Raw genomic sequence first — 115343 nt, 5'->3', positions numbered from 1 at the left:
ATCATTTTTAATTTGGCAAAAACAGAAACAATTAGATACGAAAACAATAAATATAAAATTGAAATCAAATACACGGAAAAGACATGATACGGATAGAGATGCCAAAAAGAAACAAACCCATTCCTCAAAATCATTTCAGATTCGATTTGGGAGTTAATCTTCGTTAAATCTTGCCAGGAAACTAAACAATGAATCAAATAAATTAAAGTATATAAAATCAAATAAAACCAATCTTTGTTTTTAAAACTTCCCCAAAAACTTTTACATCGTTTTAGTAAGTTCATGATCATTTCAAAGTTTAGATATTGTATCATAGATTGTGATCCAACTCCTTTTCCATTCGATCTAATAGGGTTTTGAATTGTTTTGTTTGGGCCCGAAATAATTTTATCTGAGATGGTTTTCGAACATTTTTTTTCCATTGCAAATACACCAAACATGCTTCTGGTGATATTGGCATTAGTTCCACTAGAGATTGTTCTTCTGATACATTGACTTGTTGATTTTCATTGGATAAATTTATGGCTTTAAAGTAATATAAAACTAACTCCGGTGTTTTCTCCTTTAAATCTTTCCATTCATTAAAAAAGTCTTTCCACTCACTTAAATAAAATAACGACTTCATAAATAACTTCCTTTCCTCAAAGGAAAGTTCTCTTTCTTTTTTCCGTTCTTTTAGGATCACTTGCACTACTGTTAAATGACCAGACTGGTAGGCTTCTTTTACAACTTTGTATTCCTTTGGATCAAATGTTTCATTCGGTTTGCAGTGAAGAAAGAAATATGAACTGACAAAAACTAACGTAACAATGCCTTTCATTGAATACCATTTCATAAATCTCCTTCCATCAGTCGCAAAAAAGGAAGTGGTGAATTAAATTTCCATTCCCAATCGAAACGCTCTGTTTGTTTTTTTTGCAAATGAGTCCACATTAATCGTACGAATATAACATTTGTTTTTTCAAGATGTGGGAAACGAATGAAGACAACAATTGGGATGTCTAATCCGCTTGCAATACCATACCAATAAGTAAGTTTCGATTCGTTTAAACCACTTGTAGGTGAAAGATTAGATTCAAATTGAACCAGGTGATCTTTTAAAACAGGGAATGTTTTGAATTCATGTAAGGTATCTCTTTGGATGACTAAAAACCCATATCTTTCTAATTCTTCTGTAATCTGCAAAACAATCTCTTTTTCATGTGTATGTTGGTCTGAGTAAAATGAGGAAACAGTGGGAACCAAAAGGATTGTTTTCCCACTTGGGATAGAAAATTTTTGGTATCCAACTGTTTCACGAAAGAGGGAGCAGGAAACTGAAAAAAGGATAACGACGAAAAGAAAGAATTTCATTTTGCCTCCATTTGGATCGCAAAAGGAGAACTCATTCGTTTCCCAGTTACTGAACGAACTTCTGTATCTAGGCGAAATTCATAATAAGGATAAAAATTCGGAGCCCAAACAGAATTTGATAAATTAAAATCCCCACCCGTTGAATTATTCCCAAATAAAGAACCATTACAACTTGCTTCACTTTCTGCAAATGAATAGGTAACTTCACGACAACCATATGGATATACAGTCTGGCAAAAACTCCACTCCCAAGTCGATAAACGAATGTTACTTGTTGGCGGCGAAATTTTTGTCAAACGACTGGAAGTGATTACTGAAATTGGATCTACATATTGATCAAAAAAAAGTTTTATATTGTCAGTTGCTACATCTGCACAAGCAGAAGGACTTCCACTTTCTCCACTCCCATCATCCCCTCCTCGGAATTGGTAAAAATGAGGACTAAGAATCGCAAGGCCTCGGCTCCAAAAGCAAGTGCCACTATCCCAACGAGCACCTGTGATCGAACCAATTTCTTGGATCCCTAAACCACAACTTTGTGATGCCACACCAAAGCCGATCACTTCCGGAGGTTTTATACCTTCCCCCATAAAAAAATCGAACTGAATCGGTTGGGAAATTTTTGAACCATCTAACGCAGATACACCGGAAGCTAAAATCAATCGATAACGAGTTTGGCTCTCTAAATACTCATCAAATACGATTCGCACTAAGTTTGGCTCTAACCATTCCAAACGATAGGAAACATATGGTTCTAATCGTAACCCTAATTGTATTTCTCTTTCATTCATTGGTTTTGAAAAACGAATTGTAATTGGAGAAGGATGAGGAATTCCCACACAAGCAGAGTTCACTTCTTCTAAAATTCTGTTGGTAATATTTCCACCTGACAGACATTCATCGGTATCTCCTGTAGAAATTAATAAAAAATCTATCGATGGACTTGGAAGTGATTCAATTGCCCCCACTCGAAATGGAATGGAATAAACGCGGTCCAAATCTTTTCCCTTTTTGTTTTCACATTGTTTCGTCAAACGGATCACATACCCGCCTGGTAACAAATCTTGATTAGGAATAAATTTTAACGTAATCTCTGTGGTATCAAATATACCTTTTGTATTTGGTTCTAGAGAAAAGGCAGTTACGCAAGATTGAATTTCCATCGGTTGGTCCCAAAGAATCGTAATTTCAGTTTTGGGAGATACAAATTCACTCCCAGAACTTGGAGAAAAAGAGATTACCTTCGGAGGGTTTTCATTTACAAACAAACTGAGCCAGTCTTTTGATGTGCCCAATTTGGAATGACAATTCAAAATGAAAAAGATACAATGAATAGAAAATACAATTTGAAGTGTTTTCATTTCATTCCTCCAATAGGAATGGGGTTTGTTTTTGTTTTTTTGGTTCCCTCTTTTGTAAATTTTCTATTGGCAATAGGTTTTTCCAATCTCTGAGTAGAATTGTAAAATCACTATGGAATTTTGAATTATGTAATCGGAAGTAACGATTATTAAAAGGATCCTCTCCCAAAAGAATCACCAATTCTAAAGAAGTCGAAATGTAATTAAAATAATGTTCGATACTTTGTTCTAAGGCGACAAATACCTCTTCTTCCGCCTTTAAATATTCCAATTCCGAGATGAGGTTTGATTTTTTTTCCTCTCGTTTTTGTTTGAGAGATTCAAATGCAAACTTAACAAACTCCATATATAAAGAATATTGTTTGTATTCCTCATTTAACTTTACTTCGATTGATTTTGAATTATTTCTTAAGTTTAGTTCGGATTGTTCTTTTTCCAAACGGATTTGAAATTGTGATAATTGAGAATCAAACCGTTTTTTCTCACGACCCACTTCATCGAAAATTCCAATGGTTCCACTTTGAAAACCATTTTCTCCAGGACCAACTGCTTGGGGCCCATAGCCTGGAATCCTTTGGATTCCATTCCCTTCGGATTGGAATCCATTTTGAGTGTTGGATACAAAACTTGACCCACCCAAGTTCGTCTGAAATCCCAGACTCACTCCATACACTTCATTTTGTAACGGGAAACCATAGTTCCCATTCCTACCTATATAACCGCCTAATACCAGTTTTGGTTTCCAATCATTGTTTAAAGACTCTTCTTCCAAGCTAGCAAGTTCAAATTGTAACCTATTTTTTTTTCGGATTGGGTGGTTCATATCCACTTCGATTGGAAAAGAGGTCGGTTGGAATATTTCTATTCTCTCAGTAATTCCAGGTTCCAATGCCAAACTTTCGTTGGGATCAAGGAACATCTTTTGTTTGAGTTCGAGAATCGATGATTCCTTTAATGCTTGTGAATGAATCCTTTTTGCAAAAAAATCTAGTTCCCATTGTTTGATTGATTTGGATTCGAATGTTGGTATTAATTGAGTTTGAACTTCTAAATTTAATTTCTTTTGTTCTAGGTGGTATCGTTCAATTCTTAGATCATAAAGTGAATCGATTATGATTCTTTTATTTAAATGCAAATATGCAAGAGAGATCGTTTGAATGATTTTTTCCCGTAGGATTTTTTTTTCTTCTGCTTGGATGAGTTGTTTGATTTCTATTTTTTGTTTTTCTCGCTCAATTTCTCCTCCATCATACAATAATTGTTGGATTTGAAGCCGAACATCTCGGTATTCTTGGTCCAATTGTTCCCTGTTCCTAGAGAAAATTCCAAAATAATGAACTCCTAATTTAGGAAGATATTGTTTCCATTTTTCATTCAGTAAAATCGGGAATAATCCTTGCTTCGTTTTTTCCAATTTCAATTGTGCATTTCGTTCGAGTCCTATCCAAATACAATCTTCCCATAACAATAGCTCATTTGCGAACAAAGATACTACTCCGAAAGAGAAGGTCAAAAGAGAGGTTCCAAATATACGCCACATATCAGAAGATAGGTGGTCGAAAATGATATTGGTTCTAATTTCTAGGAATTGTAGGTATTTTTTTGATTTTTTTTTCTCATTTTTGGCTTGTAAGCGAACGCTTATACATTATAAAAGTGGCATGATTCGTTTGATTCCCTTCTTTTTGTTTTTCCTTACCGCCACCACCGTATTTGCTGATGAAGTAGGAGTGGTAAGTTTCATCCAAGGAAAAAATTACCTTTCCGGCCCACGTTTTAAGAAAGCAAAAGAGCCAGTCAAATTAGGGAGTGTCCTAAAAAAGGGCGATACCATCACATCAGAAGATGGAACTTGCGAAATCCAGTTGGCTACACAAGCAACCATCCGACTCTCAAAATATTCTTCACTTCGCATTGATGATTTACTGAATCCCAAAACAAAATCCACGACTCTCAATTTAGTTGGCGGAAAATTATTCGTAAAAGCTCATAAACCTGCAAACGGCGGACCTAGTGACGCTCAACTCAGCGTTGTCAACCCAAGTTTTGTGGCAGGTGTCCGTGGGACAGAATTCCTCGTTGCGACTCCGAACCAAGGTGGTGAAGACGAAGAATTAAAAGATGTTGAAACGGGAGTTTATGTGAATGAAGGTACTGTTGCAGTCAGTCCTGATAAAAAAGGCAAACAAACCTTAGTGCGTGAAAATGAAGAAGTAGTTGTCTCTGGCAAAGAATTGAAAAAACAAATTTTAGATGAATTTGTGAAAGAAAAAATGCACATCTTCGAACAGTTCAAAGCCATCAAAGAAGAAAACTACCAACGCATCAAAGAACAATACGAAAAAAATGATCAGATCATGAACGACTACAAAGGCCAAGGTTAATCATGAAACGTTTTTTGATCATTTTCTCGGCTGCCATCTTATCAATATTCTCTGTTGATCGGATCGGCACAACACCAGTCTACAAAATTGCCGTGGAAGCTTACCCTTCCACAGATGAGAGTAGAACCTTACGTGATTTTATCAAAGAACAAATCCAATCCACAGGTAGAGGAGTCGTCACTGTCACGTTTCCGGATACGGAAGAAAGAACATGGGAATTTGACAAACGTGGCGATGCAACGGAAGAAACAAAAACCAATCTCCAAGCATTGACCCAAGTGGATAAGTTGCTTCTTGTATCCATGGAAGATGGTCAGGCGCTTATTTCGTTTGTCGATGTTTTACACGAAACTTTGGAATATCGCAATGCACTGCCTGAATCACTTTCGAAAACCCTTGTTTCCGATTTCTTAAGTTACTTAGATAAAAAAAATATCTACTTAGCTCTTTCCCACACGGGAGCAAGTGCCACTTCCCAAGTAAAAATCAATTCTCTCAAATCTACTTATGTAGCGGGTGAACCGATTCGTTTTGAAATTGAAACCACAGAAGACAATTATGTTTACGTGGTCCTTATCCCTGAAAACCAAAAGGGAGAACCTGTTTTACTTTTCCCAAACCAAATGCAAAATGATAATTTTGTGAGAAAAGGGGAACGAGTCACCATACCAGACAAACGAATCTCTTTCAAAGCCTCAGAGACACCGTCTAAAGACCGCATCCGTGCCTTTGTCACAAGAGAAGAATGGAAAGAATTCCAACTCCGTGGCAAAAAGGAAGATTCCTTTTACCGATTGTTACCACCTGCTGTGACAGGTACGAAAACATTAGCTCGTTCCCTAACTCCTCCACCGACTCTCACCTCTCCCATCGAACAGAGTCTTGTGACCGAATGGGAATACGAAATCCTATCTCGTTAAATTTCCTTGCAAAAACCTCTCTTACCTGTTGTTATATCAGGTATGAGAGCTTTACTTTCCAAACTACTAACAATTTTTCTCGTCAGTATCTTCGTATCTTGTTCCTTGTTTGAAAAAGATGATAAAAAAGATAAGGATGTCTTAAATGCACTTTTGTTGTCGATTTGGAGCTACAATTTAGCAGCAGGTTGCACGGGCCCAAAGTCTGGGTTTACAATTTGTATTCCCAAAGGAATTGCGGAATAGACTATGAAAAAACTCCTATTACTCTTTTTATTTTTAAGTGTTAGTTTTCAATTTTCCGACTTTCACAAACAAACAAGAAAATCCTCTCACACCATCCTTTCTGAAATGTTAGCGGAAACGATTCATATAGGTTTTGGATCAGAAAAACTTTGGTCTGCCACAAGTGCAGATAACTGGGGTTTTGTGAGGCAATCTGCCACTTGGGCACGTGGAAACTCTGGCATCATCGATAGTTTGATCCTAGCTCTAAAAAATGCAGGTTACTTCAATAATCCAGGAGAAACCAGGACCGATGTTTTAACCAATGTCAATCTGAGCGGATTTGGTTCCGCAACACTTACCATCAAAATCAATACACCAACGGCAAATATCGCTTCCACTGCATACACTGGGAACAAAACTTTTAATCATTTTTTTGAGATCAAAAAAACTGGTGCTTCCACCCCTTCTCTACAATTATTTTTTGATGATCCGAGTACTACATTAGGAAATGATGGTGCACTCGTCTATTACCGGTTAGTTGATTTTGGGAACCCTCAATTCGCTAATGTGGGAGATGTGATCACCGAAAGTTACACTGGAAACGAATCTGTTTACGGAACCAAATTCCAAACCTATACTTGGCGAAATGGCCCAGAAAATGCTTCGTGGATCAGTAAACATGGTCGTGTGGTGTTAACTGAAGTGGATTCAGGTAGACAACTTTGTTTTCGTTCGGTAGTTCGATTGAGTTTTACAAAATTAAAAGAAATCAATCCATCGGGTGCTGCTGGATTAGACCAATTGAAAACTGCATGTGGTGGTAGTGATAATATCTATTATGTTTTAGCCTATATGCAAAAGTTTGATTCCCCCTTCCAAACAACAGCAAAAGCAACTTTTACGACACTGGCAACAAAAGCAGAAACAATCTGCAATTTACCAGCATCTAGTTTCGCCGGAGCAAAACTTTCGTATGGAATCTTTAATATCAATGGGTATGTGACTGACCAACTCACCGCAGACCAAGTTCCAGCCGATTATCCGAGCCCCACTGTAGGAGGGACTGATTTTATGTCAGTCGACGAAGCGTTCAATCGAACCTACGTTGCCTTGGGAGCAAGTATTGCAGGCCAAGCTGCGCTCGGCACAGTGAAACAATACGAAGAAACTTCCAAAGCGTACTTTGATGCCTTTGACGGATCTGCTCAAAATTTATCGTTTAAATGATCGTTTGTGATTTTTACGGTATCTCAGTATAACAAAATGAAACTTGGAATTTGGAACAGAATCTATAGATTTTAACAAAACAAATTCCAAGAACGAGGCGAAAAGACCAAATTTATTTGTTTCTTATGATTGCATTCGACACAATAGATCCTGTCAAAGCAATCAGTTCCACTCGCACATAAGGATCTGATTCTTGTATTTGGTAAGTGGCAATATTGGTATCGGGGCTAATTTGTAACACTTCTCCCAGTTTTCCTATGAATCGAATTTCCAAATACCTTTCTTCAGCTTTCACTTGGATTTGGTTTTTGGCATTCACATGGATTTCTGGAACTTTTGGATCCTCTGCACCTTGAAAGAATTTTTTCACACAGTAGAAAGATCCTTCATTTAATGCCTGCAATACGGCATCCTGGTCTTTAACTCCCGAATTTGTAACAATGTAACGTAAAAAACTTTCCCCTTTCCTACCTCTTTGGTGGCCAAGAGTTTGGATCATGTCTTTCCAGAATGGTTGGTCAAAGTTTTTTACAATACTTTCTGAAAAATAATGTAGATCATCACTTGCCATACAATGAACATTTTTCCCAACACTCAAAAGGTTATCTAATATCTTAGTATCATCGCCATATGGAGAATATACTTCTACAGCTTGAAAACCTTCAAGAGATAACATTTCTTCTCTGGAATAAGAATCAAATAATTTGGGATGTGGTAAAATTACATAACCACCTAACTTTTTCATACGATCCATTACCCAATTCAGGTTTTCTCTGGATGCATAAATCGGGAAAAAATCATAAAATGCTTTTTGGATCCCAATTGCCAGGATATGTCTTTTTTTAATGTTTTGTCCCCATTCCATCCCGCGGATATAGTTTGGGTCTTCGGTATTTGAAATTTGTCCGTAGTCGGTGATAGCGATATTTGAAAAACCTTCTTTTTGATATTCACCTACAATTTCTTTGATTGTATGTCGTTCTGGTGTGAACCATACTTCATCAGAGTGTGCATGTAAGGAAATTTTCTCACGAGAACCTACTTTCCAGTTTTGGTAGGGGTTCGAAATTAACGTACCTGAAAATGGTTTTGTTTGTTGTGAATGCGATTTGCGGAGTAAAAGAACGACTGCCAATTGGTAAAAACATAAAATACCCAGAAGGGCGAGGGCAAATAAAGGATATCGATACTTCCAAAGGGAAGGCCTTGTGAGTTTCTCTTCAGATGTAAGAGTGGGCCCTGGAACGTGCAGTAACATAGGATAATGTTACAAAATCTATTTTCCATTTTGATTCCAGTTTTGTTACAAAATGGATACAAAGTCCAATCGATCAATTTGGCTTTGACAAGGTAGGCAGGGTTTTCCTTCTAGGAATGTGACATTTTTCACTCCAAAACGTACATTTTTAATCCTACTGTTTCCCTTCGTGGTGTATCTTTTACTTGGTAATGCCTCACCCTTAATCGACCAGGATGAAGCAGCTTATGCGGGTTTTGCAAGGACCATGTCCGAATCAGGAGATTATTTACAAATAGAATTCCCATATTCTACCCCACATAAAAAACCTCCTTTGCATTTTTGGATCATTTCTTTTTTATTCCAAATTTTCGGTACAAACGAATTCGTATTGAGACTGTTTCCAAGTTTATGTATTCTCGGAACTTCACTCCTAACATACCATCTAGCTTCTGTTATGTTCAATAGCAGGACCGCACTGTATGCTTTTAGTATCTTAAGTTTTTCTTTGTACTTTCCATTAAATGGTAAAATAGCACTCGTTGATTCGTTGTTAGTGTTTTTTGGAATGCTTGGATTTACCTCCCTACACCATTTTATACGAACTGAGAAATGGTTCTATGCTTGTATCTTTTGGTTTGCAGTGGGACTCGGAGTGCTAGCAAAAGGTCCTCCTATATTGATATTTCTAGGAGGAACTTGTTTTCTCTTGTTATTTTTTTCAAAGATTCGACCCACCATATGGAAACTGCAACCATGGTTTGGTTTACCTTTGGCAATACTACCAATCTTGGCATGGGGTTATCTCTCCTGGCAAAAAGATGGAGGCACACTGATTCGTTGGATGATTGACTGGTACATTCTAAGACGTGCCACAAACCCAGTGTTTGGACAATCGGGACCACCAGGCACCTATTTTGTGTTATTTGTTGTGACATTGTTCCCTTGGAGCCGTGTCTATCTTTCTTTTTTAAAAGAAATGTTTTGGAGATTAGTTTCTCATATGAATGCCAAAACTATCAAAGATTCAATTTTTTCATCCTTTCGGAATGGAATTCTTTTGCCACTGTCACCACGTTCTTATTTGATGATTGGTCTTGTATTTTCTTGGGTATTTTATGAGTTTTTATCGAGTAAGTTACCTTCTTATCCTTTAAGCGCATATCCAATCTTATCTATTTTACTTGCTGAACAGTTGTCGAAGAAACACAACCAAATCTATTTGTACCGATTGTATCTAACAACTTCCTTAGTGATGATTTTCATCATTACTTTCTTGATTTTACCAAAATTTAGCGATATGAGAACAGAAACAAAAAAATTAGCGTATACAATTCAAAAGTCATTAGAACCAAATGAGACCTTGTTTTCGTTTGGTGGTCTAGGTATTCCAAGTTTTGCTTTTTACTTACACCAACCCATAAAAGAAATTGGGTTTGATGAAATTATGACAATAAAAGGAACCATACTTCTAACAGAATCGGACAGACTTATGTTAGACTCAATGGGAATCAAACTAGAATTGTTAGGCGAACCGATTTCCCTATATGTATATGATCGGAACAAAACTTTACAATTGCGACTTGTGAGATCAAATCCTTAGTTTAGGAACCGTCGTTTCACTTCAGGAGTAGGAACCATACAACTTTCTGCTTTGCCAAACCACTGGTATCTATGTTTGGCAATGAAGCGATAAAAAAAATTGCGTAACCCTCTTGGAATGATCCAAAAGATCAAACTTAGATTCCATGGGAATCCTAACTCATACGCAATACCAAGAATGGCATCCGATTCCACAAAAATTTTCCCTTCGTTCCAATAGATGATGCTATCAGGTAATGAATTTTTTTCGCCTTCTGAGATTAGATCTGAAAAGGTTTGTGAACCAATAGCCGAAAAAAATAAGGATTCTTTTTTGTTCTGTTTTAATAAAAATTGAACTGAACCCATACATAGATGGCAAACCCCATCGAAGAATACAATTTTCCTTTTTTCCGGTGGCATACTTTTCCTTTCACACCAATATGGCCTCTAAGGATTCGAAATCGAGTCTAATTCATACGAGGTACCGATGTTTCCAGAATTTCATTCGAATAATTTAGCCCAAAAAGAATCTGCCATTTTAGAAAAAATGGAGTCGAACAAACAACTTATCCAATCCTTACTCAAACAACCAAATATATCCTTTCAAAATTTTTTAAAACCTTACCAAAGGGTTCAAACTGAACTTGGAGATTTGGTTACGGAAGTGTCTCATCTCAACTCGGTAAAAAATAATGAAGAAAGCCAAACGATCTATAGTCGATTATTACCCAAACTCAGTGAATATTATACTGACCTTGGCCAAAATGAAGAAATTTTTTCTGCACTCTTACAAATACAAACCTCTGACAAAACAATTAACGAAGAACAAAATAAAGTTTTGGAAAACGAAATAAGGGACTTTCGATTATCAGGTGTTGGTCTTAACTTGGCAACAAAAGAAGAACTAAAAAACATCCGTATCAAATTATCTGACTTAACGAATCAGTTTTCACAGAATGTGCTGAATGCTACAAATGCTTTTGCTCTTTATTTAAAAGAAGAAGATGTTACATCCATTCCGGAAAGCGACAAAATTTCAGCAAAACAACCAGATGGTACATATAAGTTCACTCTTCACTTTCCATCTTACATCGCTTATATGACATATGGTGAAAACCGACAGGTTCGAAAACAACTGTATGATGCCTACTGCACGAGAGCTCCAGAGAATGGAAAACTCATAGAAGAAATTTTATCCTTACGAGACAAAGAAGCAAAACTTTTGGGATTTGAAACTTACGCCCATTTGAGTTTAGCGACAAAAGTTGCGAACAGTCCAGAAGAAGTGATACAATTCTTAGACCATCTCGGGAAAAAAGCAAAACCAATCGCCGAAAAAGAATATAAAGAGATCAAATCGTTCGCAAAAAAACTCGGACAAGATGATTTAGAACCTTGGGATCTCACTTTCTATTCAGAAAAATTAAAAAAAGAATCATTTTCCTATGATGAAGAAATTTACCGCCCCTATTTAGAAAAAGAAACAGTCATCCAAGGAACCTTTCAATTTTTAGAAAAATTACTTGGAGTTACCTTTAAACAAACACAAACAAACGTTTGGGAACCGACTGTTCTCTGTTATGATCTCGTTGTGGAAGGAAAAACAAGATCCAGATTGTATCTTGATTTAGAAGTTCGAAGTGATAAAAAAGGTGGGGCCTGGATGCACAACTGGAAACCACACTTCCAAGATGAAACAGGAAAAACAGAACTACCCATCGCCTTCGTTGTAGCAAGTTTTCCAAAAGCCACCGACAACCAACCAAGTTTACTAAGACCAAGCGATGTCGTAACCTTATTCCATGAATTGGGTCATGCCCTGCACCACTTACTTTCTCAGGTAAAGGAAGCCTTTGTGAGTGGAGTCAATGGTGTAGAATGGGATGCTGTGGAATTCCCATCTCAATTTTTAGAAAACTTTGTGTATGAACCTAAGGTATTACAACTTTTTGCTAAACACTACCAAACAAAAGAACCAATTCCTAACTCCTATATCGAAACAATGGTGAAAGCAAAAAACTTTATGTCTGCTATGGGAGTTGTAAGACAGTTAGAATTTGCAAAATTTGATATGTTGGTTCATAAAGAAAAACCAACAGAAGAAAGAGTACAAGAAATTCTAAACCAAGTAAGAAACGAAATTGCAGTTGTGCTTCCTCCTACTTACAACAAATTCCAAAATTCATTTACACATATCTTTGCTGGTGGTTATGCGGCAGGATATTACTCTTATAAATGGGCGGAACTACTATCGGCCAATGCATTTTATTCATTTGTCGATAAAGGTGTTTTTGATTTGGAACACGCAGCGCATTTCCGAAAAACAGTGTTGGAAAAAGGTGGGTCAGCCAATGCCATGAATCTTTTCAGAGACTTCTATGGCAAAGATCCAGACATCGAAGCGTTACTTCGTTTGAACGGAATCGCCGCCTAAAGAAAGTATTGTTTTTGTGATCACATCTTTCCCATCGGTTGATTTGATGAGTTTCCGAGTTTTCCTCTGGGAATCCAAAACGTAGAGATACGTCGAGTGATCAAACGAAAGTCCATCTTTTGATTTCTCGACGTAGGCAGCATATTGTTTTAAGATTTGGCTTGTAGTATTTGCATCAAAACTATAACCAACTGCATTTGGAATATAAAATTGTACATACTTGGTCACAGTTTCTGTGGAATCCCTTTCCGGGTCGATTGAAACAAACACTACCCGAAATTTGTTTTTATCTGCTTCCGAAAAACCTTCTGTCGCTGCTTTGATTTTGGCAAGTGTGTTAGGACAAAAATCAGGACAGTAAGTATATCCAAAAAAAACCAGTAATACTGGTTCTCGGAATTCTTGCAAATTTACCCTTTTTCCAAACTTGTCAATGGCATCAATATTTCCGCCAATAGGAAGTTCGGTGAGCTCAATACCAGATCCACATCGGTGAAAACTAAATATCAAAAATGAAACGAAAAGGATTTTGATAAATTTAGAATAATTCATAAAGATTTTTTTTCGACCACATGTTTTTCCATTGTTCCATTTGAATATTGGATCGTGATCATTAATTTTTCCTTCGTAGTTTGTTTATCGTATAACATAAGATGAGAGCCACCTCTCTCCAACTTGATGATTTCTTTTGGTTTTAGAGAAATGGGAAATTCCATTTTCTTCATCCTCATAATCCCTTCATTATCTAAAACCATTGTATGGAATTCTACTTTTTTGTATTCGTTACTTTCGAGTGCAACAATTGTGATCTCATTGTCTGAGGGATTTTGGATTTCTCCATAAACAGCAGTTGTTTTTGCTACATCAGGCACAGGTATGGTCCATAAAGTCTGGCTAACATTCGATTTGTGACAAAAACTAAACAAATTGACTTGAATTAGTAACAGAATTCCTAAATTTGTAGTATTTACCTTTCGGAACAAGAGAACCTCGATGAGATTAATAATCAAATGGGTGACCGCAATCACTCTCATTCTTTCTTCCTTTCTAGTATCCACTTACAACTGGTCTACTGGCGAATACAATTATGATTCTACACGCAAATTCGAAAATTTCGAAGCCTTCTACCAAAACGAGTTAGAGATCAGCAAAAAAGAAAAAACAAAACCAAATAATGAAGAGTTTTTATTACGGGTTTCAGAAGATCCGACTCCAATTGTAATCCTATACCTTCATGGCTTTGGGGCCAGTCGCGGGGAAGGAGAAGAAGTCACAAACAAACTAAGTGAGTATTTTGGAGCCAACACCTATTACGTCCGTCTCCCAGGCCATGGCACCAATATCGAAGACCATCTAAATACCCCATTTCAAAAATACTTACAAGATGCAGAAGATAGTCTAATTTATGCAAAAGAACTTGGCCATAAAACGGTTGTTATTGGGACAAGTATGGGTGGAAATATTGCAACCTACCTGGCCGCAAAACATCCTGAACTGATAGACAGTTTGATCTTAGCTTCTCCATTTTATGATTTTGATGATCCAACAGCACATATATTCCGATTTCATTGGGGGAAATCGTTTATCGAATCTATTAAAGGTGAAATTCGTATTTCCAAAACAGATCCCAAGGATGAGTCAGCAAAGTATTGGTATTTAGACCAATACTTTGGTGCCTTACAAAATATATTAAACCTCAAACGTTTTATGGATAAAGAAAATCCATATTCTAAGATAAGTGCACCGACTTTACTTATGTACTATTACAAATCAGAGAAGGAACACGACTTTGTTGCTTCCATAAAAGCGATGTTAGATGTATATGACAAAATCCAAAAGGGTCCAAATGCCAATCCAAAAAACCGACTCTTAAAAATCGAGGATGGAGCACATGTTTTACTTTCCAAATATGTCAAATCGGACAAAACTTTGATTGAAAAAGAAATGATCCAATTCATCAAAGATACAACTGGTGCAGAAGAAGTAAAAAAATCAAAGAAATCCAAACGATAACAAAATTGATTCGTACAATTCATCAACGGATATTGGTTTAGAACGAACCAATATCCCTTCCTTCAATAGTTCGTCGGCGTCCAATCCATCCATATTCCCCGTATACAAAACCGCAGAAAGATTCGGATTTTTTTGTTTGACCTTACGAATCAAAACTAACCCACTCATCTCCTTTAAACGATAATCGGATAAAACAAAATCAGGTATTTCTTCGTTTAGTTGGTCAATTGCTTTGGTCGATGTAGTAAACACCTTTGGTTTGATTTGTTTTTGAGATAATACAAAACAAATTGCTTCACTTGCTGCTTCATCATCTTCAACAATCCAAACATTCCTTTTTGAAATTTCAGACCATACATCTTTTGGTTTTGATTCTCGATTGTTTGGATATACATTCGCAACTGGCAGTGCTTCTTCGAGAGGTAAATAGATAAAAATCTTTAAAGTCATTGGATCAGGTTTATCTAAATAAAACTCACCTCCCCAATTTTTTATATACCGATTGATCAAATGAATTCCGGTCCATTGGAAATCTTCATCTCTAAAATTCACCAAATCTAATGTGGTTAGTTCTGACAAACTTGGTAACGACAACCCTGAAAATTCTAATGAGACTAACAAACGCACTTCATCAGAAGGATGAGTTTGGATTTGCACAAGACCACGTTTGCGATCATCCCAGGCCAAAATACCACCCGATGTGAGCTCGCATAAAATTTTGGAAAACTGGACAGCATCCACTTTTGTAAAAAGAGGTGATCTAAAAAATTCAAATTGTGCTTCTACGTTTTTTGGCAATCCAGCTACAAGCAGTGGAATTGTGGATTCAACCACAGAAGAAATATCAATTTTTGTCACTGAATGTTCGTTTTTTGTTTTAGAATAATGGATAATACGATGAATCATGGAACGAGCATTATCTGCTCCCATTCGTATTTTCTCCAAATAATCCAAAACTTGGTTTTGGTTGAAATTCCCTGCATTAATTTGTTCTTTGCCAAGTTGTGAAAACACATGAATCGGTTGCAAATAATTATTTAAATCATGTGCAATATTGGTCGCAAGGCTTCCTATGGTTTCCATTTTTTGTGAATGTAATTGATATGATTCTAATTGTTTTTTTTCTGTTACATCATCTAAGAATACATAATAAAAATCAGGTTTGCCTTGGGAGTTACGAAATGCACTAATCCGCCTATAGACATTGATCCTTCTTCCATCTTTACGTGTGAGTCTTGATTCTTCAGCGCCTTCTTTGAAAAAACTGAAATATTCCATCTCTTCATCTGAGATAGGTTCCCCTTTGATCCGTTTGATATTTAAGTCTGTCAGATTTTGGAAACTATAACCTGTGATTTCCGTAAACCTTGGGTTGATACGAAAGTAACCACCTTCCCAATCTTGTAGTGCCATTCCAACAGAGGCATTTTCAAAAAGCCCTAGGAAAAATTGGATCTGTTCGACGATATTGATTTCGTTAGTTTTTTCGTTTGTTACATCCCGAACAAATACAATTTGTAAAGAAGATTCCATACTTGGAATGTTCACTTTTCTTTTTTCAAACTGAAACCACCGAACAAGTGTTTCATTTGGCATTTGAAATCTAAAATCACCAGAAATTTGATCTCTGTCACTGAGTTTCAAAGGAGAAAGGATTTGTTCTCTAAATGTTTCTTTGTCTTCATCTGATACCCAGGCGAGTAAATCTGATTCCAAACAATCTTTTCCTGGCTTGGCACAACCTAAATTATTTTTGAAAAAGTCATTCGAAAATAAAATTTGCCCGGTTTTGGGATCGGAGAGGTACACCCCACCAGAAAATAGGTTTGGCAAGACCTTAAAGAATTCTATCATTCCGCTTGCTTCCAGATTCGTTTGCATAACTCTTGCCTTAAGAGGGAAATATGCCATCCAATCCGTTTTCTTTTCAAGCACCTATTGCTTTTTTTAATTTAGGACCATGGGAGATTGCACTCATCGTTTTTTTAGCCTTACTTTTTTTTGGTGGAAAACGATTGCCAAGCCTTGCCAAGGACTTGGGTTCAGGGATCAAAGAATTTAGAAAGTCTCTCACAGGACAAGACGAGGAACCTGCCCAAACCAGTTTTCCGGTAGAAGAACCAAAACAGTCTGCGCAGTCCAATTCCAAATCCACAAAAAAGAAAAAAGCTTAATCGACCCCATTGGCAAAAAAAAATAGAACTGCGCTGCCACTGCCGGAGGATTCGGAAACCAGGGAAAAATATATGTCCCTGGGAGACCATTTGGAGGAACTCCGCCAAAGACTAATCTATTCAATCTTAGTTGTTTCTTTGTTTATGGTTGGAACCTTGTATTTTGGCAGTGAGATACATAGTTTTCTCATCCAACCTTACAAATCAGTCCTTGGACCAGATGCCCATTTTTTTCAGATCCAACTCATGGCACCGTTTCTCATTTATTTGAAAACGTCCTTTATCCTTTCAGTTCTTGTTTCCCTTCCATTTTTATTGTACATCAGTTGGGGATTCATTGCGCCCGCTGTAGACCCAAGGACTGAAAAATGGGGAAAATTCATTATCTTATTTTCTACCTTACTTTTTTGGTCAGGGCTTGCTCTCTGTTGGTTTACTGTATTTGAAAATTTTTTACGGGTGTTCCTAGTCGTGTTGCGACCGGATGGAGTTGATCCGTATTTGCCAATCGATGAATATTACGATTTGTTTTTTAATTTACACTTAGTGTTTGGGGCTTCGTTCCAACTCCCCATTGTACTCATTTTACTTGGTCGGATTGGAATATTATCTTCAAGGTTTTTGATTTCACGTTGGAGAGAAGCGGTACTCATCATCGCAGTTGTATCAGCTGTGTTGTCACCAGGACCAGATGTATTTTCGATGCTCATGTTACTTGTTCCACTCAGCTTTTTATTCTTTTTATCTGCCATTTTGATGAAAGTATTGGAAGCGACAGATTCAAAATGAGTTACCGAGTCAAATTGCCAATTTTACTTGGCATCATAAGTTTTTTATTTTTTTTCATCCACTTTCTTTTTGCTGAATTTACTTTCACTCACTGGCAAAATCCAAAAGGAGAGAATACTCTCAATTTCAATTTAGTAGGGATCTATAGTTCCTTTCTTTTGGCATTGTGTATTAGTTTTATCGTATATTATTTTCTTGGATTTTTATACCAATACATCCTTCACATCGTGTTTCATATCCAAGATAGTGAAAATGAAATTCCAAAAGACATCCGAAACTTAAGTCGGAATTCAGATGAATACAAAATTTATAAATCTGTGATGTTCACACTATTGCAAGGAGAAGAGGGACTCGACGAAGAACAATTCGAAAACAAATTTGATTGGAAAACTACCCAAGCTTCTTCGGTAAACAAACAAATCCCTGATATCAAAATTCCAAATATTCCAGGTTTTGATGTGGCAGTATTCCCATCAGTGATGCGTTATGCGGGTGCAGATTATATAAGGATTGTTCGTGCGAAAGATGGTTTGTTTGGGATTATTGCAGGCCATATGGAACCTGGGATTTTGGAATCTTCCGAAAAAGTTTTTATCCATGGCATTATTTCCTCGTTTGGCGATGGTTTATTTTCCACTGAAGAACTATTAACCAAACTAAAATTTGCACTCCACCAATTTGCGTTTTTAAAATTAAAACTCTCTGCATTTGTGATCCAAAACAAAGATGATAAAATGTCTTTTTTACATTACATGGACATGCCCATCTTTCAATTTTCTGACCACGGCATCCAAGTGATCGAAGGCAGTGGGGATGACCATTGGTATCCTAACCACAAACACCCAATCTCAATTGCCGATGGAATTGAAATTGGAGATTATTTAGTTTGGGCAAGTGACAGAACACTCACCCAATTTGGTCTCACATCGTTTGAAATCATGGAAGAATTTGTGGATTATCTTCTCGATTTAAGGCCAAGTTCCGCTCGCCAAATGTTACTTGCCATTGCAAAAAAAATGAGTTCCCTTGGTCGTGAAAGAAACCTCACCAATCCCATGGAAAAACTATCCATATTAGTGGTTCGAAGAAACAAGTAACCGAATTGTATGGCGGAGCAATTCAAGTTTGCCCCAGTTCCCATGCCCTGGAACCACAACTTCGGCATCCGGGTATCTAATTAACACACGTTTCACTGCATTCTCCCATTCTACAACATTTGCATCTTTTACATTCCCCAAGTCTGTTGCATCAATTGCCTTTACAAGACAACCTGCAAAGAGGATATGAGTCTCTGGTAACCATACCACAATATTGTCAGGTGAATGCCCATGACCTGGAAAAAAGATTTCTACGGAATGATTCCCGGCATAGAGTCTTGTTTGGATATCTAAGATGGGATTGGTTTTTCCATATCCTTTTTCTTTTGCCAATTTTGCAGTTAAATTTGTGCTATAAACTGAGATATTTCGTTTATGGAATTGGGAAACTCCCGCCATACGGTCGTCATGTGCATGTGTGACAATGAGGAATAAAATTTCTTTTTGGAATTTGGATTGTATTCCAAGGATTAGTTCCTCTGTTTGTGGTTCTGTCCATGCAGTATCAATGACGACAACACCTTTATTTGTTAGAACAACAAGGCCATTGGATTCATACATTTTCCCTTGGAAACTACCAAAACTTTTGTGGATCCAAACCGTCTCTTTGATTTTCATCCATTCGATTGAGGATTTAATTGGATTTGTGTTTTCGTTTACAAGGTCTGCCGATGATTGATTTGCCGTTTGGCAATGGACAAACCAGAAACCAAACGATACGCAGAAACATAAATAGAATATGTTAGATTTCACAATCAAACCATATCTATGCGATCTTTTCGATGTCCCCTTTCAAAATCGTAATCGGTGCTTCTTTTTTGAGAACAGTTTCGTCAGTGACAACAACTTCCAAAACATCTTTACGAGACGGGATTTGGAACATGAGTTCCATCATGATCTCTTCTACAATGGCTCGTAGTCCCCTCGCACCACTCTCTCGTTTGATGGCTGTTTGGGCAATGGCTTCGATAGCAGATTCAGTGAACTTGAGTTTTACATTTTCAATATCAAACATCTTTTGGTATTGTTTGAGAAGGGAATTTTTTGGTTCTGTAAAAATCGATTTTAAACTTTCAATCGTAAGTTCGTCGAGAGTCGCTATGATCGGAAGACGTCCAATGAATTCAGGGATAAGACCAAATTTCATCAAATCATCAGGGATCACATGGTGCACCACAGATTCCCCTTCTTCGATTTTTCTACCTTTGTCATTCACAACTTCATTGGAATGGAATCCAATCGACTTTACACCAACTCGTTGTTTGATGATATCAGTGAGACCCACAAAGGCTCCCCCACAGATAAAGAGGATATTTTTGGTTTCGACTGGGATGTATTCCTGGTGGGGGTGTTTTCGCCCGCCTTGTGGTGGGACATTGGCAACAGTTCCTTCAATGATTTTGAGGAGAGCTTGTTGGACACCTTCTCCACTCACATCACGAGTGATGGAGGCAGAGTCAGACTTGCGTGAAATCTTATCAATTTCGTCGATGTAGATGATTCCCATCTCAGCACGTTTCACATCATTGTCAGCATTTTGAATGAGTTTGAGGATGATGTTTTCCACATCTTCACCCACATACCCTGCCTCAGTGAGAGCCGTAGCATCCACAATCGCAAAAGGAACTTTTAAGATACGAGCAAGTGTTTGGGCCAGTAAGGTTTTTCCAGAACCAGTTGGTCCAATGAGCATGATATTAGATTTTTCTAATTCTACATCACCCGCCTTACGTTCGTTATGAAAGATACGTTTGTAATGATTGTAGACGGCAACAGCCAAAGCCTTTTTTGCTTGTTCTTGCCCAATGACATACTGATCTAAGATTTTTTTGATTTCCGTTGGTTTTGGGATATCTCCCACAATGGCAGTTTTCTCACCTGATTGTGGTTCTTCTGCGATGATTTCATTACACAAGGAAATACACTCATCGCAGATATATACTCCAGGACCTGCAACAAGCCTTCTTACTTCGTCTTGGGCCTTTCCGCAGAAAGAACAATGTAATTTTTCTCTGGAATTACCCGTTTGGCTTGCACGTTTGGTCATGGAGATTTGCCCCCTTTTAGGCTTGTGGCATTTGTTTGCGTTCTTGGATCACGTTATCAATGATGCCGTATTCTTTGGCTTCATCAGCACTCATAAAGAAATTTCTTTCAGTATCTTTACGGATTTGGTCAGAAGTTTTTCCTGTGTGTCTTCCATAAAGATCGATGAGTTTGTCTTTGATCTTGATGATTTCTTTTGCAGAGATTTCAATATCAGAAGCCTGTCCACCTGCTCCACCGTAAGGCTGGTGTAACATAATCCGAGAATTGGGAAGTGCTGATCGTTTTCCTTTCGCTCCACCAGCAAGTAAAAGTGCTGCCATAGAAGATGCCTGGCCAATACAAAGGGTTCTCACCTCTGGTTTGATGAGTTGCATTGTGTCATAAATAGCAAGTCCAGAACTCACATAACCACCTGGGCTATTGATGTACAGATAAATATCTCTGTCTGGGTTTTCTGCTTCTAAAAACAATAGTTGAGCTGAGATCACATTCGCATAAGTTTCATCGATTGCAGAACCTAAAAAAATGATCCGATCTTTTAATAACCGTGAAAAAATGTCGTATTGGCGTTCGCCACGGCTTGTTTGTTCAATGACATAAGGCATCAGTGTGGACATAGTTTACTCTTCTTTCCCGCTAAGTATTTTCTCAGCTTCTTCCGTTGAAATTGCTTTTGGCGATTTTTTCTCTACTTCAGCGTAAACAAACTCGTCAATTTTATCAAACAGGAATTTGTCACGGTAGTAGGTTTCCGCCATCTGTTTTTGGACTTCTTTTTTGAGGGTTTCGGCAGGAATTCCTTGGGCAGTGGCTTCTTTTTCGTAACCCACCTCCACTTCTTCATCTGAAATCGCAATTTTGTAGTCTTCGGCGATCTTTTGCTTCAAAATATAAGTTTGGATGCGTTTTTCTGCCGCTTTGGAGAAAGACTCTCGAACTTCCTTTTCTTCCTTACCGAGGCGTTTTGCATAATCGGAGAGTGAAGTTACTGGAAGACCAAATTCACGCATAAAGTTTTTGAAAACCGTTTCTGTTTCTTCAAGTATCAGTGATTCTGGGATGATAAATTTGGATTCTTTGATGATTTCGTTGTAGGCATCATCTGTAGCTCGTTTTGTGAGAGCATTGCCAAAAATTTCAACGAGTTGTTTTTTTGTTTTTTCTTTTAACTCTTGTAAGTTGGCAGAACCATCTACTTCTGATGCGAAGTCGTCATTGATTTCTGGATACGTCACTTTGTAAATCGCTGTAACCGTTACTGTGTAGATAATAGATTTTCCAGCAGACTCTGGGGATGCTGGATAGACATCTGGGTAAGTGAAGGTAAACTCTTTCGTTTCATTCAACTTCATTCCGAGCAAATTGGATTCAAACCCTGGTGGGTTTTGGGGAGCACCCATTTGGAATTTACCAGTTTGGCTTTGTTCTGGGTATTCTTTGCCTGTTTCTTTGAATTTATAATTAATTTCTAAGAGGTCAAGAGCTTCCACTGGTTCGCCTTCTTCTTTCAAAGAGTTACGAGCCATGTTTTTTTGGATTCCTTCCAATTCTTTTTGGATGTCCGCATCAGAAATTTTAATTTCTTTTGGTTGGATTTTGATTTTCTTTAACTTTGGTAAGGTGACTTCTGGTTTTGTGTCGTAAGTGGCTTTTGCTTTCGCACCAGTATTTTTATCAAATGTTTCCATTTGGAATTGAGGCAAACGGATTGGTTTGTGTTCCAATTTATCAAAGAGGTCTGCCATTGCTTGGTTTAACATAATGTTCGCAGCATCGTCCATCACGGAGTCACCAAGGACTTTTTCCACCATGTTGAGTGGTGCTTTTCCTGGTCGAAAACCAGGGATTTTTACTTTTTCAGCTGCATTTTTGTAAGCCTTTGAGTAGGCGGTGCGGACTTCTTCAGCGCTAAATTGAATGCTGAGGTCACAAGTTGCGTTGTTATTTTTTTTAGCCGTAAATTCCATCGTGTTATATCCAGTGTAAAAAAAGAGAGTGTAGTGGAAAGAAAAAGAAGAATACCTTCATTAGCGGGAAACGGGACTTGAACCCGCGACCCTCTCCTTGGCAAGGAGATGCTCTACCGCTGAGCTATTCCCGCAGAAGGTTTGTGAAACCATCATTTGGAATCAGGACAAATCGGCAAGGAAAAAAGACGAAAAAGGGTAAAACAAAAATTGAGTCAAAATGGGATTGTTGATCCTCACCAGTATGTAATCGTTCTATTTTGGATCTTGTCGGACGAATGAATAGACGTGCCCACTTACACGCACCCAGAATCCTAACCGAAAGCTTAAATCCCTTTAACAACTAACAGATATTTACCGAGAAGGCCAGTTCTGGTTTGTCCAAGCTTGCTCCCAAAACATCCATTCATAATTACAACTTTGTTGGAAGGTTACTTTCGCTCTCTGTTTCGTTGCTATGTCAGTACCCAAGGAATACTTTTCTAGTTTTGCGAGTAGATGGGTCATGTAGTCATTGAAGCCAGGATCGGAATACATCTTTAGCCAAGAGGCATAGGGATGATCGTCTGGGATAGTACCCTTTTCACGCAATAGGTGTTGGCCAAGTTCGATGTAAAGCCAAGGACACGGAGCAATCGCACAAAACCCTTCGAGGATAGATCCTTTCAAGGCAGTGGATACCATATGGTTTTGGTAGGCTAAATTGTTCGGTGTTGGTTCTGTATCGGCAATCGTTTTAGCATCATAACCCAAAGTTTTTCCATACCCAAGGTGGAGTTGGCCTTCGACCACAAGTGCCATCTTTGCTGCATCGATGAGCCAAAGTTTATCGTCTGGGTCTGTTACCTTTGTAGAAAGAATGGCACAAGCATCAGAAAATGATTCCAAGTATTTTGCGTCTTGGATTTGGTAAAATCGAAAGATTTTTGGATCTAAAGTCCCATTAGCAAGTGCAATTACAAATGGGTGTTTATAGGAAGCACCAAAGGATTCGTTTGCATACAATTTACATTCAAGAGCAAATGGTGGAATGGGGAATGGACTTTGCATGATAAATTTTCCTATTTTTCCAGAAGTGGTTTTATGTAAGGGTACACTGTGTCCGCTACCAATTTATGCCCAGCTTCTGTTGGATGGATACCATCTTTTTGGTTGAGTTTACGTATGCTTGCCACTTTTTCTAAAATAAAAGGGACAAGAGGAAGGTTTTCTTCCTTTGCGAGATCAGGGTAAATGGCATTAAAAGCACTTGCATATTTTTTTCCCATATTGGGTGTCGCCATCATTCCCACTAACAAGATTTTGGTGTTTGGGTATTGTGATTTGATTTGGTGGATCATGGTACGTAGGTTTTCTTTTGTAACTGATGGACTTATCCCTCGTAACATATCATTGGCACCTAACTCGAGTACAAAGATAGATGGTTTTTCAGCTAATACCCATTCTAGACGTCCTAGTCCCCCACTCGTTGTATCACCTGACACTCCAGCATTTGTCATTTGGTAGGAATACCCTTCCGCATTGATACGATTAGTTAGGAGATGAGGCCAAGCATCTTCAAAATTGAGGAGCCCATACCCAGCGGTTAAAGAATCTCCGAAATACAAAATCCGTTTGGTTTGGTTCATACCGGTCGATTGTGTTTTTGAATCTTTCTCTTGATTGGTGGGATTCTCACATCCAAGAAAAAGTAAGAAGGCAAAGAGTGTCACTAAATAAGGCATCTCTCTTTAGATTGGTCTGTTTGCAGGAAAAATCAAACATTTTTAAGCCAATTGGATTTCCAAATGACCCTTTCTTGTTTGATCGATCGATGATGGAAGATTCTTTTGAATGGATTGGTTGGATGCAGATCAGTAAATTTTGTCCTCATCATAATAGAACGAAACACCTGGCATGATATAAAATTCTGTCACCGTGTGTTTGACTGAGTTTGACATTTCTGAAAAACCAATGTAAACACTCCTTGCCGAATAATCACTCCTATGCACATTCCCCACTGTATCACCAAAGTAGGAATCATAGTTCCGTTTGACATCTTGTCTAATCATCCCGATGTCCAAACTAAACCGACAATACTGGAATGAGGTTTCCAAATTTAAAATTGTACCTTTGTCTCTGACTTTTCCCCCATAGGCTGGGACAACAACTGCAAGATTTGAAGTTCCGTCATTATAAACTTCTTGTATAATTTGGGAACCTAACACAGAGAAGTTTCCCTTCCGGTCGAGAAGCTCTAATCGGCCGCGAATCTCCCACCAATCCCTAAGTTTCAGCTTTGCATATACACCTGGCAGAATTCCTTTCATCGAATATTCTGCATTGGCATCTCCTCCGATCGACCATGTTACCTTATTAGGAACTGCTGCTTCTGGACGACTCGTTGAATAAGATCCATAGGAAATATTGTTTCGTTCCGTATAACGATGGAAGTTGATCGATGGTCCAATCATTAATATTTTTGAAATTGGATGGGTATAAGAAAATCGTAAATGTTGGCTCACTCCTTCAAAACGAAGTAACCGGTTCCCTTCAAAACTACTCGCCCAATAGGTATCTGTCCTTGGAGATAAAAAATTATTACTCGCCGGAAGGTCACGGCTGTAAACACCAAGGGAAGTATCTTCAGCGTATTGGACTTCATATTTGTTTTTATAACCATAACGAATGTCAAAGAATTGTGAATTAAGTCCTAAATCTTTTGCTGGTTTATAAGGAATGGAAAGTGGTGCACCTGGTTCTGTGATTTGACGGAAGAGAGAATTTTGGAACCACGCGGGCCCGGTTTCATTTAAGATGGCTGGTGATAATTTACCAATCCCCCAACCTCCTCGGATCATAAACCTATGTTCATAGACCTTATTAAAAATTTCCATCGGGGTTTGGTTATCTTCTCTATCAGCAAGTGAAGTCGCTTGTGTTGGATTGGAATTAGGAGCTTGGTCTGGATTCGGACTTGGATTTTGGATTGAGTTTGGTTTTTCAGAAGTTGTTGTTTGGTTTTTTTTGGTTTCAACACTAGGCAAAGTTTGTTTGGAATCTTCTGCAAACAAAACACCACAACCAATTATAAATACAACTCCAAAGTATAAAAACAGATTGGATCTAAATTTGAAAAAAATAAAACCGTTAGTAAACAATGCGAACTGTCCCTACGTAAATTTCGGTTCTACGGTTTTTTTTCTCAGCTAACATAGTATCAACGATCTTATATTGGTCTGCATAACCATCCACTTCCTTAAATCGCTCTTCTGCGATTTTATGGACAAGTTTGAGTTCTTTTTTTACGGATTGGGATCTTTCTTTACTCAATTTTAAGTTCATTGAAAAGGCTCCCACACTGTCCGTGTGGCCACCGATCCTACAGTTGGTTTCCGGGTATGCTTCCATGGCATCTCCGACTTTTGCGATGAGTTCTTTTGCTTTGGGAGTGAGTGTAGATTTCCCAGACGGGAAAGCAACGTCCCCGTCAATGATGATGAGTAATTCTCTTAGGCGTTTTTCATCGTCTTCAATCCGTTTGAGTTCAACCCCTTTGGCAACAAGGCTCCCACCCACTTCTTCAAATGGTGTACCTGTGTGTTCAAAATCACTTCGTAGTCCTTTGTATAATTTTTCCAAGTATTCAGGTGTTCCTAGTTTATCTAAGGATCCCACTGGCAAACTACCTAAATGTTCACTCGGTTTGGATTCATCGATGTGAACACAGCCACAAAATTTTTGGAACGATTCCGATTCCATCCATTCTGGTTTGGTGGTGGTTTGACATTGGAAAATAAATGATGATGCAAACAAAATGCACAATAAATTTCTAAACATAAAACAAACTGTCCTTATCTTCTGCACCAAGTAAAGAAATCAATTGATAAAAATAAAGGGTCCGAATGTGAAACTTATTTCTAAACTTCATCTACATTTTTCCTCACGTATGCCATATATCATTAGTAGAATCACGAGTCTTATCTTTACAACTAACAATGTTTGCTGAAAAGTTAAACAACATCTAACAGAAATTAGTGTACCAAAGATTCTACCTCGAATTGAGAATATCATTGCAATGAACTGACAAGGAAACATTCTTTGTTTTAATCAAACGCACTTATACTTAGGAAATTTTTTATGAACAAAAAGAAAAACCTGATCCCACTAACGCTACTTATGTTTTTAGTATCTATCCTAATGGGATGTAGTGGAAGAGTTTCTGCCAGTGACACATTTTTATTTGGGCTCAGTGAACAATTTGATCGAGTGTTTGGCAATCGGGACACATCTGCTTGTTCGGGGGATGTGACCATTTCCACAAAACTGGTTTCCCTTGTCGAAGATGGGGATGTCAATTCCACCTTTAGCACTGTCAATGAAAATGGATTATCTGATGTTGACACCGATGGCGGCACTGCTTGGGGGTATCGTTCTTTCCAAACTTGTATTTACCCAACTGCCCCATTTAGCGGGAGTTTGGACATCCCCATTACAGTGACTTCCAGTTATGGAACAAGGGTCGAATCTAAACAAAACTTCCCTGGGGCAGAAGTTGATATTCCCACCAAACTGACGTTTACTGGGAATGGACTCACAGAAAGGCAATGTTTTATTTTTAGAGTGGCCGATGATGGTGTGAGAAGTGCCAAGGTTGACCCGATGACTGTGGCACTTGGAACCATGACCCAAAAAAATGGAAGTGGGGAAGCAGTTTCTGGAACGTATTCAGGGAAAGATGCCTGTGATATTTCTGTTTCAGTAGAAGATGATGAAGGACCAGGTGTGAGAGTTTCCAATATCTCACGTGTGATGGAAGAACCAGGACCATCTGCAACCGCGACCTATGGAACCTTTCAGGTGAAACTTCGAACAGCACCCACTGCCAATGTGACCATTCCCATCAATGAAGTGTTTGATTCTGTCAACGCCAGTAACAGAGAAGGGACTGCAAATCCAAAGACACTAACCTTTACACCTGCAAATTTTTCTACCGAACAAGCCGTCACCATCACTTCAGTAGATGATTTAGAAATTGATGGCATCAAGGTATACACAGTAGAGGTCTCGAATACAAGTAGCTCCGATGCGGATTACAATGGAATCAAACCAAGAAACGTTGTCGTTTACAACCGAGACCAAAGTGTACCGGGATATGCCTACATGCGATTTGATTCTACGGTTGGTACGACGGGTGCGGCAGGTGGAAGTGTCAATCGGTTTGCCACAGATGAAAGTAACCAATTCGGAACCAAATACTCCAGTTTCCAATTGAAACTGAGAACAAAACCCACAAACAATGTAACACTTTCCTTTTCCTCCAATTGTGGGAATAAGTGTACGATTTTAACTCCCACTCTTACCTTTACTCCTACTGATTGGAATACTTACCAAACTTTCCAAGTCGAAGGAAAATCTGATTCAGCAAACACGGGAAATGCGGACTATACGGTTTCGTTTGTTGCTTCATCAACCGATGCCACTTACAATACCACTGTCTCTGAACCAACGTTTAGCATACGTTCTTGTGATAACGATGCAACTCACCTCTTACAACCATGTAATTTTTCTGGACCAGCACGAGGGATCAGTGGAGATCGTTTGTCTGCGGCAGAAGGTGGCTCCACCAATATTTGGATGATTGCGCAATCCGCTCCTGGATCTGACGTGACCATTGGACTCAGCAGTACAGATACAACCGAAGGGACAGTACCAGGCAGCGTAACTGTCTCATCATCTAACTACAATTTTATGGAAACAGGTGGTTCTAACCAAATCGTGTTAACCCATGTGGATGATATCCTTGTGGATTTAACACAAAATTGGACAGTGACAACACTAACATCCTCTGGTGGACTTGTCCATGATCCCATCGATGTGTATGCGGCCACCACTGATGACGAAAAGGCTTTTTATATTTCTCATGTTGGGAATACAAATGAAAATACGACCAACACGGCGACAGTGTCCGTTTGTTTGGGAGGCAATAACCCAACACAACCAGTGGTTCTAAATATCAGCTGTAAATCCTATGCGGCGGGTACGGCTGCTTCAGGGGAATGTGGTGACATCACATCCTCTCCGATCACGTTTCCGGTCAATAGTGAAGTGGAACCAGGGAATGCATCAGACTCAGGATGTGCAAGTTCTGCCAAAAAACAAACCTTCACCGTCACTGGTCTAAATGATTCCTACGCAGATGGGAACCAGTCCTTTGACATCCAATTTGTTATGGTAGCCAATACCGATACCAATTACCAAAATGCAGCAAACCCAGGTGACCATAGCATCACCAATGAAGACGATGAACCAGCGGGGAAGGCAATATTTGTAACCACTTCCAGTTACAACGGTGAAATGACGGCACAAGGGGTGTTTGCTGCTGATGACACATGTAATAATAATAAACCTGGCGGAGTGCCAGCTGGTACTTACAAAGCATTAATTGTCAGTAATAGCGGAGGCAGTGTGACAAATGATCGGATACCGAACGGCACCAACTGGGTGTTAACAGCTGGTCGCCACTATTATCGATGTAATACTTCTGGATATTCCAACTGTAGCGATGAGTATTCTCGTTTATTTATCGCGAATGGTTCTGCCGGATTTGATCCCACTACTCTCGTTCGTTCTTTTTCAAATGTTGGAGACCAGTATTGGACAGGTATGACTAACACTCTAACACCAGCTACACAAACAAGTCCTCCAACTTGCCCGGGAGACGGGCTCACTTATCTCCACAACTGTAACGGATTTACGTATCAAAATTGTCCATCCACTCCAGCTTCTTTTCTATATGGTCAAACTTGGACAATGGCTTCTTCGACAAGTATCACGAGCCAAGAATCCATTTGCTCGGCAACGAAGAAATTAATTTGTGTCCAACAATAGATAAAAACGTAGAAGTGTTCAAATCTGAATGGAACCTACAAAATTCCATTCAGTCTCTTCATGACAAACCCTTATCAAATTCCTTTTAACTTTTCTTTTAAAACTTTGGCGGCCATGGCAAACCCACCATCTGCTCCATCAACAAAATGCACTTCATCGGATGATGCGACTTTTAATACACAGGTCATTAGGGACCGATTCGATACAAACATTCCAAAATGAAGTAATCCTTCCCCCTCTAACTGACGTAAGAAGGTTTCTAAAGCCAATCTATGTTTTTTGGAACCATCAATTACCATTTTTAGAGTACCATCATACTTTCGAAAATCAGCAGACATCACTTGGTATTCTTTCAATCGGTCCAAAGAATAATGACCTGATTTGATCGGAAGTTTCCAGCGCATTGCAAGAGCCATGAGTGTCCTTTCGATCCATATTTGCAAAAGTGTTAGGCGAAACTTTAATCCAGATTTTTTCCCAGTCCTTGCGACAGCTTCTTTTCTTAAATTGTCACCGTTGTCCAATTCAATTTGATTTAGGCTGAGTGGGTGGTAATCCTTTTCTTCACCATACTCAGAACGAATGAAATTGAGGACACGTGTTATTATTTTTTTACAGACTTCTAAATCTGCATGATTTGGTTTTACGATAAGGGAAACAATTTCTCCCCTTTCACTTGGTATGTCTTTCCAACGACAAGTAAATCCAGTAAAGTCGGCAGGGAGAATTTTTTCATTTTCGCGGACCAAATAAGATTCGTCTTTTCCTTCTTTGATCCATTGTTCTGCAAGAGCTAATGCGGTCCCAAAAAGAGAACATTGCACATAATGATCGGATGCTTTGAACTTACTTAAAAATAATTCTGCCCCTGCTCGATACAATTCTTGCACGGGAACAATCCCTGCGCGCATTTCCAAACCAAAAGCTGCCTTTACTTGCAATATGGTATCGGCAATGGCAGATCGAATAGGAAAGAGTAAATTGATAGGAAGTAAAAAGGTAACTCCATCTCCACCAAACACAAAGGGAAAATCCATATGGCCATAAACATTGGCTACGGCAATTGCCGTAAGTCCACCGGCAGTATTCACATCTTTGTAGCGGCCTTCTTCGATTGCTTTTGTAGAGCCAACAATATCGGTAATGAGGACAAACCAATCATCTGGGACTTTGGATACGATGGTCCCTTCAAAAATACTTTGGAACTGTGAGCTTGGTTTTATGTTTTTATAAAAATCATCCACTACATACTCTGACTTCGGAAACCATTGACAGGTAAGAGATTTTTCGTAGTTGTCTTAGAAAAGCAGGTCATAAAACCTATGATCATACTCTATGAACCAAGTTCTCTTACGTACCTCCTTTTCCCTTTTCCTTTTGTTTGGATTTTTTGGATCTTCCTATTGTTTTGGTTTTTACCTCACAGAACTTGCTGCCAACGAACGTAAGGTTTGGTTGGACGAAAAAGCATGGTCCATTACCAATGCCATGACCGAAGAAGAATTGGTTGGACAAACGATCCACATCGCAATCCCTTCTAAAACCGTTGACCAAATTGCATTAGATGAAATCAAACAAACGAAACCTGGTGGTATCATTCTCTTCGGGAAGAACTTAGGTAAAAAAGAAGAAATCCTTTCCTTAACAGAAAACTTACAACTTGCGGCAAAAGAAAATGGTCTCCCACCTTTTCTCATTTCCACAGACCAAGAAGGTGGACGAGTCTTCCGTGTCCAAGACGGTATTACCCATTACCCAGGTGCGATGGCAGTAGGACAAACTGGGAAAAAAGAATGGGGTGAAATCGTAGGTTTTGTCACTTCTTATGAATTAAGAAACTTAGGACTAAATTTTTTATTTGCACCAGTCCTTGATATCAATAACAACCCACTCAATCCTGTGATTAACACTCGTTCGTTTGGTTCTGATTCCAATCGAGTGTCAGAAGTTGCTGTTGCTTATGAAAGAGGAGCAAGGGCTGGTGGTTGTTTACCTGTAATCAAACATTTCCCAGGACATGGTGATACAACAGTTGATAGTCATTTAGGTCTCCCCATAATCAATAAAAGTTTGGAAGAACTTCAAAAACTAGAACTTGTTCCGTTCCAACAATCGATTCAAGGCGGTGCGGAAGCAGTGATGTCTGCCCATATCGTTTATCCAAAAATTGATCCAAATTTTCCTGCAACACTATCCAAAACTATACTAACTGATGTTTTGCGAAATTCCTTACAATTTGATGGGATTATCATCACAGATGCGATGGAAATGCATGCGATTTCCAAAAACTATGAAAAGGATCGACCTGGTGTTCTCACAATCCTGGCAGGAGCCAATATTGTTTTACTTACAAGTTGGGGAGAAACTGCCAAAAAATTCAAAGCACAACTTATGGATGCCTACAAAAAAGGAGAGTTCCGATTTGTTGATAAAGAAGGTAAAGAACACGATATCTTAAAAAGTGCCGTACAAAAACAAATTCGCAAAAAATTAGAACTTGGGATTTATGATAAAAATTCAATCCAACCAAATGTTTACGATGAAAACCAAAAACAAAAAGAATTTTTAGCATCTTGGCAAAAAGAAAGAAATGATCGATACAAAAAACTAAATGAGTCCCAAAACTTTGCAAAAGAAATCAATGAAGACTCAATTCGTGCATACCCAAAATCTGTCCAAACATCTCAAATTGTGCCAGAACAAACATTATCGTTCGTAAAGAATACAAAACTAAAAGAATTTCTAAAAACAAAAAAGATCCAAACAGTATCTTTGAAGTCATTTGGAACGGCCGTAAAACAAAAGAACTTCACAACTTATTTGTTTGATTCCACTTCCGAACCAGAAGTTCGTTTGGTAGCAGGACTGGCAAAAAAATACCCGAACAAACGATTTCTCGTGATGCTCGGAGGGACTCCCTTTATCCAAATGCCCGAGGTTAAAAATTTAGAGTATCTATTATCCTTTTCATTAACGACTGGTTCTTGGGAAGCATTGGGTGCAAAACTTACCTCAGGAAAAGAAATCCCAAAGGTAGATTTGATTTTATTAACAAAGGAAGCAAAGACACCTCCAAAAGGTGCCTTTCCTGAAAGTTTATAACATTACTGTTTTTAAGTTAATACTTCTCTGACCCCACCACGTTTGCGGATTTCTTCATACAAGGATTTCCGCGTTGCCTCATCGGCATCTACAAAACGCAAAAGATACAAATCTGACTTTTGTTTGGTGGGCATCATTTTGGCTCTTATATGAAAGTCAGGTCCATTATCGAAACTAAAACTCACTTCCCAAAGGTCTTGGTGTTTCCATATTTCTGCAGAAATTCCTGCAGGAAAAGTGAACAAAACTCCCCTATCAGATAATCTTTCGGAAAGTGTGATAAATGGTTTTGCCGTTTCCTTCATATCAAATCTTTTTTCATTATTTTCTTTTTGGTCTTTTGCAATCCGTTTGAGCACTTCTAATTGTTTGTCAATATTCTCTTCACTGAGTAATAATTTGTTTTTATCGAGTTCTAAGTCTTTTTTTTGTTCTGGTGGTGGCCAAGGCGCAACTGTAATGGATATTTTGTCCAAAAGCATTAGATGGGATTCACCTTTTCGTTCAATTTTTCCATTAAAATGAAAGATTAAACCACTTTCGTTGGTTTTTACTACCGTTCCATCTAACAGATAACCACCACTACTGGGTCTAAAAACATATAATTTAGCGGATTTACCTGGAACAAGTAAGTCTTTTGATATCCCTTTTACAGATAACAAAAGTTCGTCTGCCGTTTTTTGCATAACGTAGGTGAGTTCTTCTCTACCGTCAGCTTCTAGAGCGGCAACTTCTCCAATTGTTAAATCATTTAAAGATAAAATTTCTTTTTTGAATTCCACTCCTGAACGAAAGAGTTTATCAAAAAGATCTACTTCCTTTTCCGTTGTATTGGTATTGGATTTTAAAAAATAACGATACAGTGCATTTTTAAGTTTGTTTCGGTTTTCAGGCAAAAGGTACACTTCACGTTCTTCTTCATTTAAGTGATCATAAAAACTATGAAGGATATTGAGTTCCACTTGGTTACATTTTCTGGCTATGGCATACCTTTGGAATTCCACCCAGTGGTTTACCACACTTGTTTGTTTGTTTTGTAGGTAATTCATGAACTTTACGTAAATGAAGGCTGCAAGTCCCATGAGTGCGATGTAAAAGATGTAGATTGTATCAAATTTTGGAAAAATCCAAACGACCTGTGCCATAAAATTCATAAATTACTTTTCCTCATATCTCCGTTGTGTCGAATGGAAGTAAGGTGAGCTCTTCCTACTTCAAAATTATCGGCAAAAATCCACTCCACGGGACAATTGTTCCCCAAGGGAATAAAAACGAAGCCCTTCCACTCCTTGGAGCACTGCTTCTTTGGGAAGGGGATGTCATTCTTGAAAACCTTCCTGAAATCGCCGATGTCTTAAAGCTCATGGATGTCCTCCGCCATATTGGTGTGGAAATCACTTCCCTAGACACTAAAGGATCTTATCTCTTTCAGAAAAAAAATCCAGTGAAATCGGATTTACCCTATGAACTTTGTTCCCAACTCCGAGGGGCGGTGACACTCGCAGGACCCATCCTTGCAAGGACAGGACGTGTATTTTTGCCAAAACCTGGTGGTGACAAAATTGGCCGTCGTCGGATGGACACTCACCTTCTCGCACTCGAAGCACTTGGTGCCAAAATCGAAGTCTTCCCTGATGGGTACATGCTAACGGCCGATCGACTTTTTGGAAAAGATATTCTACTTGATGAAACATCTGTGACTGCCACAGAAAATGCAGTGATGGCAGCAGTCTTTGCGGAAGGAACCACCATCATTCGTAATGCAGCCTCCGAACCTCATGTGCAAGGTCTTTGTCGCTTTTTGCTTGCGGCAGGAGCCAAAATCGAAGGCATCGGAACAAACCAACTGACCATTATAGGTGTTACATCTCTCTCTTCACCAGAAGGTGTACTCAAACACCGCATTGGTTCTGACTATTTAGAAGTGGGATCCTTTATCAGTTTGGCAGCTGTGACTGGTGGAGAAATCCATATCACTGATGTGAACCAAGAAGACATTCGAATGATCCGAATGGTCTACTCAAGACTTGGGATTGAAGTGCGACCCACAGAAACGGGAATCCTTGTCCCTTCCGATCAAAAAATGGAAATCATCCCTGATTACCACGGTGCCACTCCGAAAATTGACGATGCCCCTTGGCCCGGGTTCCCTGCTGATATGACTTCTGTAGCCTTAGTGACGGCGACACAATGTAAGGGAACCGTTCTCATCCATGAAAAACTTTTTGAATCAAGATTATTCTTCGTAGACCATATCATTGCGATGGGTGCCCAAATCATACTTTGTGATCCGCATCGTGCGATTGTGATCGGTGCCAACAGGTTATATGGCCAACGTGTGGCAAGCCCTGACATTCGCGCTGGGATGGCGATGATCATAGCGGCACTTTGTGCAGAAGGCCAAAGTGAAATCCATAACATCGTTCAAATAGACCGAGGGTTTGAATCCATTGACACAAGGTTACGCTCTCTCGGGGCACAAATCGAAAGAATTCCCAATTAGATGAAACGTAAGGATTTATTTCGAGAAGGATTTAAATCTGTTTTCCAATTTACGTTTAACAAAGCAGACGAAATCTCCGAAGCCATCAAAGAAGTTTGGGAAGAGGAAACAGATCCTAACCCTAAGAAACAACCAAAAGGAAAACAGACACTCAATTCGAAACATTCTAAACAAAAGGAAAATCCAAAACCGACTCCTGTCCGCAAACGTAAAACAAGAATGTTCCAAACACTTTCCCTGCCACCAGGAGCAAGTTCGGACTTTTTTTCCTTGTGTACAGGATGTAACGAATGTATTTTTTCCTGCCCCTATGCCGTCTTATTCCCTGTTACAGCAACAGATTCACAAAATTCATTCCCTCACTTCGATCCAAATGCAAAAGCATGCCACCTATGTTCAGATTGGCCATGTATCAACGCCTGTCCAGAAGAGGCATTAATACCGTACGAAATGTCCGATAATACGCCAAATTTCGGTAAGGCGAAACTATTAAAAGACTTTTGTATAAATCAAAAAACTGGGGAAACAACCTGTAATGCTTGTTTTGTTACCTGCCCAATTGAAAAAACTGTTAAATTTAAAGGAAATTTGCCTGTTTTTTCACAATCAAATTGTACAGGTTGTGGTCTTTGTGTTGAAACTTGTCCTAGTTTTCCAAAAGCAATTCAAATTAAATTGATTCAAAACTAATTATCACCTATCAAATGTTTTAGAAAAAAAAACATCGCAAAACATCAAAAAATTGTTATTCGATGAAAAAAATATCTTGAATTTTTTAGAAAGAAGAGAGATACTCTTGTTAGGGCAAGGGTTTTCCCTTCGTCAAAAAAAATATAAATTTAATTTAAAGGAAAAAGAAAGCTATGGAACCACAAAAAGTAGGCCCAGGACAAATCGATAAAATCGCAGAGGATCTTAAAAAAGACCCTGAGAAGTCGATTGGGAATTACCTTTTCAAAGGATTCAGAATCCAAATCTCCAAGTACAAAGCATCTGGAGCGGAGAGAGTTCAACAACTTTACAAAAGAAGAAGAGCACAAGGTCTATGCATTGTTTGTGGTACAAAAGTAACTCGTAAAAACCCGGTAACAGGAATTCTTTACAGACTTTGCGACACTCATAGAGCAGAAATCGACCAAAAAAATAAAGAAAAAGCAAAAGCAAAAAAAGGAAAATAAATCCTTTTCATTGCACTTTTCTTAACTGAGAGGGGACGTCTGGTCCCCTTTTTTGTTTACAGACCTATCTTAAACTCTATTCTCATTTCCTATGAAAACTCTATTCCCCTTCCTCCTTCTTCTTGTTTTTGGATGTTCCCAAATGATTTGGCGGGATGCTCAACTCTCGGACGAAATTTCTCCGAGTGATAATCCGAATGTCAACTTAGTGCTCACAGTCCATTACGAAGAAAAAGATTCATGGAACCCTCTCAATGGGACAACAGACAAACGAAATTATAAAAGTAAAATCAAACTAATAGAGAACGGTGTCACGGGAGCCAAAACCCTTCGAGAATGGGACTTACCTTCTTGGTCACTAGGTGATGGAATTTTTTATCATACAAAATCAAACACATTATTTGTGTTATATGGCAAAGATGATGAATATGGCACTCTCAACCAAACACTTTCGATTTATCCAGAAGTAGGTGGAGCATTTTCCTACCCAGCCACTCCTGAAAAAAAGATCATTTTCCAAATGGCACCATCGCCAAATGGAAATGATGTCGCACTCATTACCGCAAGTCCCACAAATGAAGATGAATTCACGGAATTTGAGCTTTCCATCTTACATACCAAAGATAAAAAAGTGCAGTCTTTCCCCCTTAGTTTTTGGACCGCATTGCCATTGTATGGAATTCGATGGGCCGAAGATGGAAACAAACTCTTTGTGCGGACACCGGATCGGATTCTCGTTTGGAATGGGAACGAACTCGTTGAAACCAAATCCTTTCCAGACTGTTTTACCATCTCCACAAACTTCGGAAAGTGGGCATATGAATCAGCTAGCATCGGTGATGGTGGGAATGTGGTCCTCGGGAAAAAAATCAAGTCCCCCAAACAAATTTCCAATCTAGACCTGATCAAACTCTGCCGCTAAGGCTCGGAATGGGGGTTCTAAGGCCTCAATTCGCTTGATTTAATTATGTCACATGATTGGATGAGTGAAAAGCCCCCATGATCGAGAAAAAATTCACAGAGCATATCGATGCCATTTCTAAATACTTAAATGTCGTCGAAAAAATCGAACCCATTCGCAAGAGTGGGGTCGTTGTTTCTGTTGTGGGGAATGTTATTTATTCACAAGGCCCTCCTGATTCCAAAGTGGGTGAAATTTTGGAAGTTGAACGTGGATCTGACAAAGGGTATCTTGCCTGTGTACTCGTTGGTTTTAAAGATCACCTTTACACCTTAATGCCATTAGGTGATACTCAAGAAATTTTTCCTCATGCTTTTGTTTTCTCTTCTGGAAGACAAATCACTCTCAATGTTGGACCAGAACTCCTAGGTCGTGTGTTAAATGGTCTTGGAAAACCGATTGATAACAAAGGGATCCTCATTACAAAAGAGGAAAAAGCATCTGAACCGAGATTTTTAAATCCACTCGATCGTCCTCCAATCACTGATATTTTAGAGACAGGTGTTCGTGCCATTGATGGGATGTTAACTGTTGGTCGTGGGCAAAGGATCGGAATTTTTTCTGGATCAGGTGTTGGTAAATCCAGTTTACTCGGGATGATCGCCCGTTATACAAATGCAGATGTGAACGTAGTAGCACTCATAGGTGAAAGGGGACGCGAGGTAAATGAGTTTCTACATGTCGAACTTGGGAAGGAAGCATTAGCACGGTCTGTTGTTTTTGTAGCTACGTCTGATTCTTCTAAGATGGAACAAGTGAGTTGTGCAAACTTGGCTTGTTCGGCAGCAGAATACTTTCGAGAAAAAGGAATGTCTGTCAATTTGTACATGGATTCACTCACGCGGTATGCGGAAGCGCTACGTGAATTATCCATTGGAGAACCTGTTGTCACAAAAGGGTATGCATCTAGTGTTTTTACTAAGATGGCAAAACTTGTGGAACGCGCAGGTACATCACATAACGGTGGCTCTATCACAGGATTTTATACAGTATTAACCGATGCCGAAGACGATATGGATGATATCGTCGCAGACAAAGTACGTGGATTTATCGATGGTCACATTGTACTCACAAGAAAACTTGCAGAACAAAGCCATTACCCTGCCATCGATGTGCCTTCTTCACTATCCAGGTTAATGCAAAAAATTGTAAATGAAGACCACTATATGCGTGCCTCCATCGCACGAGAGCTCATTTCCAAATACAAAAATTCAGAAGACATCATTTTACTCAATGCCTATGTAAGAGGTGCTGATGAAAAAATAGATATGGCGATTGATAAAAAATCTCAAATCGATGATTATTTACGACAAAGGATTGAGGAAAAATCTTCTTATAACGAAGCCATCAAACGATTAGAACTCATTTTACAAACATCATCTCGAATGGACGATGAATTTTAAATTTTTTTGAAATTGTTTACTCAATCTCTAAGATCACTAATGTAACATCATCATCAGGTGTTCTATTCCCGGTAAATTCTTTGATCTTTTCGAGTAACAATCGTTTGGATTCGGAAACTGGATACCCACTATATCGGTGTAACATCATTTCCCAATTTTCCTGTCCGATCATTTCTTTATTTGAGTTGGTCGCTTCTGTGATCCCATCAGTGTATAACACAATTCTGTCGCCCGATTGGATGGGTATCCGATCTTCTTGGATATCAAGTTCAGGGATCCAACCAATCAATTTTCCTTGGGGGATACTGAGTTTCGCTTTGGACTCACCTTTACGGTTTACAATGAGAGGTGGATGGCCACAACGAGCATGTATCATTTCTTTGGTTTCTAAATTGATATAAACATAGGATGCTGTAACAAAAGCGCCTTTCATTTTCCCAAGTAATGTAGAATTGATTTGGTTTAAGAGTTGAGATGGTTCTTTTGCAAGTCTTACTTGTGTGGAAAAAGCAATCTTTAACATGGCAGACACAAGGGCAGCAGGGATTCCGTGACCTGATACGTCGGCAATGAGAACACCTAACTCCGTGTCCGAGATCGCATGAAAATCAAAAAAATCACCCCCTATACTATCCATCGGTTCATAATAAAACTCAGTTTTGATCCCAACAACATTTGGGGCTTCTTCCGGGAGAATGGAATATTGGAGTTTTCTTGCTAACCCCAATTCGTTTTGTATGGCTATAAATTTGTTTTGTTCTTCAACTGCCTTTTTTAAGGTAATGAGGTTTTTAGCACGAGAGACTAACTCACGTTTGTCGAATGGTTTAGCCAAATAATCATTTCCACCTGCTTCCAATGCTGCAATGATGTCTGCGATTTGATTTTTGGCAGTCAAAAACAAAATTGGAAGTTGGTATAAAGAATAAGACTCACGTAATACAGTACAAACATCATAACCACTCATACCAGGCATCATGATATCAAGTAACATCAATTCAAATGGACCTTCGTCTCTTACAAGCCGGATAGCATCCACTCCATTTGCTGCTTCTCTTACTTCACAGCCAATCAATGTTAAGTGATTTTTTAATACTTGACGATTGATAGGTTCATCATCAACAACGATGACTTTTAATTTTTCACCTTCAAATTCTTCCTCGGTATCTTCAATCGGTTCAAACTCAAAATTATCTCCCCCAAACCACATTTCGCTTTTTTTCATCTGCGGTTTTTCCATGGGGATCTCCCCTTCTCTTGCAAGAGGCAACGAGAAAGAAAACTTAGAACCTTCTCCAGGTGTAGATTCCACCCATATACTACCGCCATGAAGTTCTACCAAACGTTTAGAAATGGCAAGCCCAAGGCCTGTCCCACCAAACTTGCGTGTGGTGGATGCATCCACTTGTTCAAACGATCGGAAGATATCACCAAATTTGTCTTTTGGAATTCCAATCCCAGTATCGCTGACAGAGATGACCGCCATTTTATCCACGATCTCACTTGAGACTTCAATACGTCCCTTCTCGGTAAACTTAATCGCATTCCCTATTACATTAAAAAGGATTTGTTGGAGCCTTGCTTCATCCCCTAAAATGGGTGGGAAATCAATGGGAACATTATTTCTCACCGTGAGATTTTTTGTTACATACAAAGGTCTTGAGATGACAAGGACAAAATCAGAGATTTGGTGAAGGTCAATTGCCTTAAGATCTAAGTCTAAATCCCTGTTTTTCATTTTGGAAAAATCCAAAATATCGTCAACAAGGGAAGACAAACGTTTCCCAGAACTCACAATCATTCCGAGGTTTTGCCTTTGTTCTTGGTTAAGCTTTCCACCAATCCCATCAAACATTGATTCAGCGATTCCGATGATTCCATTGAGTGGTGTTTTTAATTCATGAGAAGTATTGGCCAAAAATTCGTCTTTGAGTTTGTCAAGTGCAAGCAATCGTTTGGATAGGGTTTCCACTTCTGAAAACGCAAGGCTAAATCTTCTCGATAATGTTAAAGATTGCACCAGGATAAAAACAAAGATTCCAATTGGGATAGCTTCTATTGAATAAAAAATTTGATTTGCATTTAATAGATCAACGCATGCTGCAATCGCAACCGTACAAATCCCAACTAAAAATAAAAATCCACTTTCTTTTCTGTGGTAGGCTGCACGGAACACACCTTGTAAAATCATTAGGATACCGAACAAAAATACGATTTGGTAATAACCATTGAGTTCCGTATAGATTTGTGTTGGTAAAAATATTAAAAATGAAATGAAAACAAGTGTTGGAACTAAGAGTAATCGGTTCATCCATTTAGGATAAAAATCTGGGTAAAACTCTCTAAAAAATGCAAAGAAAAGATATGGTGAAACATAAAATGTAAAGTATTCAATTCGTAAACAGACATTCCAACTTAGAATTGGTGCCAATTCGTTGAATACAAATCGTTCCCCAGTAAATAATGTTCGTAACGATAAAAGAAGTGCGGCAAAACCAAATAACAAATTTCCTTTGTCAGTGCGCCGAAAATAAAATAGCCCAAAATGATATAAGGCAATGATAAAAACTGATCCAGCTAAAAATAAAGAAGAGGCAAGGTCGGCTTCACTTTCCTTATACAACTTGTTCCACTCACCAATGTAAGGTGGTTCCCACATTCCACCTTTGGAATGTTGGAAATTGGAAATTTCAATCAAGAGTTCGTTTGTTCCTTCTTTCCATGGTAAAGGGTAAAGTTGGAATTGATAAGATGGGTCTGAACCAGTTTTTGTTTTGGAAACAACTCCCGAGGTGCCGAGTAGTTTTCCATTCCAAAACACACGAGAGGCTGTTGCCACGTCCAAAATTTTAATTCCAAACACTTGGTCTTTTTCTAAATAACTTGGACGTTGTAAGAGGAGACGGTAGGTTCCATACCCTTCACCCGTTCCAAGAATGGAGTTCCAAATTCCAGGTACAGCTAGATACACGGTGGGTTTTTCCCTCGATTCAGACTCCGACAAAAATTCTTTGGGGTAAAACTCCCAGTCTCCCTCCAAATGGATGGGATTTCCGCCACTTTTTTCCACAAGCTCATCAAGGGAAGTGGCAAAGACAGGTGAAAAGGAGCCTAAAAACTGGCTCCATAGAAAAAGGATAAAATGTAAGTATTTATGGGACAATATTCCAAGTTTTACGTATTTTTTTAAAAATACGAGTAAAAAAGAGTACAAAAATTATTTAGAACCGAAGAAATAGACAGCTGTGAAACGATTTCGGTTTAGTTTGGAAACGGTTTTAAAGCTGCGGGGCTTAAAAGAAGAAGAAGAGATCCGCCGTTTATCCCTTGTTGTTTCCAAACTCAATTCACTGATTTCTGAAAAAGAAAACAATCAAAAAGAAATTCAATCTTCGTACGAAGCCATACTTTCCTCGGCGAAAGTGGGAACCAGTTTGTCTGATTATCTTTCCATCGAACAATACATCAAAGGTCTCACTCGCCGTAATGAAGAATTAGACCAACGAATCCAAAGCCAAACACATGAAGTGAATTTAGTTCGCAAAGATGTAATGGTAGCCAGGATGAATAAAAAAGTCATCGAAGTTTTGAAAGACAAACGTTTCCTCGAATGGAAAAAAAAGAGAAATCGTATGGAACGTCGCGAAGTGGAAGAATTTAATTTTCACTTAAGCAAACAAACATTATATGAAAATCTAGAGAGTTATGGGCCGAAACAATCAAAAAAAATCCCAAGGACTTTCAAAATTTTAAACAGAGAAGATGGTGGTGATGAACTCGCATCTGACTTTAAAACTCTACGCGATTTTTATGAAAAATATTATTTAGGACAAGGCAAATCATAATGGCAAGTGTAACAGATAACACAAGATCCTTCTTTTTGATTGTATTGATTTTTTTCCTAGTAGCGATTGGATTTTTTGTTTTTGACTACTTTCAAGTCATCAATGCAGAAGACTATTTACCTTTCTTGAAAAAACAAGCTGGTCTTGTCAACCAAGACTTACTTTCTCCTACTGAGTTGGAAAAACTAGAAATGGAAAAAGCCAAAGAACGTCTCATTGCTGACCGAGAAGAATTGGAGCAAATGAAACGTGAACTTGAAGAAAAATCTTCTTCGCTCAATGCAGACAAAGAGAGATTGGAAGAGCTGAAAGAAGGGATCCAAAGAAAAGAAAAAGAAATGGCAGAGAAAGTCAAAAAAGACAATGCCCGAGCAGAGAAGGTAAAAGTGCTCGCAAACAAAGTTGCGAATATGCCACCCGAATCGGCAAGGGATATGCTAATCAACTGGCCTGATTATGATATCATCGAAGTGTTTGAACAAATGGACCGAGATGCAGAAGAAGACGGTAGACAAACGATCACTACCTATTTGCTCACCTTGTTTCCGGCAGAAAGAAGGTCAGTTATTTCAAATAAATGGTTGGATGCCGGTGCGAAAAACGTTCCCAATTATGGTAAAAGTATTGATGAGGAAAACGACGAACCTTAGAACACCAAAAGTTTTTTCCTGATTGTACAAAACATATGTTTCATTCACAAATCAAAATGAGACAGTTTTAGTAGGGATTTCTCTTTCTATTTACCACAAAGGATGGCCTTTACTTCTGTAATGGCGTCTTCTAATTTATCATTTACAACCACATAATCGAAGCTAGGTGCTTCATCCAATTCTTTGATCCCATTTTCAATTCGTTTTTCAATACTTGTTTGAGAATCTGTCCCTCGTCTGATCAACCTTTCAATCCAAATCTCACGACTCGGAGGTTCGATAAATATCGTGATGGATTCAGGCCTAAGTGATTTAATTGATTTGGCTCCTTGGACATCCAAATCCATAAGCGCCACACGGTGTTCTCTGATCGCATCAAGAATTGGTGCTTTGGGAGTTCCGTAATAATTTCCATGAACTTCCGCCCATTCATAAAACTCACCATCTGCTATTTTTTTTTGGAATTCTGGAATTGTTAAAAAGTAATAAGTTTTTCCTTCTTCATCCCCAGGCCTTGGAGCCCTTGTGGTACAAGAAATGGAAAAATAAAACTCAGGGTTTTCTTTGAGGAGTGCTTGGATGATGGTCGATTTCCCACCACCTGCAACAGAAGAGATGATATAAAGATTCGGAATGGCTTTCAATCTTCTGACTCCTCTTCCCCTTCTCCAATATGATTATCACCTGTTTCCAACCGTTTTGACAAACTTTCAGGGCGAATGGCGGATAGAAGAATATGGCCTGAATCAAGAACTAACACCGAACGAGTTTTCCGGCCACAAGTCGCATCAATGAGGCGATTCTCCGATTTTGCTTCAGTTCGGAGTCGTTTTGCTCCAGCTGAATCTGCTAGTAAAATGGTCAGAATCTTAGAAACAAAAACAACGTTAGAGAATCCTACATTGAGAACCGGAAACGAAGACATGGAAACATATTTTTAGATTCTTCTAGATCGATCAAGTCGAATCGTTTCGATCAAATGAATTTCATGGATCCCAATATTCATAGCTTCCGAGATTTCATCGTGTTTGTATCCTTTTTTGATGAGGTGTACGACTTTATCAATCTTTGTTGCTGATGGAGGTAACTCTTCTAATGCAGACTCTATCGAAAATTCTACTTTGTCAAGATTCATCCTTTGGTAAGAAGCAAACGCAGGATCATTCGCTTTGGAAACTTCGTTTAAGAATTCTCTTTTTTTTGTGCCTTCTATGATTTCATTGCGAATGGCTTCGGTTGGTTTTTCTTCGGTGAATGGATTTCCACCTACCGTATAATTCATCTTAGGTTGGAAGGTAGGGACTTCTAAATTTTCGATCGCCTCTTTGGTAGGAGAATTCATAGCTTCCATTCCAAACATTCCTTTCACAGCTTTCCCTAGTTTCCCAAATGCTTGGTTCACTGCCCCTTCCGTTGTTTCGGCTTCATCAATTGTCACGGGGATTTGGTTTGCTTGGTAAATTTTACCAATACCTGTTCTTTGTTCTTTGGTATCAAGGATAGGCTCTTCTGTTTCAACAGGTGTTGGAACTAATTCTGATTTCATAGAGAGACCTTGGTTTTGGTAGTGTTTGAATTCTTTTACCAAAGCCTCACCCTTTTCCATCATTGACCTTAATGCCACCATCTTTGATTCAATGATACTTACAGTGGCATCTAACTCCCGTATGGTTTCCGCTGTAGCCATATCGATGGCTCGGTTTAGTTTTTTATCGTAATATTCGCTGACTGCTTTTTGGACTTTTGCTGAGATGAAGACATACATCATCCCACAGAATAATAAATTGATTAATACGAGAGAAAAAAGCTCCATATGTTTCTCCTAAAGAACATTTCCAACAACATTCCGTAGAAAAAATTTAAGCTTTAGAATCAAAACGAGACCCACGTTCCAAATTGGGTCGATTGTAGATAATCCCCTCTTTGGAATAAGCAAAAACCGAATTTTCTTTGTCTTGTTTCGGTTTTGCAGCCGAACCTTGGTATCCTGATTTTGTCTCTGGAACCGTTTGGGCTCGGTTTTGTGTTTGGATCACAACCTTTTGCAATTCCACCACCTGGTTTTGGTGGGTGAAGGGATTTTCAGCCTGAGCCCTACGTGCAAAATCGTAGTGGTGGGCGATACTGGCGAAATTTTCGTTGAGTATCATCTGGCAACCCTCCTAGTTCTTAGACTTACCACGCCCTCTCTTTTTTCTCCAGTCATTTTTTGTTTCATCTGGGTCTTCGTAAGGCATACTTCGCACCTGGGACTCTTCTTCGTAAAAGGTCTTGGCTTTCGTTTCGTGGCGAAGTTTGAAATCAGCGTTACGGATCCGGATGGTCACACCTGGGAAAATGGTTTTCTCAACTGAAATTCTGCCACTGGCGGCCTGTTCGTCCATGTATTCAGTAAGCGTTTGGATGTCTTTGCTTGCTTCTGCAATCCGTTTTTCGAGTTTTTTGGTCCCAGCTTCCAATTTTTGCAAATGGGCATCTTGTTCAGCCGTGAAACTCGCAGGATCGGCATCTTTACGCGCTTTGAGAGTGCGCATGGTTTTTGTTAATTGGTCAAGTTTGTCTTGGTTTTCTTTTTTCTTCTCTTCAAACTCATTGATCTGTTTTAAGATCTTAGGATTGTTTCCCACAATGAGATCGGTTTGTGGGTTAGCCTGTGAACCAATGATTTTTGCGGATATGAGTTGGGCCGCTTGTATGGTTCCCCCGACAATTTGTCCCCGTTTTCCTTTACAGGAAATTTTTCCACCTGCCATCAAATGCGAATGTAAGATCCCTTCTTGGACAATGATGTCTTTTTCTGTGATACAAGTCGCGTTCTGGATGAACTTGGCGACAATATTCCCACCTGTGGACTCCACACGTGCTTCTTCGCGACCAGTGACCCCTTGGCGTACGATGATGTCACCGTCAGCTTCCACAATGGCTTTTTGGACGGTTCCATAAATTTCAATATTGCCTGCAGCCTTGACCGAATAATTGTCTTCCACGTTTCCTGTGATGATGATGGATCCAAGGAAAGTAACATTTCCTGTTCGAACTCCCACATCCCCATTGATACGATAGACAGTTTCGACAGAGAGGCGACCCGCAGCGTATAACACCTGTCCGTTGACTTCGGCAGTAAGACGCATTTTATCTTCGGAAAGAATGGTTCCTTTCCCTTGTTTGAGTTCTGTGTCGAGTCCGTCTTTGGCTGGCAAAACCATTCCAAATAAATTGCGACCAAACTTTCCTTTTTCAGCAGGGAGCTTTTCGGCTAACAATTGTCCAACGACGACGTTTTCGATCATATCCAAATCTTTGTAGTCCACACGACCTGATTGGTCTTCCTTGAAATTGATTTTCTTTTCTGTGCGAACGTAGTATTTGATCTCTGCATTTTTCCCATTCACAGGGAAATCACCTTCTGCCCCAATGAATGGTTTGTTATGGATTTCTTCATCAAGAGCTTTGCGGATTTCATCTTCTTTGAGTCCATGCGCTACACCCATCCCTTTTAAGGCAGCAACGATGTCGGATACTTCTAAATCTCGTCCACCAGGCCTTGCAGGGAATACGGTGACAAAGGCACGCATATTCTCTTGGGCAATCTCCACATTACAACTGGAGTCATTCCCAGCCTTTGGTTTTTGATTGGAGATAAGGACGGGTTCTCCCTTTTTCTCTTTTAAGATTTTGTTGATTAGATTTTGGTCAACACCTGCTACACCACGAAACGAAAGTTTTTTGGAAACATCCGCCATCGTCATCTCGAGGCCTTCCCCAGAAGGAGGGTATACTGTTAAAAACACACCTGTTCTATATATTTTAACAACCACTCGGCCGTCTTTGTTTTTAGGTGTGACGAGTTCTTTTAATTCTTTGGAAACTAATTTCCCACTACCACCTGTTAGATGCTCATCCAATAAACTGAGTTCATCCAGTAACATATCATCAGGGATAACAGATGCTCGGATATGGTATGGTTCAGAAAAAAATAAGGATTTTTTCCCACGTTTTAAAACAGTATAATCGATTTCGTGTACTTTCCGTCCGAGGTGACTCGAAGCAATGGCAAGACACTCTTCGATCGTATCGGCAATGACTTCCACTTGTTCTTTTTCCTTACGATCGAACTCTTTTAGTTCCTCTGTAAGAAATTCAGTGAGTGACATAGCCGATTACCTTTTTTGGATCGCTGATTTGACTTTGGAGAGTTTGCTTCGAAGCCTTGCGACAGCTTTCGTATGAAGCTGAGAGATCCTAGACTCAGTGACTTCTAATACTTCTCCAATCTCTTTTAAGGTTAAGTCTTCGTAGTAATATAATACGATGACTTTTTTTTCTTTTTCAGGGAGGGATTGGATGGCTTCGACAATTACATTTTTGATCTCTTCTTTTTCGATGATATTGTCTGGGTTCATATTCATCGGAGACTCTAAGGTTTCCATAAAGGAAACTTCATCATTCTCATCACCGAGAAACCAAATATCATTTAAAGAAACGAGTGAGGTTCCAGAAAGTTTTGCAAGTAAGGAATTGTATTCTTCCATCGAGACGCCAAGTTCTTTGGCGATCTCTTCATCATCCACTTTTTTGCCCTCTTTGTTTTCGAGCATGGCAATGATGTTTTCCAGTTGTTTTGCTTTTTGACGGATAGAACGAGGGATCCAGTCCACACTTCTAAGTTCATCAAAGATGGACCCGCGAATACGAGTCATTGCATAGGTTTTGAACTTAATTTCCCGGGAAGGGTCGAACTTCTCGATGGCATCTAACAGACCGAAGACGCCATAACTGACGAGGTCTTCAAATTCCACATTCTGTGGCATTCCGATCGCAATCCGCCCGGCCACGTGTTTGACGAGAGGTGAATATTTTTCAACAAGATAACTTCGGATTTCCGCGTCCTTTTTGACACGGTATTGTTTCCAAAGATCTGTCTCATCAAACTGATTGTATTTGTCTAGCAATCTTGACATTGGGAACCAGGGTATGGGATCTCTTTACTTTATAAATCGTAAAAAAATCAAAATTACAAGAGGATTTTTTCTTATGTCCTCTAAAAACAGTAATTTTTCAGCCCTCTTGTGGGTCATCCTTAGCCATCATGGTGCGAATTGCTTCCGCCATGAGTTTTGGCTCGTTTTTGATCGCAATTTTATCCACAATGATATGGTCTCCAAACTTTCCTGACTTCGCCATTGCCAGTTTTGCATCCATAGCTGCATCACCGATTGGTTGGGTGCCATAGTCATCGGAAGAGGTTCCCATGGCAGAAGAAGGTTCCATCCCTGCATTGTCATGATCAAAGTCATCGGCATGGCCTTCCCCACCGAAACCTCCAATCGAAAAGGTAGATAAAAACTCTAAAAATTCAGGGACCTTTTTTTGTAGGACACTAAAAATTCCAAACCCAAGTCCGCCAAAGGCAAATGTTGAAATGAGAGAGACAAAAAAGATATAACCAATGCGGTTTCCGACTAAAAATCCACAGACGGAACTAATGATGGCTCCAAGGATTGCAAATCCCAGTACAAATCCGATAAGCACTTAGTTGTCTTCCTCCATTCTGGATTCCATTTCCTTTTCTTTGAAGTCCACAAAACTAAAGAACTTCTTAAAAAATCCAGTGAGGCCTTCTTCATCATCATATCCACCTTCCGTTTGTAAGAGGGTATGTGTGATTCTTGTGAGGCAAGCTGCCGCTTTGGAACGTGGGGCACCAATGATAAATGGTTTTTGTTCTCGGATGGATTTTTCCACTTCTTCATCTTGGAAGATAAACCCTAAATTTTCCACTTGGACTTCTAAAAATTGACCCGAGATATCAATCACTCGGTCAGCAACTTTTTTCCCTTCGATCGCAGATCGCACGCGGTTCACAATGATTTTGAGATTTTTATCTTTCGATTGAGAGACAATGGATTTGATAAGACCATATGAATCCGTAATGGAAGTAGGTTCAGGGGTTGTGACTACGACGACTTCATCCGCTGGCATCACAAGACCAATCACATTGGCAGAAATCCCTGCACCCGTATCAATGATCATCACATCATAACGATCGAGTTCGGCAAATCCTTTGATGAGGTTGTTTCGTTGTGTTTCGTTGAGGTTGGCTAGTTGGGAATACCCGGAAGCCCCTGCAATGATGTCCACACCTTCAGGAGTGGAGATCACGATGTCTTTTAAAGACTTATGGCCTTTCACAACATGGTACAAATTGTATTTCGGAATGATACCAAGAAGGACATTTACATTGGCAAGACCCAAGTCACCATCAAAGATGAGAACTTTGAGGCCCGTTTTGGCAATGGAGATGGCTAAATTGACAGAAACTGTACTTTTACCCACACCGCCCTTTCCTGAGGCCACTGCAATGATTTTGGTTTTCTTTGCAGCATCTTGGGGTTGGACGAGTTTTAATCCAGTACCAGTTTCTGTTAACTTTCTAAGATTTGCTGCTTGGTCCATCGTTACCCCTAGGTATCAGGATAACGATGCGTTTTTACACAGTCTTCTCGAAGACTTCGCCCGCTATCCCTTTCAATTTTTCAGGAAAAATTACACATTCGGCAAGGATTTTTTTCGTGGCATTTAGGATATCAAATGGAACATCCTGCCCTACACTTAAGAATGCGAATTCCCTGTGAATAGTATCGGCTAATTCTACGACAGAACCTAAAAATTCTGCTTCATCGAGCTTGGTTAATAAAATTCTTTTATAACCGACCGACTCATACGCGTTTGTCACCGCGAGTGCATTGTCTTTTGAAACAGTGGAGGAAAGCACTAAGATGGTTTCAATATGATCTTTTTCCCCAAATACTTCGTAGAATTCCTGAAGTTTTTCTAGGTTCTCAGATTTACGGTGGGAGTATCCTGCTGTATCCACTAAGATTAGTTCGGATCCATCACGAAGAATAACCTCTTTCCATTTACGTAAGTCTTTGGCTGCATAAAACGGAAGTCCCATCGCATCTGCGTAAAATTTCAATTGGTCGATGGCAGCGATCCGGTAATTGTCAGTTGTATAAAGAGAAACTTTTTTCCCCATATGCAAACTGTACTTAGCAGCTAACTTTGCAATGGATGTCGTTTTCCCAGAACCAGTGGGTCCAACAAAAAACACTACTTTTCGTTTGCCACGTGGCGTACCACTAAAAAGGTCTGAATCTACTTGGATACGTTCTTCTAAATAGGTGACGGCTTTGTCTGTCACATTGGCGTAACGTGTTAAGTCTACTGCAGCCAACCTTTGGCTTAGTGTTAACGCCATCTCCTCTAAATAGGACTCGGAGAATCCTTCACGTAACAGCCGATCGATGAGCTTTTGGATATGAGGGTGTTTTTCTTTTTGTTTGGAAGGTAATTCGATGGATGGTTCCAAAAAGGAATCTTTTGCTTCCGCAAGGGACAAACCCACTGGTCTTTCTTCAAACGACTCGATTTCATAAACGGACTGGCTTTGTCTGCGTTTTCGCTCCGAGAAAGGACGAACCGATTCAATATTTTTTTTACGTGCCGTATAAGAACTGTGAGTTGGGTTCCCTGCGAGTGAAAGACTTTGGTTTGCTCCGATCCCTACAAGGCCTGATTCGGGGAGGGATTCAGTCCTTTGTTTTTGTTTGATGAGTTCTTTGAGGTCTTTTAGTTTTCGTTCGATTCTTTCTTTGGAATTTTGTTTTTCAGGCACACCCACATCAATTTCATACATACGTTGTGCCATAAGGCCTGTTCCAAAGAGTCCACCTTCTGTGATCACACGTTGGTCATACAAATGAGCCTCAGGACCATACTTCATTTTCATCTGCATGATGCAGTCTTGTAAGTCTTTGCCCCGGATTTTTACAAAATCCATAGAATCTCCCCCAAACCTGGGAAAAATATGAATTGTACCCTCTATTTGGAAAGTCTTTTTTATGAGACATAATAAAATTGACTGAGAAGGGAGAATCGAACATGAGTTTGGAGGACTATGGAAACGAATGTTTGGTTTCGTGGCTGACTGGCTCTCTGACTGGGAGATTCTGATCCAAATCACGTTCAAGTTTTCGACTTTGATTGATTGATCGAAAATACGATTTTCAATCATGGATCTAGATTCCGTTTCCCAACCATTTGCCTTTTGTGACATTGGTTTGAGTGCCTCTCCAATAAGTTTTATGGATCAAAACAGAAACCAAACTGAAATCGAATTAAAAGAAGGAGTTCCCATTTCCCTCATATTTGGGGATGTGTATTTTTCTAAAGAAGGAGGATGGGAAGAATCCAAATATGTGTTTCTCGAAGGAAATAGAATCCCTGACTTCCTAACATCAGGTTCGAAGAACCATTATAAGATTGGGGAATTAGGCTTCGGAACCGGACTCAATTTTTTTGTGACCTTAGCATTTTGGTACAATCTTCCCAACCCGCCTCCGATCCATTTTTATAGTCTAGAAGGGTTCCCTCTACCAATTGAAATTTTACAGTCGCTGAATCTTTCCTTTCCGGGTAAACCATTATGGACTGAAAACTTACTCAAAGGGTATCAGAAAACATTTGATCAATGGATAAAAAATCCTTTGGACCGGATTTGGAAAACAGAGACCCTACACCCACTTTCACAGAGCAAATTCACCTTAGAAGTGTTATTCGGTGATGTGAGTGAATGTTTGGATTATTTCCCATCGATCGACTTTTGGTATTTGGATGGTTTTTCGCCTAAAAAAAATCCAATGATGTGGTCCGAAGAGACTCTTTCCAAAATCAAAACCCATTCCCAAGTGGGGACAAGACTTGCCACTTTCACAGCAGCGGGATTCATTCGTCGGACACTGGAAGGACTTGGGTTTATGATCCAAAAACAAAAAGGGTTTGGGAAAAAAAGAGAAATGATGACTGGAGTTTTCCTTTAATTGGAGACAAGAGTTTTCGAAAAGGAAACCGACGGGGGAACTGCTATCGTTGTCGGTGGTGGGATTGCTGGAGCTAGCGTTTGTTATGCTCTCTCCAAAAGAAAAATCAAAACAATTTTATTAGAATCGGAATCCTCGCCAGCCAAACAATCAAGTGGAAATCCAATTGGAGTTGTGTATCCATTTCTAACAAAACACAAAACAACTGAATCAGAATTTTCTTATCTTGCTTACCGTTATTTTTTAGAACTTTGGGAATCATTAGAACTTGGAAACAAAGTTCCCCATTCCGATGGAATTCATTTTCTTCTCGAAACAAATTCAGCTTATGACCGTTATTCGAATGCTATCCTATCTCACCAAATTCCAATTGATATAGCATTCCTCGAAAAAGAGAAATATTCTAACTTGTATTCTCTATTCTTTCCTACAGGAAAAGCCATCTCCCCTGTTGCACTCACGATGGAACTCCTTCAATTGGCAAAACCAGAAACAAAATACAACTCTCGGCTCCTCTCTTGGCATACTATTGATAAGGATAGAAATGATGAACAGGATGGAAAACTGATATGCCAAACGGATACGGAAACACTTTCAGCAAATTATTTATTTTTAACACAGGGGTTCCAATTTGCAAATGATCCTACACTCCAATGGATCCCGATGAAGCAAGTCCGTGGACAAATCGTAAAAATTCCTGGCTCAATTTGCAAAAACCAATCTTCGATTTTGTATGGAGACTATATCACGGCCGAAATCAATGGAGAACGTGTATTAGGTGCAAGTTTTGATGAATTCCATTTAGAAAAAGAACCGAGGATTAAGGAAACCATTATGATGTGGGAGGGACTACAATCACATCTAAAGAACGTTATCGTCGAGAACCAAACCTTGGATGTAAAAAACTTTGGGACCCGAGTGAGTTATCGAACACAATCCCAAGACCGCCATCCAGTGGTTGGAAAACTCCCCATTGTCTCTCAATTAGATACAACTGTGAAATACCAAAATCTTTTCCGCAAAAATGGAAAACCTTTCCAAATCCCCTACTACGAATCCGTCGGGATTTTGAATGGACTTGGGTCTCGTGGTCTCACACATGCGCTCCTTGCGGGTGAGATTTTAGTGAATCAAGTTCTAAACAAAACAATGAAGTTTTTGGATCAAAAAAATGAAATCCCAGAACACATCATCCAGTCTTTGAAGCCAGACCGTTTTTTACTTCGTATGTGGAAACGAGACCAGCTAACATAGATCCAAATTTTTGCTCTTCAGCCAAAACCACTTCAATTTTTAAAACAAAGAGTCGGATGTTTTGTTTTTTCAATGTTTCCAAAAATCCAGATTGTGTTCTAACTTTTACCCAATCCTTTTCTGTTGTTACAAAAATTGAATCCTTCAAACGATTCTGAATGAGAGAAAATAATACACTTTCTTCAAATTCGTAATGATCAGGAAAAAAACGATACTGTATTTTATTTTCTCCAAGTATTGACTCGGCCGTCTCTAATACATTGCGAGGGTTTCCAACGCCAGTGAATAAAAAATAACCTCCATTAGGTTTCTCTTTCGATAGATATACCTGCTTTTCGATCACATTTTTTTGTAACAAATCAAAATTCATTTCCACTAGATTTGATTGGAAAAAAGAAACAGATTCTGGAACATTGATTTGTTTTTTATTCAAAATATCTTTTGCTAATTTGATTACATTTCTATTTTTTTCAGTCAATTTTGTGAACACAATAGAATGTGCCCGTTTTAGATGAGTGATCGGTTCCCTTAAAAAACCTAATGGGATTGTCAAACCATTGGCAAAAGGTGCATTTGCATCTAATAAAACAATATCAAAATCTCTATAGATTTGTTTGTGTTGGAATCCATCATCTAAGATGACAATATGTTTAGGAGATTGGATTTGGTTATGTGTTTGAAAACTCTTCCATCTATTTTTCCCAATGATCACTTGTACACTGGGAAAAAGATCTTTGTGTTGGCTTGGTTCATCTCCATATAAATGAGGAGACTTTCCATCTGGCAAAATAGCACCTTCATCTGACTTTTTTGCTTTGTATCCACGAGAAAGGATTGTAATCGCATAGTCTTTGTTTGTTTTTTGAAAGTATCGTACAAGGTATTGCACAAAGGGAGTTTTCCCTGTTCCTCCGACTGTAATGTTTCCTACACTGATTACTAAAACATCAGGAATTACAATTGGTTTTATTGTCGATTGTTTGACCCAAAAAAGAAATTGGTATAACCAAGAAAGTGGGTAGAAAAGAAATAAAATTACTTTCATAAAGTTTCGCTTGCGGAAACTGTTTTGTTTAACTATGCCTTTTTTCTAATTCTTTGGCAATCGTTGTTAAACTAATCCCTTTCTCTACCATCAAAACTTCTAAATGAAAAATCAAATCTGCAATTTCATGAATCAGTTCTTTTTCATTTGGATTTTTGGCTGCAATGATGACTTCCCCGGCTTCTTCCCCAATTTTTTTGAGAATTCGATCCACACCATCTCGGAATAATTCCGCAGTGTAGGATTTTTCAGGTAACTCTTCTTTTCGTTTGCGGAGTAAATCTTCCAATTTTAATAAAAATTCCATCTCATTTGCCTTCTAACTACCATGGAAACTGCCCGTTCTATTTCGAAAAAGCGAAAATTCGTTGTTGATTCGTCATGAATGTGGGTAGAATGAGAATGGATGTTTCGTTTCAGTATCGTTTTCGTTTCCTTTCTTTTTGGTACAATACTCTCAGCAGAGTCCAACTGGGGTCATTCCATTCAAAAGGGATTTGAAACTGCCAAACAGGAAAAAAAATTCATCATCGTTGATGTTTTTGCAGATTGGTGTACGTATTGTATGGTATTGGAAAAAGAGATTTTTCCAGATCCTGAAGTCAGCCGCATATTGGACCAATTTATTCGTGTTAGATTAGATGGAGAAGAATTCCCCAATTTACGAAAAAAATACAATGTGGAAGGTTACCCAACGATTTTATTCTTAGATGGAGATGGAAACTTTGTAACTAAAATCACAGGACTTGCAACTAAAGAAGATATCATCACTCTTTCAAAACGAATTTTGATGGAACCCAATTTAGAATCTTTTTTGAAAACAGAAATTAGAAAAGACAAAGAGAACCCAAATCTAAATTTTCGTTTGGGTCTGCTATATTTTCAATCGAAAGAATATGAAAAGGCAGAAGAACAATTTCTGACCTCAATACAAAAGTCAAAACATCTCCCAATAGTAAAAGAAAATTCCCATTTCAACTTAAATCTAATTCGATCTGTGAATGGGCCAAAGGAATCAGCTGTTACCTCTTGGAAGGAATTCATTCAACTTTACCCAAAGTCGAAACGAATGATTACAGCAAAATTGTATTATGGCATTAGTTTAAAAGAAGTTGGCGATAAAAAACAAGCCAAATCGATTTTAATAGAGATCCAACCAAAACTAGAGTCTGAGTCGGATCAATTAATCTGTAAAGAAACCTTAGAACAAATCGAAAAAGGATTTTAATAGAGATAATCGGAGTTTCGGCAAACACTCGTTTGCCAAAAATTTTTACCGATTCCCAATCGAGTAATAGGTAAAACCTAACTCATGCATCAAACTAGGTTTGTATTGGTTCCTACCATCAAAAATTAAAGGTGACTTGAGCAACGATTTGATCTTTTGAAAATCAGGTTCTCGGAATTCACGCCACTCTGTTAATAGTAACATTGCATCAGCCCCTTCCAAAGATGAATATGCATCCTTTTTATACTCTACTTTGCCTTCAAAATAGTATTTCGAAGTTTCTGTAGCAGCAGGATCGAAAACCTGTATCTTAGCACCATTTTTATGAAGTTCATAAATAAGAGGAATCGATGGAGCTTCTCGCATATCATCTGTTCCTGGTTTAAATGAAAGGCCCCAAATTCCAAAAGTTTTGCCTTTCATATCAGTTGATTTGAAGTGATCAAATATTTTATCTGTGAGACGTGTTTTTTGTTTTTCATTCACATCCTCTACAGATTGTATGATGTGCATAGGAGCATTCACTTCTTCTGCAGTTCTTAGAAGTGCTCTCACATCTTTTGGAAAACAAGATCCACCATAACCAATTCCAGCATATAAAAATTGACGGCCAATTCGCGAATCAGTTCCCATACCCTTACGAACATCATCATAATTTGCACCTAACGCATCACATAAATTTGCAATTTCATTTACAAAGGATATTTTTGTCGCTAGGAATGCATTACATGCATACTTTGTGAGTTCGGCAGAGCGAATACTCATAGTGATGATTGGATTTCCATTGAGTACGAATGGAGAGTATAACTCGCTCATTTTTTTTGCAGCAATTTCAGATTCTGCTCCAATTACGACACGTTCAGGACGCATAAAATCATCGATCGCTGCACCTTCTTTTAAAAATTCTGGATTAGATACTACATCAAACGGATGTTTTGTGTTTTTTGAAACAATTTCTTTTACTTTGTCTGCCGTTCCTACTGGGACAGTAGATTTATCTACGATGATTTTGTAACCATTCATAGTTTTTCCTACTTCTTCGGCAACGGCAAAAACAAAACGTAGATCCGCAGAACCGTTGTCAGATGTTGGAGTTCCAACTGCGATGAAAACAAACTCAGATGATTCAACACCATCCTTTAAAGAAGTCGAAAACTTGAGTCGACCTTCTTTATGGTTACGTTCGACTAGTTCGGATAAACCTGGCTCATAAATGGGGATGATTCCTTTTTTTAAATCACTGATTTTTTTTTCATCTTTATCAATACAAATTACATCATTGCCATACTCAGCAAAACAAGTACCTGCAACAAGGCCCACATATCCGGTTCCGACCACACAAACTTTCATAGGATTTCCAGATTTTCAATTTTAACCGAAAAGGAAACTGTTTTTCTATTATGAATTCCAATCTTCCTTGATGTGGAATTGGGTCGGAATGTGGCAAACTCCTACAAATTTTGCAATTTTTCCGGCTTCCACTTCGAAATCGAAGAGTGACTCCCGCCAAAAATAACTCCCTTCGATATGAGATTCACCTTTATGGATTGCGACTCCAAGGCTATATTTCCCAGCACTAAACTGGATTGGAAATTCAAAACCAACTTCATATTCTTTGTCTTTTTGGAATACACGATTGGTATCACCTAAATGGTAGGTATTGGTTCCAAAAATGCGGATCCCTTTTTCATTATCGATATGAAACCCAACAGTGGCACCTTCAATCAGGTCTTCGGTTTTAAATTTAAGTTTCAATTTTACCTTGGAACCAATAAAAAATACATTTGAATGTAATCCGTTTTCATTTTCCAAAAAAAGACGTAAGTCTCGAATGGAATTCGATGAAAATGAATCTGTTTCTTGTACATTACCACCTAACACGAGCATATATTTTTCGATTGTATCCTTAGGATTCCCATCAAAGAGAAGTTTCCCTTTTTCTAATAAAATAACTCTATTACAAAAATAGGAGACAAGTCCCAAATCATGGCTTACCACTAAAATCGAAGAACCTTTTTCAGAAAATTCTTTGATTCGTTTTAAACATTTTTGTTGGAAACTTGCATCTCCAACTGCTAGTGCTTCATCGACTATGAGGATGTCTGGTCGTTTAGCAGTTGCTAAGCTAAACCCAAGTCGCATCGCCATACCAGAACTATAGTTTTTCAAAGGTACGAATCGAAATTCTTGTAACTCTGCAAATTCAAATATAGAATCTGCAAGAGATTTAATTTCTGAAGGTTTGTAGCCCCAAACCAGTCCATTAAAATAAACATTCTCTTCTCCTGAAAGTTCAGGATTAAATCCGACACTAAGTTCTAAGAGTGCCCGCACAGATCCATTCACCTGCAAGGTACCTTTATCTTTTTGGATCACACCGGTGATGAGTTTTAAGAGAGTAGATTTACCTGCCCCATTCCTTCCAATGATACCAAGGATTTCACCAGAATTAACTTTTAAATCTAAGGAATGGATTGCAGTAAATTGGGAGTCAATTCCGTAGTATCCAAAACTCAGTCCAGCTAGAATTCGTTTCCAAGGTTTGGAAAATCCATGATAATCCTTGGAAAGTTTTTCAATAAAAACCGTGATCATGGGAATTTAAAGATGATCCAAAATCACTGATTGGAATTTTCTTTTCGCAAGTAAGTACACAAGAAAAAAGAAAAAAAGAAAGGGTGCTAAATGGAACCAATCAAATTGTGCATGAAAACCACTGATCACAGCAGTGCGAAAGACATCCAATGGGATGGTAAACGGATTCCATTCATTCCATTGTTTGAGAACACCAGTCGGATAGTATAAAACAGGAATCCCCCAAAAAACTAGCTGGCTCACCAAACGAATCAAAGGTGAAATGTCTTTTAATAAAATATTGAGCCTTGAAAGATAGTGTAAAAGTAACATCAAATACAATCCAGATAATACCAAAACAAAATACCCAAAGAATATACCTGTTAGGTTGAGTTTCTCAGTATAACCTAAATACACAAAAACGGGAATGGATGTCACAAAACTATGGATTAAAAATTGAACATACGGTATCCATAAAAATAAATCGATACCTAAACTTGACCTTTTGAGAAGAGATCGGTTGTCAGTGAGAATCCCCGTCCCTCGCACCAAAAGTTCTTGGATAGGAATCCAAAACAAAAGTCCTGTGAGTAGATATGCTGTGAAATCTTCTTGTGTGGATGGGTTTTTAAGATTGAGGACTAAAAAAACAAGGGCGTACAAACTGATGAGAACTAAATTCTGCAAAAACATCCAAGAGATCCCCAAAAAGGACCCTGCATATTGCAGAGCATAGTCACGCCGAACTAAAGCCCAAAGTATGGATACTCTCTCCATACTTTGATTGTCGGCCCTTGGATCCTGATTCTAGACCAGAATCCAGAGAATGGATCTTACATCTTCCTTAGGTTCTTTTGGCCTAAGTCGGATAGATTTGGTGATACCCAATTTCCATTCTGCACGACCTCACCTTGGAATGCTTCCATTAGATACTCTTCGAAAGTTTTTCCAGATTGGTTTTGGGCAAATCCCTTTTTGGGACCTTGGCCTGCGAGGCCAGAATCCTTGTGGCGGTTATAAGCGGGTTGTTGGATGGATCGAACGATCATAGGTTTTTCCTCCCCGTCATCTTGTTAGACGACATAAAACTAAAAAATAACACCAATAATATACTAAACGCTTGTTTACACTACTTAACATATGAGAAGTTAAGTCAATATTTTTTTCACGTTTTTATCGGTTTGTATTAACAATTTAGCATTCCTCTGGGACAAAACCCGCCCCTGGATGGATTTTTTTTTCGCCGTTCCCTAGAATATGTCCCTTTTTCAGAAAAAAGCAAACGGAATGAGGGAAAAAAAGAACAAATTCGAACCTCAATCATGGTGGATTGGCAGAAAATTACACTTTTTTTGTGGTTTATCTTCGTACAGTCATTGTTTGCTGGCGAAAAAACTCCAAAAGATGTGCCTGTGTCGACTCTATTAAAAACGGGATTTCCACCAAAACTTGTCGCCACATGGAAGGAAAAAGCAAATGGCCCAAGAGAGGCTTTTTTCAAATGGAAACGTGGTCTCAAAGGAAAAGAGGCTGCCCTTGTCTCCCAAATATGGAAAACAGAAAGTCTGAGTTACCCGGTTGAGCCAAAAACAAAAGAGAAGGATTCGAGAAATGAAGTGAGAATGAATCAAGAAATGTTTCTAGGAGGAATTCCTGGACCATTTTCTCAATCTAAGGTATCCGATCCGTTTCTTGGAGATGGTTGGTTCCTTGGCCTGTCCCACCAAAATTTGGATGTCCAGTATTTACCGAGAGATGAAAAAAACCATTCCGCATTTGCAGTTGGAAGAATTCAAAAAGGCAACCGATTCATTTTAGAAAAACGCGATGAGGAGTTTTTATATGGAATTGATTTTGTCACACACTCCTTCCGATTCACTTCCGGGAATCGTTACAAACCCATCCCTCATTTTTACTTTGCAAAAGATCCCAATTTTTATTCTCAGATGGATCGAGTTAACTCACCTCTCCCTCAACCGATCCAATCTTCCCATTTTTTTGGGTACCAATTTACAAACATAAGTAAAAACCTAGAAATTGGGATATATACTGCACCAGGTTTTTCGCTTTATCCTGGAGTTTACATAACTTCACCTAACAAATCATATTCTGGTGTCTGGTCTCCGGGTGAAAACAAATCAAGTCTGTATGTTAACGATTCTTATGATTTAGGGAATCTAGGCAAACATCGTATCCAGTCAGAATCGATATTTAATCCCAAAGAAACGGTTGGATTTTTATATTCCAAATCGGAGTTTCAAGATTCTAAGTTTTTATTTGATTCTACTATTTATAGAGATTCACCTCTATTGTATGGAAATGTAAGTAGTGGAGAAATCCGCCCAGAAATCCCACAAACATTAGGTTATCTGAGAGGAAGTTATAAACATTTGATAGGTGGTGAAGGATTATCATCAATGGAAGGACATCGATTTGAAAAAGGATCTTCCTTTTTTTTCCCATTCGTTGTTTCCGAAATTGGAAATATACTCTATCGGTATCGATCTTATTTTGAATCAGGAAATTATGAATATAATGAAATTGGGAGAGCCGTATTTTATGAATGGAGAAAGGATAGGTCAGTTTGTTCGGTAGGATTTGAATCTAGGGAATTTGGAGGGCAATGGGAAGGGAAAATTGCAGTCCCTATTCGATCTGGACATCTACTCGAACTAAGTACAATCTTTAGAGAAGGGAATTTAAAAACTAGAGCTTGGTTTGAGAATTGGACATATGCTTCTGATTTTAATATCAATTTGACAGACCGAGAAGAAATCATCAAACTCAAATACGTGAGCCCGTTTTTATCACTTAATGTTAGTTATTCGGAAAAAGAAAACGTAACAGCCCCAATTTTATTTATCAATTTTCAATTTTTACATCTGATCGAAAATTAATATAATAAATCATTGGTTCTGATTTCTGAATATTCTTTTAATAAAAAAATAGGAATGGATTGTTTATCAATAATTTCCTTTTTTTCTCCAGGGAGTTTTTTTGGTGTGGGAAGCGAAGACCGTTTCCCTCTCTCATCTACTGGATAATAATAATAACCGATCCATTCCCCTTTCACAAGGTAGGGATTTCCAATAAACAAATCTTTTACAAAAAATTCAGCATCCAAATCAAATTTATTCCTACGATAGCGAAAGTGGATTTCATCGCCATTTAGGTCATAAAAAACAACAAAATCTCCTTGTTTTGATTTGAAATACAACTTCCATTCCAAAGGAAAATTTCCAGTTTTTTCAAATTCCAATTTTCCATCTAATATCCGTTTTTCGGACCGAGAGATAGGGCCTGTATATTTTGAATCTGTTTCTGAGTGTAAATGTGGAGTAAAAGAAATAAAATATAAAACCGTAAGGAAAAAAAAATGAATCCATCTCATCGTCAAAAAATGAGGAGAAACCAAAATCCATTCTCTAAATGGAAAGTATCGATTTTGAATCTTATTCGATTCTTTTAGTCGAATATTTGTAGTTTGAATCCAATTCCAAATGTTGGAAAGATTTGGATCAGAACTTTTCCCTCGAATTTTCATTTGAGTTCTTCTTCCGTTTTCTCATCCCCTGGTTTTTCTTCATCGGAAGGAGTGTCTTTACCGTTGATCATATCAATGGCTTTTTTTGCCGCTTTTTGTACTTTGGGACTTGGGTCACGGTCTCGTTTGTATTCTAATAATTCTAATGCTTTGGGATCTCTTAAATTTCCCATAAATTCGATAGCACGAAGTCTGACCATACTATCGTCATCACGTGCAAATTCATTCAGTTCTTGGAAAACCTCTTTATCTCCCATAGTTACGAGAGCACCAATCGCATAAATTTTTAGAGATTGGGCTTTTTTTGCATCTAACTTGCCTGAGGTTTTTTTAAGAGAATCCAAAAGTTCGTATAATTTAGGTTTTGCAGATTCTGACTTAAGTTTTCCCAAGGTATTCATTGAATAACAACGAAGAGTCGTTGGTTGTATGTCATCAAAGGCAACTTCAATTAATGCTGACTCTGCTTCTTGGTAAAGTACTCCTCCAAAATAAAGTGCAATTTGTCCACGTATGTCGGCATTATTAAACTTCTCTCTAAATTTAGTTTCTAAAAATGGAGCTGCAATTTTACCATCTGGTAATTCACCCAAGGCACTTATATACAAACTAAGCGAATTCGAATTTTTAGTAAAATCTTCCTTTTTTACTTTTTCAAGTAGAGGACTAGTTGCCTCTGCAAGTTTCATTTTTTTTGCAGAAGTCACAGCTTGCTTATTCACATCTTCATTGGGATCTTCAAAAAGAGAAATGATTGTAGTATGGTTTTCTTTGAGATTCAAATCGCCAACAGTTTTCAGAAGGACAATTTTCATTCCCATGTCCTTTTCCGTTTTTAATTGTTCACCCACAAGTTCGTATAAATCAGTCGCATTCTCTTTTGGGAATCTCAATAACTCACCTAATGCTTGTTTTCGTTCTTGGCTAGTGCCATAACGAATCATCTTAGAAAGAACATCTTTTTTTTTGGAAATTTGTTCAGGTGAAAGTTCTTTCTCTTTTCCAAATAAGGGAGAAAGAGAAAGGCAACTCAATAGGGATATACAAATGAATAATTTAATTTTGGTTTGATTCGAGTTCAAGGATCCTTCGGTTGAGGGCTTGGATAAGGTGTTGGTTCTCCAAATTTTGCCGAAATTTATCGAGTAAGTCTTTGATGTCTTTGGATAATTCTTCGATGTTCCAAGGTTTTTCGACATACCGACTGAGTCCCCCATTGTTGATGGCATAAATTGCCGAATCAAGTCCCGCTTGCCCCGTAAGAAGGATTTTGATCGCATCAGGAAGGCGTTGGTGCACCTGTTCCAAAAATCGATCTCCTTTCATCCCAGGCATCACCTGGTCGGAAACGATGAGCTCTACGATATCGTTGCTACCAATAATTTCATCAATGAGGGAAAGTGCCTCTTCGGCACTACTGGCTGTCTCGATGATATGGGATTCGCCAAACCGAGCCAGTAGTTGTTCCGCAAGCGTTTCCAACACTGATACTTCATCATCGACACATATAATATAACCTTTACTCATTTGAAACCCTTTCCTTGGAAGGATAATCCTTCAGTTCTCTCTTGTCGATTCAGTTTTGTGGCAATTTATAGATAGTTTGGGGAGGAATTGTGTCAAGGAGAGGGACCTTCCAGATGTCCTTGGCATACTCCCGGATCGTCCGGTCAGAGGAAAACTTACCCGATCTAGCCACATTGAGGATGGATTTTTTAGTCCACATGGTTTCATTCAAGAAATCATGTGCGACGAGGTTTTGGGTTTCATCATAAGACGTGAAATCAGCCATAAGGAGGTAATTGTCAGTGTAAAACAGACTATCATAAATCGGACCAAAAATCCCCGGTTCTCCCATCGAAAAAAAGTTCTCTCGGATCATGAGTAGAATACGGTGAAGGTCTTCATTTTGATGGATGAATTCAGATGGATTGTATCCAGCTTCTTTCATCCGAAATACTTCTTCTGTATGAAGTCCGAAGATATATATATTTTCTGCGCCTACCTCTTCCAAAATCTCAACATTGGCTCCATCCAAAGTCCCAATGGTCAATGCACCATTTAACATAAATTTCATGTTACTGGTCCCAGATGCTTCTGTTCCTGCTGTCGAAATTTGTTCTGACAAATTACTACCAGGGATGATTTTTTCAGCAAGGCTCACCCTATAGTTGGGGATAAAAACTACTTTTAATCGATCAGCAACATCTTTATCACGGTTCACAACCCAAGCTACATTATTGATGAGTTTGATGATCAGTTTTGCCATATAATACCCAGGCGCTGCTTTCCCACCGAACACGACAGTTCTAGGTGTGATTACTGTATTGGGATTTTCTTTGATCCTTCTGTACAATGCAATCACTCGTAAAATATTGAGAAGTTGGCGTTTGTATTCATGGAATCGTTTGACTTGGACATCGATGAGCGAATTGGGATCGATTGTGATTCCCGTTTCACTTTTGATGAGACGAGCAAGTTCATTTTTAGCTGTGAATTTGACCTCTCTCCAATCGTTTTGGAAATCGGCATCATCCACAAATGCCTCTAAATCCTTTAACTTGTATAAGTTAGTAGTAAACTCGTTCCCAATTTTTTTAGAGATTAAATTAGCAAGACTTGGGTTTGATTGTAACAACCATCGTCTAGGTGTGATTCCATTTGTTTTGTTGTTAAATTTTTCAGGGAAAACTTTTGTAAATGCTTGGAAAATTGTTTTTTGGATCAGGTCTGAATGTAAGGCAGCAACTCCATTCACACGATAGGAGCCAATCACGGCAAGGTTTGCCATTCGAACACGTTTTTCATTCCCTTCTTCAATGATGCTCACTTGTTGGATTTCGGATTCTGATAAAACACCTTTATTTCTTATATCACTTAAAAAACGATGATTGATTTCATAAATGATTTCCAAATGCCTTGGTAATAATTTTTCAAATAACTCTACACGCCAAGATTCTAAAGCTTCTGGTAACACTGTATGATTGGTATACGAAAAAACTTTAGTGACAATTTCCCAAGCCTCATTCCAATCCATCTCTTCATTGTCCAAAAAAATTCTCATTAATTCAGCGATACCAATGCTCGGGTGAGTATCATTCAATTGGATTGCAATGAAATCTGGAAGTTCTTTCAAATTGTATTTAAATTCTCTAAATTGGATGAGGATATCTTGCAAGGAAGCACAAACCATAAAGTATTGTTGTTTGAGACGTAACACTTTCCCTTGTTCAGTGGTATCATTCGGGTATAATACTTTTGATATATTTTCCGAAATTGATTTGTCCTGCACGGCTTTCATATAATCGCCATGATTAAAATAATCCAAATTGAATTCTTCTGAAGACTTTGCAGCCCAAAGCCTTAAATAATTCACCGTATTTGTGTTAAATCCTGGAATCGGATAATCATGAGCAGTCGCAAGGACTGTTTCATCTGGAACCCAATCATGTTGAATTTTCCCCTTACCCGAAACTCTTGTTTCTGTATGTCCAAAAAATCCTACAGAGAACGAAATATCAGACCTAACCACTTCATAAGGAACACCATCTGCATCCCAGTGGTCTGGCATTTCCAATTGGCTTCCATTTGCAATGATTTGGTTAAATATCCCATAATCGTAACGAATCCCATATCCAAAACCTGGAACATTCAATGTTGCCATTGAATCCAAAAAACAAGCGGCAAGACGACCAAGACCCCCGTTCCCGAGCCCTGCATCCGTTTCAAATTCTAAAACATCTGTTAGTTCAAACCCAATTCCTCGTAACATCTCCTGGATGGTATCGTATAACCCTAGATTGATGAGAGCATTCATCAGAGTTCGTCCCATCAAAAATTCCAAGGAAAAATAAAATACTTTTTTGGGGTTTTGTTCCCTGTAACGTTCGTGTGTCATATTCAATCGATCGATGAGAAAGTCACGAATCGTATGGCCTAATGCTTTGTAAATGTCTTCGTTTTTAAGATTATAACGATTTTTCCCAATGGTATACTCTAAGTGGTGAGCAAATTGTTTTTCCATTGAAGCCAAGTCGGCTTTTTGTTCTTCGGATAATAAATTGATCAAACGAGGGTTGTTGACTACCATGCTTCGAAATGGTAAACAACCTGAAACGAGGATTCAAGTAAAAAGAAAAAAATTAATCTTTTGCTGAAACTTTCCGTTCCAAAGTGAGGACTGCATCTTTGCCGATTTTATGTTTGGCAAACCATCCTTGGTTGACCTCTAACGCATACATTGCAGGTTTGCTTGCGTTGTACACCTCATCGGTTTGGTTTGGTTTCATATCGAATGATTCTAAAAGTCGCATATCTTCTGAAAAATAACCAATCGACAATGGGATGAGTGTATTTTTCATCCAAAAGTTCAAATAATCAGCTCTGGGAAAAACAAAAAGCATTCCTTCGTCTTCCCCAAGTTTTGTGCGGTACATTAACCCCGTCGCACGAGTGGAAGGGGTATTGGCGATTTCTAATTTGAGAACACGGTCTGCGACACTTCCAAAAATGATTTCTGGAGTATTGGTTTGTGACGGAAAGGATTCCGCTTGTTTACAAACGACAACAAAAAACAAAAGGAAAGATAAAGAGAGCCGTGTGAACATATTTTTTTCCCTTAAAAATTAGGTTTCCTTTTTTCAAGAAACGCTGATAAACCTTCTTTAGTTTCTTTGTCTGCAAATCTTCCACCGAACAGTTGTTTTTCCCATTCAAGTCCTCTATCCATATTGGTTTCTAAACCTTGGCGAATGGCAGTTTTTGCCGCCTTGATTGCGTTAGGTCCTCGAGACAAAATTGTCGTAAGAGTTTTTTCAGATTCATTTAGTAGTTCAGCTGGATCACAAACTTTGTTCACAAGTCCAAGTCTAAATCCTTCATCCGATGAAATCATATCCCCAGACAAAATGAGCTCGGTAGCTCGTCCCACACCTATGAGCCTTGGTAATCTTTGTGAACCACCAAATCCAGGGAGTAAACCCAAGGTGACTTCAGGAAGACCCAATTTAGCAGCCGTCGACGCATAACGAATGTCACATGCCATCGCAAGTTCCATTCCACCACCCAAACAAAATCCATTGATGGCAGCAATAGAGATGAGACCTGATAATTCCATTTTACGGAAAACTGATTGTCCAAGTTCCGAAAAAGCCTGACCTTCTCTGACATTAAATTCTTTCATCTTGGCAATGTCGGCACCTGCAACAAATGCTTTCCCTTCACCAGTCAATATAAATCCTCTTACTTGGGAATTGGCTTCTAGTGTATCGACCATCTCACCGATTTCTGTGATCACAACGTCGTTAAGTGCGTTAAGTGCTTCCGGTCTTTTGATGGTAACGAGGGCAAAATTGGATTTGATTTGAATCTCTAAAAAAGACAAATGAATTCTCCTTATTCTTCTACTTCCAATATGAGGAACATGGTGTCATCTGAAAAAGTATCAAGGCCGAACTTGGTTTTTAGTTCGTGAAGGAGATTATTCTCTAGCTCTTTTACGTTCTCGCTATGTCTGTGACGATTGAGTAAATCAAGTAATCCTTCTGTACCTAAACAATTCCCATTATGGTCCATAGATTCAATTAAGCCGTCAGTATAGATAAAAAATCTATCCCCTTGTGTGATCGGGACAGTTTTTTCAGAGATTGGAGGGATTTTGATATTAAATCCAAGAATTGCGCCTTGGGTTTCTAATTCTTGGAATTCTTCCCCTTTTTTTGCTAAAATCAGATAAGGATGCCCTGCATTTCCAATCGTTAGTTTTTTTTCTAGAAAATCAAAAAACAAATAAATCGCAGAAGCATGGTATTTATTTAAATCATGAGCCAACCGATCATCCAAATAATCCATTAGCCTTGCCGGTGCTGTTTTGAATCGATACGGAATGGTAGAAACAAGAACCTTCATAATTGATGCGACCATCGCTGATGAAATTCCATGTCCCGCCACGTCCGTCAAAAACACACCGACGTTCCCTTCCCTGAGTTGTACAAAGTCAAAGAAGTCACCACCAATCACATTGGGACTTTTGCGATAGAACGTAAACGTTAAGTTAGGGATTTTTATATTTCCTGGAAATAGTGCATCTTGTACTTTTTTTGCAAGTTCCAACTCTTGTAACATAAATCGTTTTTCTTCGGACAAACTGTACACATCTGCTGTATCTTTACGTTTGTTAAACACAAAAACTACACCAAGTAGCGCACTACCCGCATAAACAAAAATCAGAAAGTATTGGCTAAAGACAGAAGTTTGTTCTTGGATTCCAATAGGAAGTTGAAAAATATAAGAAAAATGAAAAATTGAAAAATAGATCGCACTAAATATACAACCAAATGGATTCAATCTTGTGCTATAAAGTAAAATAGGAATGATAAATGACATCAAATAGGAATTTAATAAATAAAAATTTCCAAGAGATGGATAAGATTGGATGGCTTTTACAAATACAAAATATACCAATCCATCTGCAATGATCCCGCTGAAATAAATTACTTTTTCTAAAGAAATTGATTTAGTGAAAAATTGTAATAACAAAACAAAACGGATGATGGTGACTCCTAATAAATAAGGGAGAATATCCCCGCGGAGATCTGCGAAAGGTGGAACAAAGAGTAAACTATAAACGATAAAGTGAGTTAAAAAAACTGAATATGTATATTCTTTATCAAAACGTGGCTCAGCAAGTTTTAAAATATCCCATTCTTGTTTAGTTGGTTTGTGAAAAATTTCTTTAAAATAGATATAAAACGAACGAGTCAATCGGGTTCTCCCCATACCAAAGTTTGGATCTCCGATCCATTCAAGGTGATGGTGAAACTTTTTCCTGTGTCCAAAAACTTGTCCATTTGAATCGCAAGTTCCATCGCTTTTTTCTCATCTTCCATACGAAAGAAAAAAGGATGGGACAAAGCCTTATAATTGTAGGGAAATCGTTCTGATACAATCAAAGTCACTCGGAAGTGGTCACTTCGTTTTTCAAAAACTATATGCGAAACTTCTTTTCGAGTTAAGATCCTAACATCGGGCCGAAGGTTCCATGGATTTATTTCTGCGAAAAGGATCCCAGGCAAAAAAAAGCATAGACCAACAAATCCTTTCATATAGAAATACCATCGGCAAATGAAATCAATTCCTTATCTGATATCTAGTTTAAGTTTTATTTTTTTAGGGTGTTCGCCCAAAGAGATTCATATACCCGAAAATACTTACGCATCATGGTCAAAATTGAGCCCTGGGTTACAAGTTGATTCCTTGCCAACTCTCACTAATACATGGAAAGACCGAATTTATCCACTTGATACAAAAAGGCTCGATACACTCAAAGAAGTCAATGAAATCGATGGAATTGATGATATCCCTTATGGAACCAAAGATTTAAAATCATGGAAAAATCATTTGTCCCAGTTACATTCCTCGTTCCCAAAAGAAGTAAACCAACTTGCTAACAATTTAGTATATGGAATCTATTTTGTGTCCAACTTAGGCTCTACTGGACTAACAGGAATTATACGAGATAAAACTGGAAAACCATTAGGTGGTATCATTTTCCTAGATTCAGATTTGTTAAAAGATGGAGGAAATGATTGGGCTACAAAACGAGAGAATACATCGTTTAAAAAAGATCCGACTTACTCAATAAAAGTTCAATTAGACAATTCAAATTCTTTGGAGTCTGCTTTATCATTTATTATCCTGCACGAACTTGGACATATCGTAGCAATTGTGAATCAATATGTCCCTGATTATTCAGAACCAAAACGTGATTTTCGAAACTATCCGCTTTTTGAAGGAGTCTGGTGGTCGGAAACTTTTTCTCCTTATGAAGATACATTTTTCCCAGAAAGATCGAAGATAAAATTTTATCAAAAAAATCCAACAACTCCGATTTTCCCTGACGGAAAATTTTTATATAAAAAATTAACCAATACGCAGTTCGTATCCTTATATGCAGCAACCAATGCAGATGATACATTTGCAGAAGCATTTGTTCAATATGTTCATGTGTATTTATTAAAAAAAGAATATAAAGTCATCTTTGTTTCTGGAAATGACTCCGAAGTTTTACTCGCTGAACCAATTTCAAAAGAAGGAGGACGCAAATTTCGTGAGTTATTCAAAGACATTTTCGCGAAGACTATGTAAATTTGTACAAATTCTTTTCCTTCTATTGATCTTACCGTTTCAGATCCAATCAGAAACGAAACAAGAAGATTCCAAATCGATCACAATTGATACTAACACTGAAATTGTTTCTGATTTTATTTGGCGAGGGAATTCTTTTGTTGGAGAAGCACAAAGCAGAAGGGATGGTGCAAGATACGAAAGTTTTACCTATGCACCAGCCTTACAACCAACCATCAATATTTGGTCACCAGACAAAAAATTTGAATGGATGTTGTTTGGGAATTTCCAATTAACAAACAGAAGTGATAAAGATTCCGATAAACGATTGTTCCAAACAAGCCCTGGTGGCGTAGGCCCATCTTATTTAGGAGAGGAAACACGTTTTTATGATCCTTATAACCAAGATCCATGCGTACAATCTGTTCACAGACAAATGATTTCTCAGGATTCAAACAATGTATCCTGTTCTGGATTTATCCCAAACCAAGGTTATGGTCCTAAAAAAGAGCCAAATGGAAACAAACGAGCAGATGGGATGTTTTTTTCCATGATGTATCATTTTGATCCAAGTGTTTTTGGAGACTTCAGTGTGGGGATCTGGTTTTACAATACCTTTCAAAAAACCCCTAATTCTCTTCTTCCACCTTCTACACAAAAACAAAACCCGGTTGTTTCCGGTGGTGCGGCCAATAGCTTTCACGCAAACAACCCTGATGCTCAAACAAGACTTTCCTGGCATGAATATTTTTTACAATGGAAGTTACCCTTCTTTCGAATCTTAAAACCAATGTTTTCCTACTATACACAGTACTCGACAGAGAACGGAGGGATTATGGCAGGCAAAAACTACTTATCCTTCAGTGCCAATTATACATTCTTTGAAGGGAATTTTTTCAGAATCCAACCACATTGGAATCTTGGGTATACGATGAGTAATAACATGATCGACAATCGAAATGGGATACAAGACATAACTTCATCCATTAGTTTTTTATTCGGAGATTTTTTCATCAAAGGGGCACATATCCTAAGACCTGATGTGTATCTTTATGATACCAACAACTATTTTGGATACGCAGGGGGTGATCCAGATAAAACAAATTGGAATCGAAGCTCCGAAGATGGAAAAGTTGTGAACCCATCAAGGATTTACGGTGCGTACAACACCTCAATTTTAAATTCGATCGAACAAATCAATACAGGGAATTCACTAACCGACGCCACGCTAAAAACTTATTTGCGTGAAGCATATACATTACAAAAGATACCAATCCATTTATTTTATGTTAGCTTTGGGTATACAAAATCATTCTAATTTCCTTTAATTTTATAAATTTAATGAATAATATTAGGAAATGCTTGACTACCTAGAAAATCAATTCATACTTTGCCCCACCTCTTGGGGACCAACTATGAAATGGATTCAAAATTTAAAAATTCGAGCAAAGCTTCTTTTGGCATTTATGATCACGATTCTTTTAATGATCGTGGTAGCAGGAGCCAGTTTTTATTCTGCTAATCAAATTTTAGCTTCTTTACATACTGTTTTTGAAGACCGAGTGGTTCCCATTAGCCAAATCAAAGAAGTATCTGATGCCTATTTGATTGGAATCGTTGATTCTGCAAATAAAGTCCGCGATAAAAAAATGTCAATCGAGGAAGCTCTGGAATCCATTCGAGATTCGGAAACCAAAGCGGAAGAAATTTGGAAAGTATACTTAAGTACCTATTTAGTTCCAGAAGAAAAAGCCATCATCGATGAGATGGAAAAAGAATTCCCTCCGCTAAAAGCCGGTGTCAAACGTTTGCGTATGTTACTTGAGACAAGAAACGAAGCTGAAATCGAAAAATTTGTTTCTGTTGATATGTATCCTATCTTTGAGCCACTCACACATCACTTAGATGATTTGATTCGTGTTCAACTCAAAGTTGCCAAAGAAGAATACCACAAGTCGGAAGCACATTTCGAACAATCCTTAGTAATTGTCACTGGAGTTGTTGTTGTTTCTTTTGTCATGGTATTCTTAATTGCATTTTTCTTTTCTGATGCGATTGCAAAGCCAATGAAAAAAATCGTATCGGTTGCACAATCCATCTCCATTGGGGATTTGAATGTAAATTTAGATTCTAACGAAAACCAATTAAATAAATCAAAACATTTGGAAGGAAATGAAATCCAACAACTCTCCCAAGCTTTTATGGAGTTAGTTGATTTCATTAAAGAAAGGGCAGAACATTTAGAACGAATTGCCAATTCCGATTTAAGCTCAGATGTTACTTTAAAATCAGAAAAAGACCAATTGGGACTTAGCTTACGCCGAATGTTAATCAACCTTTCCGAAGTTGTAGAGAAACTCTATTTCACATCTCAAGAAGTAGACTTAGGAGCCCAACAATTAGCAGATGCCAGCACATCCCTTTCAGAAGCCGCTAGTGAACAAGCAAGTGCAGTGGAAGAAATCTCTGCAACATTAACAGAGATAAGCAATAGTTTTTTATCCAATGCAGAAAATGCAGAACAAATGACGGGTTTTTCAGAATCCACAGCAAAACAAGCAATCGAAGGAAATTCCAGAATGAAAGACCTAGTTTCAGCTATGGGTGAAATTAGTAGTTCCTTTGAACAAATTTCAAAAATCAATAAGGTCATCAATGACATTGCTTTCCAAACCAATATCCTTGCATTAAATGCAGCAGTTGAAGCGGCTCGTGCAGGCCAACATGGAAAAGGATTTGCAGTTGTTGCCGAAGAAGTTAGAAACTTAGCTCAAAAAAGTGCCAATGCTGCCGATGAAACAACCTTACTCATCGAAGCTTCCTTAAAAAAAGTAAAACTTGGAAATGATGCAACAGAAAAGACAGCCGAAGTTTTAGGAATGATTTCGGAAAGTGCAGAAAATGTAAGTAATTTAACAAAAGATTTGGCTTTATCGATCAATGAACAAAAATCGGCAGTTTTACAAATCACTCAGGGAATAGACCAAGTAACCACCGTTACATCAACAACGGCAGCCTCAGCTGAAGAAGTAGCCGCATCTAGTGAAACTTTAAAACGGCAAGTTGAAATTATGCGTTCTGTCATCATGGGTTTTAAATTGAAGGAAGAAGGATCCAAATCAACTGCTCTTACACGAATTGAAAAACCTAGAATTATTTTATAGGGAATTACCATGAACACAACATCCAAATCATGGGACACAATTGAAGACGAAGATACGATGAAAGATTTGTATCTTTGTTTTAGTTTAGATGAACGATTTTATGCATTTGAAGTGAGGTATTTAACAGAAATATTAGCATTACCTGCGATTACAACAATTCCAGGTACGGCAGATTTTTTAAAAGGAGTGATCAATATTCGAGGAAAGATCATTCCCGTAATGGATGTTAGATTACGATTTGATATGCCATTCCAACCTTACCACGATCGAACTTGCGTTTTACTTGTAGAACTTGAAGGTCATCCATTAGGTCTCATTGTTGATAAAGTAAACGATGTGGTAAAAATCCCACCTGAGAATATCGATATTGCACCTAAAATTGGAGAATCAAAATCATCACGATTCATTTATGCAACAGGAAGAGTCGGTGACACTGTAAAAATATTAATCAATCTCCAACGTTTGCTAACCCAAGAAGAAAGTCATATGATTCAAGACATCCCTGGAAATTGATACATGGAAAGAGAAGATGTTTTAGAATACCTAACGGAAGCAAAAGAATGTTTAGAAAACATTGAAGCTGGGCTTTTAAATTTTGAAAAAACTACATTAGATGGAAGTTTAGTTGAAAGAGATTTACTTGATACTTTGTTTCGTCACTTTCATACCGTCAAAGGGAGTTCTGGATTTTTTGGACTGTCTGGTATTGTCAAAATTGCACATGCAGCAGAAAACCTTTTAGATTATTTGCGAAATAAACCGGAAGTGCAAGATGAAGAAACCTTGGAGATCCTATTAAATGCACTTGATATTCTGAACGAACTAGTTGTCCATGAAGAGAATTCGCCAACTGGTGGTGATTTGTATTCAGAAGCTCAAATCCAATTTTTAGAAATTACAAATCAAAAACTCACAGAACTGAAAAACCTAGGAATGGAAACTCCCATGGATTCAAGTTCACAAAGGAACATCAAAGAATTCGGGTTATTCGAAGAAGAAAATCTTAAACCATCCCCCTCGGAAGAATTTGGACTGTTTCAGCCTGAGCCTTCTATTCAGAGTAACAAAGAATTTGGTATTTTCCAAAAGGAAACATCCACTAACAACGCAGAATTTGGTTTATTTGACAAACCAAATGATACAGAACAAAAATCTGTAATAGAAACACCACCTAACATTTCTTTCACAAAAAAAGAAGAAAAAAAAGTGGTTCAAAAAAAAGACATCCGTATCGACACCGATAAACTAGACTCTCTCTTAGACATAGTGGGTGAAATTGTCATCAATGAACCTATGGTGACCGAACACCCTGATCTGCAAAAACTGAAACTCGAAAACTTTCATAAATCAGCACTTCAATTAAAAAAGTTAATCCGAAGTTTACAAGAAATCACGCTTAGTTTACGAATGGTGCCGATCTCAGGTGTATTTTCTAGAATGGAAAGACTTGTACGTGATACGGCAAAAAAAACCGGGAAACAAGTAGAACTAATCATTGCAGGTGAGGATACAGAGATTGATAAATCTATCATTGAAGAAATGTATGATCCACTTGTCCATATCATACGGAATGCTATTGATCATGGCTTAGAAACTCCAGAAGAAAGAAAAGAAGTTGGGAAATCTCCAAAAGGTAAAATTCATTTAACAGCAGTCCAATCAGGAAAAGAAGTTTGGATTGAAGTTAAAGATGATGGGAAGGGTTTGCAAAGAGATAAAATCCTTAGGAAGGCAATTTCACTAGGACTGATCCACCCAAGTGACGTTGAAAATTTAAAAGATGAAGAAGTATGGGATTTTTTATTCCATCCAGGATTTTCTACTGCAAACGAAGTCACTGACTTATCTGGAAGAGGAGTAGGACTTGATGTTGTGCGAAAAAATGTAACAACTTTGAAAGGATTTGTTGATGTCAGCTCAAACCAATCACAAGGAACCGTTTTTTTAATCAGAGTTCCATTAACACTCGCCATTATCGAAGGTTTGGTAGTGCGTAAATCGGAAACTTACTTCATACTACCATCAGTTGATGTAAAAGAAACTATTTACATCAAAAATGAACCGATCAATGAATTATATCGTAACAATCATAGCATTCAATACCGTGAAAACCAAATCTCAATCGTTGACATTGATTTACTATTCGGAAAAGAATCGGAGCTCAATCATAACAAGTCAATAGCAGAAAAGTATATGATCGTTACAGAATCTCATGAGAATCAAATGGGGATTGTATTCGATGAAATTTTGGGGAATCAATCCATTGTCATCAAACCCATTTCCCCCCTATTCAAAAACATTAATGGGTTAGCAGGTTGTACCATCTTGGGTAATGGACATGCTGGTCTTATCTTAGATGTACGAAAATTAATTAATCAACATATGGCGATTCAGAACACATGAAAAAACATACAGTGATAGTCGTAGATGACCAACGCTCTGTAAGAAGTATGATCAAACGTTGGATTGAATCAGATCCGAATTGGGAAGTTGTAGGCGAAGCATCAAACCCATTCGAAGCCAGGGACCAAATCATTGAAAAACAACCAGATGTAATGACCTTAGATGTTCACATGCCAGAAATGGATGGAATTGAATTTTTAAAAAAACTCCTTCCACAACATCCTATGCCAGTCATAATGTTTAGTTCCTCAACAACTGAAGGTACATCAATCACTTTGGAAGCACTTGATGCAGGTGCCTTTGACTATGTAACAAAACCATCCGGTACACCAGAAAGTCTGATTGAAGCTAAAGAAGATTTATTAAGTAAGTTGAATGCATCTTTAGCATATGATGTTTCCGTTTTTCACAATTCAAAAAAAGGTCTTCAAACAAATAATGTTAAATCAAAAAAGGATATTACATTCAAATCCAAAGTAATTTTGATAGGCTCAAGTACAGGTGGGACAACTACCCTTAGAAAGTTACTCGATGATGTTGATGATTCCTTCCCTCCGATTCTTGTTGCCCAACATATGCCTGAGAATTTCACGGCACTTTTTGCAGGAAGATTAAATGCAGAATTAAATACTAAAGTAATCGAAGCAAAAGACAAACAACTTTTGGAAAATGGCATCGTTTACATTGCACCAGGGAATTTCCATCTAGAGGTTCAAAAAATCAATAACGAACTGTATACAAAAATTACACAGACTGACAAAGTTAATGGCCATCGACCCTCTGTTGATGTACTTTTTAATTCGGTTGTAAATTGTGGGATGGGAAAACAGTCTCTCGCTATCATTCTTACCGGAATGGGGAATGATGGAGCAAAAGGATTATTAAATTTGAAAAATAATGGATGCCTTACTATAGGACAAAACAAAGAAACTTGTGTGGTATATGGGATGCCAAAGGTTGCATTTGAAATTGGTGCTGTAATGTTCCAACTCCCATTGGAACAAATAACGGACAAAGTAAAAGAGTTGGGCTCCAAATGATACCACATTGTCTTATATTAAACTCTCAAACAACTAACGAATTGCTTCCCATCCTAAATGAAGTTAATTTCACTTATTTGAGGATCCAAAAATTAGATGAAATACTTCATCATTTAAAAAATGAAAAATTCCATTTTATCATTTTACCTATCGAAGACTTAAAAGACTCAAATTCACAAGAAATCTTAGAAAATATCTCAAAGTCATATCCAAACACACTTATTATTCTTGTCACCGATTCAAACCATTGGGCACAAACTGCTTCATTTCTAAAGAGACATTCAGCCTATGATTACATACAATTTCCATTCGAAGATGAGCATGTAAAATTGACACTCGATAGGTCTTTCCAATACTTAAATACAAAACTTAAATCTCAATTCATCCACGAAGCTGAAAATCATTTATTCAAACGTGTGATTGAAATTTTTGATTGGAAAAAATCACTCACACACAAAGAAAACCAAAACATTTCTGCAGACATTATCCACCAAATGAATATTAGCTTGTTTCAAGGAAGTGGTATTGGAACACTTATGAGTGTAGTAAGTATTTTAATTTCAAAAAGTAAATTCGATACTGAAAACAATTACTATATCGTCCAAAAACCAATATTAGATTTATTATCAGAAAATTATGATGCTGCAAAAAGTATGTTTGATAGCATGTCAATCTCACAATCTGTGATTGATGATGACAAAACTATCGAAACAACCGAATCACCAATTCAATTATTACCTATTTTTGAAGCGGAGAGCAAATTTTTAGAAGAAGCTTTATCTTTAAAATCACAAAAGATTAACATAAGCCAACTTCCAAATTCGGTGACGAATCATAAAATACGATTCAATCTTGAAAAAATAACATATACCATAAGAGAAATTCTTTTGAATGCCATCAAATATTCCAAAGAAGGTGACGAAATTTTTGTCATATTTTTTCATAGGGAGAATTTCTTAGAAATTAAAATCATAAACCCTGCCTATCAAAATGAAGATGGAACAATTGGCATTCCAGAAAAATATGAAACTTTAATTTTTGAACCTTTTTTCAGAATTTCATCTGTTGTTGATGATAGTTACGCTAAATTTGAACAATTTCGATTCGGGTTAGGTTTGACATTAGTTAAAAAGATAATGGACCAACACCAAACAAATGTACAAATTTATAATATAGATGACAACTTAAAAAATGATAATACAAAAGATGTTTGTTTAACAATTCGATTTCCATTATTCATTGAGGAGAAAAAAAATGGCTAGAATATTAACAGTTGATGATGCACCTGCAGTGCTAAAAATTCTAAACTTGGTATTAACAACAGATGGGCATGAAGTTGAGTCTGCCTCCAATGGAATGGAAGCCTTAGAGAAAATTCAAAACTCAAAATTTGACATTGGTATCTTTGATGTCAATATGCCTGGCATGACTGGCATTGAACTCACTGAAAAAACATTAAAATCAGAAAATGGAAAAACCATGAAAATCGTCATGTTAACGACTGAATCAAGCGAAGAAATGAAAAACAAAGGGAAAGCAGCAGGGGCGGTTGGTTGGCTTGTAAAACCTTTTGCAAATGAATCTCTAACCAAACTTATTTCCCAATTGATTTAAGAATGAGTTCGATTTTAATCGTAGATGATTCACCGGCAGTTTTAAAAATTGTGCGCCTTGCCTTAAGTAGTCAAGGTCATGAAATCATCATCTGTCAAACTGGTGAATCTGCTTTAGAAACCTTAAAAGCAAATCCTAATATTGTTCTTGGAATTTTTGATTTTAACATGCCAGGTTTGGCAGGGGTTGATCTGATTCGAGAAACAAAAAAAATAAAAACAAACTCTAAATTTAGGATCCTTGTTTTATCATCAGAAAGTAAGTCAGAAATAATCTCTAAAGCATTACTAGAAGGTGCAGATGGATGGTTTATCAAACCATTTAAAAATGAAGAATTAATCAAAAAAGTATCAGAGTTAGTCGATCCCGATGTTGCCAATTGAAATCGATGTAATATTTGCAGTTACAGCACTTTCTGTTGTCGTTAACTTAGTTATTTCAATTATCATTTATTTTTTATCTAAAAATTCAAAGTCAGAAATCAAACTCACATTTACTGCTTATTTCCTTGCTGTTTTGGTCATTCGAAATTATTCCTTATACTTATACGGAAGCACAGAAAATGTTTTGTATTTCTTTTTTTCGGAGTCATTAACACTCTTTAGTTCTTATCTCCTTGTTTTATCAATTTCCCCCATCATTTCTAGATATATTTCAAAAAAATGGATCTTTTCTTCTTTTGTTTTACTCTATTTTCTGTTTGTCACTCTACTATTAAAAGAAGTTAATTTTTTTTGGTTCTCATTACCTTCTGCAATCTTCAATGGCTCAATTCTCATTTTATTTGGAAGTATTATTCTAAGTTTAAATGAATATCCTAAAACAATCAGAATTTATTTCTTTTTTATCTGTTTTTTACTCGCATTACAAAGGTTATTTTTCCCATATTTATTCACTATCGATTGGTATAAACCTTTAGGTTATACGATCAACACTTTGTTTATGTTTTTGTTCGGCGTAGCTTGTATCCTTTTTAGTTTTCAAGTACAAACCAAAAAATTAAATTTATCACTATTCGAATTAGAAACTTTACAAAAAGCGATCAAGGATGTAAACGTTCGTCTTTTGATTATGTACAATCAATTACCAGCCATCATTTATAATATTGAATTTTTACCTGAGCCAAGAACCTCTTATATTAGTTCTAAAATGGAAGAAATTACAGGATATGGTATCAATTATTTTTACGAAAATTCTGATTTTTTTCGAGACATTGTAATCAAAGAAGACCAACACAAAATAGAAGAACTTTTTTCCGGAGAATCACCTATCATCCTAAGAATGATTCATGCAAATGGTTCTATTATTTGGACAGAACATTACGTCAATATTTCCAATGATATTCTTGGTATTAAAAAAAGGATAGATGTCGTAGCACTCGATATCACAAATTCTAAAAAAACTGAAATTTCATTACTGCAAGAAAAGAACCTTAATTCAACCGTCTTTGACAATGCTGCAAATTTAATTCTCTTAACTAATGCAAAAGGTTTAATTGAAAATATCAATCCTGCAGCATTAAGAGTATTACAATTAAATAAAGATGATGTTTTAAATAAATACATTCAAAACATTATATTAGTAGAAGAAGATCGTGAATTTTTAAAAGAAGTTTTGGATGATATTAATGAAATTCAAAATATTGCTGAAAGTTTAATCCTTCGATACATCACAAAGAATTCACAAACTCTTTATTTAGAATGGCGGTTAGGGATCATTCGTGACTCAAAAGACGAACCTTCGAAAATTATTTGGATTGGAATTGATCAAACATCAAAAAGAACCGCAGAACTTGAATTAAAAGAACTAAATCGATCTTTGGAAGAAAAAGTAAAAGCGAGAACTTTTGAATTACAAACAAGTAATACCGAACTCAATTCCGCACTTTTTGCGTTGAGGGAAGCCCAAGAAAAATTAATCCAAAACGAAAAATTAGCATCTTTGGGACAACTTGTATCAGGTTTAGCACACGAAATCAACAATCCAATTGGGATGATCAAATCTTCTGTTGAAACATTGGTGGCAGAGTGGGAAGATGAATCTCAAGACATAAAAGACCAAACACTAAATGAAATCTTGAATTTAATCATTGATTCAAATGATTCTGGTCTACGTATTTTAACAGGAATTACAAATAGACAAGCCAGGAAATCACTTACAGAAGTATTAAAACAAAATACAATATTATATCCTGACGAACTTGCAGAATTGTTTGTTGATTCAGGAATTCGAAATTTATCTCCTTCGATCATTAAAAAAATTCAATCTGCAATCGGGAATCAAAATGATTTCAAACGATTGAGAAAACTTTTATTAATGAAACAATCTTCCGAACACATCCTATATTCAATTAGAAGATTATCAAAAATCACTTTCACATTAAAGAACTTTGCAGGACTCCAATCCAATTTGGAACTCATCGATTTTTCATTAAAAGATACAATTCATTCGGCTATATCTTTGTATAAGGAATATTTTTTAAGAGACATTAATTTAATTTTGAATTTAGATTTTGAAGGTAAAATTCGATGCATCCAAGGTGACTTAGTTCAACTCTGGAGCCAAATCATTTGGAATGGAATTCAAGCAATGTCAACAAAAGGAACGATTTGGATTCGAAGTTATAAAACCAATGAATCCGTGATTGTTGAAATTGAGGATTCCGGAATTGGTATCCCAATTGAACAACAATCTAAAGTTTTTATGCCATTTTTTTCAACTAAAACATCAGGTGACGGTTTAGGACTTGGGTTATACCTTGTGAAGGAAATTGTGATCAGGCACAATGCAAATATTAGTTTCGAATCAGTACCTGGTAGAACTGTTTTTAAAGTTAGTTTTCCAATTACATCTTGATGGTAATTTTACCAGTGTCATTAGTTTTACCAATGATATATGGTTTTTCGCCAAGTATATTTAATTCATTCATAACCGAATCAATTTGATTTGATTCTACGACGATAATGTAACCAATTCCCATATTAAATGTACCATACATATCATTTCGATCTAATGCATGGTCTTTTTCAAGTTTAGAGAACACATATGTTTCAGGAAGCGAGAAAATTTCAGCTCCAACGCCTGTGGGTAAAACTCGAGGTATGTTTTCATAAAACCCACCACCTGTGATATGAACCATTCCTTTTACGTTTACTTTTTCAATTAGCGATAGAATTGATTTTACATATATACTAGTGGGAACAAATACAAAGTTTTTGATAAAATCAATTTGGTCTTGTGATGCGGGTAATTTACCATCTTTCAAAAGTAACTTCCGAATGAGAGAAAATCCATTGCTATGTGGCCCCGAAGAGGAGAGTCCAACGATCATGTCGCCTGGTCGAATGGTTTTACCATCAATCATTTTGTTTTTTTCGACAACACCCACTACAAATCCAGCCAAATCATATTCATCATCTGGCATTACTCCTGGATGTTCTGCAGTCTCTCCACCAACTAATGCGCATTCGGCTAGTCTACATCCTTTTACTATTCCAGAAACAATCGCTTCCATTGTAGGTAGATGTAGTTTTCCACAAGCAATGTAATCCTGAAAAAACAACGGTTTACCACCATTTACCAAAATGTCATTTACACACATGGCAACGAGATCTATACCTACAGTATCATGAATGCCAAGTTCCCTTGCAATTTGGAGTTTTGTTCCAACACCGTCAGTGCCAGAAAGCAAAATTGGTTCCTGATATGATTTTAAAAAACTAACATCATAACAAGCAGCAAACCCACCTAACCCACCTAATACATTCTGATTATGAGTGGTTGCGACATTCGCCTTGATTCTTTTTACAAATTCTTGACCCTTTTCGGTATCAACTCCTGCATCTTTGTATGTTACTTTGTTTTGGTCAGACATGGAGTTTTCCTATAGTAGTATTAATTAAAGACAAGGTATGATTTGGAGTGATTGTTTTTGCAATCCTACCAGCAAGATGCACATAATCTGATTCAGATGTATTCAACAAGATATCGAGTTGGTTTTTATTTTCCTTTGAACCATCTGGTAATTGTAGTATCTTCTTCATATGCAATGAAGTACCAAAATTCCCATCGTATACTTTCAAATTTGGATAATGGTATTGGATTCTTTCTCTTAAAAAAACATAATGAGTACAACCCAAAACAATGATCTCTGTTTCTGGCAGAACCATCTTAATCTTTGTATCTAAAAAGTCCCATGCATCTTCCCATCGATCAGAATCAATCAGCTTCGCTAATCCTTCACATGGAACTGGCAAAACTTCAGATCCTTTTGTTAGGCCTGAAACTAAATTTTTAAATTTTTCTTCTTTCAGAGTTAATTGAGTCGCAAATACTGCAATTTTTACTCCAGGATTCTCGACTAACGCAGGTTTAATGGCTGGCTCCATTCCAAAAATTGGAATGGAATGTTGGTTCCTTAAAAAATCCGCAGCCGCTGAGGTTGCAGTATTACATGCAAACAAAACTGCCTCACAATCTTTTTCGATGAGATAATCAAAAGCATTTTTTGAAAGTTCAATGACTTTTTGTTTCGATTTTTGTCCATAAGGTGAATGAACCAAATCACCAAAATAAATATAATCGATATTAGATGTTTCTTTCCATAAAGTACGTAATACAGAAAGGCCACCTAATCCTGAATCAAAAATACCTATTTTGTATCTGCCGCGAGAATTCATTTAAGATTCTAAATACTTTTTCATATTTTCGGCTAGAGTTTTATAAATCCATTCAAACTTGGTTTCATCTTCTTCTAACAAAGTCACCCTAAATCCATTTCGGTTACAACAAAAGGAACTAAGTGGAACCACACAAATACCTGCCGAAGCTAATAGGTGTAATACGAAACGTCGATCAAGAGCTGCTTTTTCCATTAACGGAGCGACAAAGTTTTTTACCTTTTCATTTTGAATTGGTAATGTCATCTGAGGTTTCAGTGCATTTTCTTCAAATAGTACAGTTAAATAAAAAGCACCTTTAGGTTGGATTACTTTGACACCTGGAATTCCAGATAACATCTGAGTCGCTTTTTCAGCTCTTTTTTTGAATTTTAAATTTCTAAATTTCAAATGGTTCAAAAATTCAGGATGAGAATAAACCAAAGGGATAGAGAGCTGAGGTAATGTTGTGGAACAAACTTCCAACATTTTGGCATCTAACAATGATTTTATATATCTCTCGAATGTTGGATCATTTTTACGATTAAATACTTCCAACCATCCACATCTTGCACCTGGCCAAGGAAATTCCTTTGAAATCGAACGAAGTGCAAATCCACATACCTTATCACCTATTACTTCCGATAAATGGATACTACCCCATTCAGAATAATTTACATGAGCATAAGTTTCATCACAAATTAGGATGATATCATATTTTTCACAAATTTTAACAATCTCACGCATAACCTCTTTTGGATATACGGCTCCAGTTGGATTGTCCGGATTGATCAGTAAAATACCTGCAATTGAGTCATTGTATTTTACTTTGTTTTCTATATCTTCTAAATCTGGCATCCAATCATTGTTAGGATTTAATTCGTATGTTAAATGTTCGTAACCAGAATGAGCAGCTTCTGCGGAAGATAACGTGGAATAGGCGGGAGAAGGCCCAAGGATCCTTGCCTCTCTTCTCATAAAGCCAAAAATTTTTGCAACGGCATCACCAAGTCCATTGAAAAACAAAATGTCTTCAGAAGTAATTTGAGCACCACCTCTCTCATTTACTTTTTCAGCTAAAAATTTACGTGTTGTTTCGTCCCCTTGGGTGGCTGTATAGGCCCAAGATTTGTTTTGGTTCACAAGTCCACTGACAATGTCCTTCATCCAAACAGGAATACTTTCCCCTTTTTGGATGGGATCACCGATGTTTTCCCAAGTGATAGGCACACCCATTGCCTCGATTTGTTTCGCAAGCGCCACAATTTGGCGGATTTCGTAAATGAGTGCATCTGCACCCGAATGGACTATATTTCTTCTCATAAAATTATTTGCCTTTTTGGTAGGCTGCTTCGACCAAAGGGATCGATAATTCCATCTCTTGGGTATCCCTTAATATCTTCAACCGTAAGACGCCTCCAAGTCCGACAAGTCCCACTTGTTCCCGAAGGTCATTGATATGCCGGACAATTAGTCCATTTGCCCCTTCGATGAAATCATACCGGCGCAACCCCCCTTTTTCAGCGGCGGAATTGGGTTCAATGTCATAAACAAGGACACCCACAGCTTCACTCGGGATTCCCAAAGAACGTCTATGGTCAGGGAGAGGAGTCGTTGCCATCACACCAAGGGTAGCAGGTTTTATATTTTGGCCAACGTTCTGTTCGATTTGGCGTAAAACTCGTTTGGCATAATTGATAGGAATGGCAAATCCAATCCCGGCGCTTGCACCGCTCGAGGATCGAATCATTCGGTTGATCCCAATGACCTCTCCATAAATGTTCAGGAGTGGCCCACCGCTTGACCCAGGATTGATTGCAGTATCGGTTTGGATGTGGGTCTGCCCTGTTTCGTCGAGGTCCTCTCTTGATTTGGCAGAGACCACTCCCACAGTGAATGTTTTTTCCAATCCGTATGGAGATCCAACGGCGATTGCCCAATCACCTACTTCGATTTCGTCCGAATTACCAAGAAAAGCGGGGATGAATTTGTCTTCACTTGGAATCTTCAAGAGGGCAATGTCAGCCCTTTCGTGGCTACCAACATAACGAGCTGGGAAAATACGACCATCGGACATGATGATTTCAATGATTTCAGCGTTTTTTATGACATGGTAGTTAGTAACAACAAACCCACGTTCATCAATGATGAATCCACTCCCAATGGAAGAAATCCGATCTTCTCTACTTTCACCAAACGCATACGGATGGAAAATCATCTCCGTCTTTTTAGTCCGAATAGAAACTACAAATTGTTGTGCTTCTCGGTAAACATTTCGAAAACTAGATTGAATCTGGATGGCTTGACTCTGTTTACTTGCCGAAATTGGTTTTGGGGAAGAAAAGAGTTTTGTGACAGCAGAACGGATCTCAGGAAAAAATATCGCAAACAAAAGTACAAATACTAAGGCAAAGTTAATGTAGACGACAGGTGGAATCGAATTTTTTCTTTCCATAGAATGCCAAAACCCCTTCCACTTTTGCTGATTCCCCTTCTGTGTCGAACGAAAAAGATAAGAACCTTAATGACAATGGTCTACTTTCCTATGGCTCTTACTGGGTGTTTGCCATATCTATACCATTTAGGAAAGGAACAATCTGCGATCATTTTAGGCAGAGAGAAAATTGAACAAGTATTAAACAAACCAGATATCGATTCTAAAACAAAAGATAAACTCAAATTAATTCGAGAGGTAAGAAAATTTGCGATCGAAGAACTCTCGCTAAATGAAAAAGGTGGATTCGAATATTTTACAAAACTTGATCGAGACGAAATTGGTTGGAATGTCAGTGCATCGGAATCTTTGGCATTAAAATCATATACTTGGTGGTTTCCCATTGCAGGCACAGTTCCTTACAAAGGATATTTTGATAAGGAAATGGCAATTGAATTAGAAACCGAACTTAAAAACAAAGGTTATGACACTCGTGTTCGTGCCATTGGAGGATATTCTACTCTAGGTTGGTTTTCTGATCCAGTTTTATCTCCTCAGCTAAATTGGCCTGACCATCGTTTGGTGGGGCTCGTCATCCATGAAATGGCACATGCGACCGTTTACCTTCCAGGTGACACAACCTTAAATGAATCTTATGCTAGTTTTGTTGAAGAAATAGGAACCGAACGATTTTATACAAAAAAAGAAGGAAAAAATAGTCCTCATCTGGAAAAGTTCAAAAAGGAAAAATCAAAAAGAGAAACAACAATCAAACTACTTAAACATTTTGCGGATCGATTGAAAGAGGTTTATGAAAGTGATAAAGACATCACTACAAAACAAAATTTAAAAGAATCTATAATTTTACAATTTAAATCAAAAGTCATTGAAGATAAATTAGTCCCTGAAGAAAAATCTAAAGAATTTTTAGCACGTAATTGGAACAATGAAGACTTTTTAGGTGCACTCCGTTACCACTCAGGTGAAGTGAGTTTTCTGAGTCTTTACGAAAAATCAAATAGTGACTTATCAAAATTTCATGACGAGGTCAAAAAACTTTTTGATCTACCTGAAATTGAGCGAAAAAAATTTTTGAACAAAACAAACTAGTCATCTATCATAGCGGATGTGTAAAGTTTATAACCTATCCAATATCGATCATCAATCGAGTAAGATTTGGCAGCATTTTTTCCATCAATCAATCGCACATGTAATGGTTTTTCTAACTCTTCAGTTGCCAAAAACTGACGTATGAAATACAAATTGTGAACTCCAGTTTGTGTACCTGAATGGAGAACAAATAATCCCTTGTTTTCTTTCCCAATATAATAGGCAATTCCACTAAAATCGTTTGTGAATTGAAGGGATGGTCCAATTTTTTGATTCGCATATATAATTGCTGTGTTCGTTGATTTAAACTTAGTATCAATCAAAGGATTCCCATCAAAACATAAATAATTTAAGGAACACCAACCCAATTCTGAAAACTGCACTTTATAAGGAGAATCACCATCTTTCGAACCATTTGTTTCCCATTGGATCAGACCTGCGCTGATTTCATTTTCCATCGAAGATCGGAAACCAACATTCGTTACAATTGGTTTTTTAGGAGAAATATCTTTCATTCGTATGATTGGATTTGTCAAAAAGTCAGATACGGATGAAACAGAATAATATTCAGTATCTGGAACCGAAAATGGAACAACAGAATGAATTCCCGAACTGAACAAATAATGTCGATTTTTTTGATTCAATCGAAGGTTAGTTCTATATTTGTCAGCGAGAGATTCTCTTAAAATAACCTCTTGCCCACCGGATTCTGACGAACGGAAATATCGAATAAGTTCTCGATAAATCAATTTGTTATCAGGGAACAATTCCCTACCCAAAGATTTCCCTTGAGCAAAACTGAGGAGATATGTTTTTTTTCCCAAATCAAAAAGACCATGAAACTCTTGTTTGCCCAACATTTTTCGTTTCAATCGTTCTGAATAATTTTCAAAAAATGGGATATTTTTCACATATAAGTTTTGATTTGAAAATCTTTCTGAAGTATATCGAAACACCTCTCTTGCGATCGCTAAATCAAAAAAACTTTCGGAGTTATTTTTCTCCAAACACTTTTGCAACAAATAGTAGAACAAAAATTCATATTCTAATTTTAATTCAGGGCTCAAGTATTCATTTTTATATTTTTTATTAAACTCATTTAGAACTGTTACATATTCTTCAGGTTTTTTGGAATTTGAAATTTCATATATTTTCAAAAATGGATTGGAACCAATCAATTGTTTAGAAGGTTGATTTCGCAAATAATCACGTTTTATCTTAAAATCGTTCCATTTTTCTACCCAATCGTTATTACCATCACCAAGTTCAGAATGAGTTTTTTGAATTTTGGAAACTATTTGTTCTGCTAAATCCCAATCCCCACGAAGGTACAAAGCTTTTGCGAATTCCAATTGAAAAAACAAAGCTCGATAAATTCTTCCTTCGTTTAGTTCCATTTGTAAAAGTAGTTCGAATAAAGAATTTACTTCTTGGTTTTTTTGGAACGGTATTGAACGAAGTATCATATGGAAAAATAGAGTTCGATTTAAATGCGATAATTTTGTCAGAACTGACTGTCCATTTGTAAGGTATTCAGGAGTTAATGATAATATTTCAGAATACCCTGTTTGCAGTTGTTCTTTCCATGATGTATACAACTTAATACGATAAGAATCATAAATCGCATCCGAATAACCAAACTTTGTAAAATCACGAGACAATATTTTTTCATCAAACTGATTCCAATCTTTTTTAAATCCATAATTATATGCGGATGTTGAACTCAGTTGTGTTAAATACATTTCTTTGTCTCCGAAGACAAAGGCTTTGTGAAAGTAAATTTCCAAGATTCGATTTTTAACTACGTTTTTCTCTTTTGGAGATTTTGCTAACTTAGAAAGATTTTTCGTTTGGTTTTCTGCTTCATAGAACATATAGTTCTGAATGTACAAACTTCCCAATCGATATGCTTGTAAAAATGGATCTTCGTCTTTCTCAATTTTAAAACGCAAATCGTCTTTTGCTCTAAAATCCTTAAATTTTCCACTTCTAAGTTGTGAGTAAAATTCCAATGCTCCCAGGAATGTATCTCGATCCGCACCAATAAAATCGGATGATTTGTAACTACAATCTTCTTTGTCCTTAGAAGACAAACAGGAAACTAAAAATTCATAACGTATTTGGTTTTGAAAAGGAGAGTTTTCGTATTTTTTCCAAAGGGGCCGAAATATTGACCTTCTCGAAACGTTTGGAAATATTTCTGCCCTAAGCCTCGCTAATTTCAATTCTAAAGAAGGTAATAGTTCATTAGATTCATCTAATAATGTTGAAGCGGTATAATAATTCTCATAGGCACCATTGATTTCCTTCGTTTTTTCATTTTGAAATCCTAAATCTATAAATGACTTTGCGCTGTCTACCAGATTCGATGACGAAATTGAATAAGGCTTCCAATTTCCAATAAAAAAGTCACTTCTACTTTTTACAAAATCTTCCAATTTAGCAGGTGAATATTGATTATTATTTTCTTCATTGATAGAAACAATATTTTGGATTCGTTTGGTTCTTAATATCTCGTAAAGGAGAGCAAGCTTCTCCCATTGTTTATGTGTTTTAAAATTTTGAATATTTAATCCAACAATTGAAATTTCGGAACCGCTACCTTGGAACATTTCACGAAATGGTAAAATTTGAGATAATTCATCTCCAAACAAACTCGTCTGTTGGTCTAGAGGTTGTTTAGAAATCAAATAATCAGTGTCGGATAACAAGATTCCTAAGTTTCCATTCACCGAACTTCGTATATGCGAATCTTTAAATTTATCGTTTCCTTTGCCATAGACAGTTACCCATTTAAATCGCCTTTCATTCCTTTCATCAAATAACTGGTTATGATTCCGATCGAATATAATTGATGGGTATTTTTCTTTTTGTTTGGAAAGGGAGAGATATTGTTTCAGAGTCTCTCCTTCATTTCTTTTTCCTAAAATTTGGATCAGTGATTTGGACTGGATTAAATTTGGTATACATCGAACTAATTCTTCACTTTTTTTACACTGTGTATGAATTAATTTACCTTCATTGAAATAAAAACTATGGATAGAATCTCCATGTTGTAAGTATCCATTCCATTCGGGGAAAAATTCGTTATTCAATTGGCGCGACGGCTCAAAGAAAAACTTTCGATCTGGAGATACTATTTTTAGTTTATTGATCAAAGCAAGCAATCTCTCTGCTTCATCAAACTCTTGTTTAATTAAAGGTTTTATTCCTTCTCGTTTGATTGTTTTATCAACAATTTGGTTTGTTATTTTTTTATAAGACTTGAACCATTTCAATAGATCTTGGTAGTACAAATTCAGTTTGGAATCTTCAAATTCAAACTGTGCAGATATAAGATCTCTAAAAAGTTCCAAACTTCGATAATTTTCCCAAATATTTACTACCGATTGAATGTCCGATCTTTGCAAATTAACTTCCGAGTATAATTCAACAAAATTCTCTAATCTGAATTTTGGCGAAAATAATCGAACTGATATATTTGATTGGTATGTTTGAAATGCATCTTTTAAATAAGGATCAACCTTACCAACGTTTTGTGATTTTCCTGTCTCCCACTTTGATCGCAGAACATTAGACCAAAACTTTTCTTCATCCAAACGAAACTCGTAAGCAAGCTCGGTTGTTTCTTTCCATTTTTTTTCTGCCATGATTTGATCACCTAGCATCATATAAATGGAATATAAATTCAACAAAACTCTAACTCTAGTTTGCCGAGAGATTGGATCACTACTTAATCCAATTAACTTTGGATCCACAAGCCCCGGATTTTCTAATATCTGAACTGCTTCGGAAAGGATTGACTGAAATTCTTTTTGTTCATTCGAAAGTTGAATTGCATGATAATACAAACCAGTCCCATAATATAAATCATATTTGGGATTGGAAATTCGGAAGTTAGTTTCACAAACATCCAAATCTTGTTTACAACCCTTGTTTTCTCTATTTTTCCATGATCGTAAATCATCGAAAAACTCTTTTAGAACTAATTTTTTCGATTCTTCGTTGGTATCGAGAGATTCCTGTATGACAAAAACTGAATGACTATAATTATGAAAAAGTTTTTCTACATCTTTATTGGATGCATTTTTAATCAATGTATCGACAAGATCACGGTATCGTTGATTTGCATCAATCGGCAAATGACTCCGTTGGTATATCTGAGCCTCAACTTGCCTAGATTTTGCTAAAATATTTTTACCAATGATTGTTCCATCCAATCCTTTTGAGGTGATGAATTGATTTCTCACTTGAATTTCATTCAAGGCAGAAACATATTCTTCCTGTTCAATATGATTTTCAATTCTAACACCTAGGGTTAATAAATATTTAAAATCGTCTGGGAACTCTCCAGGGAATCGCCCATCACCAATTACCCTTACACTATCTCCTAATATATAATTCCATAAACTCCATTTTTTCCAACGACTATAAAGTGACTCTTTTGAATTTTTATAATCTGACTCTGCTAATTGCAACATTTGGTATGAATCTCTGAATCTTCCACTTTTCTGGAATGCAATTGCTAGATAATTTGATAAGTTAATGGGACTAATAAATTTTACATCTTTGTTATAAGCGATTGCTGTTTGGAAAGATACTATCGATTCTTCATATTGTCCTACTTCAAGTTCAGACAATCCTCGTAATGAAAAAAGCAAAGCTAATTTCGATCGAATTGAATTCAGTTGAGACAACGTAATCGAATTAGGTTCTTGTGCGTATTGGTTTACATATTGATAGTATTCATTTTTAAAATAAATATCGATTGATTTAGAAAATTGTTCTGAAGCTTTTTTGTATTGTCCTTGGTAAATCAAGGATTTTCCATAATTAAATCGATAAATTGCTTCTTGTTTGTATCCTTCGAATTGGTTTTTAATCGATAAAGACGTAGAACTATCTTCAACCTTTCGATAACTTTCATTCGCTTTCGGATAATTATTTAGTAAAAAATAATTGTTCCCTAAGTTTAAATTTAAATCTGAAATAACTTTTTTATTGGAATAATCTTCACCTAAAAACACCAATATCTGATTGTACAATTCGATATTTGCTTCTAAATTTTTATCTGGAAAATATTTTTTATACAAACTTTCATATATATCATAATCGACATCACCCGAGTTTGAATCTTTTTGAAGTTTCATCAAATCAACATATTGATATAACCATCCAAGCAATTGGTAAGCATCATAATGAGTTGGATCTGCAAATATAATCCATCGTAATTCCAGTTCTGCACGTTTGAAATTTTCTAAGATTTCTGCCTTACGTACATCCGTCATTGTTCCTGTGGAATAATAATAAGATTCATAGGTAACATATTTATTAATTAGATAATAAGAATACCCATACAGAGTTGCCAAATCCAAATATGGTCTAGCCCTTGGAACTGCTTGTTTGTAGTACAATTCAGTCCAATTGAGTGCTTTACCAGACAAAACTTCTATCTTCTCAAAATCCTTAATATTGACAATGTTTCGTACCAATTCTCGATCGGTGACAAGTGATGTTAAACTAGATAAATTTCCAATTACATTCAAGTTATCTTTATTTAAGATATTTATTTGATTTAAAAGTGCTCGCTCCTCTTCTTCTCGAATTTTTTTCCCATAACTAAATATTGTATCTACCATTTTTCTCTGATAGTAGATTGCATATTCTTTGTATAAAGAATCTAAGTACAAATTCCTTGTTTTAACTAAGAACATATTTTGATTATTAAAAAAGTAATGGAATGATGATTGGAGTAAATCACCAATCCTCTCAAATTCAACGGCTTTGTTTTCAAAATAAAAGAATGCACTTTTGATATCATCTGCGCCAAGGTCTACCCCTAACAGTGGGTCATAAAATTCTAAGTATATTTTTAAATTCCTGAGTGCATCTGATGTATTACCTGCAGCCTTTTGATTTGAATATTTCAGAAGATTTGCACGCAATAAAATTGGATTTTTATAATCAGCCATAAAACTTCTAGTTTCAAAAACTGATGGTTTGCCTGGTGGCTCCAAATCAATTTGGATTGGTATAGGAATTACCGAATCCAATACTATATTTGATTCATTATATCGCCTTAAGTCTGATAGTGCTTTTGCTTTTATAAATAAAAGGGTTTGATGGAAAACTTTATTTGTCTGATTTTTTGGAGATTCTAAAGCAGAATTGACAAATCCAAGGATCATCTCACTATTTTTTGATTCGGTTATTTTTGAAATCACATCTTCTAATAGATAACGTAAATCCCTTTTGCGATCATTTGAAAACTCATGATTTGGATCACCTAGATAAATTCTTTTTTCATTTTCCCACGATTTGATCATATCTTCATAAAGGGCAGATAACTGATAAGAATTTGGATTAAAATCAAATCCACCTAATCGACGCTTGATTTCATCAATTTGATGATAATATGGATGATCTTGATAAATTCTATATAGAAATTCCTTTGATAAGGTATTCTGTTTTTCCTTTTCTAAATGATCAGCATAAAGATGGTAAAGTAATGCCTCTCCATCCGTTGTAAACTTAGGATCAGGAATTTGGCGAATTTCATTCATTAAATTAAATGAAGTAGAATTCTGTTTTGCTTCGTTCCACTTTATCAACACGAGAGCAAAATTATTTTTTTCCAATTCCGCTTTCTTTCGGTATGCCTTTAAAAAACTATTCGCTTCATCATTTTTTCCAAATCGTTTGTAGGTTGAATATTTTAATAAGGAAACTTGCGCTTCATAAATTGGATACAATGGGTCTTCTGAATAAAATAATTCTACTGAATCCAAAGCCAAAAAATAAGACTCAATACTTTGGCCTGGGGATAAACTTTTTGAATATTGAAATTGTTCTTTTATATTTGATTGTTTAGGAATCGATCCGTTTTCTGGAATGAAATATATATTGATGGCATTATAATAGGATGCGGAGAATAAAATTGATCCTCCATTAAAATTCGAATATCTAACATCGAAATTGGAAGTTTCTCCAGAAGATAAAATTCTTTCTTCCCCTGAACTCAGGTTTTTCTTTATCAGTAAACTATGATCTCGTTCATCCAATCGACCGTTCCCGTTTGTATCTTTTCTAATGGAAGCATAATACAAATTTTTTGATCGGCTATCAATTGTTGGAGTAAAATCAAGATACTGGTCAAACGTAATTCTTTTTAAATCTCCAGTGGACAGTTGGATCTGGTACACTTCACCTTTGTTATCTTCAAAATAAGAAATAAAGTAAATAATTTGTCCATCGGACGACAAAAACGGAGAAGTGGCACCTAACGTAGTAATTTGTTTGATTTCACTCGGTTTTTCAAAGGAAACGGAACAGAGATTCGGTAAACCAGGTGAAAATCGATCTGAAATAAAATAGATTGTTTTGCCATCTGGAGACCAAATTGGATCAGTATCTGTAATTCCCTTTTGGTATTCCCCTTTTTTGTTAGGTTTGTTGGTTAAATTAATAAAGTGATCATTGATAAAGCGATTCCCTTTTAAATATTCCTCTATCCATTCATCTGTATCTATTGATAATAATATCAAATCACCTTCTGAATCAAACTCTTCAGAAACAAAAACTAAATATTTTCCATCGGGTGAAATGGCAGGTTTTGTTTCTGAAAATGAATTATCCGTAATGGGGACAACTAAGGAACTTTGTAAATCTCGAAACCAAATATCAAAATTCCCTTTTTGATCTGTTGCGTAAAAAAGATATCTTCCATCTTTTGTGGTGGAACTATATAAGTTGTTCCCTCTTTGGACTGTTAAAGGGAAAGGTTTTGATTGAGTGGGAGAAAAATAATTTTTAGAAATAGCAGAGTAATCAAAATTTACATTCGTGTACTTAACTTTACTTTGAAACAAAGCACAATTGAATGTGAAAACAAAAAATATGATATAAGGATAGGGGATTACCTGATGAATCAACTTCATTGGTATTTTTCCCATCGACCAGTTTCAGTTTCAAAATACTCACCAATTGATATTGATTTATAATATTCATCAATTAGGTTTTGTTTGATTTTAAGCAATTCATCTTCTTTTTTCCCTTTTTTCTTATGCGTGCTGAGTTCTTTTTCCATAATAAACTTTCTGGATTCATTTAAAAACAAGACCACATCTTCTACTCGTTTTTTTTTGGCAGGCAGTTCGTAGTGAATGTATGTTGGTAGGGAAGAAGCAAGTGGATTTAATTTAACATACCCTTGAGGAGTTTCTCCTAAAATCCCATGTGATTTATATTTTTTAATTTCTGACGACAGGTAGTTTAATCGAATTCGGTGTGCTCTTATTTCAGGATCAGATTCTTCTTTTGCTAATTTCTCCTGATTATTTTGTCCATTGGTTGAAGATTGGATAGAACCAATCATCCATCCCTCTCTTTCTAACTCACGGTCTTCACCCACCATCTGTTTTTCTGCGGCAGTTTGTGCATTTGTAATTGTGATCGGAGGTACTTTGAAACTACAGCCAATAAGTAAAAAAAATAATATAATCTGCTTCATAAATACCTCACTCTTGGTATGTTTGTATTTCGTTTTGCGCCCGTTTTAGAAAGTTGGCAAGAGGCATCCTTTGTTGGGAAATTTTACCATCTTCTAAATTCATGATCAATGACAAAAGAGAACGATCAAAATAGACATCAGCATAAACTAGTCCGCGAGACAAAGATATGTCGATTTTATTAATTGGATAACTATCTGTGATTCGATCGATTAAAAAGTTTTGTGCCGAAATGACATTGAGAGCACTTTTACCAAAGTCTCTACCAATCTGAAAAATGGAGAAAAATAAATCTAAATTTGCAATAGGTTCACTTAAGTCTCTAACTTTGATATTGAGATCTGCCTTTAATTTACCATCATCAATTTTGTCTCGGACTTTTGGAGCCATCAATTGTTTTAAATCAATGTCTCTTATCAATAAATTTCCTCGAAACTCCATTGTTTTAGGATCCAAATTTCCCAAATTAAAAACTAAATTTTTCCCCATTATAATCCCATCCATAGAATAGGATTTTAGTGATTCGATATTTGCGAAATTTTCTTTGTATTCAATGAATGCACTAAAACCAGGAATATCTTTTTGTTTTTTTACATATTCAAATGGTAAATTTGGAATATTTGGATGAGATCCAATCACTTTTCCAATGGTTACATTTGGAGAGTTCATTCTACCATAATTTTTAATGAAAATCGACTTATCACCTATTATCAAACTTTCATCAGGTTGGTAGGCAAGATTGTGTTGGATAGGAATTTTGGCATTGATTTCTTCAATTAGATAAGCCTTACAACTTTCACCTGGACACTTTTGATTGTTATACGATAATGCAGGCATTTTTGAATGGAATTCGCCGTTAATATCGTAATCATTGATTTTTAGATTTAAACCAAGATCACCGTGAACAGAAACTCCTTTTGCTAAATATCGTTTTTCATTTGAGGCAACTGATAAACTTAGATCTAAGTTTCCAAAGTATGGTCCTAACGGAGGTTTTTGTTTATCTAATTTGTTTAACTTTCCACTTAATGATGACTTTAAAACTCCACCAAATGCATTTAATTTAAAATCTTTAATCAGAATCTGGCTGGTATTTGATCCAGATATGATTAAGTCCGTTGTTAGGTTTAAATCATGCATTTCCAAACCAGGTAAATCTGCATTTAAATTTGCTACAATCTGTTTAGAACTGACATCTTGCACATAACGCGCATTTAGTTTTATTTTTGGCTGCGTACCTAGCAAATTCTGAATAGGAGAAATTTTTTCCTTTAATACCAGTGGCAAAACTATTAATAAATTCGGAGTAGTTAATTTTAAATTGAGTGGTGAAACTTGGGCTACCAAAGTTTGGTTAGGTTGGACATTTCCTTTTAACGATAGCTCAACTGCCTTGTTCCCTGTTAAAGTTTTTTGTTCTAAGTTCAAATTGGCGATTTGAATCTCTTTTAAGCCAAATGGTCTGTCAAATCGCAAACTAGTATTTAAATCCAAATGCAAATGTGAGGCAGGTGAACGTGACCTATCAATCTGGTATCTAAAACCATCAATATTCAGATTTGATAAAACATTGATGGTTGCAAACGATTCTCCATTAGTTTGCAAATCCATCTTTAATTTCCCGGCAACTCCTTTTACATGCTCACCTAACTGCAGTTTATCAAGTGTGATTAAAAAATTAAGACCAGCGGATTGAGAATAGTCACCGGATAAAGAAACTGCCGCTTGGTTATAATTTATTTGAGATGGTAAAATTTTTACTTTTTTTAGATTTGGAAACGGTATCTTGGCGGTTGGTTCATTTTTAGATCCAAAATCAAATTGAGCAGACAAATCTAAATTTGTTGAATTTACTCGGTGTGGTTTGGATTTTCCAAGTTGGAAAAATACTTTATCTGCATTTAATTTTAAGTTAGCATTGGATTGATTCCAATTGCCATGAATCCCCGTTCCTTTTAAAGAAAGTGTTCCTGAAACTTTCATTTCAGGAAGAATTCCTTGTAATTGAGTAATGGATGTTTGAAATGAGTTCAAATCAATATCGGAAGAAACAATATCAATATCCACATCTGGAGTTGCACTCGATAGTTTTGAAATTGTACCATTTAATTTAATCCAAGTTTGCCCAATCACTCTTAAATCAAATTCTTGAAGCTTTAAAATATCTGCTTTTGGATCAAAATGTATATCGGACAATAACCTGAGCCCAGTTTGAACAGGTTTCCCTCGCACTTCTAAATTGAGATCATCTTTTCCAATGTCAGTTGCAAATAAAAATAGTTCTGGCGATTCAGTTCGATCCCATTCCAATCGTAATGTCATCGGCAAAGTTTCTTTCCATTTCAATTGATTTGAGTTTAACTCAAGGGACAATGGTCTTTCTGCATTTAAATGAACCAATACTTCATCTAACTGAGATAAGGCTTCCATATTCAAAGGAATTGAAGTAAAACGATTGGTAACGAGTTTCGTTTGGAAATCAAAATTTTGAACCGATGCATAATGTATATTTCCGGTTTCTCGAATGTATTGAATGGATAATCCTTTTACATTTAAATAAGCACTTAATTGTAATGGAATGTATGTCGGTATTTCTGTAAGAGGTTCTTTTGATTCTTCTAATTGTGTTTCGTCTTTGGTTTCTTTTTTAGCCTTAAATAGATGAGCTACATTCCATTCTCCAGCTTTTTCTTCAATGCGAAGATTTGAATCGATCAAACTAATATCAGAAAGTCGAATTTTACCTAGGAATAAAAATGGAAGGTTATATCGAATCCGTAATTCTTTTGCTCGAAAGAATGGTGTCTCGGAAAATGGTCCTCCGGGATAAAGATTTAGGTTTTGTACTTCGATTCCGTAAAAAAGAGAAAAACAGGTAAACTTTCCCTCCATTCTGATCAATGTCAGTTTCGAAAGTACGTTCGGCACCAACCACGTTGCGGTAAATTGGTTAAAGAAAAGTTTGTAGATGAGGAAGAGGACCAAAAGCCCTCGAAATGTTTTGGTTTTGGCGATTCCTAAACTGGCCTTCAGGATTGGATTCATGACAAGAATCGCCTCTATTGTTTAGTATTCGAAGGAGTCTTCAGCCTCTTCCAGAGTTTTGTATATCTCAAACACACTGGAAAGTTTGGTAATTTCCATAAGGTTTTCGATATCGGAATTTAAGTTCGCAAATACAAGACGACCATTCAGTCCATCTATATGTTTATAGATGTTCAAAAAGGTTCCAAGACCCGCTGAATTGATAAAAGGAACCTTTTTCAAATCAATAATGAATTTTGGAACTTGGCCTTTTTTGATGTACTGTTCAATCTTTTCAGATAGTTCGAACTCATTTCCGGCTTTGATGGCACCTTCAATTTTAATGATGTGCACGTCGTTTTTACTAGTAACTTTGATTTTCATAACCCTTCGGAAGGTGGTGTTGCCATAAGATTCAGTTGAATTTACTGAATGTAAAGCAAATTTTTATGCATAGTGCAATAAATCTTTGCCGACTTTCCTAAGTTCATGTTTTCCTTGTGACAAATGATTCCTTACTGCCTTTCTTGTGATCCCTAGCCATTTTGCGATCTCCCTTTCGGAAAAAAAACTTCGGCCAAGGGCTCTTGATCGTCGTAACATCCATATTTTTTTCTGTTTCCCATACCAAATTCTGCGATTTGGATCTGTTGTTTCATATAATTTTCTAGTATAGCGAGTGATCATCGAACTTAACCGGTTGATCATTTGTCGGTGTTCGCTTCGTCTGCCTTCACACTCTTCAAAAAATAAATTCGGATCCATTTGGTTTTCCTTTAGTTTCCATAATAGTAATTGTTTGAGGTTTTGTTTCATGGGAAGATCAAATTGAAGGGAAAGAACTAATGCTGTAAAACTCGGGAGTTTTTCTAAATTCATACATAATGAATTTATTGAATCTTCAATTGGATCTTCCTCATTGGCTGGCGCTTCATAATTCCATAATTGTAAATACAACTCTCCGGATTCGGGAATCTCTGATTTACGAAATCGATTTCGGTATTGGTTAAAAACATAAGTCACAAAAAACCCCAAAACATGTGTGAGCTGGTATTTTAAACTCAAAATCCACATTTTTGAAAAAACTTCCAAGATGGTAACAACCATTTCAGAACTTTCATCTTCTGTAATATTCCTTTTTTTTGACAATCGGTCCACCATCCAAATGGGCAATTGTTCTTTTACATGTTTAAGATCATTTGTGATCCTTGCTTGGCTAATCATCGGTAAAATTTTTTCATCTAATATCTTTGGCAACATAGGCAACTTTTTTAACCTAACAAAAATGAAAAGAAATCAAAATATTCCTAATAACATACGTTAAAAGGCGTAGAATGAAAATTAGATGTTAAATTATGAACTTTTAAATTTAATTTTTTGAATGATCAAGACTGAAACTGACAATAAAACATGGATCAAATTAAAAAAGACGAATGGCAAAAAACTGAGTACGGGAACCCCCAATGATGCTGCCATAAATGCACCGCAGCTATTCCACGGGATCAAGGGAGATGTGATGGTGCCTGAATCTTCCAACGCACGAGAGATATCCTTTTCAGGAATTTGATTTTCCACTGCAAGCGTACGAAACGCACGAGCAGGGATTACAAGAGATAAATATTGGTCAGCTGTTACCAAGTTAAGTAAAAACGAAATCCCCATCGTAGACAATAGAATATCAAATTGATTTTTTGCCCATAGTTTGATTTGGATAAGTAATTCGTTTAAATAACCAAAACCTTCTACTACAGCCCCAAACCAAACTGCAGTAATAATTAAGATTTCAGTAGGCAAAATGGATACAATCCCACCTCCACTCAAAAATTGATCCCAAGTATTGTTACCTGTTTCTGATTGATAACCAAAAATAAGTGATTTGAACATCCCAAAAGAAACTCCTGTTTCGAAAATTGGGAATAAAAATGCAGAAACAATTCCCAATAGAAAGGAAACCCTCACTGGTAAATGGAAAAAGGAAGAACCGAAGACAATCAAAACTGGAATTAATTTCCAATAGACAATTTCCTGACTCAGAAGTTCTGACAATCCTATCGTAGAAGGAATTACTTTTTGTAAGTCGGGATCCCATACAAAAAAATTCAGAATATAAAAACAGATTACCGCTAACCCAAAGCTAAAACATGTAGTTTTCAACATATGCCGAATATGAGTCCAAATGGGAACATGAGTTAAACTAGATGCTAAATTCGTTGTGTCAGAAAGTGGGGAAAGTTTATCTCCAAAATAACAACCGCTGACAATGGCGCCAGCCGACATCACATCAGGAAATCCTAAATACTTGGAAACCCCCATGAGAGCAACACCTAACGTACCTGCCGTGGTCCAAGAAGAACCTGAAACCATCGCAGCAATTGCTGTTACAATTGTGATAGATGGTAAAAAATAATTCGGTTCTATGATAGAAATTCCAATTTGCATCATCGTGAGTAAAACTCCCGAATAAGCCCAAGAAGCAATCAGTAATCCTACAAAAAAAAGAATCTCCATCGCTGGCAATACTGAAAAAAAGTTTTTGCGTAGAGCCGATTGTAAAAACAAGATTTTGCGATTGTATCTTTGTAAATAAGAAAGTAATCCCGAAACTAATAACGCAGAGGGGTGCGGATACGGTACGATCCAAATGTTTCTAAAAAACAATATCGATAAAATTAAATAAAGTATTGGACTGAGAGAAAAAAATAGTGAGTATTTTTTCTCTCTTTCCATTTAAACTTTTTTAGAAGAAAGTAATATTGATATAATAGATTGAAAAACTAAACAAAAACAAAATTCCAAACCAAGATAATAAATTCATCCAAGGTTTTGGTCTTTGTTCCTTTGGAATTTCTTTACCAAATAATATCAAGTGATGGATGAAAGCAAGGATTGGAGCATTTAAAAATGAAACAGTAGTTGCAAAGTCTACCAAACTTTTCATATTCGTGCGGAAAAATAACAATATCAGAACCGATCCAAGTCCAACTAACAAAATCCAAAACCAATAAAATTTTTCGGTAGAATATCTCTCTAACGAATTAAAAATTCGGCGACTAGCATTCGAGACAACACGAGGATATGCATCAAAACAAGTCAATGTAGTTGAAAACATTGTAAAAAATGCAGCGACCAAAATAATTGGATAGGACCAAGAACCAATCGCAGTTGTATAAAGTTTAACAAGTTCCGAAGCAAATCCAACTGCTTGGGAAGAAAACTCCATTCCAGTATTGTACATCATATTGGAACCAAGCGCTAAAAAACATACCGCAAGTAGTGTAGTTCCTATATAACCAATATTAAAATCGATCATCGCATACTTCATTGGAGGCAATTTACCATCAGCTGTTTTTTTAGCCAATGTCCAATCCGACTGCCATACGGCCGCTTCAATGGGGATAGGCATCCAACCCATAAGTGCAATTAGAAAAGCAACATCAGATAAGTTTGAAATAGAAAAGGTTTTTCCTTCCGTTGAAAGTTTTGGAATTCCTGCATAAAAGGAAAGGACCATGGCAACAATTGTCGCAATTGTAAGCAAAACTACGATCCATTTCATTAACCCATCTAATGCTTGGAATTTTCCTATTGCTAATAACAAAAAACAAAATACAAGAATGAATGCACAAAGTAACCAAGGCTCCATTGTCAACCCCAGTAAGTTTGAGAATAATCCTGAGGTGACTAAAGTCACGGTAGCAACGATGATACACATTGTTCCCACTGAAATACAAAAGAAAATCCAAATTGGTAATCTTCCTAATGATTCATAGCCATCTAACAATGATTTTCCGGTTACGATTGTATATTTTGTACCTACAACAAAAAATGGATATTTAATGAAGTTTGCAAAAATCACAACAAAAAGCAAACCATATCCATACACGGCACCTGCACGTGTGGATTGGACTAGATGGGAAACACCAACAGCTGCGCCTGCGTATAATAAACCAGGACCAAGATATGCTAAAAAAGGAAATCGGCTCATTTTGGACAAAATGACGTAAGTAGAAAGTTTTTGCTACTCTAATCGAGTTTTACAGGATTCAAATAATGGAATAACACTTGGTTCAATGCCAAAATATCAATCGGTTTGGTCAAAAAATGATCCATACCAACATCAAAACATTTTTTCCTTTCTTCATACAATGCTCCCGCTGTCAAAGCAACGATAGGAATTTGTCCGTTTGACTTCTCTGTTCGGATGATTGTTGTAGCTTCCAATCCATCCATTCCAGGCATTTGTACATCCATAAAGATCAAATTGGGATTTAGTTCACGGCCCATTTTTACTGCTTCCAATCCATTATCTGCTTCATATAAAATTGCTTTAGGAATGTATTTCAATATCATCCGTTTGAGAAGATCGCGATTCATCAAATTGTCTTCTGCAATTAAGATTTTAGGTGTAACATCCAATAATTTGTATTGGTTAATGTTTTCCCAAATGTCCTTCTGAAAGTTTTCATTTTCCTCATTACTGTGATTCGCATTTTCTAAGGTCAAACATTCGATATAAAATCTAAATTCGGTACCCTTACTTTCCTCTGAAAAAAATTCAATATTACCACCCATCAAATCGAGCAATGATTTTGTAATCCTTAAGCCAAGTCCAGTACCTCCATATCGCCGAGTGGAATTCGATTCGCCTTGCCAAAACGATTGAAAGATATTTGCATTATGAGATTCAGGAATTCCAATCCCAGTATCTTTAATAGAGAAACTGAGTTTTACTTTTTCATTTTCAGTTAGTTCTGATGTGATTTTTAAAACCACACTTCCTTTTTCCGTGAATTTCACTGCGTTCCCGATTAAGTTGATTAAAATTTGACGTAACCGAGTGGAATCAACGACAATCCACTCCTGTAAATCGTGATTTTCTTCAAATTCCAATTGGATGTTTTTTTCTTTTGCCTTCCATTGTAAAACACCTAACGAATCTTTGATTATGTGTTTTAAATTTGATACAGTTTCGTTGAGTACAAGTTTTCCAGCTTCTATTTTTGATATATCTAATATGTCATTTATAATTCCTAGTAACCCGTGAGCGCTACTAATTGCATTTTTAACAAATTCTTTTTGGTCTGCATCTAAATTGGTGGTCAATAACAATTCATTAAAACCAATGACACCATTGAGTGGTGTTCTAATTTCATGACTCATATTCGCAACGAAATCTGACTTAGCTTGGTTTGCTCGTTCCGCTTCTTTTTTCGCATTTAAAAGATGGAACTCTGCATTTTTGCGATCAGTAATATCATTAAAATGAACAACGAAATATAAGGGTGAACCTTTACGATCCTTCACAAGTGAATTTGAAATTTCGATCCACAAAATTTGATTTGTTTTAGAAATGTAACGTTTCTCGTAAACAACGTCGACGTCTTTACCTTTTAAAGCTGAATCACGATACTGATCGAATATATTTTGGTCTTCTTTGTATGCAAAATCTTTGGATGGCCTTCCAATCAGTTCCGTTTCTGTGTAACCTAACATCGATTGGATTTTTTTATTTACTTTTAAAAATTTACCTTCTAAATCGAGAAGGCAGACACCAATGCCAGCATTTTCAAAACTCATCCGAAATCTTTCTTCGCTTTCTGCAAATTCTTCTCGGATTCGATTTTCTTCTGTGATGTCTCTATTGATTGCAATGACACCGATTGTCACTCCATCATTACCTTTTAAATAACTCACAGCAGATCGAATTCTTAATTTCGAACCATCCTTTCTGTGTTGGAATACCTCTCCCTGCCAAATTCCATTCGTATTTAAGTCGGCAATACTTTTGGCTCGAGCCTCTTCTGAAGCAGAGGTTTTCAGAATCTCTTTTGTGGATTTGCCGATCACCTCTTCCAATTTGTAACCGTAAATCCGTTCTGCTGCTAAGTTCCAACTCGTGATTTGGAACTGTAAATCCGTGACGATCACCGCATCATATAAGTATTGAAGGATGAGAGAAGAGTAAACTTCCTTCGGTAAGTTGTGATCCATCGTACATTAATATCGGGGAGAATTTTTCAAAAGTGCAAGCGATTCCTGAAAAATAAATCAGTTTACTTATATGACAATGGGAATACCCGACGCCCGTCTCGGACGAATCCTAACAATTAGTCGAAGACGAAACCACCTCTTTAGTGGTTTCCCATACTCCCAAAGTATCGACATTCGTTTGGATTGGGCAGACCGAGTTTCATGGGAAAGTGAAATGATTCAATTGACGGTAAAAATTGAGTTAAACTAAGCTTACAAAAAACCACCAAATCAATATTATGTTAATATTCAATAGCAGTGGTAAAATTAAATCATTGAGATCCCAAATACATAGAAATTTTATCCTATGGAACCATCCTAACAGGCCTTACACTTCCTACGGAAGCCTCCTTCGTTTCGCAATCAACTTGATTGAGTTTACTATTGGGTTCAATCAATGGATCATTATCTGTTCATAAAAAAGGCCTACCGGTCGGTTGGCTTTAATTCGAAGAAAGTATTCAATTCCACCCGGCAACAATGCCGGAAATAAAAGAGCAAGACATCTTGCTCTTTTATTGAGGCAGCGACCGCTATTTGCGAGTCGCGGACGGTAGCCGGCTCACACTGTGCTCTAAAAACAAAAAAAGCGCTCACTTTCGTGAACGCTCTATCTTACGTTATGAGTGCTAACCCGGCAACGTCCTACTCTCCCATTGAGCGAACCCAATAGTACCATCGGCGATGAGAAGCTTGACTTCCGTGTTCGGAATGGGAACGGGTATGGCCTTCTCTCCATAATCACCAGGAGTAATTACCATTACTTCTAGCTGGGCCGGATTTGCAAGTACTAATTAAAGAAAAGTTACAAATTTAGATCGTACGTAGCTCCAAATTTTAAACCGGAAACTTCGATCCGGTGGTCGGCCGTGGCTGAAACAAATTCCATCAGCGTTCCAACTGAAGAAATATTATTTCCTTCGAACTGAAAAGCAACGGGACTTTGGGCCTTGGCGTTCATATATTCACGTTCAAAACTTAAGAATAAACGAAGTTTGGGAACTACGACAATACTTGCACCAAAACTTAATTTCTCTGAATGGAACGTATAACCGCCGTTTGCATAATTAAACGAAAATCCGCCATTGAAAACACGAAATTGTTCGGAGCTGTACAAACCTGATGTGTTTAAAAGAAAAGGTCCGAAGAGTAAAAAATCAGCAAAGAGTGTGGCACGTTCATTTAGGTCAAATTCGAATCCAACACCAAGTAAACCTGACGTACCAGTTGTGGTTTTTGTATCTTGTCCAAAGTACGCTGGGTTTCCAAGGCCTAAGTACGTTCCTTCTAAGGTTTGGCTCATACTGCGTAAAACATACTTTGGTAAAATTCGAAAGTTCGAAGTGGGAGATAACGTCACTCCAAAATTGATATCGGAATAAAGTAAACGGTAGTCGGCTTCTTTGATCCCAAGACCTACTGGATAAAATGAATTCCATTCATACCCTTTGGCAAAACGATTCACATGGAAACCAAGGAAGACATTCGATAAGATACCCGCATTGACCGATTGGAAATAATCAAATCCCCAATCATTGATGAGACTAATGCCTTGGTTGTTTTGCCAAGGTTGGTTGTACTCAGTGCGAACAACATCTCCATAAAAATTTCTTTTTTCTAAATCTGTGCGAAGGCTACCTAAAAACAAACCACCCTTTAAACGTAAAGTATTCCCTTCAACTTTACCTTGTGCTTGGATGGAAGTGGTCAAAAGAGTCAAAATGACCAATAAAAAAACGAAAGTTCGTTTCATGATTTGAATTACCTCTCTCATCCAATAACTAATCAAAAGGTGACCACTCAAGGAAATTTTGGTATGAATTCAGTTTTACGAGTGTTGGATCAGAATGCTTTAGTGATTTCAGCAATTTTCGTAAGAGATGTTAGAGATTTAGAAAATTAGAATCGTCTTTCGGAGCATTGGGGAAAGATCTAAGTTGGGAACATCTACATCTTTCGCATTTTTGGCCAAACGTTTGATCACTCGAGTTATAACAAACCAATCATCTTTATCATAATTCGATCAAATCATTCGGTTAGTCGATTTAGTTTCTCATGATTCCAAAGTTAAAAGATTCCATTTCCATCAAACATTGTCCTTTCACAAAAAAAAGTAGATAGCGAAGCGATGGAATAAAGAATGGCTTCATGCTAAATGAAATTGAGAACAAAACTCAGCAAAAAAAGAGTATGAGAACCTTCGTCCTCATTTTAACTTTTCTTCTCCCTACTTACCTTTTTGCACAGGATGAAAATCCAAAACCGGACCAAGATCCAAAAGTAGAAATACAATCAAAAGAAGAAACTCCTACAATCCGAGTCAAAGGCAAAAAGGAAACTGACCGTGAGTTTCTCGGAGATGTGGAAGGAACCAATATCTATTCTGGTAAAAAAAACGAAGTCATTCGATTGGATAAAGTGAATGGGAACCTGGCGATGGGAAATACTCGGCAAGTTTACGCAAAAGTTCCCGGCATTACCATTTGGGAAAACGAAGGGAGTGGAATCCAACCAGGGATCGGTGCGAGAGGTTTATCTCCCAATCGAAATTGGGAATTCAACACTCGAATGAACGGGCACGACATTGCTTCTGATTCCTTTGGTTATCCTGAAGCCTATTTTAATCCACCACTTGAAGCACTTGAAAAAGTAGAAATTGTGCGAGGGGCAGGTGCCTTACAATACGGACCACAATTTGGTGGTATGGTCAATTATGTGGTGAAAAAAGCAGACCCTACTCGGCAAGTCAAAGTGGAAACCAAAACCACAGGTGGATCCTTCAATACTCTCAATCAATATAGCTCTGTGAGTGGAACGGTGGGTGATTGGAGTTATTTTGTTTTTTACCAAGGCCGTAGTTCAGATGGATGGCGTAATAATTCTCAATACAATGTACAAACTGGATTTGTCAATTTGGCTTATAAAGTTTCTGAAAAACTCAAGATTTCTTTTGAAATGGCAAAATCGACTTACGAAAGCCAACAAGCAGGTGGACTGACGGATGAACAATTCCGAATCGACCCAAGACAATCCGGGCGAACAAGAAATTGGTTCAGTGCACCTTGGAATGTTCCTGCGATGAATATCGATTACGAACAAAGTCCAACTGCTCGAATGAATGTAAAAATCTTTGGTCTTTATGGAGAAAGGAATTCGGTGGGAGTTGTTTCTGCTGCGAACGTTGCAGATTCAATCCAAGCAAGAACCTTGGACTATACACCAAGGCAAATTGACAGAGATACATACCGTAATTATGGAATGGAAGCAAGGCAGGTCTTTAATTACGATCTTTTGGAACGAAGCCATACACTCTCTTTCGGCGGCCGCTACTTCAACGGAAATACAGACAGATTCCGAAATCCGAATGGCACAACTGGTACAAAGTATGATCTAAGGGAAACCAACTTCACAGGTGTTTGTTACGATGGAACAAGAAATTGTCGAGTTGCTGATTTAGAATTTTCTACTTTAAACTATGCTGGTTTCGTTGAAAATTTATTTCGAATTACCGAGGCTTTTTCCATCACTCCAGGTGTACGGTATGAATGGATTCGGTCAACTGCATCTGGCCGAGTTAATGAATCGATTCCGTCCGCCTCAAAACCGTTTGGTGGAATGATACAACCACTTGAACGAATACAAAGACAAGTTTTATATGGTCTTGGTGCACAATACCAAACAACAAAAACAACCAATTTATATGCTAACTATTCAAGGGCATTCCGACCTGTCACTTACTCTGAGTTATTTGCACCAACTGCAACTTTAAACGATGTTGATCCCAATTTGAAAGACCAATCGGGTTATAATGCAGACGCAGGTTACCGAGGGAAATTCGGACAATGGATCCAATTTGACATGAGTGTTTTTGAACTACGTTATAACAATCGTGTTGGTCAACTTCCAGGCCTTTACCCTGGACAGGCAAATTTCCAAACCAATGTTGGAGATTCCCTCCACCGTGGAGTGGAAGCATATTTAGAAATTGATCCAATTGTGGCTCTTACTGAATCACAACCATATGGTTCTTTCAGTTTTTTTACATCTAGTGCGAATATTAACGCACGTTATATCCGATGGGAGGATCCACGTGTCCTTACAAATCCTACAAGTGCACAAAACTTTTATCGTGTCGGGAAACTTGTAGAAAACGCTCCTTCTCAAATCCATAGGTATGGTGTTACATATCATTACAAAAATGTATTTAGTTTCACGTATCTGATTAGTTATACGGGTGCAACTTATGCAGACGCAGCAAATACTGGACCAGCTACAGCAAATGGGCAAATCGGACTCATTCCTTCCTATACAGTCCGAGACTTTACATTTGTTTGGAATTTTTACGAAAACTTTTCACTTCGTGGTGGTGTGAACAACATGACAAACCAAATGTATTTCACCCGACGCGCAAGTGGTTATCCTGGTCCAGGAATTATGCCTGGGGATGGAATGTTTTATTTCTTAGGACTAAGCGCCGTATTTTAATTTCACATCAACTTTGATCCCCACAAAAAATTAGTTTTGAGGGGATCATTTCTTTTTTATTAATAGAGATGATTGAATGCGTTCAAGGGAATCTGTTAAAGAGACTCACTTGGTTAAAACTCGATAGGCATATACATTGCCAAATGAAAAGTTCTAAGTTCATATGTGTATCCATTCTCTTTGACAATCGGACCACCAAACGATAACCGAGCACGTAAGCCGAGAAATGGAGGTGATTCTAAATACATCATAAATGCAAACTTTGCGACGGCATTAACACTCACTTGGTTTCTCATCAAACTGCTGATTGCAAAAGATTCGACTGCATTATAACGTCCACTAAGATAAGCTGTAAGTGCAGTAGCATCAGGTCTTAGTAATCCTTGACTTGCCAAATAATAACCAACTAACTCTAAATTATTCCCACTGGAAAGATTAGCGACCAAGTAACTTAATGTTGGGTCTGAATCAGGATTAATATTTCCTGAAACAAATTGGTATGCACGCAAATTGTTTAGAAAGTTATCACGTCCTGGTGCTGAAAATGCAATGAGTAAATTGGAAGCAGCATCTTTAAAATCAACATTCCCACGTAACCGTACTTGTGCAGGTCCCATACCAAATCCCAATCGAAATGTATCAGGATTTCCTAAATAAAAGATAGGAACCAACATCGAATAAGAACCCTCAACATTTGTACCAACATCCTCGGTAACTTTCGTTTTCTTCGGTGTCAAAGAATCACCATCCGAACTAGAAGAATCGGACTCAGAGGTGGAAGTCTCTACAGAAGCAGACTTGGATAAAATCCGAGGGATTGATTGGCGATTTAGATAAAAATTTGAATTGTGTAAGAGTAAATTAACACCTATGTATTTGGAAAACTGGTATTCGGGTGATTTTACATCGAGTAACCAAGAAACTCTGCCAGGATCATCTTGGACCATTAAGGCATCTCTGTTTCGCCCTTGGATCGATAACGAGACACTTTCAATCGTCACACCTGGGTTAATGGAAATATATCGATACTTTGGTTTTTCAATTTTTGGAATTTCATCTGTTGTTGGAACACTTTCTTGGCCAAACAATAAGGATGAAAAAATCATGAATATGATACATAAACGATAAAAAGGCATTTGGATTAGCATATAATACGAGTTTGGAACAAAATAAAACTAGCGTTATTCTATGAAAATAATTTTTACCTCTCTTTTTAGATTATAATATAAAAAAATGAATTTGTTTTCCTGTTCAACTTAACTTCGAAAACAAATTCACGTTTCTAAGTTTATAATTGGATTTCGATATCAGTGACAGGAAAAGCGACACAAGAATGGATATATCCAAATTTCCTATCTGACTTTCTAATTTTAGCTTCCTCGGGACTAAATACCTTTCCTGATTTTAGTTTCACGCGGCATAAACTGCATTCACCTGACCTACATGCATTCTCTGTAAAAAGTCCATTCCGTTCTAAACTATTGAGAAGGGGTTCTCCAACATTTGTTTGGAAAGATGTTTGGTTTCCTACATTGACAGTCACATTCGTAGTAGGTAAAAGGGATTCGGGCCAACCTTCCAACTCTTCAGGATTTGGTGGTGGACCATTACTTTCAATTAGAATACGTCCTGATTTTACACCAAGAGAAGTAAGAAGATTCACACAATGATCATTAAAGGGAGTGGGACCACAAACATAGTACATCTTAGTCGAAGGGTTTTGAAGTAACATTCGTAATGTGGAAATGTCTAAACGACCACGAAATCCTTTATATTCAGAACTTACTTCGCGAGATAAAAATTCTGTTAAAGTAAAGTTTTTATTTTCAGAAGCTAATTTTCTAAGTTCATCAATAAAAATTACATCATTCTCAAAACTATTCGAGTATATGATATGGAAACGAAACAACTCCGTTGATTGCAAAAAAGATTTTAACATACTGATTGCAGGAGCAATTCCAGATCCACCGGCAAGGAATACCAAATCATTACCATGGAATAGTGGATTATGATGAAAAGAACCCATAGGCCCTGAGGACTCAAATTCTTGTCCCACCTTAACATCCTCTAATAGATATGGACTTACAAATCCACCTTCTTTTCTTTTGATGGTAAGTTCATAGGATTTTAAGTTTTTAGGGGAGGATGAAATTGAATATGGTCTTGCCGTCAAAACTCCCGCAAGAGGTACAAACAAATTGATATATTGACCTGCTTGGAAAGGAGGTAAATTTTTTCCATCAATTGGAACCATCACCAATGTTTTGGTCGAAGGTGTATCAATTCGTATTTTTTCTACACGCAAACGAATTCTTTTAGGGTGAAGTTTTCCTATCGTTTCTTTTACTAATCCTTTTGATTCAATAAAACTGGTTCCATTGTTTTCTAATTCTTCTTTTTTTAATACTGCTTCCTTGTATCCTATAACAGAGTTTAAAACATTTGTTTCCAATTTTTGATCGTTATCTAACATGTTCTCGTTCCTTTTTACTCAGAGATTCGGCCTATGATTTTATTTTGGGATTCAGCTTGTACTAAGCGGATACACTTGATTTTGAGTTACGACGGAGTTGTTTTATAATTTTACGTGCAGTAAAATATCCATTTAAATACGTAGGTTGAAAACCACCCATACTTGTCCAACTACTGGAAGAGTAAAGACCTTCTATGGCATCTAATGACTCACGCATAAGATGGCCATCCTGTAACATCTGTTTGAAACCATATATAGCACCACCAGGAGTATTTAGATAACGCATCATGGTCATCGGTGTCGCAACTTCTGCTTTTTCTATATGTTGTCTTATGTTTGGATAAGCTTTTTCAATGAGATCAATTAATTTACTACCAAACTCATATTTTGTGGATATATATTTTTCAGGAGGTATATCTTTCCATGCTTCTCCATATTGTAAGGCAACAAGAGTAACAACAGCTTTCCCCTTGGGAGCAAGTTCCTCATCAATAAAGTTATAACATGTTACCATTCCCCAGTCTGGTGCATCCAATGTATACATTCGATCTTCTGTGACACTAGAATTTGATGTAGTCATTACAAAAGTAGAAGCAGTAGTGAATCCCAACTCTTCTGGAGAACAATCCAATCCCAAATACAAACAAACTGCTGATACACCCATTCTCCTCGATTTAAAATCCTTTATTACCGAATTAGGTGGAGTTTCCAAATCTAACAATTCATGATAGGTAATGAGTGGACTTGCATTCGATACAACAGCATCGCATGTAATAGTTTCACCAGTCTCTAGTATGACACCACACACTGCACCATTTTGAGTGAGAATTTTCTCTGCAGCACAATGAAATCTTACTTCTCCACCAGCTTCCTCAAAAGAAGAAAGCAGTGCACTGGAAAGCATTTGAGATCCACCTTTGATGTGCCAAGGTTTATATACACAGTAAAAGTATAACATTCCTATAAATTCTGCAAAAACCAAATCTGTTGTAGGAATTCCCACATAACTCCAATAAGGTGTAATTACATTGATCAAATCTTCTGTGGAAAAAAACTCATTTAATACTTCAGTTGTAGAGCGAAGTCCGTATGCCGAAAAATTGGGGCATTTGGTTCGAATTTTCTCTTCGTCGTTTGCCAACCGAACACGAGGTAATACAAAGTAATATTCTTTGACAACTGCTTCGCTGAGTTTAAAGAAATTGTTGATTTGTTCTTTTTCGCTCGGGAAAAGAGTTTTCAAATGATTTTGTAATTCTAGCCAATCAGCAGGTAAAGTAACATCCAACTTACCGGGCATAATGATCCGGTAGAGTTCTTCTTCCATTACAAGTTCGATTTTATCCAAGACTCCTAGTTCTTCAAAAACACGACGCATAATGAATGGTTCTAATTCTGTTCCCACACCACTGAGTTGGTGGAGGGCAACTTCAAACTCGAAATCCCCTCGAACAAATGAAGTTGCACAACCTCCAGGGACATTATGCCTCTCTAACAACAAAGTTTTTGATCCCTCTCGTTGCAAACGAGTGGCTGCCATTAAACCAGCGTTCCCTGCACCAATTACGATTGTGTCATAGTGAGACATTTTGTTCTCCCTTCAAGGTTTACCCTCTTGGTGACACCCAATCTTTACACTGTAAAGATTGCAATTGTTTTTTCCCCTTCTTTTTTAAAAAATTTTGCCTATCCTAAAGTTGCTGAAAGAAATCCATAACTTAAGAAATCAATTTCGAAAAAGCTTTACCGATTTTGTGAGTAGTTCTTATAGGTTGTAATGGCCGAGAAGAAAAAAATTCAGGAGAAAGAAAGTGCTTATCATCACGGGGACCTTCGCTCCGCGCTCATCCATGCTGCACGTACTCTTTTGGAAAAACATGGGATTGAGTCACTTTCTCTTCGTTCCATAGCTTCTGCGATTGGAGTCACCCATATGGCCCCTTATGCACATTTTAAAGGAAAACAAGAACTCCTTCAAGCCGTAGCAGCTTCAGGTTATGATGAGTTGGCAAACAATATGGTTATGGCACAAAAGGAAAATCCAAAAGTTCGCGGACGTTCCCTCGCCTATCACTATGGTCTTGAATACATTCGATTTGCCATGACACATCCCAATCTTTACCGCTTGATGTTAAACCAAATTGAATTTAAAAAAAAATCAAAACCAGAACCAACTAACAAGGAAGTTGCGAAGAGTTCCGAGCGACCTTTTCGCCTGCTCTATGCTGCATTTGCAAGTGATCGAGGAAGTAAAGACTTGGCACATGCCAAGGCTCTAGGGGCATGGGCCATTGTGCATGGAGTTTCATCTCTTGCCATTGACAATCACCTTGTTCTACCGGAAGGTATGGATATATTTCAATTATTCAAAGTGACTGTAAGTTCCTCTGTGGATCTAGGGTGAACTTTCGAAATTTTTGCCAGATTGTTATTTTAATCTTTGATACTTTGTAAGCCAATAGAAAAAACAAGAATAACCTATGAAACATGTGAACATGTAAACTTATATTGTTCGATATGTGCTTTTCTGGTATTCCATTCTTACACATACAGTGACCATACTCAATCTAATGTGATTGAGTATGGTTTCATTAAAAGTAAAATTGCCGCGATATTTCGATGTCGTACGCAACGATTCGTTGGTTTGGATCTTTCTGATTACATAAAGAAAAAAACCTGTGGTATAAAATAAGAACCATTTTGTTTTGCCATCAATCTTAAGCTTTCTTGCTACCAAATGAATTGACTGTAGCGATATTCCCTGTACAAAAGAAAGAGAACGTTCACAAGATTCCTTGGGGTTTCCCTAAAATTATCTTGCCCAATCAATGTGAGCCAATCATTTTACGGTATGAAAATGAAAGGATTCCTCAGAAAATCGATTATTCAGTTTAATTTAACGTTTGTATTAGTCAGTGTTATCATTACTGGAGTTGCTTGCGGAAAAGATAAAGACAATAATGATACTTTAATTGGAACGATGTTAGTCGCTTTAAATACAAATACAGGCTGCTCAAGAAGTGACCATTGCAAAATGTTTGTCACCAAATCAAATGCTGTTTTGAATGTTGGTATTTCAGAACTTGATAATCAGTGTAATTCCGACGAAAACAAACCTTCTGGTAGTGGTACTTACAAAGCAATGGTTGCCGATGGAACAAATCGGATTGCTTGTACTTCCGCCAATTGTGCCACTGGCAGCACATCTGAACATATTGATTGGGTACTCAAACCTAATAAGGAATATCGAAGGGCTGATGGAACAACTGTGATTGGTAAAACAAGCGTAAATGGTATCTTCGAATCAGATTTGACGAATGAAGTCTCAACTGTGATCAATGGCACAAATTTTGCGATTACTGGTTTAAATGCAAATTGGACAAACAGTTCAAATGATTGTTCCAATTTTTCGACAACCGGAGCGAATGTTGCATTTGGATCGCATATTGAAAAAACGATAGCAAGTATCATCGCATTTGGCAACACTACCTGTTCAAACGCGAGAAAGTTATATTGTGTTGAACAATAAAGTTTATTAGAATCTTATTCGGTTATAGACAACTTGTAAGATTGACTCTGTTTCCTTGAATGTTGTCATACGTCTTCCCTCTTAGGAAATGACTTCTCTCTGAAAACCATTTTTTACGTTAGAGGATGTGTGACCGCTACTCTTTATGAATCTGGCACACAGAGACTATCTTTATTCAGATTAGTGTTACTAAAAGCAATGAAATTCAAATATAAAGATCATAAAAGGAAATGTATTCTTTTCATCTTTACGTGATTTGTTTTTTAGGAAGAACAAACACAACTACGATAGATATGATCAAAATTTGATTCTTGTGGATCAGCTCTTGGAGAGAAGAGAGTATTACCATTTACAAGCAAGAATCTTTAAACATTCTTTTAAAGAAAGCCAACCTTACGATTGGCCTCGATTCGAAACGAATATTCAATTCCACCCGGCAACAATGCCGGAAATAAAAGAGCAAGACACTTTGCTCTTTTATTGAGGCAGCGACCGCTACTTGCGAGTCGCGGACGGTAGCCGGCTCACACTGTGCTTTAAAAACAAAAAAAGCGCTCACTTTCGTGAACGCTCTATCTTACTTATGAGTGCTAACCCGCCAACGTCCTACTTCCACCCCCACTCGCTTATCCGCTCCGCGGGCGAGTGTCCGAGCCTTGCTCCCTATGGGTCGCAAGTCTGTCATTTCGCGAACCACTAGTTTGTAGATACTATTGGGTTCGATCAATGGGAGAGTAGGACGTTGCCGGGTTAGCACTTATAACTCAAAAAAAAAGGCCAACCAAAAGGTTGGCTTTTTTTGTGTACAAATAATGATCCATTGATCGAACCCAATAGTATCTACAAACTAGTGGTTCGCGAAATGACAGACTTGCGACCCATAGGGAGCAAG

General features: G+C 37.2%; 97 protein-coding genes, 1 tRNA gene and 1 rRNA gene (1 of these 99 running past the window's edge). 37 read left to right on the top strand and 62 right to left on the bottom strand.

Annotated features, from left to right (window positions below; all coding sequences use genetic code 11):
- The 5 genes in view from EHQ43_RS14790 to EHQ43_RS14770 are tightly spaced (at most 1 nt apart) and all read right to left on the bottom strand, a layout consistent with a single transcriptional unit that may run on beyond the window.
- A protein-coding gene (locus tag EHQ43_RS14790) for a hypothetical protein (protein WP_135771591.1) crosses the window boundary here: on the bottom strand, positions 1-314 show its 5' portion. The gene continues 301 nt to the left of window position 1, outside the view; the window shows 314 of its 615 coding nt (coding positions 1-314); its start codon is at positions 312-314; its stop codon lies beyond the left edge, outside the window.
- Positions 311-835, bottom strand: coding sequence for a hypothetical protein (locus EHQ43_RS14785; protein ID WP_135741362.1), 525 nt, complete (start codon positions 833-835; stop codon positions 311-313). The genes EHQ43_RS14790 and EHQ43_RS14785 overlap by 4 nt, the downstream gene beginning before the upstream one ends.
- A complete protein-coding gene (locus EHQ43_RS14780; RefSeq protein ID WP_135741361.1) occupies positions 832-1353 on the bottom strand; it encodes a hypothetical protein in 522 nt (173 codons plus the stop codon). The genes EHQ43_RS14785 and EHQ43_RS14780 overlap by 4 nt, the downstream gene beginning before the upstream one ends.
- Positions 1350-2714 carry an Ig-like domain-containing domain gene (locus EHQ43_RS14775; RefSeq protein ID WP_135771590.1) on the bottom strand — a complete coding sequence of 455 codons (1365 nt, stop codon included), beginning with the start codon at positions 2712-2714 and terminating at the stop codon, positions 1350-1352. Before EHQ43_RS14775 ends, EHQ43_RS14780 begins: the two co-directional genes overlap by 4 nt.
- Position 2715: 1 nt before the next feature.
- A complete protein-coding gene (locus tag EHQ43_RS14770; protein ID WP_135771589.1) occupies positions 2716-4254 on the bottom strand; it encodes a TolC family protein in 1539 nt (512 codons plus the stop codon).
- Between the two features lie 121 nt (positions 4255-4375).
- Here EHQ43_RS14770 and EHQ43_RS14765 point away from each other — a divergent pair, with 121 nt between their 5' ends.
- From EHQ43_RS14765 to EHQ43_RS14750, 4 genes are read left to right on the top strand one after another with little or no spacing between them, the layout of a single operon-like run.
- Positions 4376-5098, top strand: a complete 723-nt coding sequence (locus tag EHQ43_RS14765) for a FecR family protein (RefSeq protein ID WP_135741358.1) — start codon at positions 4376-4378, stop codon at positions 5096-5098.
- Between the two features lie 2 nt (positions 5099-5100).
- A complete protein-coding gene (locus EHQ43_RS14760; RefSeq protein ID WP_135771588.1) occupies positions 5101-6018 on the top strand; it encodes a DUF4384 domain-containing protein in 918 nt (305 codons plus the stop codon).
- 42 nt (positions 6019-6060) lie between these two features.
- Positions 6061-6264, top strand: a complete 204-nt coding sequence (locus tag EHQ43_RS14755) for a hypothetical protein (RefSeq protein ID WP_135742428.1) — start codon at positions 6061-6063, stop codon at positions 6262-6264.
- Positions 6265-6267: 3 nt separating this feature from the next.
- Positions 6268-7473, top strand: coding sequence for an LIC_12337 family protein (locus EHQ43_RS14750; protein ID WP_135771587.1), 1206 nt, complete (start codon positions 6268-6270; stop codon positions 7471-7473).
- Positions 7474-7585: 112 nt separating this feature from the next.
- Here the strand turns inward: EHQ43_RS14750 and EHQ43_RS14745 are convergent, their stop codons facing one another.
- On the bottom strand, positions 7586-8731 hold the full coding sequence (locus EHQ43_RS14745; protein WP_135771586.1) for a phosphoesterase: 1146 nt from the start codon (positions 8729-8731) through the stop codon (positions 7586-7588).
- Between the two features lie 118 nt (positions 8732-8849).
- Here EHQ43_RS14745 and EHQ43_RS14740 point away from each other — a divergent pair, with 118 nt between their 5' ends.
- Positions 8850-10313 (top strand): ArnT family glycosyltransferase, encoded by a 1464-nt coding sequence (locus EHQ43_RS14740; protein WP_135771585.1) that lies wholly within the window; start codon positions 8850-8852, stop codon positions 10311-10313.
- On the opposite strand, the gene EHQ43_RS14735 is transcribed toward EHQ43_RS14740, so the two are convergent.
- Complete coding sequence (locus tag EHQ43_RS14735) at positions 10310-10714, bottom strand: thiol-disulfide oxidoreductase DCC family protein (RefSeq protein ID WP_135771584.1); 405 nt, start codon at positions 10712-10714, stop codon at positions 10310-10312. The two genes, EHQ43_RS14740 and EHQ43_RS14735, sit on opposite strands and share 4 nt — an antisense overlap.
- 67 nt (positions 10715-10781) lie before the next feature.
- Between EHQ43_RS14735 and EHQ43_RS14730 the strand changes: the two genes are divergently transcribed.
- A complete protein-coding gene (locus tag EHQ43_RS14730; RefSeq protein ID WP_135771583.1) occupies positions 10782-12728 on the top strand; it encodes a M3 family metallopeptidase in 1947 nt (648 codons plus the stop codon).
- Here the strand turns inward: EHQ43_RS14730 and EHQ43_RS14725 are convergent.
- Together EHQ43_RS14725 and EHQ43_RS14720 are read right to left on the bottom strand one after the other, a co-directional pair.
- Positions 12699-13280 carry an SCO family protein gene (locus EHQ43_RS14725; protein ID WP_135741351.1) on the bottom strand — a complete coding sequence of 194 codons (582 nt, stop codon included), beginning with the start codon at positions 13278-13280 and terminating at the stop codon, positions 12699-12701. The two genes, EHQ43_RS14730 and EHQ43_RS14725, sit on opposite strands and share 30 nt — an antisense overlap.
- Complete coding sequence (locus tag EHQ43_RS14720) at positions 13277-13762, bottom strand: copper chaperone PCu(A)C (RefSeq protein ID WP_167481802.1); 486 nt, start codon at positions 13760-13762, stop codon at positions 13277-13279. Before EHQ43_RS14720 ends, EHQ43_RS14725 begins: the two co-directional genes overlap by 4 nt.
- Here EHQ43_RS14720 and EHQ43_RS14715 point away from each other — a divergent pair.
- Entirely contained in the window at positions 13722-14741 is a 1020-nt protein-coding gene (locus EHQ43_RS14715) for an alpha/beta hydrolase (RefSeq protein WP_135771582.1), read from the top strand. The genes EHQ43_RS14720 and EHQ43_RS14715 overlap by 41 nt on opposite strands.
- Here the strand turns inward: EHQ43_RS14715 and EHQ43_RS14710 are convergent.
- Positions 14721-16622 carry a hybrid sensor histidine kinase/response regulator gene (locus tag EHQ43_RS14710; protein WP_135741349.1) on the bottom strand — a complete coding sequence of 634 codons (1902 nt, stop codon included), beginning with the start codon at positions 16620-16622 and terminating at the stop codon, positions 14721-14723. The genes EHQ43_RS14715 and EHQ43_RS14710 overlap by 21 nt on opposite strands.
- A gap of 23 nt (positions 16623-16645) precedes the next feature.
- Between EHQ43_RS14710 and EHQ43_RS14705 the strand changes: the two genes are divergently transcribed.
- From EHQ43_RS14705 to rktP, 3 genes are all read left to right on the top strand, one after another.
- The gene (locus EHQ43_RS14705; RefSeq protein WP_135741348.1) at positions 16646-16915 is read left to right on the top strand and encodes a Sec-independent protein translocase subunit TatA/TatB; all 270 of its coding nucleotides are present in this window, start codon (positions 16646-16648) and stop codon (positions 16913-16915) included.
- A gap of 72 nt (positions 16916-16987) precedes the next feature.
- A complete protein-coding gene (gene tatC, locus EHQ43_RS14700; protein WP_135741347.1) occupies positions 16988-17704 on the top strand; it encodes a twin-arginine translocase subunit TatC in 717 nt (238 codons plus the stop codon).
- The gene (rktP, locus tag EHQ43_RS14695) at positions 17701-18801 is read left to right on the top strand and encodes an Arg-Lys translocation region protein phosphatase RktP (RefSeq protein WP_135771581.1); all 1101 of its coding nucleotides are present in this window, start codon (positions 17701-17703) and stop codon (positions 18799-18801) included. Before tatC ends, rktP begins: the two co-directional genes overlap by 4 nt.
- On the opposite strand, the gene bla is transcribed toward rktP, so the two are convergent.
- The 9 genes from bla to EHQ43_RS14650 all read right to left on the bottom strand — a co-directional run bounded on the left by bla (position 18778) and on the right by EHQ43_RS14650 (position 26636).
- Positions 18778-19554, bottom strand: a complete 777-nt coding sequence (gene bla / locus EHQ43_RS14690; protein ID WP_244242832.1) for a subclass B1 metallo-beta-lactamase — start codon at positions 19552-19554, stop codon at positions 18778-18780. The genes rktP and bla overlap by 24 nt on opposite strands.
- A 13-nt stretch (positions 19555-19567) precedes the next feature.
- Positions 19568-20848: an ATP-dependent Clp protease ATP-binding subunit ClpX gene (gene clpX, locus EHQ43_RS14685; RefSeq protein ID WP_135741344.1), complete on the bottom strand. Its 1281-nt coding sequence runs from the start codon at positions 20846-20848 to the stop codon at positions 19568-19570.
- A 16-nt stretch (positions 20849-20864) separates the two neighbouring features.
- Positions 20865-21467, bottom strand: a complete 603-nt coding sequence (gene clpP / locus EHQ43_RS14680) for an ATP-dependent Clp endopeptidase proteolytic subunit ClpP (RefSeq protein WP_135741343.1) — start codon at positions 21465-21467, stop codon at positions 20865-20867.
- 3 nt (positions 21468-21470) lie between these two features.
- Entirely contained in the window at positions 21471-22817 is a 1347-nt protein-coding gene (tig, locus tag EHQ43_RS14675; protein ID WP_135741342.1) for a trigger factor, read from the bottom strand.
- A gap of 62 nt (positions 22818-22879) precedes the next feature.
- Positions 22880-22951 (bottom strand) — tRNA-Gly (locus EHQ43_RS14670).
- Between the two features lie 220 nt (positions 22952-23171).
- Positions 23172-23867 carry a TenA family protein gene (locus EHQ43_RS14665; protein WP_135771579.1) on the bottom strand — a complete coding sequence of 232 codons (696 nt, stop codon included), beginning with the start codon at positions 23865-23867 and terminating at the stop codon, positions 23172-23174.
- Between the two features lie 11 nt (positions 23868-23878).
- The gene (locus EHQ43_RS14660; RefSeq protein ID WP_135741340.1) at positions 23879-24541 is read right to left on the bottom strand and encodes an arylesterase; all 663 of its coding nucleotides are present in this window, start codon (positions 24539-24541) and stop codon (positions 23879-23881) included.
- Between the two features lie 129 nt (positions 24542-24670).
- Positions 24671-25957, bottom strand: a complete 1287-nt coding sequence (locus EHQ43_RS14655) for a hypothetical protein (protein ID WP_135771578.1) — start codon at positions 25955-25957, stop codon at positions 24671-24673.
- A complete protein-coding gene (locus EHQ43_RS14650) occupies positions 25947-26636 on the bottom strand; it encodes an OmpA family protein (RefSeq protein WP_135741338.1) in 690 nt (229 codons plus the stop codon). Before EHQ43_RS14650 ends, EHQ43_RS14655 begins: the two co-directional genes overlap by 11 nt.
- Before the next feature lie 300 nt (positions 26637-26936).
- Here EHQ43_RS14650 and EHQ43_RS14645 point away from each other — a divergent pair, with 300 nt between their 5' ends.
- Positions 26937-29687 carry a hypothetical protein gene (locus EHQ43_RS14645; RefSeq protein ID WP_135771577.1) on the top strand — a complete coding sequence of 917 codons (2751 nt, stop codon included), beginning with the start codon at positions 26937-26939 and terminating at the stop codon, positions 29685-29687.
- A gap of 74 nt (positions 29688-29761) precedes the next feature.
- On the opposite strand, the gene EHQ43_RS14640 is transcribed toward EHQ43_RS14645, so the two are convergent.
- Positions 29762-30931: a DUF3095 domain-containing protein gene (locus EHQ43_RS14640; RefSeq protein ID WP_135741336.1), complete on the bottom strand. Its 1170-nt coding sequence runs from the start codon at positions 30929-30931 to the stop codon at positions 29762-29764.
- Between the two features lie 91 nt (positions 30932-31022).
- On the opposite strand from EHQ43_RS14640, the gene EHQ43_RS14635 reads away from it, so the two are divergent.
- Positions 31023-32789, top strand: a complete 1767-nt coding sequence (locus tag EHQ43_RS14635) for a glycoside hydrolase family 3 protein (RefSeq protein ID WP_135771576.1) — start codon at positions 31023-31025, stop codon at positions 32787-32789.
- An 11-nt stretch (positions 32790-32800) separates the two neighbouring features.
- Here the strand turns inward: EHQ43_RS14635 and EHQ43_RS14630 are convergent, their stop codons facing one another.
- Positions 32801-33943: a hypothetical protein gene (locus tag EHQ43_RS14630; RefSeq protein ID WP_135754679.1), complete on the bottom strand. Its 1143-nt coding sequence runs from the start codon at positions 33941-33943 to the stop codon at positions 32801-32803.
- Between the two features lie 44 nt (positions 33944-33987).
- Here EHQ43_RS14630 and murA point away from each other — a divergent pair, with 44 nt between their 5' ends.
- From murA to EHQ43_RS14605, 5 genes are all read left to right on the top strand, one after another.
- Positions 33988-35292, top strand: coding sequence for a UDP-N-acetylglucosamine 1-carboxyvinyltransferase (gene murA / locus EHQ43_RS14625; protein WP_135771575.1), 1305 nt, complete (start codon positions 33988-33990; stop codon positions 35290-35292).
- Positions 35293-35982, top strand: coding sequence for a 4Fe-4S binding protein (locus EHQ43_RS14620; protein WP_135771574.1), 690 nt, complete (start codon positions 35293-35295; stop codon positions 35980-35982). It abuts the gene before it with no gap.
- A gap of 173 nt (positions 35983-36155) precedes the next feature.
- On the top strand, positions 36156-36470 hold the full coding sequence (locus EHQ43_RS14615; RefSeq protein ID WP_002973161.1) for an LIC10235 family protein: 315 nt from the start codon (positions 36156-36158) through the stop codon (positions 36468-36470).
- A 142-nt stretch (positions 36471-36612) separates the two neighbouring features.
- The gene (locus tag EHQ43_RS14610) at positions 36613-37392 is read left to right on the top strand and encodes a hypothetical protein (protein ID WP_135754953.1); all 780 of its coding nucleotides are present in this window, start codon (positions 36613-36615) and stop codon (positions 37390-37392) included.
- A 77-nt stretch (positions 37393-37469) separates the two neighbouring features.
- Positions 37470-38834, top strand: a complete 1365-nt coding sequence (locus EHQ43_RS14605; protein ID WP_135771573.1) for a FliI/YscN family ATPase — start codon at positions 37470-37472, stop codon at positions 38832-38834.
- A gap of 16 nt (positions 38835-38850) precedes the next feature.
- Here the strand turns inward: EHQ43_RS14605 and EHQ43_RS14600 are convergent, their stop codons facing one another.
- A complete protein-coding gene (locus EHQ43_RS14600) occupies positions 38851-41997 on the bottom strand; it encodes a SpoIIE family protein phosphatase (RefSeq protein ID WP_244242831.1) in 3147 nt (1048 codons plus the stop codon).
- Between the two features lie 82 nt (positions 41998-42079).
- On the opposite strand from EHQ43_RS14600, the gene fliJ reads away from it, so the two are divergent.
- Together fliJ and EHQ43_RS14590 are read left to right on the top strand one after the other, a co-directional pair.
- On the top strand, positions 42080-42679 hold the full coding sequence (gene fliJ / locus EHQ43_RS14595; protein WP_135754675.1) for a flagellar export protein FliJ: 600 nt from the start codon (positions 42080-42082) through the stop codon (positions 42677-42679).
- Positions 42679-43329, top strand: coding sequence for a periplasmic-type flagellar collar protein FlbB (locus tag EHQ43_RS14590; RefSeq protein ID WP_135741327.1), 651 nt, complete (start codon positions 42679-42681; stop codon positions 43327-43329). The genes fliJ and EHQ43_RS14590 overlap by 1 nt, the downstream gene beginning before the upstream one ends.
- Before the next feature lie 86 nt (positions 43330-43415).
- Here the strand turns inward: EHQ43_RS14590 and EHQ43_RS14585 are convergent, their stop codons facing one another.
- From EHQ43_RS14585 to flhF, 9 genes are all read right to left on the bottom strand, one after another.
- Entirely contained in the window at positions 43416-43973 is a 558-nt protein-coding gene (locus EHQ43_RS14585) for a guanylate kinase (protein WP_135754674.1), read from the bottom strand.
- The gene (locus EHQ43_RS14580) at positions 43970-44254 is read right to left on the bottom strand and encodes a DUF370 domain-containing protein (protein ID WP_100716396.1); all 285 of its coding nucleotides are present in this window, start codon (positions 44252-44254) and stop codon (positions 43970-43972) included. Before EHQ43_RS14580 ends, EHQ43_RS14585 begins: the two co-directional genes overlap by 4 nt.
- Before the next feature lie 12 nt (positions 44255-44266).
- On the bottom strand, positions 44267-45142 hold the full coding sequence (locus EHQ43_RS14575; protein ID WP_135741325.1) for a hypothetical protein: 876 nt from the start codon (positions 45140-45142) through the stop codon (positions 44267-44269).
- Positions 45143-45188: 46 nt separating this feature from the next.
- Complete coding sequence (locus tag EHQ43_RS14570; protein WP_135641551.1) at positions 45189-45479, bottom strand: hypothetical protein; 291 nt, start codon at positions 45477-45479, stop codon at positions 45189-45191.
- A 12-nt stretch (positions 45480-45491) separates the two neighbouring features.
- On the bottom strand, positions 45492-47483 hold the full coding sequence (locus EHQ43_RS14565) for a FapA family protein (protein ID WP_135754673.1): 1992 nt from the start codon (positions 47481-47483) through the stop codon (positions 45492-45494).
- Between the two features lie 6 nt (positions 47484-47489).
- Complete coding sequence (gene whiG, locus EHQ43_RS14560; RefSeq protein WP_012387953.1) at positions 47490-48290, bottom strand: RNA polymerase sigma factor WhiG; 801 nt, start codon at positions 48288-48290, stop codon at positions 47490-47492.
- A gap of 97 nt (positions 48291-48387) precedes the next feature.
- Complete coding sequence (locus EHQ43_RS14555; protein WP_135741323.1) at positions 48388-48861, bottom strand: hypothetical protein; 474 nt, start codon at positions 48859-48861, stop codon at positions 48388-48390.
- Positions 48862-49785 carry a MinD/ParA family protein gene (locus tag EHQ43_RS14550; RefSeq protein ID WP_108959637.1) on the bottom strand — a complete coding sequence of 308 codons (924 nt, stop codon included), beginning with the start codon at positions 49783-49785 and terminating at the stop codon, positions 48862-48864.
- Positions 49786-49819: 34 nt separating this feature from the next.
- On the bottom strand, positions 49820-51172 hold the full coding sequence (flhF, locus tag EHQ43_RS14545) for a flagellar biosynthesis GTPase FlhF (protein ID WP_135771571.1): 1353 nt from the start codon (positions 51170-51172) through the stop codon (positions 49820-49822).
- Between the two features lie 232 nt (positions 51173-51404).
- Here flhF and mnmC2 point away from each other — a divergent pair, with 232 nt between their 5' ends.
- Positions 51405-52211 (top strand): tRNA (5-methylaminomethyl-2-thiouridine)(34)-methyltransferase MnmC2, encoded by an 807-nt coding sequence (mnmC2, locus tag EHQ43_RS14540; RefSeq protein WP_135741321.1) that lies wholly within the window; start codon positions 51405-51407, stop codon positions 52209-52211.
- On the top strand, positions 52212-53465 hold the full coding sequence (gene mnmC1, locus EHQ43_RS14535; RefSeq protein ID WP_135771570.1) for an FAD-dependent 5-carboxymethylaminomethyl-2-thiouridine(34) oxidoreductase MnmC1: 1254 nt from the start codon (positions 52212-52214) through the stop codon (positions 53463-53465).
- Here mnmC1 and lpxK read toward each other — a convergent pair.
- Positions 53401-54510 (bottom strand): tetraacyldisaccharide 4'-kinase, encoded by a 1110-nt coding sequence (gene lpxK / locus EHQ43_RS14530; protein WP_135771569.1) that lies wholly within the window; start codon positions 54508-54510, stop codon positions 53401-53403. The genes mnmC1 and lpxK overlap by 65 nt on opposite strands.
- A 28-nt stretch (positions 54511-54538) precedes the next feature.
- Positions 54539-54817 (bottom strand): phosphoribosyl-ATP diphosphatase, encoded by a 279-nt coding sequence (gene hisE, locus EHQ43_RS14525; RefSeq protein WP_012387946.1) that lies wholly within the window; start codon positions 54815-54817, stop codon positions 54539-54541.
- A 99-nt stretch (positions 54818-54916) separates the two neighbouring features.
- Here hisE and EHQ43_RS14520 point away from each other — a divergent pair, with 99 nt between their 5' ends.
- Positions 54917-55738, top strand: coding sequence for a thioredoxin fold domain-containing protein (locus tag EHQ43_RS14520; RefSeq protein ID WP_135741318.1), 822 nt, complete (start codon positions 54917-54919; stop codon positions 55736-55738).
- 45 nt (positions 55739-55783) lie between these two features.
- On the opposite strand, the gene EHQ43_RS14515 is transcribed toward EHQ43_RS14520, so the two are convergent.
- Genes EHQ43_RS14515 through EHQ43_RS14500 form a run of 4 tightly spaced genes read right to left on the bottom strand, consistent with a single transcriptional unit; the run spans position 55784 to position 59361 of the window.
- Complete coding sequence (locus tag EHQ43_RS14515; protein ID WP_135741317.1) at positions 55784-57088, bottom strand: UDP-glucose dehydrogenase family protein; 1305 nt, start codon at positions 57086-57088, stop codon at positions 55784-55786.
- A gap of 48 nt (positions 57089-57136) precedes the next feature.
- Positions 57137-58333, bottom strand: a complete 1197-nt coding sequence (locus tag EHQ43_RS14510) for an ABC transporter ATP-binding protein (RefSeq protein ID WP_135741316.1) — start codon at positions 58331-58333, stop codon at positions 57137-57139.
- A 6-nt stretch (positions 58334-58339) separates the two neighbouring features.
- A complete protein-coding gene (locus EHQ43_RS14505; RefSeq protein WP_135754666.1) occupies positions 58340-59089 on the bottom strand; it encodes an ABC transporter permease in 750 nt (249 codons plus the stop codon).
- Positions 59090-59145: 56 nt separating this feature from the next.
- On the bottom strand, positions 59146-59361 hold the full coding sequence (locus EHQ43_RS14500; RefSeq protein ID WP_135741314.1) for an LIC12298 family protein: 216 nt from the start codon (positions 59359-59361) through the stop codon (positions 59146-59148).
- A 303-nt stretch (positions 59362-59664) separates the two neighbouring features.
- On the opposite strand from EHQ43_RS14500, the gene EHQ43_RS14495 reads away from it, so the two are divergent.
- The gene (locus tag EHQ43_RS14495; protein ID WP_208731080.1) at positions 59665-61209 is read left to right on the top strand and encodes a hypothetical protein; all 1545 of its coding nucleotides are present in this window, start codon (positions 59665-59667) and stop codon (positions 61207-61209) included.
- Here the strand turns inward: EHQ43_RS14495 and EHQ43_RS14490 are convergent.
- Genes EHQ43_RS14490 through EHQ43_RS14455 form a run of 8 tightly spaced genes read right to left on the bottom strand, consistent with a single transcriptional unit; the run spans position 61206 to position 68959 of the window.
- Positions 61206-61856, bottom strand: coding sequence for an LIC_11959 family protein (locus EHQ43_RS14490; protein WP_244242830.1), 651 nt, complete (start codon positions 61854-61856; stop codon positions 61206-61208). The genes EHQ43_RS14495 and EHQ43_RS14490 overlap by 4 nt on opposite strands.
- Positions 61853-62938: a HEAT repeat domain-containing protein gene (locus EHQ43_RS14485; protein ID WP_244242829.1), complete on the bottom strand. Its 1086-nt coding sequence runs from the start codon at positions 62936-62938 to the stop codon at positions 61853-61855. Before EHQ43_RS14485 ends, EHQ43_RS14490 begins: the two co-directional genes overlap by 4 nt.
- Positions 62913-63383, bottom strand: coding sequence for a response regulator (locus tag EHQ43_RS14480; RefSeq protein WP_135741313.1), 471 nt, complete (start codon positions 63381-63383; stop codon positions 62913-62915). The genes EHQ43_RS14485 and EHQ43_RS14480 overlap by 26 nt, the downstream gene beginning before the upstream one ends.
- 49 nt (positions 63384-63432) lie before the next feature.
- The gene (locus EHQ43_RS14475) at positions 63433-65946 is read right to left on the bottom strand and encodes a glycogen/starch/alpha-glucan phosphorylase (RefSeq protein WP_135771568.1); all 2514 of its coding nucleotides are present in this window, start codon (positions 65944-65946) and stop codon (positions 63433-63435) included.
- A 52-nt stretch (positions 65947-65998) separates the two neighbouring features.
- Positions 65999-66463, bottom strand: a complete 465-nt coding sequence (locus tag EHQ43_RS14470; protein WP_135741311.1) for a DUF192 domain-containing protein — start codon at positions 66461-66463, stop codon at positions 65999-66001.
- An 11-nt stretch (positions 66464-66474) separates the two neighbouring features.
- Positions 66475-67245 carry an enoyl-CoA hydratase-related protein gene (locus tag EHQ43_RS14465; RefSeq protein WP_425269655.1) on the bottom strand — a complete coding sequence of 257 codons (771 nt, stop codon included), beginning with the start codon at positions 67243-67245 and terminating at the stop codon, positions 66475-66477.
- 5 nt (positions 67246-67250) lie between these two features.
- Positions 67251-68618: a PP2C family protein-serine/threonine phosphatase gene (locus EHQ43_RS14460; RefSeq protein ID WP_135771567.1), complete on the bottom strand. Its 1368-nt coding sequence runs from the start codon at positions 68616-68618 to the stop codon at positions 67251-67253.
- Complete coding sequence (locus EHQ43_RS14455) at positions 68615-68959, bottom strand: hypothetical protein (protein ID WP_135754661.1); 345 nt, start codon at positions 68957-68959, stop codon at positions 68615-68617. The genes EHQ43_RS14460 and EHQ43_RS14455 overlap by 4 nt, the downstream gene beginning before the upstream one ends.
- A 19-nt stretch (positions 68960-68978) precedes the next feature.
- Between EHQ43_RS14455 and EHQ43_RS14450 the strand changes: the two genes are divergently transcribed.
- The 10 genes from EHQ43_RS14450 (at position 68979) to EHQ43_RS14405 (ending at position 81057) form a co-directional block, all read left to right on the top strand.
- Positions 68979-70001, top strand: coding sequence for a hypothetical protein (locus EHQ43_RS14450; RefSeq protein WP_135741307.1), 1023 nt, complete (start codon positions 68979-68981; stop codon positions 69999-70001).
- Positions 69964-71298, top strand: a complete 1335-nt coding sequence (locus EHQ43_RS14445) for a hypothetical protein (RefSeq protein ID WP_135771566.1) — start codon at positions 69964-69966, stop codon at positions 71296-71298. The genes EHQ43_RS14450 and EHQ43_RS14445 overlap by 38 nt, the downstream gene beginning before the upstream one ends.
- A 97-nt stretch (positions 71299-71395) precedes the next feature.
- Positions 71396-73144 (top strand): HAMP domain-containing methyl-accepting chemotaxis protein, encoded by a 1749-nt coding sequence (locus tag EHQ43_RS14440; protein ID WP_135741305.1) that lies wholly within the window; start codon positions 71396-71398, stop codon positions 73142-73144.
- 9 nt (positions 73145-73153) lie between these two features.
- Positions 73154-73657 carry a chemotaxis protein CheW gene (locus tag EHQ43_RS14435; RefSeq protein ID WP_135741304.1) on the top strand — a complete coding sequence of 168 codons (504 nt, stop codon included), beginning with the start codon at positions 73154-73156 and terminating at the stop codon, positions 73655-73657.
- Positions 73658-73660: 3 nt separating this feature from the next.
- The gene (locus EHQ43_RS14430; RefSeq protein WP_135771565.1) at positions 73661-75547 is read left to right on the top strand and encodes a chemotaxis protein CheA; all 1887 of its coding nucleotides are present in this window, start codon (positions 73661-73663) and stop codon (positions 75545-75547) included.
- Positions 75544-76587: a protein-glutamate methylesterase/protein-glutamine glutaminase gene (locus EHQ43_RS14425; RefSeq protein ID WP_135771564.1), complete on the top strand. Its 1044-nt coding sequence runs from the start codon at positions 75544-75546 to the stop codon at positions 76585-76587. Before EHQ43_RS14430 ends, EHQ43_RS14425 begins: the two co-directional genes overlap by 4 nt.
- Entirely contained in the window at positions 76584-77849 is a 1266-nt protein-coding gene (locus tag EHQ43_RS14420) for a sensor histidine kinase (protein ID WP_135771563.1), read from the top strand. Before EHQ43_RS14425 ends, EHQ43_RS14420 begins: the two co-directional genes overlap by 4 nt.
- Positions 77842-78201: a response regulator gene (locus EHQ43_RS14415; RefSeq protein WP_135741300.1), complete on the top strand. Its 360-nt coding sequence runs from the start codon at positions 77842-77844 to the stop codon at positions 78199-78201. Before EHQ43_RS14420 ends, EHQ43_RS14415 begins: the two co-directional genes overlap by 8 nt.
- 2 nt (positions 78202-78203) lie before the next feature.
- Positions 78204-78584 (top strand): response regulator, encoded by a 381-nt coding sequence (locus EHQ43_RS14410; protein WP_135741299.1) that lies wholly within the window; start codon positions 78204-78206, stop codon positions 78582-78584.
- Positions 78571-81057 (top strand): PAS domain-containing sensor histidine kinase, encoded by a 2487-nt coding sequence (locus tag EHQ43_RS14405; protein WP_135771562.1) that lies wholly within the window; start codon positions 78571-78573, stop codon positions 81055-81057. The genes EHQ43_RS14410 and EHQ43_RS14405 overlap by 14 nt, the downstream gene beginning before the upstream one ends.
- Here the strand turns inward: EHQ43_RS14405 and purM are convergent.
- Genes purM through EHQ43_RS14385 form a run of 4 tightly spaced genes read right to left on the bottom strand, consistent with a single transcriptional unit; the run spans position 81047 to position 85314 of the window.
- Positions 81047-82075 (bottom strand): phosphoribosylformylglycinamidine cyclo-ligase, encoded by a 1029-nt coding sequence (purM, locus tag EHQ43_RS14400; RefSeq protein WP_135771561.1) that lies wholly within the window; start codon positions 82073-82075, stop codon positions 81047-81049. The two genes, EHQ43_RS14405 and purM, sit on opposite strands and share 11 nt — an antisense overlap.
- Positions 82068-82880 (bottom strand): glutamate racemase, encoded by an 813-nt coding sequence (murI, locus tag EHQ43_RS14395; protein ID WP_135771560.1) that lies wholly within the window; start codon positions 82878-82880, stop codon positions 82068-82070. Before murI ends, purM begins: the two co-directional genes overlap by 8 nt.
- Complete coding sequence (locus EHQ43_RS14390; RefSeq protein ID WP_135754650.1) at positions 82881-84182, bottom strand: pyridoxal phosphate-dependent aminotransferase; 1302 nt, start codon at positions 84180-84182, stop codon at positions 82881-82883.
- Positions 84183-84186: 4 nt separating this feature from the next.
- Positions 84187-85314 carry a S1C family serine protease gene (locus EHQ43_RS14385; protein WP_135741294.1) on the bottom strand — a complete coding sequence of 376 codons (1128 nt, stop codon included), beginning with the start codon at positions 85312-85314 and terminating at the stop codon, positions 84187-84189.
- A gap of 3 nt (positions 85315-85317) precedes the next feature.
- Here EHQ43_RS14385 and EHQ43_RS14380 point away from each other — a divergent pair, with 3 nt between their 5' ends.
- A complete protein-coding gene (locus EHQ43_RS14380) occupies positions 85318-86403 on the top strand; it encodes an aminopeptidase (protein WP_135741293.1) in 1086 nt (361 codons plus the stop codon).
- On the opposite strand, the gene EHQ43_RS14375 is transcribed toward EHQ43_RS14380, so the two are convergent.
- The 10 genes from EHQ43_RS14375 to EHQ43_RS14330 all read right to left on the bottom strand — a co-directional run bounded on the left by EHQ43_RS14375 (position 86400) and on the right by EHQ43_RS14330 (position 105717).
- On the bottom strand, positions 86400-94340 hold the full coding sequence (locus tag EHQ43_RS14375; protein ID WP_135771559.1) for a PD40 domain-containing protein: 7941 nt from the start codon (positions 94338-94340) through the stop codon (positions 86400-86402). The two genes, EHQ43_RS14380 and EHQ43_RS14375, sit on opposite strands and share 4 nt — an antisense overlap.
- Entirely contained in the window at positions 94337-94912 is a 576-nt protein-coding gene (locus tag EHQ43_RS14370) for a DUF1318 domain-containing protein (protein WP_135771558.1), read from the bottom strand. The genes EHQ43_RS14375 and EHQ43_RS14370 overlap by 4 nt, the downstream gene beginning before the upstream one ends.
- 7 nt (positions 94913-94919) lie before the next feature.
- The gene (locus tag EHQ43_RS14365) at positions 94920-97955 is read right to left on the bottom strand and encodes an LIC_11026 family protein (RefSeq protein ID WP_135771557.1); all 3036 of its coding nucleotides are present in this window, start codon (positions 97953-97955) and stop codon (positions 94920-94922) included.
- A gap of 21 nt (positions 97956-97976) precedes the next feature.
- Positions 97977-98318 carry an STAS domain-containing protein gene (locus EHQ43_RS14360; RefSeq protein WP_002989181.1) on the bottom strand — a complete coding sequence of 114 codons (342 nt, stop codon included), beginning with the start codon at positions 98316-98318 and terminating at the stop codon, positions 97977-97979.
- A 63-nt stretch (positions 98319-98381) separates the two neighbouring features.
- Complete coding sequence (locus EHQ43_RS14355; RefSeq protein WP_135741289.1) at positions 98382-99194, bottom strand: RNA polymerase subunit sigma-70; 813 nt, start codon at positions 99192-99194, stop codon at positions 98382-98384.
- A 93-nt stretch (positions 99195-99287) separates the two neighbouring features.
- The gene (locus EHQ43_RS14350) at positions 99288-100661 is read right to left on the bottom strand and encodes a Na+/H+ antiporter NhaC family protein (RefSeq protein WP_135771556.1); all 1374 of its coding nucleotides are present in this window, start codon (positions 100659-100661) and stop codon (positions 99288-99290) included.
- A 10-nt stretch (positions 100662-100671) separates the two neighbouring features.
- Positions 100672-101919, bottom strand: coding sequence for an Nramp family divalent metal transporter (locus EHQ43_RS14345; RefSeq protein ID WP_135771555.1), 1248 nt, complete (start codon positions 101917-101919; stop codon positions 100672-100674).
- Positions 101920-101957: 38 nt separating this feature from the next.
- A complete protein-coding gene (locus EHQ43_RS14340) occupies positions 101958-103925 on the bottom strand; it encodes a PAS domain-containing hybrid sensor histidine kinase/response regulator (RefSeq protein ID WP_135771554.1) in 1968 nt (655 codons plus the stop codon).
- Positions 103926-104596: 671 nt separating this feature from the next.
- Positions 104597-104713: ribosomal RNA gene (rrf, locus tag EHQ43_RS14335) — 5S ribosomal RNA — on the bottom strand.
- A 56-nt stretch (positions 104714-104769) separates the two neighbouring features.
- Positions 104770-105717, bottom strand: a complete 948-nt coding sequence (locus EHQ43_RS14330) for a hypothetical protein (RefSeq protein ID WP_135741285.1) — start codon at positions 105715-105717, stop codon at positions 104770-104772.
- 437 nt (positions 105718-106154) lie between these two features.
- On the opposite strand from EHQ43_RS14330, the gene EHQ43_RS14325 reads away from it, so the two are divergent.
- Positions 106155-108449, top strand: coding sequence for a TonB-dependent receptor family protein (locus EHQ43_RS14325; protein ID WP_167481801.1), 2295 nt, complete (start codon positions 106155-106157; stop codon positions 108447-108449).
- Positions 108450-108562: 113 nt separating this feature from the next.
- Here the strand turns inward: EHQ43_RS14325 and EHQ43_RS14320 are convergent, their stop codons facing one another.
- The 3 genes from EHQ43_RS14320 to EHQ43_RS14310 form a co-directional block, all read right to left on the bottom strand.
- Entirely contained in the window at positions 108563-109555 is a 993-nt protein-coding gene (locus EHQ43_RS14320; RefSeq protein ID WP_244242827.1) for a hypothetical protein, read from the bottom strand.
- Positions 109556-109737: 182 nt separating this feature from the next.
- On the bottom strand, positions 109738-110922 hold the full coding sequence (locus EHQ43_RS14315) for an FAD-binding oxidoreductase (RefSeq protein WP_135771551.1): 1185 nt from the start codon (positions 110920-110922) through the stop codon (positions 109738-109740).
- A 61-nt stretch (positions 110923-110983) separates the two neighbouring features.
- Positions 110984-112510: a phytoene desaturase family protein gene (locus tag EHQ43_RS14310; RefSeq protein ID WP_135771550.1), complete on the bottom strand. Its 1527-nt coding sequence runs from the start codon at positions 112508-112510 to the stop codon at positions 110984-110986.
- A 189-nt stretch (positions 112511-112699) separates the two neighbouring features.
- Here EHQ43_RS14310 and EHQ43_RS14305 point away from each other — a divergent pair, with 189 nt between their 5' ends.
- Together EHQ43_RS14305 and EHQ43_RS14300 are read left to right on the top strand one after the other, a co-directional pair.
- Positions 112700-113326: a TetR/AcrR family transcriptional regulator gene (locus EHQ43_RS14305; RefSeq protein ID WP_135771549.1), complete on the top strand. Its 627-nt coding sequence runs from the start codon at positions 112700-112702 to the stop codon at positions 113324-113326.
- Between the two features lie 453 nt (positions 113327-113779).
- A complete protein-coding gene (locus EHQ43_RS14300; RefSeq protein WP_244242826.1) occupies positions 113780-114451 on the top strand; it encodes a DUF1554 domain-containing protein in 672 nt (223 codons plus the stop codon).
- Positions 114452-115343: the final 892 nt, after the last annotated feature.

It is taken from the genome of Leptospira bouyouniensis (assembly GCF_004769525.1).
Taxonomy (GTDB): Bacteria; Spirochaetota; Leptospiria; order Leptospirales; family Leptospiraceae; genus Leptospira_A; species Leptospira_A bouyouniensis.
Note: the sequence above shows the minus strand (reverse complement) of the source record. Positions and strands in the feature narration are given on the sequence as shown.

Bases quoted from the DNA above. Each gene is read 5' to 3' on its own strand.
- EHQ43_RS14785 (WP_135741362.1), bottom strand. From the start codon at position 835: ATGAAATGGTATTCAATGAAAGGCATTGTTACGTTAGTTTTTGTCAGT.
- EHQ43_RS14780 (WP_135741361.1), bottom strand. From the start codon at position 1,353: ATGAAATTCTTTCTTTTCGTCGTTATCCTTTTTTCAGTTTCCTGCTCC.
- EHQ43_RS14775 (WP_135771590.1), bottom strand. From the start codon at position 2,714: ATGAAAACACTTCAAATTGTATTTTCTATTCATTGTATCTTTTTCATT.
- EHQ43_RS14770 (WP_135771589.1), bottom strand. From the start codon at position 4,254: ATGTGGCGTATATTTGGAACCTCTCTTTTGACCTTCTCTTTCGGAGTA.
- EHQ43_RS14765 (WP_135741358.1), top strand. From the start codon at position 4,376: ATGATTCGTTTGATTCCCTTCTTTTTGTTTTTCCTTACCGCCACCACC.
- EHQ43_RS14760 (WP_135771588.1), top strand. From the start codon at position 5,101: ATGAAACGTTTTTTGATCATTTTCTCGGCTGCCATCTTATCAATATTC.
- EHQ43_RS14755 (WP_135742428.1), top strand. From the start codon at position 6,061: ATGAGAGCTTTACTTTCCAAACTACTAACAATTTTTCTCGTCAGTATC.
- EHQ43_RS14750 (WP_135771587.1), top strand. From the start codon at position 6,268: ATGAAAAAACTCCTATTACTCTTTTTATTTTTAAGTGTTAGTTTTCAA.
- EHQ43_RS14745 (WP_135771586.1), bottom strand. From the start codon at position 8,731: ATGTTACTGCACGTTCCAGGGCCCACTCTTACATCTGAAGAGAAACTC.
- EHQ43_RS14735 (WP_135771584.1), bottom strand. From the start codon at position 10,714: ATGCCACCGGAAAAAAGGAAAATTGTATTCTTCGATGGGGTTTGCCAT.
- EHQ43_RS14730 (WP_135771583.1), top strand. From the start codon at position 10,782: ATGTTTCCAGAATTTCATTCGAATAATTTAGCCCAAAAAGAATCTGCC.
- EHQ43_RS14725 (WP_135741351.1), bottom strand. From the start codon at position 13,280: ATGAATTATTCTAAATTTATCAAAATCCTTTTCGTTTCATTTTTGATA.
- EHQ43_RS14715 (WP_135771582.1), top strand. From the start codon at position 13,722: ATGAGATTAATAATCAAATGGGTGACCGCAATCACTCTCATTCTTTCT.
- EHQ43_RS14720 (WP_167481802.1), bottom strand. From the start codon at position 13,762: ATGAGAGTGATTGCGGTCACCCATTTGATTATTAATCTCATCGAGGTT.
- EHQ43_RS14710 (WP_135741349.1), bottom strand. From the start codon at position 16,622: ATGCAAACGAATCTGGAAGCAAGCGGAATGATAGAATTCTTTAAGGTC.
- EHQ43_RS14705 (WP_135741348.1), top strand. From the start codon at position 16,646: ATGCCATCCAATCCGTTTTCTTTTCAAGCACCTATTGCTTTTTTTAAT.
- tatC (WP_135741347.1), top strand. From the start codon at position 16,988: ATGTCCCTGGGAGACCATTTGGAGGAACTCCGCCAAAGACTAATCTAT.
- rktP (WP_135771581.1), top strand. From the start codon at position 17,701: ATGAGTTACCGAGTCAAATTGCCAATTTTACTTGGCATCATAAGTTTT.
- clpX (WP_135741344.1), bottom strand. From the start codon at position 20,848: ATGACCAAACGTGCAAGCCAAACGGGTAATTCCAGAGAAAAATTACAT.
- clpP (WP_135741343.1), bottom strand. From the start codon at position 21,467: ATGTCCACACTGATGCCTTATGTCATTGAACAAACAAGCCGTGGCGAA.
- tig (WP_135741342.1), bottom strand. From the start codon at position 22,817: ATGGAATTTACGGCTAAAAAAAATAACAACGCAACTTGTGACCTCAGC.
- EHQ43_RS14665 (WP_135771579.1), bottom strand. From the start codon at position 23,867: ATGCAAAGTCCATTCCCCATTCCACCATTTGCTCTTGAATGTAAATTG.
- EHQ43_RS14660 (WP_135741340.1), bottom strand. From the start codon at position 24,541: ATGCCTTATTTAGTGACACTCTTTGCCTTCTTACTTTTTCTTGGATGT.
- EHQ43_RS14650 (WP_135741338.1), bottom strand. From the start codon at position 26,636: ATGTTTAGAAATTTATTGTGCATTTTGTTTGCATCATCATTTATTTTC.
- EHQ43_RS14645 (WP_135771577.1), top strand. From the start codon at position 26,937: ATGAACAAAAAGAAAAACCTGATCCCACTAACGCTACTTATGTTTTTA.
- EHQ43_RS14635 (WP_135771576.1), top strand. From the start codon at position 31,023: ATGAACCAAGTTCTCTTACGTACCTCCTTTTCCCTTTTCCTTTTGTTT.
- EHQ43_RS14630 (WP_135754679.1), bottom strand. From the start codon at position 33,943: ATGAATTTTATGGCACAGGTCGTTTGGATTTTTCCAAAATTTGATACA.
- EHQ43_RS14620 (WP_135771574.1), top strand. From the start codon at position 35,293: ATGAAACGTAAGGATTTATTTCGAGAAGGATTTAAATCTGTTTTCCAA.
- EHQ43_RS14615 (WP_002973161.1), top strand. From the start codon at position 36,156: ATGGAACCACAAAAAGTAGGCCCAGGACAAATCGATAAAATCGCAGAG.
- EHQ43_RS14610 (WP_135754953.1), top strand. From the start codon at position 36,613: ATGATTTGGCGGGATGCTCAACTCTCGGACGAAATTTCTCCGAGTGAT.
- EHQ43_RS14605 (WP_135771573.1), top strand. From the start codon at position 37,470: ATGATCGAGAAAAAATTCACAGAGCATATCGATGCCATTTCTAAATAC.
- EHQ43_RS14590 (WP_135741327.1), top strand. From the start codon at position 42,679: ATGGCAAGTGTAACAGATAACACAAGATCCTTCTTTTTGATTGTATTG.
- EHQ43_RS14580 (WP_100716396.1), bottom strand. From the start codon at position 44,254: ATGTCTTCGTTTCCGGTTCTCAATGTAGGATTCTCTAACGTTGTTTTT.
- EHQ43_RS14575 (WP_135741325.1), bottom strand. From the start codon at position 45,142: ATGGAGCTTTTTTCTCTCGTATTAATCAATTTATTATTCTGTGGGATG.
- EHQ43_RS14570 (WP_135641551.1), bottom strand. From the start codon at position 45,479: ATGATACTCAACGAAAATTTCGCCAGTATCGCCCACCACTACGATTTT.
- EHQ43_RS14565 (WP_135754673.1), bottom strand. From the start codon at position 47,483: ATGTCACTCACTGAATTTCTTACAGAGGAACTAAAAGAGTTCGATCGT.
- whiG (WP_012387953.1), bottom strand. From the start codon at position 48,290: ATGTCAAGATTGCTAGACAAATACAATCAGTTTGATGAGACAGATCTT.
- EHQ43_RS14550 (WP_108959637.1), bottom strand. From the start codon at position 49,785: ATGGACCAAGCAGCAAATCTTAGAAAGTTAACAGAAACTGGTACTGGA.
- flhF (WP_135771571.1), bottom strand. From the start codon at position 51,172: ATGGATTTTGTAAAAATCCGGGGCAAAGACTTACAAGACTGCATCATG.
- mnmC2 (WP_135741321.1), top strand. From the start codon at position 51,405: ATGGATCTAGATTCCGTTTCCCAACCATTTGCCTTTTGTGACATTGGT.
- lpxK (WP_135771569.1), bottom strand. From the start codon at position 54,510: ATGAAAGTAATTTTATTTCTTTTCTACCCACTTTCTTGGTTATACCAA.
- hisE (WP_012387946.1), bottom strand. From the start codon at position 54,817: ATGGAATTTTTATTAAAATTGGAAGATTTACTCCGCAAACGAAAAGAA.
- EHQ43_RS14520 (WP_135741318.1), top strand. From the start codon at position 54,917: ATGTTTCGTTTCAGTATCGTTTTCGTTTCCTTTCTTTTTGGTACAATA.
- EHQ43_RS14515 (WP_135741317.1), bottom strand. From the start codon at position 57,088: ATGAAAGTTTGTGTGGTCGGAACCGGATATGTGGGCCTTGTTGCAGGT.
- EHQ43_RS14510 (WP_135741316.1), bottom strand. From the start codon at position 58,333: ATGATCACGGTTTTTATTGAAAAACTTTCCAAGGATTATCATGGATTT.
- EHQ43_RS14505 (WP_135754666.1), bottom strand. From the start codon at position 59,089: ATGGAGAGAGTATCCATACTTTGGGCTTTAGTTCGGCGTGACTATGCT.
- EHQ43_RS14500 (WP_135741314.1), bottom strand. From the start codon at position 59,361: ATGATCGTTCGATCCATCCAACAACCCGCTTATAACCGCCACAAGGAT.
- EHQ43_RS14490 (WP_244242830.1), bottom strand. From the start codon at position 61,856: ATGAAAATTCGAGGGAAAAGTTCTGATCCAAATCTTTCCAACATTTGG.
- EHQ43_RS14480 (WP_135741313.1), bottom strand. From the start codon at position 63,383: ATGAGTAAAGGTTATATTATATGTGTCGATGATGAAGTATCAGTGTTG.
- EHQ43_RS14475 (WP_135771568.1), bottom strand. From the start codon at position 65,946: ATGGTAGTCAACAACCCTCGTTTGATCAATTTATTATCCGAAGAACAA.
- EHQ43_RS14470 (WP_135741311.1), bottom strand. From the start codon at position 66,463: ATGTTCACACGGCTCTCTTTATCTTTCCTTTTGTTTTTTGTTGTCGTT.
- EHQ43_RS14455 (WP_135754661.1), bottom strand. From the start codon at position 68,959: ATGAAAGGATTTGTTGGTCTATGCTTTTTTTTGCCTGGGATCCTTTTC.
- EHQ43_RS14450 (WP_135741307.1), top strand. From the start codon at position 68,979: ATGAAATCAATTCCTTATCTGATATCTAGTTTAAGTTTTATTTTTTTA.
- EHQ43_RS14440 (WP_135741305.1), top strand. From the start codon at position 71,396: ATGAAATGGATTCAAAATTTAAAAATTCGAGCAAAGCTTCTTTTGGCA.
- EHQ43_RS14435 (WP_135741304.1), top strand. From the start codon at position 73,154: ATGAACACAACATCCAAATCATGGGACACAATTGAAGACGAAGATACG.
- EHQ43_RS14430 (WP_135771565.1), top strand. From the start codon at position 73,661: ATGGAAAGAGAAGATGTTTTAGAATACCTAACGGAAGCAAAAGAATGT.
- EHQ43_RS14425 (WP_135771564.1), top strand. From the start codon at position 75,544: ATGAAAAAACATACAGTGATAGTCGTAGATGACCAACGCTCTGTAAGA.
- EHQ43_RS14420 (WP_135771563.1), top strand. From the start codon at position 76,584: ATGATACCACATTGTCTTATATTAAACTCTCAAACAACTAACGAATTG.
- EHQ43_RS14415 (WP_135741300.1), top strand. From the start codon at position 77,842: ATGGCTAGAATATTAACAGTTGATGATGCACCTGCAGTGCTAAAAATT.
- EHQ43_RS14410 (WP_135741299.1), top strand. From the start codon at position 78,204: ATGAGTTCGATTTTAATCGTAGATGATTCACCGGCAGTTTTAAAAATT.
- EHQ43_RS14405 (WP_135771562.1), top strand. From the start codon at position 78,571: ATGTTGCCAATTGAAATCGATGTAATATTTGCAGTTACAGCACTTTCT.
- purM (WP_135771561.1), bottom strand. From the start codon at position 82,075: ATGTCTGACCAAAACAAAGTAACATACAAAGATGCAGGAGTTGATACC.
- murI (WP_135771560.1), bottom strand. From the start codon at position 82,880: ATGAATTCTCGCGGCAGATACAAAATAGGTATTTTTGATTCAGGATTA.
- EHQ43_RS14390 (WP_135754650.1), bottom strand. From the start codon at position 84,182: ATGAGAAGAAATATAGTCCATTCGGGTGCAGATGCACTCATTTACGAA.
- EHQ43_RS14385 (WP_135741294.1), bottom strand. From the start codon at position 85,314: ATGGAAAGAAAAAATTCGATTCCACCTGTCGTCTACATTAACTTTGCC.
- EHQ43_RS14380 (WP_135741293.1), top strand. From the start codon at position 85,318: ATGCCAAAACCCCTTCCACTTTTGCTGATTCCCCTTCTGTGTCGAACG.
- EHQ43_RS14375 (WP_135771559.1), bottom strand. From the start codon at position 94,340: ATGAAGTTGATTCATCAGGTAATCCCCTATCCTTATATCATATTTTTT.
- EHQ43_RS14370 (WP_135771558.1), bottom strand. From the start codon at position 94,912: ATGAAGCAGATTATATTATTTTTTTTACTTATTGGCTGTAGTTTCAAA.
- EHQ43_RS14365 (WP_135771557.1), bottom strand. From the start codon at position 97,955: ATGAATCCAATCCTGAAGGCCAGTTTAGGAATCGCCAAAACCAAAACA.
- EHQ43_RS14360 (WP_002989181.1), bottom strand. From the start codon at position 98,318: ATGAAAATCAAAGTTACTAGTAAAAACGACGTGCACATCATTAAAATT.
- EHQ43_RS14355 (WP_135741289.1), bottom strand. From the start codon at position 99,194: ATGTTGCCAAAGATATTAGATGAAAAAATTTTACCGATGATTAGCCAA.
- EHQ43_RS14350 (WP_135771556.1), bottom strand. From the start codon at position 100,661: ATGGAAAGAGAGAAAAAATACTCACTATTTTTTTCTCTCAGTCCAATA.
- EHQ43_RS14345 (WP_135771555.1), bottom strand. From the start codon at position 101,919: ATGAGCCGATTTCCTTTTTTAGCATATCTTGGTCCTGGTTTATTATAC.
- EHQ43_RS14340 (WP_135771554.1), bottom strand. From the start codon at position 103,925: ATGGATCACAACTTACCGAAGGAAGTTTACTCTTCTCTCATCCTTCAA.
- EHQ43_RS14330 (WP_135741285.1), bottom strand. From the start codon at position 105,717: ATGAAACGAACTTTCGTTTTTTTATTGGTCATTTTGACTCTTTTGACC.
- EHQ43_RS14325 (WP_167481801.1), top strand. From the start codon at position 106,155: ATGAGAACCTTCGTCCTCATTTTAACTTTTCTTCTCCCTACTTACCTT.
- EHQ43_RS14320 (WP_244242827.1), bottom strand. From the start codon at position 109,555: ATGATTTTTTCATCCTTATTGTTTGGCCAAGAAAGTGTTCCAACAACA.
- EHQ43_RS14315 (WP_135771551.1), bottom strand. From the start codon at position 110,922: ATGTTAGATAACGATCAAAAATTGGAAACAAATGTTTTAAACTCTGTT.
- EHQ43_RS14310 (WP_135771550.1), bottom strand. From the start codon at position 112,510: ATGTCTCACTATGACACAATCGTAATTGGTGCAGGGAACGCTGGTTTA.
- EHQ43_RS14305 (WP_135771549.1), top strand. From the start codon at position 112,700: ATGGCCGAGAAGAAAAAAATTCAGGAGAAAGAAAGTGCTTATCATCAC.
- EHQ43_RS14300 (WP_244242826.1), top strand. From the start codon at position 113,780: ATGAAAGGATTCCTCAGAAAATCGATTATTCAGTTTAATTTAACGTTT.